The organism is Roseibium sp. AWQ4_290 (genome assembly GCF_056160985.1).
This window is the reverse complement of sequence record NZ_JBSWYG010000009.1, coordinates 57,248-172,590: the sequence shown is the minus strand read 5'-3', so window position 1 is coordinate 172,590 and position 115,343 is coordinate 57,248. Positions and strand designations below refer to the sequence as shown.

The following is a 115,343-nucleotide window of genomic DNA, read 5'->3' as shown; positions in this document are numbered from 1 at the left end:
AGATTTCCGGATCCATCGAGATGATCACCGAAGTCACAGGGGCGATCACCACCGCGGTGGGCGAGCAAAGCATTGCCACGCAGGAGATCTCCCAGAGCATCACCATGGCCTCAACGGAAACCGGCAACGCGGTGGCCAGTGCAGAAACGGTGGACCGTGCCATTCAGGCAACTGCCGGAGAAGCGGAAACGGTCGACACCGTGTCCAGCGAAGTCAAGAAGGTCGCCGAGGAGATGGCCAAGGGCATTGCCGGGTTCCTGGAAGAAATGGCCCACGATGTTCGGGAACGCCGCCAGGCGAGCCGGAAACAGGAAATGGGCCAGAGTGTTTCATTCACCCTTGCCAATGGCCAGGAGGTTTCCGCGCAGCTGCTCAACAGTTCAGAGGGCGGCATCGCGGTTGCTGCCTTCAGCGGAGCAACTGTCGGAGCAAGGGTGACCTTTGAGGACCATGACGGCAACCGGTCCCCCATGGAAATAAAATGGGTGCAAGACGGAACAGTTGGTCTGCAATTTTCCGCTGACACCAGACAGCAGCGTGCAGCAGCCTGACGGAAACGCGCCTTGAGGCCGTTCGGTTGACGCACACCTTGCCGGGAAAGACTTGCCCCACATGTCTTTCCCGGCTTTTCTTCTTGAATGCATGCTTTTGCCACCCTTCTTGACCGGTTGTCTCTGGAACCCCGCCGCCTCGGCAAGGAGGCGCTGCTGGTCCGGTATTTTCAGACGGTCCCGGATCCGGACAGAGGCTACGCCCTGGCAGCGCTGACCGGCAGTCTCAGCTTCCGCAATGCCAAACCTGCCGTGCTCCGGGCCCTGGCCGCCGAGCGCATGGATGAGCATCTTTTTGCGCTGTCCTATGACTTTGTAGGTGATCTCTCCGAAACGATCGCGCTGCTATGGCCCGCTCCCAACGCAGGTCCCGGCGCAGACAACGCAGCAGTCTCTCCGGCTTTGGCAGATGTTGTGACAACCCTGTCCGGCGCTGGAAAAGCCGATGTTCCGATGCAGCTGAGCGTGTGGCTGGACCAGCTCGATGAGACCGGGCGCTGGGCTTTGCTGAAGCTTGTTACCGGGGGCTTGCGGGTCGGGGTGTCCGCTCGTCTTGCCAAGGCGGCTGTTGCCCGGCTGGGCGCGCTGGAGCTTGCGGAGATCGAAGAAGTCTGGCACGGGCTCACGCCGCCTTATGACGCGCTTTTCGCATGGGCTGACGGCCGGAGCGGGCGGCCCGTCAATCTGGATCCGGCTCCGTTCCGCCCTGTCATGCTGGCGCATCCCCTGGACGAGGAAAGGGATATTGAGCTGCTGGCCGCTGAAGACTTTGCTGTGGAATGGAAATGGGACGGCATCAGGATTCAGGCCGCAGCGGGAAAATCTCCGGAAGGGGATGAGGTCCGGCGGCTCTACAGCCGCACGGGCGAGGATATTTCAAAGGCGTTTCCGGATATTCTGGAGGTCCTGGATTTCGACGCATGCCTTGATGGTGAGTTGCTTGTTGTCAAAGGGGGGCAGGTGCGGCCCTTTGCCGATTTGCAAAAGAGGCTGAACCGGAAAACCGCCGGTGCGAAGTTGCTCAAGGACTATCCGGCAGCAATCAGGGCCTATGATCTGTTGTCTCTGAAGGGAGAAGACCTCAGGAACCTGACCTTTGAGGCGCGGCGCGCCAGGCTGGAAGACTTTGTTGCGGAGATCGGGCAGGAGCGGCTCAGCCTGTCTCCCAGGGTTGCGGTGTCAAGCTGGGCGGAGATGGCACATGCGCGCGCAAACCCGCAGGCCTTTCTGGACGAAAAGGAGGCCGGGGCGGTGGAAGGGCTTATGCTGAAGCACAGGACATCTGCCTATGTCAGCGGCCGTCCAAAGGGGTTTTGGTTCAAGTGGAAACGGGATCCCTATTTGATTGATGCCGTCCTGATGTATGCCCAAAGGGGGCATGGCAAACGGTCTTCCTTTTATTCCGATTACACATTCGGGGTCTGGCGCAGTCGGCCAGAGGAGGCGGGTCCGCACGGGGACGTGCAAAAGTTGGATGAGCTTGTGCCGGTTGGAAAAGCCTATTTTGGCTTTACCGATGAGGAACTGCGGGAGATCGACCGGTTTGTGCGCACCAACACCATCAACCGGTTTGGACCCGTGAGGGAGGTTGAGCACGGCAGGGAGACCGGGCTTGTGCTGGAAGTCGCCTTCGAAGGGCTGAACCGCTCTCGTCGTCACAAGTCGGGCCTGGCGATGCGCTTTCCCCGGATCTCCCGTCTGCGCTGGGACAAGCCCCCGGCAGAAGCCGACCGGATCGAGACACTGGAAAGCCTGTTGCCAAAAGACGGGAAGGGGCAGTGAGCTTTCCCCGGAAGGTCTGATCAAAAAACGGATTGGCCGTGCTTTGGCCATGGAAATGTGCCACAGATTTTGTCATCAGGGATTGGGACGGGCCGAAGGGCCCGTCAGCAGAGGCCGGAGAAAGGCCCGGAGACAGGTAATGACCGCGCGCAGCACGATTTTAAGGGCCCCCTTCGGCATCCTGGCAGCCTTTTGGGTGATGTCCGCAGGCCAGGTTTGGGCCGAGAGCTCCATTTCAGCCGGTGAGGCTGAGGCGGTGACGGAGGGGCAGCCTGGCCGCTATTCTCTTGTGAAGTCCGATGGCGATGTGCTCCGCATTGACCGGCAAAATGGCACTGTGTCCGTCTGCCGGGAAAAGTCGGGGGCTTGGCGCTGCGCTCCGGTGCCTCTGGCCGAAGACGCCTATCAGGCCGAAATCAGCGAGCTTGCGGCCGAAGTGGACCGTTTGACGGCGCGCCTTGAGGCGCTGGACCCGGACGCCGGTGCTGCTGAGCCCGGTGACGCTGGCAAGGCTCTGGGGGATGCCGAAACAACGGAAGGGCAGGGCAGCGGTGAACGGGGGGAGCGCAGCAAGGGCGAGAGCGTGGAGGATGAGGAGTTGGAACAGGTCCTCTCTTTCACGGAAAGCGCAATGCGCCGGTTTTTCGGAATGGTGCGCGATCTTCAGAAAGACTTTGAAGACAACAACTGACGCAAGCTGGTCGAGTTCCCAGCCGCTTACGCTAGCGGGATCTTTCTGATCCGCCTTTCAGGCGCTGACCGCAGGAGACGGATCCAAGAGCGTGCCGCGCCCATGCGGACGCAGACTGCTTTGTCTTTTGCGTTGAAATCTCTGAGTTCAGGCTCCGGAAGACAATCCGGTCAAATGCAATCCGCCCTAGTCAATAAGCATCTTTGAGATGCTGCTATGGGCCTCTTCCGGCAGAGGAACGGCCTTGCGGGAGGCAAGATCCATGGTCATGGCGACCACATCCAGGGTGGCGGCCAGGCGCGCTGTCCTGCTTTCAAACAGATGATGGCGCATCGTGAAGATGTTCGCGCCAACACTTGTAAATCCGGTGGCCACCACGACTGTATCGCCGGATTTGAGCGGCGTTGCCCAGGTCAGCTTCATCTCTGCCGCAACCCGGCCGTAGCCATTTTCCTGAAGATAGGAATGGTTCATGGGGGTGCGCTGCCACACATGGGCGACCCCGTCTGTGCAGCTGGACAGCGCATAAAGATCATCGGCCTTGCCATCCGGCCCGAGATCCCGGGGCAGCACAGTGCCCTTGAAGCAGACTTCAGCGCCCTGGGAAAGCAAGCCTTGTAAGGCGGCTTTCTGCCCGGCCGGCCCGGACTTGATACCACGCGGAGCCGCTTCGGCAATCATGGGGGTCTGGAATTGCTTGAACCGCTGACGCAGCGATTTGGCTGAGTTCGGGTTCGGCTCATAGCCGTCAAGAGCGGTGGCAGCCAGGACGCCTGTGCTGCCGTCCCGCATTTCATGGACGACGGTCAGCATATGCGGACCGTCAAAAGCGATGCTGGAATGTACTGTTATGAGATCTCCGGTCCGCAATTCCTTGTGATAGCGCACATGCCGGACCCGGCGCGCGCCCACCAGCGTTTCACTCAGGCCGCACATCAGCCGGAACTGACGGTCGGCTTCCTCGAAGCGGCTGAAATAGAACTGGACGTTCAGGTGATCGTTCTCATCACATTCCCAGCGATTTACAAATGAATAAAGAGTATCATGAATGGACATTGTTAAATTCATCTTCTCAGTGATTTATTTATAGATTGAGAGGTCACCTAAGTTCATTAGTTGCGCCCTTTTGAGGCATTATCAATGAGAAATGTAGTCTGTGGAAAAATATTTCTAAAATTGCAAATGATACCTACTAAAATGAATAAGCTACTGCGGAAGTCTTGAATTAAACTTTTGGTTGCGATCTTAGGTGTCGAGAAGCCGGGTTTTTATATTAAAACTCAGAAAATCGATTGGTGTAAAAAGTTTCGCTAGGGAAAGAGGGGCTGGTTTGCGCTTTGGCGTCCGGCGCTTAGCCATCTGTCCGCAAAGCATAGTTTGACTTGCGCGCGCACCATGATGCAAACATACTTAGAGCTAGGCCGCTTTCGAAAGGGAGGCAGAAACGGACCTGGAAGCGCAGAAAAAATCAGCGCTCGGTCCCGGCTGACCGTTCAAGCGGGAGAAAGACCGTTGAGGGAGGAAAAACAACGTGTCGTCGACCTCGTATCGATTTATCATCGCAGATGACCATCCCCTGTTCCGGGGCGCACTGCGCCAGACGTTGGAGAGCCAATACCCGGAAGCATCCATCGAGGAGGCGGGAGCCCTTGAGGATGTGACTTCCCGGCTGGAGAAGGATGGGGAAGCGGATCTGATCCTGCTGGACCTGACTATGCCGGGAATGCGCGGGTTTTCCGGGCTCATGTATCTGCGCGCGCAATTTGCCGGTGTGCCGGTTGTGGTGGTCTCGGCAAATGAAGACCCGCAGGCGATCCGCCGGGCTGTTGAGTTCGGCGCCTCCGGTTTCATCCCCAAGTCTCATGGCATTGATGTCATCCGCGAGGCCATTTCCGAAGTCATGGCGGGCAACATGTGGACGCCGCCGGATATCGACTTGTCCTCTGAAGAGGGCGGGGATGATCTGGTCCACCGGCTGGCAACCCTGACACCGCAGCAGGTCCGGGTTCTGATGATGCTTTCGGAAGGGCTCTTGAACAAACAGATCGCTTATGAGCTGTCGGTCTCTGAAGCGACCGTAAAAGCGCATGTGTCGGCGATCCTGCAAAAGCTCGGTGTGGAAAGCCGGACCCAGGCTGTGATCGCCGCTTCCAAGATTGAAGCCGGGCAGTGGCAAGCCGGTACGGAAGCACGCCAGGCCGCGGGTGCCTGAGACCAACGTCAATAGATAGAAACCCATCTGATGGCGCTGGTCCGGGGCCGGCAAGGCGCGTTGCGCAGGACGGCCTGGTTGGCCGTTCAAGCGGCGCAACGCAGTCCGGCGGGCCGGAGCAGGCCACCGAGGCCGTGTTTGAGGACTGTTCAGCTGCGTCCCAGGTTTTGAACGATAAACCATATCGCCCTGCAACCGGCTCCTTGCCGAACAGTCCCCAAACACGGTCAGATCGTAAGCGGCGGCTGGACCCCACCTGTTCGCTTCCGTCGTGATGCTGGAATCCATACCCATTGTCGATTTGGGAATGGAGGAAGGTTTGGGAGTCCATAGAGCGCTCCATATGGAGTCTATTTGCGGATATGAGATTTTAGTCGGGCCTGCGGGAAAGCGGCGCTGGCCGGATGAAGTGAAGGGTCAGCTTGTCGCGGAAACCTATGTTCCCGGCGTGACTGTGAACGAGGTCGCCCGGCGCGTCGGCATGAAGCCCAATCACCTGTTGTCGTGGCGGCGTTTGGCACGGGAGGGCAAACTTGTGGTGCCGGATCTTCCGGGAGCCGAGTTTGTGCCGGCCGTTCTGGAGCCGACCCCGGCGTGCGTTGAAGAGGATGCGAAGCCGCTGGCCGCAGTGGAGATCATTCACAGCGGAACCACAATCCGGCTGGAAGCTTCCGTGAGCCCAGACAGGATTGCCGGGATCGTGCGTGCCCTTGGGCGTGGATCATGATTTTCCCCTCGAACCGGGTGCGTATCTTGGTGGCGACAAAGCCGGTCGACTTCAGAAAAGGACATGATGGGCTGAGCGCCCTGGTCCAGTCCGTTTTGCGCAGGGACCCGTTCACAGGCACGGTTTTTGTGTTCCGGTCCAGGCGAGCCAATCGTTTGAAACTCCTGTATTTTGACGGCACCGGCCTGGTCATGGCTTACAAGCGCCTGGAAGATACGACCTTCACCTGGCCCGCCGTTCGGGATGGTATGATGTCGCTGAACCATGCCCAGTTCGAGGCGCTGTTCTCGGGCCTGGACTGGCGCAAGTTGAAGGCATTGGAGGCTCGGCCTCCGGCTGCGGCAGAATGAATCAGGTGCCGGAAATGGCGGGCATCTGGAGAGGTCCCGGGCTATTCTCGGCCCATGCCTTCCACTGTCGCCATCGACCTTTCCGCAATCCCTGCCGACCAGCGTGATGCTGTCGCCGCGCTCCTGCGCGAAAGGGATGCGCTCAAGGAGATCAACAGGCGCCTGGAGCACCTGGTCGCCGAGTTGAACCACGCGGTTCACGGCAAAAGGTCGGAGAAGCTCAGCGAAGACGAACGGCAACTGGCTTTCGAAGACCTCGAGACAGCCATCGCCGAAGTTGAGGAAAGCCAGGACGCGCAGCGCCCTTCCGAGGGCAAAACCCGCCGTCCGGCTCGTCGCAACCGGGGCAACCTGCCGAAGGACCTTCCGCGCATCGAGCGTGTGATCGAACCCGACAACCTGCAATGTCCCTGCGGTTGCGGAGTGATGCACAAGATCGGCGAGGATCGCACGGAGCGGCTGGACATCGTGCCCGCACAGCTGCGCGTGATCGTCACCGTACGCCCCAAATACGCCTGCCGCGCCTGTACAGACGGCGTCAGGCAGGTGCCGGCACCGGCTCATCTCATCGAAGGCGGTCTGCCGACGGAAGGCGCCATTGCGCATGTTCTGGTTGCCAAGTACGCGGACCATTTGCCCTTGCACCGGCAGAGCCAGATCCTTGCCCGGTCGGGCATCGACATTCATCGGAGCACGCTGGCGGATTGGGTCGGCACTGCCGCGTTCCACCTCGCCCCCGTGGTCGACCGGCTGGCCGAGCACCTGAAGGTGTCGACCAAGCTGTTCATGGACGAGACCACGGCGCCGGTGTTGGATCCGGGCCGCGGTAAGACGAAGACCGGATATCTATGGGCCTTGGCCCGTGACGACCGGGCCTGGGGCGGCGACGATCCACCTGGCGTGGTCTTCTTCTATGCGCCCGACCGCCGCGGAGAGAACGCGGAGAAAATCCTTCGTGGCTTTGACGGGGTCCTGCAACTCGACGGCTACCAGGGCTACAACCGCCTGACGCGCCCGTCCCGCAAGGGCGGCGGTCCGATCCGCGTGGCACATTGCTGGGCCCACGCACGGCGGAAACTGAAGGAAGTCTTCGACCGCGACGGCTCCGAAATCGCCGCCGAGGGCCTGCGCCGGATCGCTGAGTTCTACAGGATCGAGGCCGATATCCGCGGCACGGCGCCCGGGCAACGGCTCTCGGCCCGGCAGGCCCGCACCGCGCCTCTGGTCGCCGCCTTCGGGAAATGGCTGCAAGAGCAACGCCGCCGGGTCTCTGCCAAGTCCCGTCTCGGCGAGAAGCTTGCCTACATCCATCGTCACTGGGATGGTTTGCGGACCTTCCTCCACGAGCGCCGTGTCGAGATTGATAGCAACAGTGTTGAGAATTTGATCCGGCCAATTGCATTGAACAGGAAAAATACATTGTTCGCCGGCCATGACGAGGGCGGCCGCACCTGGGGTCGCATCGCATCCCTCATCGAGACCGCGAAAATCAACAACGTCGAGCCCTTCGCCTATCTCAAGGCCACTCTCGAAGCCATCGCAAGCGGCCATCCGAAAAGCCGGATCGACGAGCTCATGCCATGGAACTTTGCGGCGATGGCATTGTCAGAGTAGAAATTTAATTCGACGCGATGGTTTTCTTGGTGCTGACATAGAGCAGATTATTCTCGTATGTCTCAGAAGCGCTGAGAACCGCACCGATCCTTCTTGCAACTGCAATTGAAGCTTCGTTCTCAGGGTGAATGACGTGCACTACCTCAGTCCATCCAAGGTCATCAAAAGCCCAATTCAGGCACCGGGTCGCCGCCTCGGTGGCATATCCCTTCCCCCACACGTCGCGTTTGAATGCCCACCCAATCTCTTTGCCGGGCCAACCTGGAGGGAACCACGCTCCTGCTCTGCCTACCCACCGGCCAGTTGCTTTCTCTATTACAGAAAAATTGCTGTATCCTTGGACACTCCATGCGCCGGCAAAAAGGCACAAGTTCCGCCACGCCCCAGCGGCGTCCCGTGGTCCACCGATAAACCGGGTCACTTCGGCATCAGAAAGAAAAGCAGTCCAAGCTGAGCAATCCGATGCATTGGGATGCCTAAGGAGAAGACGCTCAGTTTCTAGCATGTTCTGCCTCACAATGGTTGTTGATGGGCAGCGCATACTCTCGGGAAAAGACAGTTCGATGACAGTGTCGGTGGGCCGTCGTCATCGCATAACGCATCTTGGTCAAGGTGTGACTGATGCACCGCTTACGTCAGATCGGTTCCTATCTATTGAGCTTGGTATGAGACCCGCCCCGCAGAGAGAAAGAAATATACGAGAGGCAGCTCAGCCCAACGGAAAAGACTGCGGGCAGTCTTTTCCGTCAAACCCCTTTGTGCATCCTGGCCAAGATTCATTTTCAAGCTGGAAGAGCAGGATAATCTTTAGGGTCTCAGCCAAATCTTCCGTAAAGGGAAAAATTAACCCTGACGGCCATTTGATCAAATTTTCCTAACACTTTCGAACAATGTGGCAGCAGATCCTGGACCTCTTTACCTCAAGTTCAGGGAATACCCGTAGATGTGCGGGCAAAGAGCTGTGGCACGTGCTGCAGCGGCACAGACCCGATGCGGAGACACAATGCGGCCCGGCGCCAACTGGAACCTGATCCTGAGAACGATTGTCTTGGCGTTGCTGTCTCCGGGAACCACCTTCAAACCGGCGGCGGAGGACGCCATGGGCGGGTCCCGTAACCGACCCGAGCGCTCGCTTCTGCTGGCCTTTGGGCATCCGGTGGTGGATCAATATCTGGCCTGCAAGGTGCGGGCGGCGCAAATTTCCTCCATTGCCCGGCTCACGCCGCTGACGGTTATGGCAAATACGGTCAACGTCATCGTTGTGGCCCCGGTACTGGGTCTCGCTCTGCCCTCCTCCTATGTTGGAATTTGGGGATGTGCGGTGCTGGGGCTCATGGCCATCACGGCGATCAAGTGGTTCCTGACCAAACAGGCCAAGGTCGAATTGGCCTCCCAGCGGGCGATCTCGGCAGCTGTGCGGCATGCCACCTTGTTGAGTGCCCTGTGGGCGGTGGTGCCCATTGCCGCCTTCGCCCATGGTGATCTCAACGGTATCTGGATCGCATCCTGTGTGACAACGGCGATGATCTGCGGGGGCGGGTTTGCGCTGGCAACCGTGCCCCAGGCGGCGTTCCGATGGGTCGGCATCTTGTTTTCCGCATCGATTGTGGCGCTGATTGTCGGCGAGGGGCCGATGATGTGGCCGCTTCTGTTCCTGCTGACCAGCTATACCTTTATCGTGATCGGCAGCACCACGGCGGCAGGCTGGTTGTTCGCGTCTCACTTTCTGGCCGAAGCGGAACTGGAGCAGCGCGGCGAGCTGATTGCCCTTCTTCTGAACGAGTTTGAGGAAAAGTCGAGCGACTGGATCTGGGAAACGGATGAGGCTGGCAACTTCCGAAATGTGTCGGAGCGGTTCCTGAGCGCCAGCGGCCGGAGCAAACCGGAGCTGGAGTCCATGCGCATGGTGGATCTGGCCCATTCGCTTGACACAAAAGAAGCGCGCGCGGCCGTTCAGCAGCTGGAAAAAGCGGTGGGGCTGCAAAAGTCGTTCCGCGACATTGCCATCGGGCTGCAGGCGAAGGGGAAAGAGCATTGGTGGTCCCTGGCTGCCAGGCCGGTTTATGATGATAATGGCTCTTTTGCCGGCTACCGGGGTGTTGCGTCGGATGTAACCGAAGCCCAACAGGCCAGTGCCCTGGTCTCGCATCTTGCCGAACATGACAGCCTGACCGGGATCGGCAACCGGAGCTGGTTCCTGAAACAGGCTGAAAAGCTGCTGAAAGACCAGAAGCGGACGGGTCAGAAAGCGCTGACGCTGTTTCTGATCGATCTGGACAATTTCAAAGTGGTGAACGACACCAGCGGTCATCCGGCAGGCGACGAACTGCTGAAACAAGTAGCAGCGCGCTTTACGGAAATCAGTGAGGGCCGGACGGTTCTTGCCCGCTTTGGCGGGGACGAATTTGCCGCGCTCGGCCATTTTGTCAGCGATCAAGCCGCCGGTGTCTTTGCCGAAGAGCTGGTCAATGTCACCCGGAAACCGTTCCGGATCGGCCGGCGGGACTTCGCCATCGGCGCCACAATCGGCTTCATCCGTCTGCGGGACGATGGCGACACGGTTGATGACCTGATGCGTAAGGCTGACATTGCTCTCTACAAGGCCAAGGAAAGCGGCCGGGGCCGGGCGCTGGCCTTTGAAACCGACATGGAGCGGGAAGTGCGCGAGCGCCGGGAACTGGAAGCGGATCTCCGGGAGGCCTTCGAATATGGCAAGCTCAGCGTCGAGTTTCAGCCCATCGTCAACGCCAAAACCGGACGGGTCGTCTCAAGCGAGGTTCTGATCCGCTGGTACCATCCGACCCGGGGGGAGGTTGGTCCCGATACATTCATTCCGATTGCCGAACATGCCGGATTGATCCTGCCGCTCGGCAACTGGGTGCTGAAAAAGGCCTGTACAGCTGCAGCCCAATGCCCGGAACTGGACAGCGTGGCGGTGAACCTGTCAACCGTTCAGTTCATGGACCCGAACCTTGTGTCCCATGTCTCGGCCGTGCTGGAGGAGACTGGCTTTCCGCCGGAGCGCCTGGTTCTGGAAGTGACGGAATCCGTCTTTTTGCGTGATCTGGGCGCCGCGGAGGACAAGCTTAAAAAGCTGCGCGATCTCGGGATCAAGATTTCCCTGGACGATTTCGGCACCGGCTATTCCTCGCTGTCCTATCTGCGCCGCTACAAGTTCGACAAGATCAAGATCGACAAGTCCTTTGTGGACGAGATCGGCGAGCGCAGTGATGGTCTTGCGATCATCTCGGCCGTGATTGCCCTGGCCCATAATCTGGGCATTGAGGTGACGGCGGAAGGGGTGGAACGCCATTTCCAGGTAGAAGCGCTGCGGTCTTTGGGCTGCGACACGCTGCAGGGTTATTTTGTCGGCAAGCCGGACGCAAATCCCCTGAAGATCATGCAGATCGAAACCGAACATTGGGATGAGCCGAGCCCGGCAGCTGCTCCTTAGCGCACGATACTCTAGCCGCTGGTCTGGACGTTCTATCAATTGAGATTGGGATTACTCCGCCGCTTGGCCCGCCTGACAGCGGGTGAGCTGGGCGCGCAGGGCGGCTGGTTTCAAAGGCTTGTTGAAAAAGGTGATATCCTTGTCTTCGGCTTCGGACCGCACGGGCCGGCTCCGGTCTGCGGTGATCAGAATGGCCGGTATGTGGCTGCCGAACTTCCAGCGCAACCGGACAATGGCCTCAATGCCCGTGCCATTGTCCAGATGATAATCCGCCAGGATGACATCCGGGGCGAGCCCGGCCGCGTGCAATTTCTCAGCGGCCTCCTGGTCGTCGGCCGCAGTGAAAACCGTGCAGGACCAGTTTGTCAGGAGATGCTGCATACCGCTCAGGATATCCGGCTCATTGTCGATGGCGACCACGCAGAGCCCGTCCAGAGCGCCGACGGACGCTGGAGCCAGCTTGGCAGGCGCAGCTCTTGGCACGGCCGCTGCGCGCGGTAGATCGACTGAAAAACACGATCCTTTGCCAGTTTCCGACCGCAGATGGACCGGATGATCGAGCACATGGCTGATCCGTTCGACGATGGACAGGCCAAGGCCCAGCCCTTTGGCGACCCGCATCCCGTCATCCAACCGGTGAAACTCCTGGAAGATCGCCCGTTGTTTGCCTGTTGGAATGCCCATGCCCGTGTCATGAATTTCAACGCAAACCCTGTTTCCCTGCAGCCGGCAGCCGACAAGAACCCGCCCGTACTGGGTGTATTTCAGGGCGTTGGAAATGAGGTTCTGCAACAGCCGGCGCAGCAGCCTGCGGTCCGAGCGGACAGACACGGAAGTGGGCACGAAGCGCAGCTCCAGGCCCTTCTCGCGGGCGATGGGATGGAAATCGAGGGCCAGGCCCCGCAGCACCTCTTCCAGACGGAAAACACTGGGCTCAGGCTTCAGGGCCCCCGTATCAAGGCGGGAAATGTCGAGCACGGCGCCGATAATGTCTTCCACCGATTCCAGCGCCGATTCCACGTTGCGCACAAGCTCGCCATCGTCACCTTCCTTCAACTTGTCGACCAGAACCGACGCATAGAGCCGGGCCGCATTGAGCGGCTGCAGGATGTCGTGGCCCGCAGCAGCCAGAAACCGTGTCTTGCCGATATTGGCCTCTTCTGCCTCCCGGGTCGCTTCCACCAGGCGCTCATTCACATGGGTCAGCTCTTCCGTGCGTTCGCGCACGCGCCGTTCCAGGGTCTCATTGGCACGTGCCAGGGCTTCTTCGGCCATCACCCGCTCGGTAATGTCCGTATAGGTGGTGACGATACCGCCATCGGGCATGGGGCTGATACGGACCTCGAAAACGGTCCCGCTTGAGTTCAGCCGTTCCTGGAAGGTTTCCTGGATCAGTACCAGTTTTTCGATCCGGTCGGCGACAATCGCCTCAACGGCGCCATAGCCGAATTCACCCCGTTCGGCATTGAAGCGCAGGATCGCATCCAGCGTGGTGCCGACCTGGCCATATTCGGCTGGCAGGCCCAGAAGGTCGCGGAACTGCCGGTTCCAGCAAATCAGGCGCAGATCCCGGTCAAAAACGCCGATCCCCTGGCGCACCTGGTTCAAGGCTGTTTGAAGCAGGTCCCGGTTGTACTGGATCGCGATGGAGGCATCATCCAGCAGCTTCACGGCGCCCTTGGTGGACGGGTCATGGCGCTTGAGCATCAAGGTCAGGACAAGCCGGGACGAGGCGGCTCCGATGGCGCTGGCCAGAAGCTGCTCGGAAAAACGCAACAGGTTGGCGTCGGCCAGCATGGTGGGATCAAGCGAAATGCCCCGTTCCCTGGCAAATCGCTTGAACGAGCGTTCCGTGCGCTCTTCCCCCAGATAGCGCGCGACTGTCGATTGCAGGTCTCCGGCCGTCACTGACGTACGCCAGTATCTGAGGCTGGGGGAAGGGCTGAGTTCAGCCGGCACGAACACATTGGCCTGAAGCGTCTCGGCGGGCAGAGGCTTGCGCACGAAGGAAAAGCCGATAAAGAGCACGATATTGACGATCAGGCTCCACAAGGTCCCGTGAATGAACGGGTCGATGTTCAGGCCGAACAGTGCCTGGGGCTTCAGGGCGCTGATCCCGAAGGGGCCGGTTTCCAGAACGCCGGAGGAAATGATCCCGGACTGGGCGAAGGTGGGCAGCAGCAGGGTGTAGGCCCAGAGCAGAAACCCGCCGCTCAGCCCGGCCAGCGCGCCGACGGCGGTTGCCCGCCGCCACACAAGCGCACCGATAAACGCGGGGGCGAACTGGGCAATGGCGGCAAAGGACAAAAGGCCAATGGACACAAGGGCAGCCGTATCTCCGGCGGCCTTGTAGTAGGCATAGGCGAGCAGAAGGATGGCGAAGATCGCCAGACGGCGGATCGTCAGCAGCTGGCGGCTCATGTCCCGCCCGTGTGTGTTGACCAGTTCGTCCTCGCTATGGCGGCGCAGCAGCAGCGGCACCACAATGTCGTTGGAGATCATGATGGCCAGGGCAACTGTGGCCACGATCACCATGGCGGTTGCAGCGGACAGGCCGCCAATGAAGACAAACAGCGCCAGCCAGTCCTGGCCTGCATCAATGGGCAGGGCCAGAACGAAGGTGTCCGGATTGATGTCCTGTCCGAAGCGCAGCATCCCGGCGGCGGCAATCGGGATCACGAACAGGTTGATCAGCACCAGATAGAGCGGAAACAGCCATGTGGCGCAGCGCAGCTCCGCATCCGAATTGTTTTCCGTTACCGTGACGTGAAACTGGCGCGGCAGCATCAACACGGCAAAGCTGGACAGGATGGAGAGGATCAGCCAGTTGCTCACATTAACCGGCTGCTCGAAGACATCGGCCACTTCCGGCGCTTCGGAAATGGCGCGGATCAGGTCAAACGGCCCGTCGAAAAGCCAGTAGGTGACCCAGACGCCGACCGCGAGAAAGGCGATCAGCTTGACGATGGCCTCGGCCGCAATCGCCAGCATGAGCCCTTCCTGGTGCTCGGTCGCATCGATATGGCGGGTGCCAAAGGCCCAGCTGAAAATCGCCATGCCAAGGGCGATCATCAAGGTGATGTCGTAAAAGACGGGCGGCAGAATGTTGCCCGGCACGATAAGCGACCCGACCATAGTGCCGACAGAAAGCGATACGGCCTTCAATTGCAGGGCAATGTAAGGGATCACGCCGATCACCGCGATCAGGGTGGCCAGGGCTGCCACCGACTGGCTCTTGCCGTAGCGGGCGCCGATAAAATCGGCGATGGAGGTGATGCTTTCCGTTTTTGAAATCTGGATGATGCGCCTGAGGAGCGGATAGCCGAGCAAAAAGACCAGCAAGGGGCCGATATAGATGGTCAGAAATTCGGCCCCGCTGCGGCTGGCATTGCCGACCGACCCGAAAAAGGTCCAGGACGTGCAGTAGACGGAGAGGGACAGGGCATAGATGAACGGGCGGCCACCGGCGCGTGACGACCTGCGCCGGGTCATGCGGTCGCCATAGCTGGCAATCGCAAACAGCAGCAGGATATAGGCCGTGGCGGCCAGAATCACGATCCATCCGTGCAGCATGGCGTCGTCCACCGTCCTCCCAACCGGTATGCGCGGACCCGTTTTGCCTGATCGGATCACAAGGCGGAAGGTCTGTCTATCCGCCTTGCGGCCAAGTCCGTAGAGCTGGACAATGGTCAGGCTTTGCACGCCGTTGTCACATTCTTTGATGGAATTTACCAGTGCATTCAGGCTACTACACCGTCTTGGCAGGGGCGGGACGATATGCAAGGGCCCCGGAAAGGATGAGGACGTGCCCAGGCTGATCGAGCAACTGAGTGCAGGAGCAAGACATGCTCCGGAAAGCGGAATTGTCGAAATTGTCAATGCGGGACGCACCCACCGGCAGCTGATCCCGCTGTGGGCGGGGGAAGGGGACCTGCCGACGCCGGACTTCATCTGCCGGGCAGCCACCGCCTCCATGGAGCGGGGCGAAACCTTCTACACCTATCAGCGCGGTATCCCCGAATTGCGGGCAGCCCTGGCCTCTTATCATCACGGTCTTTATGACAGGCCGTTCGCGCCGGAGACTTTCTTTGTCACCGGATCGGGCATGCAGGCGATCCAGCTTGCGGTTCAGGCGGTGGCCGGACCGGGGGCAGACGTGCTGGTGCCGTCGCCTGCGTGGCCGAATATCAGCGCGTGCCTGGAGATCCAGGGCGCGCGGCCGGTGCCAGTGCCCATGCGGGAAGAGGGCGGCGGCTGGCGGCTGGACGTGGGGGATCTTGCGTCTGCGGTGACGCCTGCAACCCGGGCGCTCTTCCTCAATTCACCCAGCAACCCAACCGGATGGGTGGCGGACAAGGATCTGCTGCGGGATATCCTGGCAATGGCGCGCAAATACGGGCTCTGGATCATCGCCGACGAAATCTATGCACTATATTTTTACGGTGACGGTAGGCGGGCCCCGTCGTTCTATGATGTCGCCGATCCGGACGACCAGATCGTTTTCGTAAACACCCTTTCGAAAAACTGGGCCATGACCGGCTGGCGAATCGGCTGGATCTCCGCGCCGCCCAGCCTGGGGCAGGTATTTGAAAACCTGATCCAGTATTCCACATCGGGTGTGCCGGCCTTTGCGCAATGGGGAGCGGTTGCCGCCTTGAACGAGGGGAGTGCTTTTCTGGACTGCCAGATCGAGCGCGCCCGCAAAGGCCGTGAGGTGGTGCTCAAGGGGATGGCCGCCAATGCGCGGATCCGGGCGGCAGCGCCTGAGGGAGCGTTCTATCTTTTCTTTACGGTTGAAGGTGTCTGCGACACCCGCCAGTTTGCCCTTGATCTTGTAAAGGAAACCGGTGTCGGCCTGGCGCCGGGCACAGCGTTCGGGCCAGGGGGCGAAGGCTATATGCGGCTCTGTTATGCCCGCCGCGCGGACCACCTAGAGGAAGCCATGCGGCGAATTAGCGCTTGGCTTCCAGAGATTTAAGTCCCGTATGGGTTGCTGGGCTAAGTAAAACCCCTTAAACCAGAGATGGATGTGACTTCCATGTGGATACCGGATGCCGGACGACAGTTTAATCGAACTTGGGAAAGAGGCCGCTGCTGTGTCGGAAGCCCGGCTCGCTAGCGTTTTCAATACGGCGGTCGACGGGATCATCGTCATCAATGAGTGCGGACAGGTGCTGGCTTTCAACAAGGCCTGCGAGGAGCTGTTCGGCTATGAGGCAGCTGATCTTCTGGGGCGCAATGTCAAGCGGATCATGCCGGCCGATTATGCCCATGCTCATGACAGCTATATCGAGAACTACAAATCAACCGGCAAGAAGAAGATCATCGGCATTGGCCGGGAGGTGCAGGCCCAGCACAAGGACGGCACGGTCTTCCCGATTGAATTGTCTGTCGGGGAAGCCGAAACACCGGACGGGCGCCAGTTCATTGGCATCTTGAGGGATCTGCGCTCCCGCCGGCGCATCGAGGACCGGCTGGCCAAGACCCAGGCCCAGCTGCTTCATGTGACCCGGCTGAGCGCGCTCGACGAGATGGGAGCTGCCATTGCCCATGAGCTGAACCAGCCGCTGACGGCGGTTCTGCTTTATCTGCAATCCGTGTCGCGCAAGGCCAAGGCAGAAGACTCTCTCGATCCGATGATCCTTTCGGTCCTTGATAAGGCGGTCCGGGAAGCGGAGCGGGCCGGGGAGATCATTCAGCGCATGCGGCAGCTGGTGGAGAAAAAGGCGCCCGAACGGGAAACGGTGGATGTGGCCGAACTTGTCAGCGCCTGTCTGGAAATGGCGGAACTGGGCAGCGGGGAAACCCGCTCCTTTCTGTCTTCCACGGTTGAGCCTGGCCTGCCGCCGCTTCAGGCCGACCCGGTCCAGATCCGCCAGATTCTCATCAATCTTTTGCGCAACGCCCGCGAAGCGGTGGCAGACCTGCCGGATAAATCGGTGAAACTGTCAGTGACACAGAATAACGGCTTGCTAGAATTCCGGGTGGCGGATAATGGACCGGGTGTGCCGGCAGAGCTGGTTGACGGGTTGTTCCGGGCGTTCACCGGCGCCAAGCACAAGGGGGTTGGCCTTGGGCTGGCAATTTCCCGCTCAATCGCCCAGAACCATGGCGGCGACTTGCGACTTGAACCCACCGGTCCCGGCGGCGGAGCATCGTTCCTGCTGACCCTGCCGGTTCATCCGGACGAAAAGATGCCGGATGGACTTTTCTGACGTAAAAAAGAAAAAAGACCCAACATCAAGGATCTGATTGAAATGGAAGCTGATGCACAGGCCGTTTACATCGTTGATGATGATCCTGCGGTGCGCGATGCGCTGTCTGTCTTGTTCAACATGGAAGGTTATGTCGTCGAAACCTTTTCCGACGGCGATACCTTCACCCAATCGGCCAGCAAAGCCACGCCTGCCTGCGTGATGCTGGACGTGCACATGCCCGGCCGCTCAGGGATCGAGATCCTTAAGGCCCTCAACGCAGAGAACTATCCGGCGCCGATCTTCATCATTTCCGGCCAGGGCGATATTCCGATGGCCATTGAGGCGATCCGAAACGGCGCGTTTGATTTCATCGAAAAGCCGTTTTCCGCCGAAGCGGTGCTGGAGCGGGTCCGAGACGCGATTGCCGCCATGAAACAGCGGGCCGCAGTCGACACGTCCCAGACGTTCAAGGGAGCAGATCTTCTAACCCGCCGGGAAATGGAAGTGCTGAAGGAGATCACTGACGGGGCCTCCAACAAGGAAGCGGGACGATCACTGGGCATCAGCCCGCGCACGGTAGAAGTACACCGGGCCCGCATCATGGAAAAACTCGGCGCGCGCAATGCGGCGGATCTGGTGCGAATCGTGCTGGGGCATCCGGCGTCCGGGTGAACACGTGGTGGCAGAAATGCTGCGCTGAATACTTATGCGCGAAGGCAATCTTGAGAAAAGACACGAAAAGACGTAATACTGCGTACTCACGCGGGCTTAAAACTAGCGTATTTTCTGGGAGAACCTTGGCAATGCCGCCGGTTCCAGGAGACCGCGTGTTTGGTTGTTCACATTATCGAAGATGACAAGGCTGTTGCCGATGCCCTGGCGTATGCGCTGGAGGATCTTGATCATCTCACCCGGATCTATCATGACGGCGAAAGCTTTCAGGCCCAGGCGACCCTGTCTGAGGGCGACTGGGTGATCGTCGATCTTGGCCTTCCAGGGGTGAGCGGCGCCGAGATCGTCCGCGAGCTGAACACCTTGAACGCCCCCCCGAAAATGATCGCGATTTCCGGCAAGTCCCGGATGAATATCCAGCGGTATATTCAAGAATTGGATGGACTGACCGTGCTGCGCAAACCATTGTCCATCGACATGCTGTCCACCGCCATGGCCTGATCTGGAGCTGTGGCGGGGCTGTGTCCCTGTAACTTTACCGGTCCTGTGCCATTTGGAGCATCGTGCGACAAGTCTGCACCATTTGACGGGATCTGCTTTGTCTGCTGAGGAGGCGGATCGCGCGCCTTGGTGTTTCCCACCACAAGTGTGATCCAACGATGTCAGCGGGCAAAGCAGACTGGCCCCTCAGGTGATGGAAAGCAGCCCATCGGCCGCGTTGCGTCGCTTGCCCGATATACCGCATCGCGCTGCGCGAAGCGCCTTGCCGAAGGATCTGCTTTCCAGCATCAAATGGCGCAAACTTGTCGCACGATGCTCTCGCCGTTTCCCGCATGCCCTCCAGATCTTGTGTCTTTCCCCATAGCCAGGCTCTGCGAAGGAGATCCAACAGATTGGGCGCGCGCAAAAAAATGTTTGCCGCACACGCAGGGACAAATGGACGGCAACAGATCTGCGTCCTTTGAGCGCATATGTAGTTTCTCTTACGCAGTCGACCGAATTCCTTCAATGCTTTCTGAGCTTTAGAGTACTGACTGTAAGTTACAAGACGTCGGACGGGGCGTCTTGAAACTAAAGGGTGCTTCGTCTTGTCCGTTGCCACCGGAAGTCCGGTGTTTCGAAGCGGGGAAGAAGGCCCCTTGGAGCAGAAAGCCGTGCAGATCTGCACGAAGGAGGGATTATGGCTTATTTGGAAGCAGGTGTTTCAGGGCAAGGCGCTGTTGCTGGCTCGTCCGGCTCGGCCATGTGCGCGCCCGGAAAGTCGAACTTTTCCGAATTTGGTGGCAAGACCCACGAATATGAAACCCATTCGGTGATCTATTACGAAGGTGACCCCGCACGGCGGCTCTATGAGCTGGTGCGCGGCTCGGTCATGCTCTACAAGCTTCTTCCCGATGGCCGCCGTCAGGTGGTGGAAGTGCTGCGGCCTGGTGATATCTTCGGTCTGGCCAGCAGCAACGAAAGTGATTGCACGGCGGAAACGCTGACGGAGTGCGTGGTTCAGGAAATCGAGCTGCGGCAGGTGGAGCGCTCAGACCAGCTCCAGCGGACCCTCACAAAATGCCTGACCAACCAGATGCGTGTTCTGCATGAACATGCAGTGCTGCTGGGGCGCAAGTCGGCGGTTGAGCGGGTCGCCAGCTTTCTGATGCATCTTGTCCCGGACCGGGGCGGTCTCGGCTGTGTCGGCCCGCGTGATGAAGCGGCCGATTGTTACGACATTCAGCTGCATATGACCCGCCAGGAAATTGCCGATTATCTGGGCTTGACCATCGAGACCGTCAGCCGGGTTGTCTCCGACCTGAAGCGGCGCGGGGTGATCCGGGTCGACAAGGCGGACAAGATCCACCTGAACAAGGTCTGCACCCTTTGTCAGATGACAGGGATGCACTGACCCGCGCTCCATCAGCTATCGGCAAGTGTTTTCAAAGGCTGCGGAACTCCGCAGCCTTTGACTTTGGTCAGAGCTGAAAGCGTGCTGCCTTCTTGCGGATGGCCATTCCCGTTGACATTCACGATGTCATACCAACCTCACTAGATAGGAACCGATCTGACCGTGTTTGGGGACTGTTCGGCAAGGAGCCGGTTGCAGGGCGATATGGTTTATCGTTCAAAACCTGGGACGCAGCTGAACAGTCCTCAAACACGGCCTTGGTGGCCTGCTCCGGCCCGCCGGACTGCGTTGCGCCGCTTGAACGGCCAAAAAGGCCGTCTTGCGCAACGCGCCTTGCCGGCCAATCCAGACCAGCGCCATCAGATGGGTTTCTATCTATTGAGGTTGGTATCAAGCAGCGGAAGGCGTCACAACTTGAGAGCAGCACACACTAAACAGCTGCGGAATGCCGGGCTCTTCCGGAGGCCTGGCTGTCAGCCAGATAGGCATCGAAAGCGGCTGCGGCGAGGCGGACATAGGGGCGCCCGGTCTTGGTCACCCGAAGCGTGAGGCCGTTCTCCGGCCCGGCCCCGGCAGTGTCCAGCACCACCAGGTTGTCCCGGACAAGATCCTCAAGTGCAGTGAACGCATCGCCAAGCGCCTGAAGCGACAGGCCGTGGAGCGAGCAGGCCGCCGCCAGATCGCATTCATAGTTGGTCATCAGATCTTCAATGATATGCGCCCGCAAGCGGTCGTCAGGGGTCAGCGCCAAGCCCTTGGCGATCGGCAATTCGCCCGCCAGGATGCTGCGCCGCCAGCTGCCCACGTCGGAGAAGGTCTGGATGTATCCGTTGGTCAGCCGACCGATGGAGGAAACGCCAAATCCGATCAGCTGTTCACCTTGATCCGTCGTGTAGCCTTGGAAATTCCGCTTCAGGCTGCCCTTGGCAAGCGCACTGGCCATGCTGTCATCATGTCTGGCGAAATGGTCGAGCCCGATGGCGATGTATCCGGCCTTCAGGAGAGCGGCCCGCGCCAGGTCCGCCAGTTCGAGCCGTTCGGCCGCAGAGGGAAGGGCGGTTTCGTCAATCAGCCGCTGGTGCTTGCGCATCCACGGCACATGGGCATAGCCGAACAGTGCGATCCGTCCGGGCGCTAGCGCAACCGTCTTGTCAACCGTATCGAGGATCGTGTCGGGTGTCTGGCCCGGCAGCCCGTACATCAGATCAAAATTGAGCGCCTCAAGCCCGGCAGCGCGCAGGAAGCCCGCCGCCTGTACCACAACCTGATAGGGCTGAACCCGGCCGATGGCCTTTTGGACGTTCAGATCAAAATCCTGTACCCCGAGGCTCGCTCGATTGACCCCGATCAGCGCCAGCATCTCAGCCAGGTCTTCCGTCACCAGCCTTGGGTCGAGCTCGATGGCATGTTCCAGATCTGGAGCAAACTCGAACAGGACCCGCATCAGGCCGGTCAGGTTCAAGAAGCTGTCTTTCGGCAAGAGGCTGGGCGTGCCGCCGCCCCAGTGGATATGTCGTACGGGCCCGGCGTGCTCCAGGAATCTGGCCACCATGCTGATTTCCTGGCCAAGCGTGGCCGCATAGGCCTTCAAGGGGGCGTCCTGCCGGGTTGCCTTGGTATGGCAGCCGCAATAATGGCACAGCTCCCGGCAATAGGGCACATGCAGATAGAGTGACAGGCTGTCCTCCGGCCCGATGGCCCGGAGCCAGTCCGCATAAACCTCAGAGGTGACGCCGCGATGAAAATGCGGAGCTGTCGGATAGCTGGTGTAGCGCGGGACATTGCGCAGTGCATAGGAAAGCGGATCTTGGGTCATGGGGCCATGATCCGGGCAAATGGGCGGCGATGCCTTGATATCGCTCAAGACCGGACGGATTTGGGGCGCGCGCGCCTGCACCCTCTGGCGCAAGTTTATATGTTGATCGATGCAATCCATCATGACGGCAGGAATCAATGCCGCTAGAAAGGGCTGCAAACGACTGGCCGTCCGCTTGCGCCGGACAAAACTCTATGTGTGCATGACCCCTGACATCAAAACCAGCCCTGTTCTTGCTTTGTGTCTAACCGTGGTGGTGGCCGCGTTTGGGGCCTGGGGGTTTTATCTGCTGGATTTGCCCGCCGCCTGGCTCTCCGGCGCCATGGTGTTTGTGGCGATTGCCACCTTTTCCGGCATGCCCACAGCCATTCCGGACCGGCTCCGGGACGGGCTGTTTGTCGTGATAGGAATATCCATGGGCCAGGGGGTGCGCCCCGAAGTGGTGGAGCGCATCGGTGATTGGCCGGTCTCCATGGCTCTGTTGCTGGTGGTGGTCGTCAGCGTCACCCTGGCGGGCTATGCTGTCCTGCATTTTGGCGCCAAATGGTCCAGGGAGACAGCCTTTTTTGGAGCGATCCCCGGGGCCTTGTCCTATGTGATTGCGCTGGCGACGGACCGGGGGGCTGATCTGCCGCGCATTGCCTCAAGCCAGTCACTGCGGCTTTTTGTTCTGGTGGCTGTTCTTCCCTATGTCATCGCGCACAGCAGCGGGACGCTGGACCCCTCAGGTGCGGCCGCTGCCGTGTCGAACTGGTACGAGATCGCCCTTGGCGGTGGGCTGTGTGTGCTGGCAAGCCTGCTGACGGTGTGGTTCAAGGTACCGGGCGGCTGGATGACCGGCGCGTTTTTCATGAGCGCGGGATTGAATGCATCCGGCGCCATGACCCTGGTGCTGCCGCCGGTCCTGATTGTGCCCTGTTTCACCCTGATGGGAGCCATGATCGGCTGCCGCTTTGCCAGCATGACCTTCCGCCAGTTTGTCAGCGTGCTCGGGGCCTCCTGTGCCGCCTTTGCGGCGGCCTTTGGCACCTCGGTTGCCGGCGCATTGCTGGCCTCGTTTCTGGTGGGTATTCCCTTCGGACAGGCGCTGCTGGCCTATGCGCCCGGTGGCCTGGAAGTCATGACGCTTCTGGCCTTCATGCTGCATCTGGACCCGGCCTTTGTCGCGGCTCATCAGATCGCCCGGTATACGGGCATGGTCCTGCTGCTGCCGGCGATCACCAGCCTGGTGCTGGGCAAGACCAGGGTGGAAGCCGGCCGGGGAACGCCCCGAACGACGGATTGAAAACGTCCGGATTCCAGAGCATCGTGCAGACTTATTGCAAGATGCCATAGGCAGCAGCGGTCAGGAAAAAAGCCGAGGATATGCGCAAGCTGCGGACCTGTGCCGTCCACGGTACCCCCAACCTGTCACTCCGCAGCGTGATGCGGTGGGGTCCACCATCTGAGCGGGTGGCAGTGGCCTTTGGGAGGATTCCACTTCGGAGCCCGGAAGAATTGCCCCGTCATAGACAATCGTGCTGCCGCTTTTCAACTGGGGAGAATGATGGGCAGCTTTCCGCTGTCGAGATTTCCTGGCGGCGATCTTTCCAGCAAGGCTTTCAGGAGATCAGAAGAGGGCCCCGCAATACTCTCAAGCGCGGCATATGCCGCTTCCGTCCAGTTCTGCATGCCGTCTGCCAAGGCTTCGGTGTAAGGCCGCACCTGAAGTCTCTGTAAAAACAGAAGGCTGCTTGCTTTGCTAAGGATCGGGGCTAAGCGCTCATTTGATTCAAAAACGCCAGCATGACATCGGCAGAGGGCATTGGCAGAATCGCGCTGACGGTTTCCGGCAGCAGCCCGGCTACCTCTTGGTTCGCAAGCCCGGTTACCGCACCAAGCGGGCCGCGGAAACCATGGTTTTTCCAGGCAAGTTCCTGGAGGCTCGGGCTCAGCAGGGCCTCCAGCAATCTGTCACTTTCTGGTGCGATTGTAATGAGCGGATGGGCGGAAAACGCGGTTGGACGGGGATAAAGCACGGCTGGTTTGGGACCGTTGCTCCCAAGGACACGCTGCCAGCGGGCCGGATCTGCCAGAATCCATTCAACAAGCTGGTTTTCGTAACCAACGACCATCGGTTCCGCACCGAAACCGCCGGACAGATACTGATCAAACAGTTTCCCGGAGGACGAGGACTTTAGTCCCATGCCACGGAAAACCTCCGCTGCCCGTTCGCCATGTTCTGCCAAAGCAGCCTTGTCCGCGACATCTCCGGTGAGAAGGCTGAGGACCAGACCGGCAAACATAAACCCAGAATTGGAGCGGTTGGGATCGGTTGAGACGATCCGGGCCTTCCCATAGAGCCCGTCGACCCCGAGGCCCGACCAGTCTTCTCCTGAAAGAACTGCGTCCAGATAGGCGGCCAGGTCGAAGGCGTTGTGCCCCTGCGCAGTCACGCTGACCAGCCCGTTCTTTTTCAACCCTTCGACGACAGGTTCCCAAGAGTAGACCACGATCGGCGAGTTCAAAATGACTTGGTCCCGGCGGATCTTAACCCCGTTTTGCCGCGCGATATCGACCATGGTGGCAGACGAGGGCCAAAGGAATTGCGGGTTTTGCGCGAGGATCGCTGGCTCGCGCACCATTTCGACTGACCCCGCGACCCTCGCATCCAGGGTGAGCCCCCAGCCGCGCAGGGCGCTTTCAACGGACGGGTCCTCAATGAAGGAGCGTTTTTCCCCCCCAAGGAAGCCGAAAAGATGTGTCTTTTCCCCCAGAAGGCCCTGGAGTTCCGGCTGGTCTTTCAGGGCCACATAAGCACCGGTTCCAGCAGCGCTCAAGCCGAGCAATCCCAATCCGAAAGTGCGCCGTGAAAGTGCCATTAACGCTCCAGATCTTCTTTCAGGGAGGCTTCCAGCAGCCTCAGGTCAACATCCAGGGTGCCTAGCTCTGTCTCTGCGAGCGAATCCGCATAATGCACAAAGGCATCTTCCAGCTTTTGGATCACCTTCGTTACCTCGCCAACACGGTCCGGGTTGGGGGAGCGCTTGCGTTCCAGCACCACGTAGCCTTCGGAAATATCGGCTGCCTTGGGTAAATAATAGCTCAAGAAGCGGCGCACTGATGAGGCCGTCGCGGGATTGGCCTCTACACGGGCAAAGATGTCAGAAGCGATCTCGGACAGATGGGCGACCTGATGTTTTACTTGCGCGTTTGCAATCGTCCGGGCGGCCTGATCGAGGCGCTCTGCGGAAGGGGCGGCTTCGGAAAGCAGATCTCTGGCAAAGGCGAGCCGTTGTTTGCCGATCCCTGCGACGTTGAAACCTTCAAACAGACGCTTTGGGGCCAGCAGGATCACAAGCCCGGCAAAGGCTGTCAGAACAACGGGCAGGGCGATGACAAACGGCATACCCAGCCAGATGAACACGGGCAATCCAAGAGCCGCAACAAGGCCGGCCACGATCCAGTTGGCATCCTTTCCCAACATCATGAGCCTAGTTGTATCCGCGTGCGGAGCGGAAGGCTCCTGCCAAATTCTTCTGGCCGTCAAAAACCCGGGCAGATGTGGCGGCCGCAAGCGCTTCCAGCTGGCTCTTGTCAGCATTGCCAAAGGTGATCCCGAAGACAGGAACTTTCGGGGAGGTTGCCTTCCACAGGGACAGGAACCGGTTGAGGTCGCCATCACTCTTGCCATCTGTCAACATGACGATGGCGGGCAGATAACTGGTCACATCAGCAGTAGCGGCAATATCCTTCAGTGCGGTTTCCGCACAGGCATACATGTTGGTCCCACCGTCAGCCTGTTCAAATCTGAGTTGGCTCAAAAGGGTCTTCTGGTCTTGCGGGTTGCCGCTCGCGTCCTTCCGGTTCCGGACCCTGGAGGCGAATGGATAGACAAGGATCTTGTCCTTTGGGGACCATTGCACCAGTACTTTGCTGGCTTCTTCCGGGGTGAACAAAAATCCCATGGCTTGATTTAGCTGCTTGACGCCCTGGCCTTGCATGGATCCGGAAAAGTCCAGGCAGAGGGCGGTCAGGGACGGTTTGCGCAGGGCGCTTTGATAGAGATCCAAGGCCTGCCTGATCACGGCCGGTTCGGGTTTGCGGATGGCGGTTACCATACGTTCAGGATCAAAATTCCAGTCTGGCTCCTTTGGAGCTGAAATCTCCGGGCCTGCAAGAGGTATGCGCCGGCCGGTCTGGGCTATGCGCTTTGCGGTCGCCTCGGACTGCAGATAAGTCACAAGCTCTGTAAAGAAGGTTTCGACTTCCTTCCCGCGTCCGCGATCGACAAACCCGAGTGGAGAATCGGCAATTGCAACACCATCGGCCGGATAGACTGCGTAAAGAAGTTCATCGCCCGATTGCCGGAGCTGGTCATTGGTCTCCTTCAGCACGGCCTCATAGTTCCACATCGCATCGAAATGCGTGCCTTCGGCTGCAGATTTGACATAGAGATCGGCCAGCCAGCCGGAGGACCCGGAAGACCGGGCCACACCGGACAGCAGCTCGCTCACCGTGCGTTGCACATCGGGTTTGTCGAGATCGCCCGGTTCGATCACAGCGGAAGCCCCGCCAAGGGCACTCGACAGCATGGCGAGATAGGCGCTGGCGCCGGAATTTGACTGAGTTGCCGATGTCATCAGGAATTTGAGCTGGCCGGAGCGCACGGCTTTCAGAATATCGTCCATGCGGACATCGGTTCCGACCCAGCCAAGTTCCTGCGCCTTGGACGTGCGGACCCCGAGAATGACGGGCATTTGAGCAATGGAGGTGGCGTGTTTGACGCTGCGGCCGGTGTCGAACAGGTCGATCCACACGCTGGACGCCGGCCAGACCGCATCACTGTCGATGCCCTCCTGGCTGCCGAGCGCAAGGCCGATGTCCAAAGACCCTTGATAGGCAAAGGTACAGTCCATGCCGTTTTCGCTGCAGAATTCTTCCACGATGGGCTGCAGCACCCGGTTTTCCGAACCGGCAGTAATCTTGAACGGTGTGGCGGGGCCAACATTGCAGCTGGCAAGGGCGAGGCAAGCGACGGCCGTCAGAAAGCCGTTCAGATTCAGACGAAGGGGCATAAGCCTGCTCCCCTAGTTGGCGCTGGTCAGGGCGGATTTCAGTTCTGCAGTCATGGTCTCCATCTGCCGTTCTGCATCCGCGCGTTTCCGGCGGCCGTCCTCCTGAACGCGCAACACTCCCTGGATCGTGTCGATCAGGTCCGTGTTCGCCTGCTGAAGTGTTTCGATATCGACAATCCCGCGCTGGGATTGCTCTTCAATGGAAATCGCCTGATCCTTCATCATCTGGCTGGCTTCGCGGATCATCTGGTTCGTGGTGTCTGTCACCTGCTTTTGCATATCGAGTGCCGCTTTCTGCCGGTTGAGCCCGAGCAGAATAACCATCTTTTGTTTCCAGGCCGGAACGGTGAGGGTCGAGGTGGCTTGCAGGTTCTCAATCAGGGTTTCATCACCAGCTTGCACGATGCGGATTTGCGGCAATTGCTGGATACCGAGCTGGCGGGCTTGCTGGAGATAGAAGATCCTTTTTTCAAGCCGGTCGATCGCCTGAACCGCGTCCTGATAGGATTGGGCTTCCAGAAGGCCGTCATGGGAGCCAGTCTGTTCAGCGGCCGCTTTCAGCTTCGGCAGCTCTTCGCTCCGGTAGCGCTCGGCAAAGGCTTTGCCTGCCTCCACATGGGCATCCAGCTTCAAGATGGACTGCGTGGTTTCCTCATGCAGGTCATCCAGCATGGCAATGTCCCGCCGCAACGTGTCCTTGTGCTTGTCCAATTCCAGCCCGATCCGGTCGATCTGACCGGACACATCCTCAAATTCCTGCTTGAACCGCTCAAGTCTTGCTTTGGCGGAGCCGAAGATACGGGACAAAAACCCTTTTTGCTGCAGCGATGCAGGATCCAGGCTCTTGGCCTTCAGAAGAATGTCGCTGAGAAGCTGTCCGGTATCACCTATGTCCTTGTTGCGGATCTGGCCCAGAATACGGTCGGCATAGTCGGTCACGGACTTTTGGGCCCCATCGCCGAAAACCGAAATACCGGCTCGGTCGGACAAATCAATCCGCTCTCCGATCCGGGCAATCTCGGCAGGGTCAGCCTTGACCATCGGCAGGGTTTGCGATGGTGCCGCAAGAGGGGTCGGATCGGATGATGCCATTCAACGGGCCTTTCAAAACATAGATTTCAGCAATCTCAGATCGGATTTCTCACATATCTTTTCAAGCAGCGCTTGAAATGGGGGTGAGACTTTCTGCACCGTTCCAATTCGGCGCCAAAGTGTCAAGGTGATGTGATCGTTCGATGACACTCCTGTATCCGTGCAAAACTTTGCGAGGAAAACGGTTGTCCGGGCCGCAGGTGTTACGCCGAGTTCCGGAGCGCCTGGGGGCGCTAAGTTGCCCCTCAACTCCTCTCATTCATGGATAAAATGCAGCTGGTCAAAGCTCCGGCGCCAGTCCGCAACGCGCCCGGCCATGCCGGCCGGGTTGTTGGAGCGCAGGGCTTCGGCCACAAGCCTGGCCAGACGGGGCATGTCCTCAACCGTCATGCCCCAGCGCACAATCTCCGGTGTGCCGAGGCGCAATCCGTTCATGTCGCCGTCCACCGGGGCAAGGGGCAGGCCGATGCCGCAGGCCAGAAAGCCTGCCTGCCGCAGCTTCTTCGCAACATTTTGCCCGCCACCAAAGGCGGCAGCTTCCAGGGCGAACTGGTGGGAGGCCGTCGCGCCTTGGGAGGTTGTGAAGACCGGCAGGCCTTCCCCAGCCAGCGCGGCTGCAAGCGCCTTGGCTGTGGCGGCCATTTCCTGCGCATAGGCGGCCCCATGGTCTTGCCAGTCCAGAAGGGAGACGGCCAGGGCTGCGGATTTGGCCGCATCGAAATTTGCCGTCAGGCCGGGAAAGGCGATGGCATCGAGCCGCTCGGAGAGGCTTTGCTCATTGGTCACGATCAGCCCACTGGGCGGGCCGCCAAGGCTTTTATAGGTGCTCATGGTCATCAGATGAGCGCCTTCTTCCAGCGGATTGGCAAAGACGCCGCCAGCGATCATGCCGCATTGATGGGCCGCGTCGAACAGGACAAGAGCCCCTACTTCATCGGCGATCGCCCGGATCTCTGAGACCGGGTGGGGAAAGAGGTTCAGGCTCATGCCGATGGTGATGAGCTTGGGGCGCAGGTCCAGGGCCTGGGCCCGCAAGCCTTCCAGATCAACCGAATAACCATCCGCATCAACCGGCGCTTCATATATGTCCAGCCCATAAAGACCGGCGCAGCCAGGGGCATGATGGGTCACATGCCCGCCAATGCGCGCAGGGGGCGCGATAATCCTGTCTCCGGGTTTGGTGACCGCCATAAAGGCATAGAGATTGGCAAGGGCGCCAGAGGCTACGCGGATTTCCGCATAGTTGGCCTTGAACACCGCCCGGGCAAGTTCGGCGGCGATCACCTCGATTTCCTCAATGGCTTCCAGTCCGGTTTCGTATTTGTCCCCCGGATAGCCAAGCGAAGGCCGGGAGCCGAGACCGCTGGCCAGAAGCGCTTCTGCGCGCGGGTTCATCACATTGGTGGCCGGATTGAGATTGAAGCAGTCCTGCTCGTGGATTTTGCAGTTCTCCGCCACAAGCTGATCGATCCGTGCGGCGATCTGGCCGGAGGACAGCAGACGCAGGCTGCCGGTGATGTCATCAATGCGAGTGGCCACATCTTTAGGCAGCCAGGGTCTGAGGTCTGTTACGGGCATAGCACGGTCTCCAACAAGGTCGATGCAAGGGTGGCGCGGCTCTTGCCAGGCTGCAAATCAGATTTTAGAAAAATAAGGGCTAGAAAAAATAGGTCTTAGAGATGCCCGTTTCCCCTCCGGTCCCCAGGCTGCCGTCCTTGAATGCATTGCGGGCCTTTGAAGCTGCCGCCAGATTGGGGGGATTTGCCCTGGCCGCCGAGGAGCTTGGTGTGACACCCGGGGCTGTGTCTGCGCAGATCAAGTCGCTGGAAGAGGAGATCGGAGCGGCGCTTTTTGCCCGCAGCGCAAAAGGCGTGCAGCTCACTGCGGTGGGGCAAAGGGCCTTGCCGTCCTTCGTGGACGTGTTTGATGCCCTCAGTCAGGCGGTGCGCGATTTGCGTCAGGATGGTGCGCCTCACAAGGTGCATATTGCCGCGCTGCCCGCGCTGGCACAGCTCTGGCTTGCGCCCCGCCTGCCAGTGTTGCGGCGAAAGCTTCCCGGCATCGACATATCCATCACCGCCATGGAAAAGCCGCCCAACCTCAAGCGAACTCCCTTTGATCTATGCCTGTTTTATCTGGATGATGCCGGTGGCCCGGAGAGAACCACCATCAGGGACGACGTGCTTCCGGTCTGCACTCCGGAAATTGCCGAAGGTTTGACACGCCCGGAAGACTTGGCGTCCGCCATCTGTCTGACGGATGCCACCTGGAAAAACGATTGGGCGCTGTGGCTCGACCATGTGCTGCCCGGCAAGGCGCTTGTACCCAAGGGGCCGGTTTTCTCGCTTTATGCTGTGGCGGTTCAGGAAGCCCTGAACGGGGCTGGAGTTTTGATGGCGCACCGGTCACTTGTGGCAGCCCATCTGGAAACGGGCGAATTGGTGGCGCCGTTCCAGCTCGCGGTGCCTTTGCATGAGCAAATAACGCTCTGGAAGCAGCCTGGAAGCCATCAGAACCAAATGCTTGAAAAGATTATTGAGTATCTGGAACTATCCGAAGTGGACTAACTACATGAGGGAGATTGAGTATCATTTGAAGCAGCTTTTGGTTGACCTGGAAAAAGGCGGGGAGAACGTTTCACGCGCCTGTGGTTTAGCTGCGGCATCTTGGCAAAACCGGCCGTGTTCCGGACTGTCCACACCCGCTTCTTGACATGGATCAACGCGCCCCGGGCGGACTCATGCGCAAGGTCGTCCCATCATTGGCACCTTTCATAGGTTCTAAAATTTGGGGCGCGAAATGGCACAAAATAAGGCCGGACTGGTCTCGCTCGAGGAGGGGGGCTTCGCCATCTTCCTTGTGTTGCTTGCATTCGCCTGCATCATCATCGCAGGCAAGACGTTCGATCAGGTAATGGCATTTCACGCAGGTCTCGGCGCCTTGTTCGCCGCGGTCAGCGTGTTCCTGATCTTCAAGAATTACTTTGAGGACGGTGGGGAGCCGGTCCCTCAGGAGATCGGCGGAAAGCCGAATTACAATCTCGGTCCGGTCAAGTTTGCCTCGGCAGCGGCCATGTTCTGGGGCATTGCCGGATTTCTGGTGGGGCTCATCATTGCCCTGCAGCTGGCCTGGCCGGTTCTGAACTTTGATCTGCCGTGGACGAATTTCGGCCGTTTGCGGCCGCTGCACACCTCAGCGGTGATCTTTGCCTTTGGCGGCAATGTGTTGCTGGCCACCTCCATGTATGTGGTTCAGCGCACCTGCCGTGCGCGCATGCCGGGCAAGGTGCTGCCCTGGTTCATTGTGCTCGGCTACAACGTTTTCATTGTGATTGCGGGCACGGGCTATCTGCTGGGAACCACCCAGGGCAAGGAATATGCCGAGCCGGAATGGTATGCCGACCTGTGGCTGACCATTGTCTGGGTCTGCTACCTGCTGCTGTTCCTGGGCACCCTCTGGAAGCGCAAGGAGCCGCATATCTATGTGGCCAACTGGTTCTATCTCGCGTTCATCGTGACGATTGCGGTTTTGCACCTGACCAACAATATGACCATTCCGGTCTCGATCTACTCGACCAAGTCCTACATTGTCTGGTCCGGGGTTCAGGACGCTATGGTACAGTGGTGGTATGGCCACAACGCGGTTGGCTTCTTCCTGACCGCCGGTTTTCTGGCCATCATGTATTATTTCATTCCCAAGCGGGCCGAACGGCCGGTCTATTCCTACCGGTTGTCCATCGTGCACTTCTGGGCACTGATCTTCATCTACATCTGGGCCGGACCGCACCATCTGCATTACACGGCTCTGCCGCAATGGGCCTCCACCCTCGGCGCGACCTTCTCGATCATTTTGTGGATGCCCTCCTGGGGCGGCATGATCAACGGGTTGATGACCCTGTCGGGTGCCTGGGACAAGCTCAGAACCGACCCGGTGCTGCGCATGATGGTGGTCTCTGTCGCCTTTTACGGCATGTCGACTTTCGAAGGCCCTCTGATGAGCCTGCGATCAGTCAACTCCCTGTCGCATTATACGGACTGGACCATCGGCCACGTGCATTCCGGGGCCCTGGGCTGGGTCGGCTACATTTCCTTCGGGGCGCTGTACTGCCTGATTCCCTGGCTGTGGAACAAGAAGGGCCTTTACTCGCTGAAGCTGGTGAACTGGCACTTCTGGCTGTCCACGCTCGGCATCGTTCTCTACATCACAGCCATGTGGGTGTCCGGGATCATGCAGGGCCTGATGTGGCGCGCCTATGACAGCCTCGGCTTCCTGGAATACTCCTTCGTGGAGACCGTGGAAGCGATGCACCCCTTCTACATCATCCGTGCTCTGGGGGGCGGGCTCTTCCTCGCCGGTGCCCTGATCATGGCCTACAATCTCTGGATGACCGTCTATCGTGGCGAGGCTGAAGAAGCTGACACCACGCCTGCCGGCTCCCTGGCTCCGGCCGAATAAGGGAGGGACAGACAATGTCTGCATGGAAAAAACACGAAATCTTCGAGAAGAACTCCTTCATTCTTCTGATCGGGATCGTCGTCATGATCGCCATTGGCGGTCTGGTCGAGATTGCACCTCTCTTCTACCTGAAGAGCACGATCGAGAAGACTGAAGGCATGCGGCCCTACACGCCGCTGGAACTGGCCGGGCGGGACATTTATGTCCGCGAAGGCTGCTATCTCTGCCATTCGCAGATGATCCGGCCGATGCGCGACGAATTGGAACGCTATGGTCATTATTCCCTGGCGGCGGAAAGCATGTATGACCATCCGTTCCAATGGGGCTCGAAACGCACAGGGCCGGACCTTGCCCGCGTCGGCAACAAATATTCCGACGACTGGCATGTGGAGCATTTGATCAATCCCCGCTCGCTGGTTCCGGCCTCCATCATGCCCGGTTATCCGTTCCTGGCGGAAACCAAGCTGACCACCCGGGACATTCAGGCCCATCTGTCGGTCAACTCGATTGTTGGCGTGCCCTATACCCAGGAGCAGATCGACAATGCGAAATCCGACATTCTCGGTCAGGCCATGCCGGACTCCGACGCAGCTTACGAGTTTGAGGAACGCTGGCCGGACGCAAAGATCCGCGACTTTGATGGCAATCCGAAGGAAGTCACCGAAATGGATGCTCTGGTCGCCTATCTTCAGGTACTGGGCACGATGGTCGACTTCTCGATCTACGACAACGCAGCCAACGCGAGGTAAGAGCCATGGACGAAACCTATAGCGCGTTCGCGGCCTTCGCTCAGACCTGGGGCCTCCTCTATTTCATGTTCCTGTTTGGCATCGTTCTGGCCTATGCCCTTTGGCCGCGAAACGCGAAAAAGTTCGACGATGCTGCCCAGATCCCGTTCCGGGAGGACTGAACGATGACCGATATACACGACAAGGAAGTGGACCAGATCTCGGGGGTCGAAACGACCGGCCATGAGTGGGATGGTCTGAAAGAGCTCAATAACCCGCTGCCCAAATGGTGGCTCTATATCTTCTATGCCTGCATTGTCTGGGCAGTCATCTACTGGGTGCTGTACCCGTCCTGGCCGCTGATTTCCAGCTATACGACCGGGATACTCGGGGCAAACCAGCGCCAGGAAGCGGTGGCGGCCTATGATGAAGGCGTGGCCGGGCGGGCGCAGTTTGCCGACAAGATCGTGGCAACCCCTCTTGAGGACATCACCAAGGATCAGGATCTTCTGCAATTTGCCCTGGCCAATGGCCAGGCCGCCTTTGGCGACAATTGCGCGCCATGCCACGGCTCCGGTGCCACCGGTGCGGAGGGCTATCCGAACCTTCAGGACGATACCTGGATCTGGGGCGGCACGCTGGAAGACATCTATACGACACTGCTTTACGGCATCCGCTCGGGCAATGACGACGCCCGGATCGGCGACATGCCGGCCTTTGGGGCCGATGAGCTGCTGACCCGCGAGGAGATCATGCAGGTCTCCAACTTCGTTGCTTCGCGGGCCGGACTGGAGACCCAGGAGGGTGTCGATCTGGCTGCCGGGCAGGTGCTCTACGAGGACAACTGCGCGGCCTGCCATGGTGACAATCTGGAAGGCCTTCAGGAGGTCGGGGCACCCAGCCTGCTGTCGGCACACTACCTTTATGGAAAGTCGCTGGACCACATCAAGGCGCAGGTCACCCGTCCGCGCAACGGGGTGATGCCCGCCTGGGTCGACCGGCTCGACCCGGCCACCATCAAGTCGCTGACGGTTTATGTCCACTCCTTCGGGGGTGGTCAGTAGACCTGCGCTTGAATGAGACCTGAAACGGGGCGGGGAGGCCGGTGGAGAGGCCTGATTTCCCGTCCCATTTGATCCGGCGCAAGGTGTGACGCTTTGCACCGGTCTATTTTGAAACAACGCTGATAATTTGACCAGCGTGACGAGGCGGCTGCACTGAGCCGCTTCCGGCTTGAACTGGCTGGCGGCCATCCGGACGCACCTTCTCGGATGCAGGACTGCCGGCCGGAATCCCGGCGAACGATCCTATTGGGGCTGGATCGGTGAAGAGAGGACGGACGGTATGTCTGCGGACACCGATACGCATGAGGGCGAACACTCCGAAGAGTGGTTTGCGTCGGCCAAGAAAATCTACCCCATGGCAACACACGGTCTGTTCCGGCGGATCAAGTGGGCTTTGCTGTTCATCACTCTGGGCATCTATTATTTTCTGCCCTTCATCCGCTATGACCGCGGTCCGAACGCGCCCAGCCAGGCTGTCCTGATCGATATGGACCACCGGCGGGCCTATTTCTTCTTCATCGAGATCTGGCCGCAGGAAGTCTATTACCTGACCGGGCTTTTGATCATTGCCGCCGTCGCTCTCTTTCTGATGAACGCGGTTGCCGGGCGGATCTGGTGTGGTTATCTGTGTCCGCAAACCGTCTGGACGGATCTGTTTTTGTGGGTGGAACGCAAGGTGGAGGGGGACCGGCGCGAACGGATCGCCCTCGACAAGGATCCGCTTACATTCGACAAGCTGCGCAAACGCGCCACCAAGCACTTTCTGTGGCTGATGATAGCCTGGTGGACCGGCGGTGCCTGGGTGCTTTATTTCAACGATGCCCCGACCCTGGTCTGGCAGCTGCTGACCCTTCAGGCACCCATGGCCGCCTATGTGTGGATCGCGATCCTGACCGCGACCACCTATCTGCTCGCCGGGTTCATGCGCGAGCAGGTCTGCGTTTATATGTGCCCCTGGCCGCGCATCCAGGCGGCCTTGACCGACGAAAAGGCGCTCAATGTCACCTACCGCTGGGACCGGGGCGAACCGCGCGGATCTCTCAAGCAAAACAAGAAACTGGCTGCCCAGGGCCTGCCGGCCGGGGATTGCATCGACTGCTACCAGTGTTTTCAGGTCTGCCCGACCGGGGTTGATATCCGCAAAGGCATGCAGCTCGATTGCATTCAATGCGGTCTGTGCATTGATGCCTGCGACAACATCATGACCAGGATCGGAAAGCCGACCGGGCTGATTGGCTATGATACGGACGAGAATATCGAGCGCCGCCTGGAAGGCAAGGAGCCGGTTTACGAGATTGTCCGCACCCGAACAGTCATCTATGCGGCCGTCATCGCGGTGGTCGGGGCGATCATGCTGTTTGCGCTCATCAACCGGGATTTTGCCGATATCAGTGTCTTGCATGACCGCAATCCGGTTTTTGTCGAACAGTCCGACGGATCGGTCCGCAACGGCTATACGGTGCGCCTGTCCAACAAACGGCGCCATGACCGGGCGTTCATGCTCCATGTGGAAGGCATGCCGGCCAATACCAAGGTGGAAGCGGTCGGCGCCGAGGCCACCTTTGCCGGGCGGCCGATTATCGAGGTCGGGCCGGACACGACCCGCGAAGTGCGGGTGATTGTCGTGTCTCCGCCCTGGGAAGAGATGCCCCATTCGACCCCTGTCACCTTCCGCATCACCGAAAGCGTGATGGGGGAAGTGGTGACGGCAAAAGATACCTTCAAAGCACCAGGCAAACCCTGAGGAGGCCCGGATGACACTGGTTCAGACCCCCATGAAAGACCCCAAGCCCATAACGGGAAAAACCGTGCTGGCCTGGCTGTTAGGCTTCTTTGCCGTTGTCTTTGCTGCAAATGCGGTCTTCATCTATCTCGCGCTCGGGTCCTTCCCGGGCGTGGTGGTGGAAAGTTCCTATGAGGCGGGTCAGGCTTATAACCGGGAACTGGCGGCCGCAAAGGTCCAGGCAGGTCTGCACTGGCAGGTATCCAGCAGCGTCGAACGGACGGGAACAGGCGGTGCCCGCATTCTGGTTGAAGCGGCTGATGCTGCCGGAGTGCCGCTCTATGGGGTGGAGATCAGGGCCTATCTCAGGCATCCGGCCCACGCGCTTGCAGATGTGGACACGGTGCTAAAGGCCGATGGCGGCGGCCGCTATGTGGCGGACCTGAACGCCATTCCGGCCGGGAACTGGACGCTGATCCTGGAAATTGACCGGGATGGAGACCGAAAGTTCAAATCCGAAAACCGTATTTTCCTGAAGGACTGAAGCGACACGCGCCGTGACGATACACCAAAGAGACTGGCAAGCCTTTGTCACCCCCGGACAGGAAGACGGCTCGGTTCATATGGATCTGGCCGTTGACGGGATCACCTGCGCTGCCTGTATGGGAGATATCGAGCGCGGCTTGAAACGCCTGCCCGGGATTCGCAAAGCCCGTGTCAATCTCACCAGCCAGCGGCTTGCGGTCGAGTGGGCGGAAGATCAGACGGGGGCTGATGCGATTGTCGGGGAACTGGCACGGCTCGGCTATACGGCCCATCCCTTTGACCCGGCCAGCCAGAAGGAACGCCAGGACAAGATGGGCAAACATCTGCTGCGCTGTCTGGCCGTGGCAGGGTTTGCGGGCATGAACATCATGCTCCTGTCCGTCTCGGTCTGGTCGGGCAATGCCACGGATATCACACCGGAAACCAGAGATTTCTTCCACTGGCTGTCGGCCCTGATCGCGCTGCCCACGGTCGCTTATGCGGGACGGCCTTTTGTAAAAAGCGCTTTTGGCGCACTGGCGGCCGGGCGGCTTAACATGGATGTGCCCATCGTGATCGGGGTGTTTCTGGCCGTTGCCCTCTCGGTGGTCCAGACGCTGCAGCATCAGCATCACGCCTATTTTGAATCGGCCGTCATGCTGCTGTTCTTCCTGCTGGTGGGCCGGTATCTCGACCACAATATGCGCGGGCGCACCCGATCCTTTGCAGAGAATATCGCGGCCCTCAAGGCGGAAGTCGCCGCCCGGATCGCGCCGGACGGGACCGTGCGTGAAGTGCCACTGTCGAAGATCGTGTCCGGGGATCTGGTTCTGGTCTCAGGCGGAGACCGGGTCCCGGTTGACGGTACGGTGGAGACGGGCCAGTCGGAAATCGACCAGAGCCTTGTCACCGGAGAAAGTGTTCTGGTGCCTGTCACAGAAGGTCAAAGGGTTTATGCCGGCACCTTGAACGGGGCCGGGAGCCTGCAGGTGCGGGTCGAGGCGGCCTCGGGGGCGACCCTTCTGGATGAGGTCAACCGGCTTCTGGAAACCGCTTCCCAGGCGAAATCCGCCTATGTGCGCCTGGCAGACCGGGCGGCCCGTCTTTATGCCCCGCTGGTGCACGGGGCCGCCGCGCTCACCTTTCTGGGCTGGCTTGTGGCCGGTCTTTCCTGGCAGCCTGCCCTGGTGATTTCGATTTCCGTTTTGATCATCACCTGTCCATGTGCGTTGGGGCTTGCGGTTCCGGCGGTTCAGGTGGTTGTTTCCGGGCAGTTGTTCCGCAGGGGCGTGCTGCTCAATTCCGGCGATGCGATTGAACGGCTGGCTGAGGTTGACACGATCCTGTTTGACAAGACCGGCACTTTAACCCTTGCCGAGCCGGAGCTTTGCGGGCGGATCGATCCTGCGGATGACACGCTGGCGCTTGCCGGACGCCTGGCCCTTGCCAGCCGCCATCCGCTTTCTGCTGCGCTCGTCAAGGCGACCGGTGCGCTTGTGCCGCTGCCGGAGGTGGAGGAGATCGCGGGGGCCGGACTGGAGACAGTCTTCGCAGGAGTGTCCTTGCGGCTTGGCAGCCCGTCATTCTGCGGTGCCAGCCCTGGCAGCGTGGACAAGACCTTGAAAACCTTTCCCGATGCGTCCCTTCTGGCTGTGCGGCATGGGGAGCAGCCGGTTCGCTTGCTTGCCTTCCGTCAGCGCTTGCGGCCCGATGCGGGCACTGTTGCCAGCCTGCTGCGGGCACGCGGCTACCGGCTTGAGATTGTGTCGGGGGATACGGAACCCTCTGTGGCCGCGTGTGCAGCAGCGCTTCAGATCAGCACCTGGACGGCGGGCATGAAACCAGCGCAGAAAATTGCCCGGCTGGAGGCCTTGCAGGCGGAGGGAAGCAAGGTTCTGATGGTGGGCGACGGGCTGAATGACGCTCCGGCGCTTGCGGGCGCCCACGTGTCCCTGTCTCCGGTGTCTGCGGTGCATTTGAGCCAGGCGGCCGCAGATGCTGTCTTCCTCGGCGACCGGTTGCAGCCGGTGGCCGACGCTCTGCGGCTCTCCAAAAAAGCGCGGGCGGCCATTGAACAGAACCTCTGGATCTCGGCCCTGTACAATGTGGTGGCCGTTCCGGTGGCGGTTGCCGGGTTCGTGACACCGCTGATGGCAGCCGTTGCCATGTCCGCGTCTTCTCTGGCGGTGACTGCAAATGCCCTGAAACTGAGATGGGGCGATGGAAACAGGGCAGTATCCGTCGCCAGGGCCCCTGGCGCCGGACCGGACCTCAAGAAAGGCTTGGCAGACTGATGGATGTTCTGATTTTCCTCATCCCGATCGCGCTCCTTCTCGGCGCACTTGGCCTGCTGGCGTTCCTGTGGTCCCTCAAGACCGGTCAATATGACGATCTGGAAGGGGCCAAGTGGCGCATCCTGGAAGATGACGATTTGCCCGGCAATTCCCGCTAAAAAGGGGAAACTGAGGGCCGTTATTCAAAAAGGTCAATCGGGGAAAAGGCCAGAAAACTGGAAGAAGAGGATATTCCGGCTGGCCGGTCTCAGGCCAGGATGTTGGACAGGGCCATGGCGACGGCAAGAAGCACGAGCCCGACACCGGACAGAAGCAGCATGTTCTCCTGCAAGCCGCTGGTCCCGGGCACAGACGGTTCTTGCTCGCTTGGCTGCGGCGCCTTCTGTCTGCTGTGGTCCGTATCTGTGGTCATTGCGCTCGTGATCATTGCGTTGATGCATCTTTTCGTTCGTGTGAGAGCTGAAGATGCCAGAACAGCTCTGAAAACCGCGTTAACCGATGGCACTCAAAAAGATTAATTCTTCGCAAGATTACCGGGATGTGAAGCCCGCTTGAGAAACACACATCTTCCTTCCGCCTGGCCGCTTGCCAACGCCTGTACCGCAGAGCGCGTTGGAGCGCTGCGTATAACCCATTCTTCAGATTTTTATGGGAAGACTTGCTGAACCAAGGAGGAATTGGTGAGCCTGGATCTTGCTTCTTTGACGTTTTTGCTGGTCGAAGACAGTGCCTATATGCGCACAATTCTGCGGACGATGCTGCAGGGGTTTGGTGCGCGCCGGATTGTGGAAGCCGAGGACGGAGCCTCAGGTCTGGAAGCGATGGACCGTGCCAATCCGGACATTCTGATCCTGGACTGGGTGATGCCCATTCTGGACGGAGCTGATATGGTGCGCATGATCCGCAGTCCGAACAATCCTTTCGCCTATATCCCGATCATCATGGTGACCGCGCATACGGAGCGCAGCCGCATTGTCGAGGCCCGGCGGCTCGGTGTGCATGAATTGCTGTCCAAGCCGATTTCCGCCAAATCGCTCTATCAAAGGGTGTCCAGCGTGATCCTGCAGCCGCGGGACTTCATCAAGACCGCGACCTATTTCGGTCCGGCACCGCGGGAAATCCGCAACCGTCAGAAAATTTGGCAAGGGGCTCCGGGGCAGCCTCAGGGCCAAGAGGACGGCCAGGGCGAAAACGTCACCGCTGTTGGTTGATCTCTTCGAAAAAGGGGCGTAAGCCGAATGCCTGCCCAGTCTCAGGCTGCTGAGGAAGCCCCCATCTGTGCTGCCTGTCTGGAGGCCGCATCAAGCGCGTCGGCGAACTGGGCCAGGACGTCGAGGTCAACAGTGTAATTGTCGAGAAGAAATTGAGACAGGACATCAATCGGGAGATGCTGATAGCCTTCAATTGCCGCCATCAGGGCTTCAGGTGTATCCAGCCGTTCGCGAAGCTTCATTTTTATCTTCCGCCGAATTGATCTCTTACCGACAATGAGACGACATGGTTAATACTGCGTAAAACCCCTCCGTGCAAGCGCCCGGCGCGCACTGTGGGAATGTGTGATCAATCGTCCACAGCCTTTTGTGGGAATGCCGCAAGAACTACTGGTAAAAGCCATGAATAAGTCGCAATTTCACAATGTTTTTCACGAGGAACTTCATGGCAAATTCCGTTTATATACTGAATGGTCCGAATCTTAACCTGCTAGGCCAGCGGCAGCCGGAGATCTACGGCCATCAAACTTTGGACGACGTTCGTCAGCTTTGTGAAGAGCAGGCCGGGGCAGCGGGAATGCAGCTTGTGTTCCGTCAGAGCAATGCGGAACATGACCTTGTGGACTGGATACAGGAAGCTCGGCAACAGGCGGGGGCGATCATCATCAACCCGGCGGCCTATTCCCATACGTCCGTGGCCATTCTGGATGCGCTTAATGCCTGCGACTGCCCGGTTGTGGAGGTGCATATCTCCAACATCCACAAACGTGAGGAGTTCCGGCACCATTCCTACGTGTCCCGGCGCGCCGACGCCGTGATCGCGGGCTGCGGCACCGAGGGCTATCTCCTGGCTTTGCAGTGGGTTGCAAAGCAGCTGGACAGCAAGGATTAGAGTATGGTGCAGACTTAGCGCACGATACTCTAAACAAGGCTGATGTTCAGTAGCCGTTTCCGCGGAAGAATTCGCGCACGACCGTCTTCCAGAGGATCTGCAGATCCAGGAGGAAGGACTGCCTTTGCAGATATAGAAGATCATAGTCCAGCCGCATGCGGGCGGAGAGCGCATTGACTGTCTCACCCCGGAAACCGTTGACCTGAGCCAGACCGGTGATGCCGGGCCGGACTTTGTGCCGCTTCATGTAACGTGTGTCGAACTGCTCATAGGGCAGACCGGCTGCCAGCATTCCAGGTACATGCGGACGAGGCCCGACCAGGGACATGTCGCCTGTCAGCACATTCACCAGTTGCGGCAATTCGTCGAGATTGCTCCTGCGCAGAAATGACCCGGCCAGCGTGACACGGGGGTCGTTTGTGACGGTCTGGGTGACGCCGGAGCGGTCGCACATATCGACCCGCATGGAGCGGAATTTCAAAATTGTAAAAGGCACACCGTCTTTGCCGTAGCGCTGCTGGCGGAAAAGCACGGGCCCCTTGCTTGTTGCCTTTATGGCAAGGGCAATAAGGGCAAAGAGGGGGGCCAGAAGGACCAGTCCAGCGCCTGCGCCGCAGACATCGAAACAACGCTTTAAGAACGCTTTGGCACGGCCCGGAGCCGAATAGGTGCTGGGGGGCACATTGTCCTGTCCAAACAGGGGCGGATGCAGGGGAACCGGGGCAGACGCATCACGTGGCAGATGGCGCCTTGTGTCGTCGTATCTTACGGATTCATTTGCCAAATTCAGCAAGCCTCAAGCCTGTGCGCACGGTCCAAACGGGTCTGGAAGCAACTTAGAGGAATGTGCTTTTGCGCGCTATGAAATCATTAATAAGTGGTTAATTGAAAGCGTAAAATCCTTTTTGAATTGGCGTCTTGTTAGCACTGCAGTTCAGATGCCGCAACGGTGCTGGAGCGGTTTGTCTGGTAAAATTTTGTAAGAATAGAAAAAAAACTGCCGGCGCCAGTGGCGCCGGCAGTTTTGAATGGCATCGCTCTTGGATGTCTTGGTTGTTTTCTTAGTAGCTGCGACCAACACTTGTGTAATCGAAGCCGCGGGTCTCCATGTAGTCCGGCTTATAGATATTTCTGAGATCCACCACTTTCGGGGTCTTGACCAGCTTTTTGACCCGCTCCAGATCAAGGGCGCGGAACTGGTCCCATTCTGTCACGATGACAACCACATCGGCATTTTCAATCGCGTGGTAGGGGCCGTCGCAGAATAGGACGTCAGTCATCATTTTCCCGGCCTCTTCCATGCTGGCTGGGTCATAGGCACGCACCGTTGCCCCGGCTGCCTGCAATTTTGCGACAATGTCAATGCTCGGCGCTTCGCGCATGTCATCCGTGTTCGGCTTGAAGGCGAGTCCAAGCAGCGCGATCGTCTTGCCGGCCACGTCTCCACCCATGAAGTCGATGACCTTGTCCGCCATCTTCTTCTTGCGCTCTGCATTCACCTCGATCACGGAATCCACGATCTTGAGGCTGGAATTGGCGTCGGCCGCGATCTTGGAAAGGGCCAGCGTGTCCTTCGGAAAGCAGGAGCCGCCATAGCCAGGACCCGCATGCAGGAATTTCGAGCCGATCCGGTTGTCCAAACCGATACCGCGGGAAACCTCCTGAACATTGGCTCCGACGCTTTCGCACAGATCCGCAATCTCGTTGATGAAGGTGATCTTGACCGCAAGAAACGCATTGGCGGCGTATTTGATGAGTTCCGATGTGCGACGGCGTGTCACGATGATCGGCGTCTCATTCAGATAGAGCGGGCGGTAAAGTTCGCGCATGACCTCGGCCGCCGCTTCATCATCCGTGCCAACCACAACCCGGTCCGGGCGTTTGAAATCGTTGATCGCAGCGCCTTCGCGCAGGAATTCCGGGTTGGACACAACCGCAAACTTGGCGTCTGGATTGGTCTTGCGGATGATCGCCTCCACCTCGTCACCGGTTCCGACCGGCACGGTCGATTTGGTCACAATCACCGTGAAGCCTTCGATCAGGCCTGCGATTTCTTCTGCGGCCGCGTAGACATAGGACAGGTCCGCATGGCCATCGCCCCGGCGGGTCGGGGTGCCGACCGCGATGAACACCGCATCGGCCTGGCGGATGGCCTCGCTCGGATCGGTCGTGAAATAGAGCCGCTCTTCGGATACGTTCTTGGCCACGAGATCCTGAAGACCGGGCTCATAGATCGGAATGCGCCCGTCGTTCAAAGCATCAATCTTGGAGGCGTCTTTATCAATACAGGTCACCACGTGACCGAAATCGGCAAAACATGTTCCGGAAACGAGACCGACATAGCCGGTCCCAATCATTGCAACGCGCATGGTAAAATTCCAGTTTCTGACGTTGACCCAAGGCCTGAAGCTCAAGCGCCCTGCGTGACAGCGGGCTGAGAGCTTAACAGCCCGTAGCACGACTTGAGAACCGATGGCTAGTCCCAAAGCCGTCGCAGTCAGGTGTGCTGCAGACCGGGCGGACCTGCGGCGCTAGACAGTCAGAAACCGCCGGACCTCGGTTTCCGACAGATCTGCGCCGGAGCCGGACAGAACGATTTCGCCCCGGTCCATGACGGCATAGTCATCGGCAAGGTCACGGGCAAACTCGAAATACTGCTCCACCAGCACAATCGCCATGGTGCCCTGGTCGCGCAGCCAGGTGATGGCCCGGCCGATATCCTTGATGATCGAAGGCTGAATGCCCTCTGTCGGCTCGTCCAGGACCAGCAGCCGGGGCCGGGTCACGAGCGCCCGGGCGATGGCAAGCTGCTGCTGCTGGCCCCCCGACAGGTCGCCGCCGCGTCGGCCAAGCATGTCTTTGAGCACCGGGAACAAGTCGAAAATCGTCTCGGGAATGAACCTGTCCTTGCGGCTGATCGGGGCATAGCCGGTTTCCAGATTTTCCTTCACCGAAAGTAGAGGGAAGATCTCCCGGCCCTGGGGAACCAGCGCAATGCCTTTGCGGGCCCGGGCATGGGCGGGCAGGTTGGAGATATCCTCACCCTCCCAAAGGATCCGGCCGCTGCTGATGCCATGCTGCCCGGCAACAGCGCGCAAGGTGGAGGTCTTGCCGACCCCGTTGCGGCCCATGAGACAGGTGACTTTGCCGGTTTCAGCGGTCAGCGAGATCCCTTTGAGCGCCTGGGCGGCGCCGTAGTGAAGATTGATGTTTTCGACTTCAAGCATTGTCTTGGACCTTCGGTCAAACGGGAAGCGGCCTGAAAGCCTCTCCTTGGTAAACAGGGACAGGACCTGCTCTAGCGGCCCAGATAGACTTCAACGACCCGCTCGTCGGCAGACACATGATCCAGCGAGCCTTCCGCCAGAACGGAACCTTCGTGCAACACGGTGACCTTCACGCCGAGCGAGCGCACAAAATCCATGTCGTGCTCCACGACAACAACCGAATGATCCTTGGCGATGTCCTTCAAAAGATCCGCCGTTTCCGCCGTTTCCGCATCAGTCATTCCGGCTGCCGGTTCGTCGACGAGAAGAAGCTTCGGATCTTGCGCCAGAAGCATTCCGATCTCCAGCCACTGTTTCTGCCCGTGGCTGAGATTGGCTGCCAGGTCATCCCGCTTTCCGGTCAGCCGGATCAGCTCCAGCAGGGCGTCGATCCTTTTTTTCTCAGCGCCGGTGATAACGTGAAACAAGGTGGCGAAAGGGCCGCGCGGGGCTTTCAGGGCCAGATCCAGATTGTCCCAGACCGTGTGGCTTTCAAACACGGTCGGCTTTTGAAACTTCCGGCCGATGCCGAGTTCGGCAATGGAGGCTTCATCTTCGCCGGTCAGATCGATGGTGCCGTTGAAAAAGACATCGCCTGTGTCCGGCCGGGTCTTGCCGGTGATCACATCCATCATCGTGGTCTTGCCGGCCCCGTTGGGGCCGATAATGGCGCGCATTTCACCCGGCGCCACGGTCAGGGACAATTCGTTGAGCGCCTTGAAACCGTCAAAGGACACCGAGACCCCGTCCAGGTAAAGCAGGCTGCTGGTGCGTGTCATGATCTACTCCGCTGGCTGAGGCTGCGGGCCACCGGCAGGCTTTGCCGGTGCGTCGGGGAGGGCGCCGGACACAGCCGGGTCCTTTGGCGTCAAAGGGGCAGTGTCCGCCTTGACCGGTGGCGCCGGAGGCGTGCTGCTGTCTTCTCCCGAGCCGGTCCTGGAAGAGCGGTTGCGCCTGGACGACCAGAGAGAGCCCAGGGTGCCGACAATGCCCTTGGGCAGGAACAGGGTGACGACCACAAAGAGACCGCCCAGAGCGAACAGCCAGATATCGGGCAGGGCGGCGGTGAACCATGTCTTGGCAAAATTCACCAGAACGGCCCCAAGCACGGCACCCACAAGGGTCCCCCGGCCGCCAACCGCAACCCAGATCACCACTTCGATCGAATTGGCGGGGGCAAATTCCCCCGGATTGATGATGCCGACCTGCGGCACATAAAGCGCGCCGGCGATCCCTGCCATCATGGCAGAGAGGGTCCAGACAAACAGCTTGTAGTGCTCCACCCGGTAGCCCAGGAACCGGGTTCTGCTTTCCGCATCGCGCACGGCAACCAGGACCTTGCCCAGCTTGGAGCGGGTGATGGCCCGGCAGATCACGAAACATGCCATCAAGGCCACCCCGGAGGCGGCGAACAGACCGGCCCGCGTCGTGTCGGCCTGAATACCGAAGCCTAAAATGTCCTTGAAATCGGTTAGGCCATTGTTACCGCCAAAGCCCATGTCATTGCGGAAAAAGGCCAGCAGCAACGCATAGGTCAGTGCCTGGGTGATGATGGACAGGTAGACACCGGTCACGCGGGAGCGGAAGGCAAACCAGCCGAATATGAACGCCAGCAGGCCAGGCACCAGCAGCACCATCAGCGCCGCAAACCAGAACATGTCGAATCCGTACCAGTACCAGGGCAGCTCCTGCCAGTTCAGGAACACCATGAAATCGGGCAGGACCGGATCCCCATAGACCCCACGGGTGCCGATCTGGCGCATCAGATACATGCCCATGGCATAGCCGCCGAGGGCGAAAAACGCCGCGTGGCCCAGCGAAAGAATACCGCAATAACCCCAGACCAGATCAACCGCGAGGGCGAGCAGGGCATAGGTCAGATATTTGCCCATCAAGGTGACTGCATAGGTGGGCACATGGAAGGGGGAGCCTTCCGGCACCAGCAGATTGCCGGCCGGCACCAGAATGATCACGGCGGCCATGATGGCCAGAAACAGACTGGCCCGGGCATCCATGGCACGGAAGAGAAAGGAGGACATCATGCTTCGACTGCCCGGCCCTTGAGGGCGAACAGGCCCCTTGGACGCTTCTGGATAAACAGGATGATGAAGACGAGCACAAAGATCTTGCCGAGAACCGCCCCGGCATAAGGCTCAAGGAACTTATTGACGACGCCGAGGGTGAGTGCGCCGACCAGAGTGCCCCACAGATTGCCGACACCGCCAAAAACGACCACCATGAAGCTGTCGATGATGTAGCCTTGGCCCAGATTGGGAGACACATTGTCGATCTGGGAAAGGGCAACCCCTGCAATTCCGGCAATACCGGAGCCGAGGCCGAAGGTGAGGGCGTCAATCCAGGGCGTGCGGATGCCCATGGAGGCAGCCATGCGCCGGTTCTGGGTCACGGCCCGTGTGTAAAGGCCGAAGGGGGTTCTCTTCAGAACCAGCATCAAACCGGCAAAAACCAGCAGGGCAAAGACAACAATCCACATCCGGTTATAGGTGATGGTCATCTGGCCAAGTTCGAAGGCTCCGGACATCCACTCCGGATTGCCAACTTCCCGGTTGGTGGGGCCAAACAGCGAGCGCACGGCCTGCTGCAGGATCAGCGAGATGCCCCACGTGGCCAGAAGTGTTTCCAGCGGGCGGCCGTAAAGCCAGCGGATCACGCCCCGTTCAATGGCAATGCCGATGCTGCCGGAGACCAGAAAGGCGAGCGGCAGGGCGATGAACAGGGAATAGTCGAACAGGTCATGGGCGGAGGTGCGGATCAGCTCCTGAACCACAAAGGTCACATATGCCCCGATCATCACCATTTCCCCGTGGGCCATGTTGATCACGCCCATGACGCCGAAGGTAATCGCAAGGCCAATGGCGGCCAACAGCAGCACGGAGCCGAGGGAAATGCCGTACCAGACATTTTGCGCCGCATCCCAGGCGGCGATGGATTTTTCAATGTCTGCCGCCGCCTTCTGGGCTGCGTCTTTGACCGGCCCCTCCGCAGACTGATGCACGGAAAGCAGCAGGGACAGGGCGTCGCGGTTGCCCATTTCGGCCAAAGTGCTGATCGCGTCAAGTTTCTGCGAGGCCTCCAGTTTGGAGGAGAGCACGGCTGCGGCCCGGGCCTGTTCCATGGCCTGGCGCACCTTCGGGTCGGTTTCGGCGGCGAGCGCCGTATCAAGGGCGTCGATGCTCTCGGGATTGCGGGACTTGAAGATGGCTTTTGCCGCCGACAGGCGCACGGCCGGGTCCGCGGCCATGAGCGTCAGCGAGCCAAGCGCGCTGCGGATCACCCGGCGCAGCTTGTTGTTGACCTTGATCTTCTTGACCTCGCGCCGGCCCGCATCGCCCGCCGCTTCCAGGGTCAGGGGATCTGTCAGCGTGAACCGCTTGCCGGCTTTCTTCGCAATGAAGACATCGCCGTCCGACTTGCGGACATAAAGGTCTCCGGCGCCGAGAGCTTCCAGGGCCGGGGCAACGGCCGGGTCTCCAGTGGCGGCCAGCGCGCCGATCTGCTGTTCGGTTTCGGCATATTTGCCCTTGGCCAGCTCGTTGATCAGGGGCCTAAGGGCCTCAGGAGCGCTCTGGGCATGGACGGCCCCGGTGCACAGGACAGCCAGCAGCAGTGAGGCTAAAAAGGATTTCAAGAAGGACATCGGTCCACCAGCGTTGGAATTCAGGTGCCCTCAGTCTTGGGAACGGGCCTTTGACGGCCCCCGGGCTGAGGCGGCTGGTTGTCTGATGGGGGCTTCCCGGACCGGGTTGAAAGGGGCCGGGAAGACCAAACCGGATCAGGACGGGCTCAGACAAGCCCGCCCCGTCAGTGGCGGTTCGGGCCTTAGGAGCCGGATCCGCCGCACTTGCCGGTGGCCGTGTTGAAGTTGCCGCAGGACAGTGGCGCCCGCCAATCGGAGATCAGGTCCTTGGAACCGTCCAGATAGTCGGACCAGGCATCGCCAACTACGAGGCCGGAGGTCTCCCATACGGTTTCGAACTGGCCATCATCCTGAATCTCGCCGATCAGGACCGGCTTGGTGATGTGATGGTTCGGCATCATGGCGGAGTAACCGCCGGTCAGATTGGGAACCGAGACGCCGACAATAGCGTCGATCACCGCATCCGCATCGGTGGTGCCTGCCTTTTCGACCGCTTTCACCCACATGTTGAAGCCAATGAAATGAGCTTCCATCGGGTCGTTGGTCACGCGCTCGTCACTGCCGATATAGGCGTGCCAGGCGTCGATGAACTCGGCATTGATGTCGGTGTCGGCGGACTGGAAGTAGTTCCAGGCAGCCAGATGGCCGACGAGAGGTCCGGTGTCGAGACCGGCCAGTTCCTCTTCCCCGACGGAGAAGGCGACAACCGGAATGTCTTCCGCCTTGATGCCCGCATTGGCCAGTTCCTTGTAGAAGGGAACGTTGGCGTCGCCGTTGATGGTGGAGACCACGGCGGTTTTCTTGCCTGCGGAACCGAATGTCTTGATGTCGGACACGATCGTCTGCCAGTCGGAATGACCGAACGGCGTGTAGTTGATCATGATGTCTTCTTCAGCCACACCCTTGGACTTCAGATAGGCCTCCAGGATCTTGTTGGTCGTACGCGGATAGACATAGTCGGTACCGGCCAGAACCCAGCGCTCAACACCTTCTTCATTCATCAGGTAGTCGACGGCCGGAATGGCCTGCTGGTTCGGAGCAGCGCCTGTGTAGAAGACGTTGCGCTGGGATTCTTCGCCCTCATACTGGACCGGGTAGAACAGCAGCGAGTTCAGCTCTTCAAAGACCGGCAGAACGGACTTGCGCGACACGGACGTCCAGCAGCCGAACACAGCATCCACATCGTTCACTTCGATCAGCTCACGGGCCTTTTCGGCAAACAGCGGCCAGTCGGAGGCCGGGTCGACCACAACGGCTTCCAGCTTTTTGCCCAGAAGGCCGCCTTTTTTGTTCTGCTCTTCAATGAGCATCAGCATGGCGTCTTTCAGCGTGGTTTCCGAAATGGCCATGGTGCCGGACAGCGAATGCAGAATGCCGACCTTGATGGTCTCTTCAGCGGAGGCGCCACCAATCATGGTGGAGGTCATCAGGCCTGCCAAAGCAAATTTCGTGAGAGTTTTTTTCATGCCTTTTCCCCTTTTCAATAGGCACCGGTTCCCGGCCGGTGCTGGGCGGCTGGAAGGTCTGCCGCCGTCGGGGAAGGATCGTGCGCCGGATCGGCCGCACTGCAACATACGTCAATTGACGTAATTGAGGTGCGTAAAACAGCGATTTCCTTAAAATGGCAATGTGATGGAATTAAATTTAAAGTTGAAAACAGTCATTGTGCCATGTAATTTCTTGTCTGGATCCCACTGAAAATATCGGCCGTCATATCCAGAGAGGCTCCTGCTCCGGCGGGACGTCGCGGTCCTGCGTGTCCGGACAGGGGCAGAGGAGAGAGAGATGACTATTGGAACATCGACCGGGCGCGTCAGTTTGTTGTGCCTGGGGTGGCTTATTCTGACTTTGGGTTCGATGTTAGAAGCGAAATCGCAATCGCTCTACGGGGACCCGCTGCCGTCAACCTTGATCAATGGCGATGCCTATCCCACCCCTGAAACAACGATTAACGGCTGGATCAATTTTGGCGGGCCGCCGGATATGAGCGCGATTGCCTCCCATGGCTGGGGGCTTTGGGCCGCCCTGACCACACCAACATCAACCCCCGTGCCGGGCTTTGAAGGCGGCCGGATCTACAACACCTGGCTGAGCCCGGAACAGGTCCGCGATCTTCCATCTGCAGCGCTGACAGCGTCGGTGGATGGGGCCAAGTCTTCACTGACCCTGACAGCACCTGCCCAATTCGCCCGCATTCCGCAACAGGCCATGGCGCTCATGGCTGAGGCCGGCAGTTCTCCGGTCCTGAACATTACTGAGAGCGTGGCCTATAGCCCGGCTGCTGCCCAGCATGCCCATTCCGCGCAGCTCTTGAAGACAAGCACGCTCTCCGGACTTCAAAAGCCCGGCCAGATCGCAAAAATCCCGGATTTTCCGTTTGATGCCATGGCGGTGAAACCGGTTTTTGCACCGATCACACAAGCCTCGCTGGAAAACGGCCTGTTCAAGATGGCTGCCTGGCCCGGAACGCCATCGCCGCCGGAAGCGTTTCCGTCCAACAAATGGGGGCAGTGTGTCTATGTGGACCCTTCCAACAATGGCAGCGGCAATGGTTCTGTGGATCCGACCTGCTCCAACCCGACGCCCGAAACCACATATAATCTCAGTGATTTCATTACCTTGACCGTCACCGATGCCAAGCAGATCGGCCTGGCGACCGGGTCCGGGGATCTGCAGCCGGGGGATTTCATGATCCTTGTTGGCATGCATGTCTCCACGCGGGAGATCACCCAGTGGACCTGGCAGTCCTTCTGGTGGACGCCAAATCCGGAGGCGCCCCACAGCCCAAGTGACGCGGTGATTGCGGCAGCGCGCCCTAGCGGCCTTGAAGCGCCTGCCAATCACTATGCCATGACAACGGCCTATATGATGGTTCTGCCAGCGCAGCCAGTGGAAGGGGGCGAAAATGTCGGCGAGCCACTGGCCGCCTATAATCCGCATCTCGAAGCGCCCTTTCCTCCAAGCGTCTTTTCCATCAAAAGGCCGATCAACGGAACGCAGATCACCGAATATGGTGTGCAGAGCAACTGCATGACCTGTCACGCCATGGCCAATTACGGCGGCAGCAGCACAAAGCTCGGCTATGGCGCCGATTTTTACATCGGGCGCGATGACCCGGCCTTTATCGATTCCGTGCAGACGGATTTTCTCTGGTCGATCCCGGACACAGCCAACTAGAAACGGCGCTGCCCGGCAGGTTTCAGGGTTTGACCCAGCGGTTTGCTTTTGCCCTGGCTGGCGGTTTTTGAAGACGCGCCAGCCAGGGGAGTTTACTGTTTCCCCCGCGCGGAGATCTGTCCGGCACGAATTGTGCTTTGGATAAAGTCTTGGCTGAAATCGGGCCTGTGATGACAAGACGCGCCAGAGTGCGTGATTAAGAATTGGGCATATGATGATTTGTTGGGCGGGGGCGCCCGTATGACCGCCCGTCAGCGCATTCTGCCGGTCCGGCGGCAATACAACAAATGGGTCAACAACCAGACCCTGGAAGACTATGCCCTGCGCTTTACCGCCAAGGGGGCGCGCCGGTTCTCCTCACGGGCCATTTCCCAGACCGCCATCGGCGCGATTTCCTTTCTGGCGCTGGAGGCCATAGGCGGGGCGATTACCCTGTCGCACGGCACGGCCAATGCTTTTGTGGCAATCCTGGTGGGCAGTCTGGTGCTGCTGGTCGTCGGTTTGCCCATCAGCCGCTATGCCATGCGTTATGGGGTGGATATCGACCTTCTGACGCGCGGGGCCGGGTTCGGCTATATCGGCTCCACGGTCACCTCGCTGATCTATGCCAGTTTCACCTTCATCCTCTTTGCCATTGAAGCCTCGATCATGTCGAGCGCGCTGGAATTCGCCTTCGGCCTGCCGCTCTGGCTCGGCTACATCATCAGCGCGGTGGCCGTTATTCCCCTTGTGACCCATGGGATCACCTGGATCAGCCGGTTTCAGCTGGCCACTCAGCCGTTCTGGATCATTCTCAACATTCTGCCCTTCGTGTTCATCGCCTTCACCGACTGGCAATCGGTCGGCACCTGGCTGGCCTTCTCCGGCATTGATCCGCAGACCCTTGCGCCCCGCGAAGATGCGGGCGGCTGGGAGAGTGTCAACCTGATCAGTTTCGGGGCGGCGACGGCGGTTATTCTCGCGCTGATGGCCCAGATCGGCGAGCAGGTCGACTTCCTGCGCTTTTTGCCCGCCGACGACTTCAAGCGCCGGCGGCACCGCCTTGCCCTGTTTCTGGCGGGGCCCGGCTGGGTGGTGCTGGGGGCGCCCAAGATGATCGCAGGCTCGTTTCTGGCGGTTCTGGTGTTGTCCCACGGGGTGCCTGTCGGCCATGCGGACGAGCCTTCGCGCATGTATGCGGTCGCCTTCGGCTACATGATCCCCAACGAGACCTTGGTGCTGCTGCTGATGGCTGCTTTTGTGGTGGTAGCCCAGCTCAAGATCAACGTGATGAACGCTTATGCGGGCTCGCTTGCCTGGTCGAATTTCTTCTCCCGCCTGACCCATTCCCATCCCGGCCGGGTGGTCTGGCTGGTCTTCAATGTGGGCATTGCGCTTCTCCTCATGGAACTGGGGATCTATCGGCTCCTTGAAGAGACGCTGGGAATTTTCTCCATCATAGCCATGGCCTGGCTGTCGGCGATTTCCGCCGATCTGTTCATCAACAAGCCGCTCGGCCTGTCGCCACCGGGGATCGAATTCAAACGGGCCCATCTTTACGACATCAACCCGGTTGGCACGGGCGCCATGCTGCTGGCCGCCGGGCTGGCACTTGCGGCCCATTTCGGCCAGTTCGGTGATCTTGCCGCCGCTTTGGCAACCTTTCTGGCCATGGCGGTGGCCTTTGTGGCGGCGCCGCTGATCGCACTGGCGACCAAGGGCCAGTTCTATCTGGCCCGCAAGCCCCGCGCCGGTTGGCAGACGCGGGAGCACATTGCCTGCTCGATTTGTGAAAACCCGTTTGAGCCGGAAGACATGGCCTATTGCCCGGCTTATCAGGCGCCGATCTGCTCGCTCTGCTGCTCGCTGGATGCGCGGTGTCATGATTCCTGCAAGCCCAAGGCCCGGGCGGCCCACCAGGTGGGCACTGTCGCTGCGCTGGTGCTGCCGGGCCGCGTTCTGGCCCAGCTTAGCACCCGTCTGGGACGCTATGCGCTGGCCTCGATCTTTTCCGTAACCGGCCTCGGGCTGGTGCTCTTCACGATCTATTCCCAGGCCGAAAGCCGGTTGGGGGACCCGACGGGTCTCATGGCCCAGACCGTGACCCTGATCTTCTTTGTCTTTGCGATTGTGGCCGGGATCGCCTGCTGGTTTTTGGTGCTGGCCCATGACACGCGGCGGGTCGCGGAAGAAGAATCCGCGCGTCAGAATGCGCTGTTGCAAAAGGAAATCGATGCGCACCGGGCCACAGATGCGGCTCTGCAAAAGGCCAAGGAGGACGCCGAAGCAGCCAATCTGGCCAAAAGCCGCTATGTGGTTGGCCTCAGTCACGAACTCAGGACACCGCTCAATGCTGTGCTCGGCTATGCCCAGGTGCTGGAGCGGGATGAAACGGTGCCGGAACAGCGGCGGCCTGCGGTCAGCACCATCCGCCGCAGCGCCGAGCACCTGTCAGGCCTGATTGATGGCCTTCTGGACATTTCCCGGATCGAGGCCGGGCGCCTGCAGATCTATTCCAACGAAATCAATATTCACGAGTTCCTGGATCAGATCGTCGATATGTTCAAGATGCAGGCGAGCGCCAAGGGGCTTGGGTTTGCCTTTGAAAGAGCGCCAAATCTGCCTGTCTTTGTCCGCACGGACGAAAAGCGCCTGCGCCAGATCCTGGTTAATCTCCTGTCAAATGCCATCAAGTTCACCGAAACGGGCGAGGTGCGTTTCAAGATCACCTACCGCTCCCAGGTCGCCAGCTTCACCGTTGCTGATACTGGACCGGGGATCACACTGGACGAACAGGCCAAGGTGTTCGAGCCGTTCGGGCGCAGCAAGGCGGCGGACAGTTCGAGAGTGCCGGGGCTCGGATTGGGTCTGACCATCACCAAATTGCTGACCGAAACCATGGGCGGGGCGATTGCGCTGGCCAGTGAGCCGGGCAAGGGGGCCTCCTTCGAGGTACGGCTGATGCTGGCCGCGGTCGACCGGCCGGTTGACCCCGTGCGGCTGGAGCGTCAGGTCCGGGGCTATCTGGGCGCGCGCAGATCGGTTGCCGTGGTCGATGACAATCCCGATCACAGGGCGCTGGTCCGCGATGTGCTCAAACCCCTCGGCTTCACCGTCTGGGAAGCGGAAAACGGGGCTGCCTGCCTTGCCAGCCTGTCGGACATTGCGCCCGATCTCTACCTGATTGACATCCTGATGCCCGGTATGAATGGCTGGGCGCTGGCGGCAACGTTGAGGTCAAAAGACGTCAGCGCACCGATTGTCATGCTGTCGGCCAATATTGGCGATGCGGCCCTGCGTCCGGAAGGTCCGGCCCATCACGATGCAACCCTGGCGAAGCCCTTTGATGTGGGGCGCCTGCTGGACCTTCTGCAAAAGCACATGGGGCTGACCTGGACCGAAACCCCGCTGGACGAGGGGGGCGGCCAACAGGCAACGGGCCGGTTGCATTCGCCTGGCGCAAAACATGTTGCCGATCTGATGTCCCTGGCAGACATTGGCTATGTGGAGGGGATTGAAGCCAAATTGCAGGAACTGGCGGGAACGCCGAAAAACAAGCCGCTTGTGGAGGCGCTGAACCGCCATCTCCACCGGTTTGACTTCGATGCCTACAGGGATGTCTTGAGCAAATTGGAAACCCATGACGGATGAACGCCGCGATACGGTTCTGGTGGTGGATGACAGCCCGCAAACGCTGGGCTTTGTCACCGAAGCCCTGAAAAAGACCGGGATTGCCGTTCTGGTGGCCACCAGCGGCGAGGCGGCGCTGAAAGTGTGTGACCGGGTCACGCCGGACACGATTTTAATGGATGCGGTCATGCCGGGGCTCGACGGGTTCGAGACCTGCCGGACACTCAAGCAAAACCCGATGTTGCAGCATGTGCCGGTGATTTTCATGACAGGGCTGTCGGAAACCGAACACATCATCAAGGCTCTGGAATCGGGTGGGGTCGATTTCCTGACCAAACCGATTGACGTTGACGAGCTGCAGGCCCGCATCAAGGTGCATTTGAAAAATGCCCGGTCTGTGCAAAGCGCCCATGTGGCCCTGGATGCGTCCGGCCGCCATCTTGTCGCTGTCAGCTCGAAGGGCACGGTGCTCTGGTCAACGCCGCAGATTCAGTCGCTGCTTGCGCGGGCTGGGGATGTGGACACGGTTTTAAGCCAGCTTGGCCGCGCCTTGGGGGACTGGCTTCAGGGCGCCGATGCGCAGGCGGGCAGCCGCCGCCCGTTCATGCTGCCCTTGCCGAATGACCTGTCCGTGCAGCTGCATCCTCTGGGTGGGGTCGGGCCGGATGAAAACCTTTTCCGCGTGACCGCCGAAGACGAGGCTGGCCAGATCGGGGCGTTGCAGGCGCGGTTTGACCTGACACAGCGTGAGGCCGAAGTGCTGATCTGGATCGCCAAGGGCAAGTCCAACAAGGATATCGGTGAGATCCTTGGCCTGTCGCCGCGCACGGTCAACAAGCATCTGGAACAAATCTTCGTCAAACTGGGCGTTGAAAACCGGGCCTCTGCTGCGGTGCGGGCGGCGGAAGTCATCTACGCTTTTTAAGACTGTGTCGTGGTCACGCCGCAGGCAAAGCGCTTTGCCTGCAGCACTGAAATCTCTGATGTCAGGCAGCGGGCGGCACATCCGGCGAAACGCCTTGGTCTCACGGGCGCTGCCGTATGCGGAAAGCGCAGGATCAGAAAAACGCAGTGTCTTCGTTTTCGGGTTGCTTATAGCGGAGCGCCGGGCTTTGAAAAACGCGGGCCCGCCGCCCTCTGGCCGTCTGATACCAACCTCACTAGATAGAAACCCATCTGATGGCGCTGGTCCGGATTGGCCGGCAAGGCGCGTTGCGCAGGACGGCCTGGTTGGCCGTTCAAGCGGCGCAACGCAGTCCGGCGGGCCGGAGCAGGCCACCGAGGCCGTGTTTGGGGACTGTTCAGCTGCGTCCCAGGTTTTGAACGATAAACCATATCGCCTTGCAACCTGCTCCTTACCGAACAGTCCCCAAACACGGTCAGATCGGTTCCTAGCTATCGAGGTTGGTATGAGCCTCAAACGTGGAGCGGCTGAAGCTGCGAACCGTTCGCAACAAGCTTGACAGTTGCAAATGATTTGCAATATCAATTGCAGAAATCGCGTAACCCCCCTCTCAGGAGTTTGGAATGGTCAAGAAATTGGTTCTGGCGGCTGCGCTGGCGGCCATGCTGTCCTCTATTACGGGCGCTGCACAGGCCGCGGACAAGATGAAGGTGGTGACAACCTTCACTGTGATTGCGGATATGGCGAAGAATGTTGCCGGGAATGCAGCCGACGTGGTGTCCATTACCAAGCCGGGCGCGGAAATTCATGGCTACCAGCCCACACCGCAGGATATCGTCCGGGCATCTGATGCGGATCTGATCCTGTGGAACGGGCTGAATCTGGAGCGCTGGTTCAAGCAGTTCGTCGCCCAGATCGGTGACATGCCGTCTGTCACCGTGAGTGATGGTATCAAACCGATTGCCATCAACTCCGGCGCCTATAAGGGCAAACCCAATCCCCATGCCTGGATGGGGCTCGAAAATGCCCAGATCTATGTCGACAACATCGTGACGGCGTTTTCCAGGCAGGACCCGGCCAATGCGGCAGTCTACAAGAAAAACGGCGAGGCCTATAAGGCAAAGCTGCGCGCGGCCATCGGCCCCTTGCGAAAGAGCGTGGCCGCAATCCCCGAAGGGCAGCGCTGGCTGGTCACCTGCGAAGGCGCGTTCAGCTATCTGGCCCGGGACTTCGATATGAAGGAGCTCTATCTGTGGCCGATCAATGCGGATCACATGGGCACTCCCCAGCAGGTGCGCAAGGTGATTGACGGGGTGAAAGAGCATCATATCCCGGTGGTATTTTGCGAAAGCACGGTAAACACGGCGCCAGCCAAGCAGGTCGCCCGGGAGACCGGTGCGAAGTATGGCGGGGAGCTTTATGTGGATTCTCTGAGCAAGCCCGGCGGCAAGGTGCCGACCTATCTGGACCTTCTGAAGGTGACCGCCGGAACTGTCGCCAACGGACTGAAATCGGCCGCGCATTGAGGCCGGTGCACGGCCTCGCGGCTCTGCGCTGCGAGGCCGCAATTGTGATGTCATGAATTGTGCTCTTTAATGGGAACCCCCGTGCTGCAAATTCTCAAGGACCCGGAAATGGATGTGACCGCGCCAGCGGAGACCGGCGGCCTCTCCGCCGAAGATGTGACCGTGACCTACCGGAACGGCCACACGGCCCTGTGGAATGCCAGTTTCGCCATACCGCGCGGCACGGTCACGGCGCTGGTCGGGGTCAACGGGGCAGGCAAATCCACCTTGTTCAAGGCCATCATGGGTTTCGTTCCGGCGGCCAGCGGGCGGATACGCATTCTGGATCTGCCGGTAGAAGACGCTTTAAGGCGCAATCTGGTGGCCTATGTGCCCCAGTCCGAAGAAGTCGATTGGTCTTTTCCGGTGCTGGTGGAAGACGTGGTCATGATGGGCCGCTATGGCCATATGGGCTTTTTCCGCCGGCCCCGGCAGGAAGACCGGGAGGCGGTCGATCAGGCGCTTCTAAGGGTCAACATGCAGGACTTCCGGCACCGCCAGATCGGCGAATTGTCCGGTGGCCAGCGCAAGCGGGTGTTTTTGGCGCGGGCTCTGGCCCAGGACGGCCAGGTGATCCTGCTGGATGAGCCCTTTACCGGCGTGGATGTGAAAACGGAAGACCAGATCGTCGCGCTTTTGAAAGAGCTGCGCGACGAGGGCCGGGTGATGCTGGTCTCAACCCACAATCTCGGATCGGTTCCCGAATTCTGCGACCGTACGGTTCTGGTCAAAGGCACGGTGCTGGCCTATGGCGCAACGGCGGCGACCTTTACCCGGGCCAATCTGGAACAGGCCTTTGGCGGTGTGCTGCGCCACTTCACCATCTCCGACGAGACCCTGCATACGGATGGCGATCCGCGCAAGGTCACCATCCTGACCGATGACGAGCGGCCTTTCGTGCAATATGGCGATGAGGTTCAAACAACGGAGGGCGGCCGGTGATCGATCTCCTCACGGAACCTTTCGGCTATGCCTACATGCTCAATGCCATGTGGGTGTCGGCACTGGTGGGCGGGGTCTGCGCGTTTCTGTCAGCCTATCTGATGCTGAAGGGCTGGTCGCTGATCGGCGATGCCCTGTCCCATTCCGTGGTGCCGGGGGTCGCGGGAGCCTATATTCTCGGCCTGCCGTTTTCGCTCGGCGCTTTTCTGGCGGGCGGGATGGCGGCGGCCGCCATGCTGTTCCTGTCCGAACGCTCCGGCCTCAAGGTGGACGTGATCATCGGGCTGATCTTCACCGCCTTTTTCGGGCTTGGGCTGTTCATCGTGTCGGTCAATCCGGTCTCCGTGTCCATTCAGACCATCACCATGGGCAATATTCTGGCGATCACGCCGGAAGACACGCTTCAGCTTGCCATTATCGGGTTTGTGTCCCTGGCGGTGCTGCTGGCCAAGTGGAAGGATCTGATGGTGACTTTCTTCGATGAAAGCCACGCGCGCACCATCGGCCTGAAGCCGGGGCTGCTGAAGGCGGTTTTTTTCGTGCTTCTGTCCGCCTGCGTGGTGGCGGCCATGCAGACGGTCGGCGCCTTTCTGGTGATTGCCATGGTGGTCACGCCGGGGGCGACCGCCTATCTGTTGTGCGACCGGTTTCCCCGGCTGATTGCCCTGTCGGTGGCTATCGGGACCCTTACCAGTTTTTCCGGAGCCTATATCAGTTATTTTCTGGACGGGGCGACTGGCGGCATCATTGTCGTGATGCAAACCCTGATCTTCCTGGCCACCTTTTTGCTGGCACCCAAACATGGGCTGCTGACGGCCCGCCGCAAGGCGGCGGACGCGCTCAGGAAGGGACCTCAGCCGGCCGCTGCCGTGACTGAAGCGGCCGCGCGCGGGGAGGGGGCGTGATGGATCTCGACACGCTCTTGCTGCCCTTTCGGTTTCCCTTCATGCAGAACGCTTTCCTGATCTGCATCATCGTCTCCATTCCCACAGCGCTGCTGTCCTGTTTTCTGGTGGTCAAGGGTTGGGCCCTGATGGGAGATGCGGTCAGTCATGCCATCCTGCCCGGCATCGTGATTGCCTATATTCTCGGAATACCGCTCCTGATCGGGGCCTTTGCCGCCGGGATGGTCTGTGCGCTGGCCACCGGCTATCTGTCCGGCAACAGCCGGGTGAAGCAGGACACGGTCATGGGCGTCGTCTTTTCCGGCATGTTCGGGCTGGGCATCGTACTCTACGTGTCCATCGAATCCAGCGTGCATCTGGATCACATCCTGTTTGGCAACATGCTGGGGGTCGGGACACAGGATCTTTTGACCGCTGGTGTCATTGCCATACTGGTTGGCGGTGCGCTGGTCCTGAAATGGAAGGATCTGGTCCTGCACAGCTTTGATGCGGCCCAGGCGCGGGCCTCGGGCCTGCCGGTCAATATTCTGCATTATGGTCTTCTGGCGGCCCTGTCGCTGACCATCGTGGCGACCCTGTCCGCCGCCGGGCTGATCCTGGCCGTCGGCCTTCTGATCTCGCCCGGCGCGATTGCCTTCCTGCTGGTACGGACGTTCCGTACGATGCTCTGGGTGTCCGTTCTGGTATGCATGTCCGCCATGCTGGCAGGCACCTATGCCTCGTTCTTTCTGGACAGCGCCACTGCCCCGACGATTATCCTGATCTTGACGGCCATCTTTGTGGCGGCCTTCGCGCGTCGCCAGATCCTGACGCGCCGCGACTCCCAGCAGCAGATCCAGCTGGAGAGGACCTAGAAGACGGGCCCTGAAGCCAACCCGTTTGACCGGCGGTTTCTCTTGCTGTTTGCCCTCGAACAGGCCAGCGCAACGGGAGAGCCAGACCGGCCTTGACGAAACCTGCTCCGTCTTTTGGGGCGGGCCTGCAGACAGAGCCGGTCGGGGGCAGGCAAGACGGGCGGGCCCCTGGCCATTCAGGCGGGCAAGGCGTGCCGTAAACAGGTGTTTCAGCTGCAGGGAAATCCTCGCGTTGTGACCGGTGGCGCAAATTCTTGCTGCGCTGCAGTATGTTTGTTGCATAAAAAATAGCTCTGCGCATAATGCGGGCATGAGCAGTGGCATTTCGATCCTCGTCATCGATGACAATAAGATCCGCGCGTCCATTATCGAAGAAGGACTGCGCGATGCCGGCCACGAGTCCGTTATTCTCGTGCATCAGATGGATGGCCTTGTCCGGCAGATCGCGGACATCAACCCGGATGTGATCGTCATTGATCTGGAAAACCCGAACCGGGACCAGCTGGAACACATGTTTCAGGTCTCGCGCGCGGTCCAGCGCCCGATTGCCATGTTTGTCGATAAGGCGGACAGCCAGTCCATCGAAGCGGCTGTTGATGCGGGCGTGTCCGCCTATGTGGTCGACGGCCTCAAGCGGGAGCGGGTCAAACCGATTCTGGACATGGCCGTCAGCCGCTTCAGGGCCTTTTCCAAACTGGCCCAGGATCTGGAAGATGCGCGCACGGAGCTGGCGGACCGCAAAACCATCGACCGGGCGAAGGGCATTCTTATGAAATCGAAAGGGCTGACGGAACAGCAAGCCTATGACCTGTTGCGCCGGACGGCGATGAATCAGAGCCGCAAGATCATCGATGTGGCCCAAAGCCTTGTCATCGCCAGTGGCCTGCTGGGAGAGTGACGGATGCGGACAGGACAAACTGGCCGGGGAGGAGCGGCCATCAGGGAGACCGGAGGATCATGGACAAGCCGTTGACACCCGTAATCGCGGGCTTCATTCCGCTTCTGGACAGTGCGGTTCTGGTCGCGGCCCATGAGATGGGCTTTGCCGAGCAGGAGGGGATCAGCCTGAAGCTGGTGCGGGAAACCTCCTGGGCCAATATCCGCGACCGGGTCGGGGTCGGGCATTTCGATGTGGCCCATATGCTGGCGCCGATGCCGATTGCGGCCAGTCTCAATCTGACAAGCCTTGCCGTGCCCATGCTGGCGCCCATGGTGCTGGGCCTTGGGGGCAATGCCATCACCGTGGCGACGGCGCTGTGGCAGGACATGGTGGAGAACGGGGCCGACCGCACGGGTGGCCCAGCCTCCACAGGCGCAGCGCTTTCAAAGGTCTTGGCGCTGGGGGCAGGCAAGGACGAGGCCTCCTTGCGTTTCGGGGTCGTGCATCCCTTTTCCGGCCACGCCTATGAATTGCGCTACTGGCTGGCAGCGGCCGGGATCGACCCGGACCGGGATGTCGAAATCACCGTTCTGGCCCCTCAGCTCATGCCGGACGCCCTGGCGGCGGGGCAGCTCGACGGCTATTGCGTTGGTGAGCCCTGGAACACGGCCGCCGTGGTGGCCGGAACCGGCCGGATCGCCACCTATAAACAGGCGATCTGGCCCGACAGCCCAGAAAAGGTGCTGGGGGTCACGCGCCGCTGGGCCGAAGCGCATCCCGAAACCCTGGCGGCTCTTTTAAGGGCCGTCTCGCGGGCGGCGGACTGGTGCGCAGACCCGCAGAATGTGGGGCGGCTGACGTCTATTCTGTCCGGTCCGGACTATCTGGCCTGCGCGCCGGAGATCTGCCGGCCGGCCCTTGGCGGTGAGATGCGGTTTGGCCGCACCACCTCCCGTACGATCCCGGATTTCCTGACCTTTTCCGGTGGTGCCAAGGCGGCTCCATCTCCGGCCCAGGGCCAATGGTTTTACGAGCAGATGGTGCGCTGGGGGCAGGCCGAGGCCATTGAGCCTGAGGCCGTGGCGACCGTTGCCGGGGTTTTTTGTCCCAACACTTACCGGCAGGCCTTGAACATCGGCAGTCAGCCGGACGCGCCCCCCATGTCCCTTTTCGATCAGGCCGCTGGCTAGAGCATCGTGCAGACTTATCGCGCGATACTCTAAACCAAATCCCGCTTCAGCGGGTGTGCTCGTCGCTGCCAGACACCAGAGATGTGAATGCAAAAGACAAAGCAGTTTGAAGCTGGATGAACGCGGCGCTTTCTGGATCGGTCCAGGCAGCCTGATCCAGGGCGGTCGAAGAAACGCTGCATTGCACAAAGATAAGGCGTCTGCCTGAAAAAAGAGCTGCACGTTTGGAGCGGGTGCGCGCCCAAGAGAGCCAGAGGATTGCGCTAAAATATTGAAAAAAAAGAAAGAAAAAATATCTGTCAAGTTGGCACGCTTCCTGCTTTTAAATCCGTGAGGCCGACGCTGGCCGAAATCATATAGCGCCCAGAGACGGGCGCCCAGGCAAAGCCGCCGTTCTGATCTGCATCTCCTCCTCCCATGCGCAGGTCAAGACGGCGGCTTTCTTTTTGTGAGTCAGCGTCTGGTTAAAGGACGCGGAACGTATGAGGGAACAGGACGTGACACAGACACCGAAAAACGGGATGACCCGCCGTCTGGCACTCGGCGCCTTGATGGCGGCCACGGCATTTGGCCCGGCCTCGACGGCCTTTGCCGAGATGCTGGATGTGGAAAAGGACGAGCTGACCTTCGGCTTCATCAAACTCACCGACATGGCGCCGCTGGCCATTGCCTATGAGCTTGGCTATTTCGAGGATGAGGGGCTGTTTGTCACCCTTGAGCCCCAGGCCAACTGGAAGGTGCTTCTGGACCGGGTCATCACCGGCGAGCTGGACGGTGCCCACATGCTGGCTGGCCAGCCGCTGGCGGCGACCATCGGCTTTGGCACCAAGGCGCATATCGTGACGCCGTTCTCCATGGATCTCAACGGCAACGGCATCACCGTGTCCAACGAGATTTGGGAGATGATGAAACCCCACATTGAAATGCAGCCCGACGGCAAGCCGGTCCATCCGATCAAGGCCTCTGCCCTGAAGCCGGTGGTGGATCAGTTCATTGATGAAGGCAAACCCTTCAACATGGGCATGGTGTTCCCGGTCTCCACCCACAATTACGAGCTGCGCTACTGGCTGGCCTCCGGCGATATTCATCCCGGCTTTTATTCCAAGACCGATATTTCCGGTCAGATCCAGGCCGATGCGCTGCTTTCCGTGACCCCGCCACCGCAAATGCCTGCGACCCTGGAAGCGGGCACGATCTATGGCTACTGCGTCGGTGAACCCTGGAACCAGCAGGCGGTCTTCAAGGGCATCGGCGTGCCTGTGATCACCGACTATGAGATCTGGAAGAACAACCCGGAAAAAGTGTTCGGCCTGACCAAGCAGTTCACCGAGGAAAACCCGAACACGACGCTGGCTATCACCAAGGCTCTGATCCGGGCCGCCAAGTGGCTGGACGAGAACAACAACGCCAACCGGATGGAAGCGGTCGAAATCCTCGCCCGGTCCGAATATGTGGGGGCGGATGCGGAAGTGATCGCCAATTCCATGACTGGCACGTTCGAATATGAAAAGGGCGACAAGCGCGAAGTGCCCGACTTCAACGTCTTCTACCGCTACTATGCCACCTATCCGTTCTATTCCGATGCGGTCTGGTACCTGACCCAGATGCGCCGCTGGGGGCAGATCCCGGAATACAAGCCCGACAGCTGGTATGACGAGGTCGCCAAATCCGTCTATCAGCCGGACATTTACCTGAAAGCTGCGCGCATGCTGGTGGAAGAAGGCCACGTGGCCGAAGAGGATTTCCCTTGGGATACCGATGGCTACCGCGAACCGACCCCGGCAGCCGACATTATTGACGGCATTCCCTATGACGGCAAACAGCCCAACGCCTATATCGACAGCTTGCCGATTGGCCTGAAGGACAAGCAGGTCGTGGACGGTAATTCCGTCGTGGGAGGCTAAGGCCTGCCCGGGACCGGCAGCAGGGTCTGCCGGTCCCGTGTTTGCGGACACAGGCTGATATGCTGGAGCAGGGACCTTCAAATCAGCGTCAAAAACCTGTCCCAACTCTTTGTTTTCACGCAATTCCGGACGCAGAACCAGAGTCCGCCGTTCCAGGAATTGCTCCACATCGGGGACTTTTCCCATGGCCAATGCCGAGACTGCCGGATCTGAAGATCTGACCCGGGCTGCCCGGAAAGAAAAAGTGTTCACCTGGATCAACAAGACCGGTGGCTGGCTGGATGCCCTAGGCTTCTCCTGGCTGGTTCCCCTGATGAAAATGGCAGCTGGTGACAGCCCTAAGGAGCAGCTGGGGGAGCTGAAGCGTGTGCTTTTGATCCCCCTGCTGGGCATCATTGCTTTTCTCGTCCTGTGGGGCGTGCTGGCGCCCCAGGTCCAGACCTCGCTAGGGGCCGTGCCCGGTCCGGCCCAGGTCTGGAGCCAGGCGGTTAACCTGTGGGACGACCATGTGCGCGAGCGTGAGAAGGCGGCCGCATTTTATGACCGTCAGGACAAGCGCAACGCGAAATATGAAGCTGAAGGCAAGACCGACAAGATCAAGTGGCGCACCTATACCGGCAAACCCACCTACATTGACCAGATCGGGACCTCGCTGAAGACGGTCGGTCTCGGTTTTTTGATTGCGACCGTGATTGCCGTGCCGCTGGGTATCGCATCTGGCCTGTCGCGGGCCTTTAACGGGGCCATCAATCCCCTGATCCAGATTTTCAAACCGGTCTCGCCGCTTGCCTGGCTGCCCATCGTGACCATGATCGTCTCGGCCACCTATGCCAATCCCTATGACTGGCTGTCGAAATCCCTGCTGATCTCGGCGGTGACCGTGACCTTGTGCTCCATGTGGCCGACCCTCATCAACACGGCGCTGGGCGTCGCCTCGGTTGACAAGGATCTGATGAATGTGGGCCGGGTGCTGCAGCTGCCCACCTGGAAAACGATCACAAAGCTGGTTCTGCCCTCGTCCCTGCCGCTGATCTTCACCGGCCTGCGCCTGTCGCTGGGCGTGGGGTGGATGGTCCTGATTGCTGCGGAAATGCTGGCGCAGAACCCGGGGCTGGGCAAATTCGTCTGGGATGAATTCCAGAACGGATCCTCCCAGTCGCTGGCCAAGATCATGGTAGCAGTTGTGACCATCGGCCTGATTGGCTTCATGCTCGACCGGTTGATGTTCGCCCTGCAGCGCGCCTTCACCTTCAGCGCCAACCGCTAGGGAGCAGCCGGTATGTCCTTTCTGGAAATCTCCGCTGTCTCCAAGGCCTATGGCGAAGGCGCGAACCGCACGCCCGTGCTGGAGGATATAAATCTGAAGGTGGAGGAGGGCGAGTTCATTGCCATTGTTGGCTTTTCCGGCACCGGCAAGACCACGCTTATCTCCCTTCTGGCCGGGCTGATTGACGCTGACGCGGGCGGCATCGTCTTCAAGGGCAAGGAGATTGACGGGCCCGGGTCGGACCGGGGCGTTGTTTTTCAGTCCTATTCGCTGATGCCCTGGCTGTCGGTGGCCGGAAATGTGGCCCTGGCGGTCGACACGGTGTTCAGGAAAAAGTCTTCCCGGGAAAGACAGGCCATCTGTGACCGCTATATCGAGATGGTCGGTCTCTCCCATGCCCGTGACCGCAAACCGGCGGAGCTTTCCGGCGGCATGCGTCAGCGGGTGGCCGTGGCGCGGGCGCTGGCCATGCAGCCGGACCTTCTGCTATTGGACGAGCCGCTGTCGGCGCTTGACGCGCTCACCCGCGCCAAGTTGCAGGACGAGTTTGCCGCCATTTGCGACAAGGAAAAGAAGACCATCGTACTCATCACCAATGATGTCGACGAGGCCATTCTTCTGGCGGACCGGATCTTGCCCTTGAAACCGGGCGCAGCGGCGACGCTCGGGCCGGAATTCAAGGTGCCTTTCAAACGCCCGCGCGAACGCGGTGACCTCAACCATGATGATGATTTCATCCGCCTGCGCGCTGAAATCACGGAATATCTCATGGAAGCTGGCGCGGAACGCGGGGCGGATCTGGAGCGCGACATCGTGCTGCCGGATATCGTGCCGATCACCCAGCGTGCCGGGGACAAGGACCCGTTGCCGGCGGCCTATGAGCGGGCGGCGGAGACCGTCAGGGACGACCGGTATTTGGAATTCTCTCAGCTGAAGAAGGTCTATCCGACGCCCAAGGGGCCGCTGACGGTAGTCGACGGGTTCGAGCTGAAGATGACCAAGGGCGAGTTCATCACCCTGATCGGCCATTCCGGCTGCGGCAAGTCGACGGTCCTGTCCATGGTGGCGGGCCTCAACCCGATCACGGAAGGCGCGATTGTTCTGGACGGCACCCATGTGACCCAGGCCGGACCGGACCGGGCCGTGGTGTTTCAAGCGCCCAGCCTGATGCCCTGGCTGACCGCCTATGAGAATGTCGCCCTTGGGGTCGACAAGGTCTATCCCCATGCCTCGAAGGCCGAAAAGCGCGACGTCATCGAATATTACCTCTCGAAGGTCGGACTGGCGGATGCCATGACAAAGGCGGCGGTGGACCTGTCCAACGGTATGAAACAGCGGGTTGGCATTGCCCGGGCCTTTGCACTGTCGCCCAAGCTGCTGTTGCTGGACGAACCCTTCGGCATGCTGGACAGCCTGACCCGCTGGGAACTGCAGGACGTCTTGATGGATGTGTGGAAACGCACCCAGGTGACGGCGGTTTGCGTCACCCATGACGTGGACGAGGCCATTTTGCTGGCCGACCGGGTGGTGATGATGTCCAACGGGCCCAATGCCCGCATCGGCAATATCATGGAGGTGGATCTGCCGCGTCCGCGCTCCCGTAAAGACCTGCTCGCCCATCCGGATTACTACGCCTACCGGGAAGAGCTTCTGGATTTCCTGGAAGCCTATGAAGGGGGCGCGGACCCGAGCGAAGACCAGCTTACTTCCATTCAGGAAAAACGGGCCGCCCGCATGGCCCGTCAGAAGGCTGCGGTGGAAGCTGCGGAGTGAAACACATGACAAAACAGAAGCTTGTTGTCATCGGCAACGGCATGGCGCCGGGGCGTATGCTCGAACACCTGTTCGAGAGGGACGCCGATGCCTTTGACGTGACCATTTTCAACGCCGAACCGAGGGTGAACTACAACCGCCTCATGCTGTCGCCGGTGCTCTCGGGGGAAAAGACCTATGAGGACATCATCACACACGGGGACGCCTGGTACACAGGCCACAATGTCACCCTGCACAAGGGGGCCAGGGTGACCCGGATCGACCGGGACGCCCGGACAGTGACCGCGGAAACCGGCCAGACGGCCAGCTATGACAAGCTGGTGATCGCTACCGGCTCCAGCCCGGTCATTCTTCCGCTGCCGGGCCGGGACCTTGAGGGCGTGCTGACTTACCGGGATCTGGATGATGTCGGCCGGATGCTGAAGGCCGCTGCCCGGGGCGGCCGGGCGGTTGTGATCGGCGGCGGCCTGCTGGGCCTTGAGGCGGCTGCCGGGCTGAGGCAGCAGGGCATGGAAGTGACGGTGCTGCATCTCATGCCGGGCCTGATGGAGCGCCAGCTTGATCCAGCGGCCGGGGCGCTTCTGGAAGACGCATTCAGGCGGCGCGGCATTGAGGTGCGCACCCAGGCCAACAGCCGGGAGATCGTCGATGACGGCGCGGGCCGTGTGAAGGCAATCCGTCTGGAGGACGGCACCGAGATCAGCGCCAGCCTCATCGTCATGGCCGTGGGCATCCGCCCGGCGGTGCAACTGGCGCAATCCGCAGGGCTCACCGTCGGGCGCGGCATCAAGGTCGGCGATGACATGCGCACATCCGATCCGGATATTTTCGCGCTTGGCGAATGTGTGGAGCACCGGGGCCAGTGCTACGGGCTGGTGGCCCCGCTCTATGATATGGCCAAGGTGGTTGCGGACAATCTTCTGGGCGGATCGCACACCTATGGCGGGTCGGTCACCGCCACCAAGCTTAAGGTGACCGGCGTGGATCTTTATTCCGCCGGGGATTTTTCGCAAGCCGGCGACCGGGAAGAGATCGTGCTGCAGGATGCGGCCGCCGGTGTCTACAAGCGCCTGGTTCTGAAAGGCGACCGCCTTGTCGGGGCGGTGCTCTACGGGGAGACCGCAGATGGTCCCTGGTTCTTTGATCTTTTGAAAAACCAGACGGATGTTTCGCAGATGCGCGAGACCCTGATTTTCGGCCAGGCCTATCAGGGGAGGGCTCCCCTGGACCCTATGGCGGCCGTTGCAGCCTTGCCGGATGAGGCAAAAATGCGCAGCTGCAACGGCGGAAATCAAAATCAGACCGGCGGCAGCCCAGAACACGGGGCGGCAGACCCTGACGCGGCCCCTGCCGGTCCTGGAGCTGTGGCGTGCGGTACGGCCATGCACTGGAAGAACAGATCTTCGCTGATGGCAGCCAGGGCTCCGGCCCGGCATGCTTGCTGACCGGACACATGAGTACCAACCCCATCAATCCCCCGGCAACTGGCGGCGGCTGGCTCGCGGCACGCCCGGGACTGGGGAGGAGAGGAGGCAAGGGTGACCGTTAAAACCGAACACAAGACGGTCAGGACAACATGCCCCTATTGCGGCGTGGGCTGCGGTGTTCTGGCGACACTTCAGCCGGATGGCCGTGTTGCCATTCAGGGGGATCCGGAGCATCCGGCCAATTTCGGCCGGCTCTGTTCCAAGGGCTCCGCGCTCGGGGAAACCCTGTCGCTGGACGGCCGGCTCCTGACCCCGAACATCAACGGCACTGAAAGCAGCTGGGACACGGCGCTTGATCTTGTGGCCCGCCGGTTTTCCGAAGCCGTGCGCAGGCATGGGCCGGACAGCGTAGCGTTTTATGTGTCCGGCCAGATCCTCACCGAGGATTATTACGCCGCCAACAAGCTGATGAAAGGGTTTATCGGCTCCGCCAATATCGACACCAATTCGCGCCTGTGCATGGCCTCGTCCGTTGCGGGCCACAAGCGGGCCTTTGGCAGCGACACGGTGCCGGGCACCTATGAGGATCTGGAAAGCTGCGATCTGCTGGTGCTGGTGGGCTCCAATCTGGCCTGGTGCCATCCGGTACTGTTTCAAAGGGTGGAGGCGGCAAAAGCTGAAAATCCGCATATGCGGGTTGTGGTGGTTGACCCCCGCACTACAGCCACTACCGGCCTGGCGGACCTGCATCTGGCCTTGAACCCCGACACGGATGTGGCGCTTTTCAATGGTCTTCTGGCATTCCTGTCGGAAACCGGGGCCCTGAATGAGGCCTATATCGGCGCCCATACCAGCGGCCTTGAGGCGGCACTCACTGCCGCCGGGCCGTGCGAAATCAACCGGATTGCAGAGGCAACGGGTCTTGCGCCCAGGGATCTGGCGACCTTCTACACCATGGTGGCGCGCACGGAAAAAACCGTCACGCTCTACAGCCAGGGGGTCAACCAGTCTGTCACCGGCACCGACAAGGTCAACGCAATCGTCAACACGCATCTTGCAACCGGGCGGATCGGCAAGCCGGGCATGGGGCCGTTTTCGGTCACCGGCCAGCCCAATGCCATGGGCGGGCGGGAGGTTGGCGGCCTTGCCAACATGCTGGCGGCCCACATGGCGCTGGAAGACCCGGCCCACCGGGCGCTGGTGCAGCGTTTTTGGCAGAGCCCGGCCATGGCGGACCGGCCGGGCCTGAAGGCGGTGGACCTGTTCCGCGCCGTGCGCGACGGCCAGATCAAGGCGCTCTGGATCATGGCCACCAACCCGGCCGACAGCCTGCCCGATGCGGATGCGGTCGCCGGGGCGCTAAAAATCTGCCCCTTCGTGGTGGTCTCCGATGTGACGGCGGATACGGACACGGCCGCCCATGCGGATGTGCTGCTCCCCTCTGCCGCCTGGGGCGAAAAGGACGGCACGGTGACCAATTCCGAGCGGCGGATCTCCCGCCAGCGGGCTTTTCTGAGCCCGCCGGGCAAGGCACGGCCGGACTGGTGGCAGCTCAGCCAAGTGGCCCGGCGCATGGGCTTTGCCGCAGCCTTTGACTATGGCGGCCCGGACGCGATCTTCCGTGAGCACGCGGCCCTGTCCGGCCTTGAAAATGACGGCAGCCGGGATTTCGATATCAGCGCCTTGAAGGATTTGAGCCGGGCCGGGTTTGATCACCTGGAGCCGGTGCAATGGCCCTGCCCGGACGGGCAGACCAGCGCGGCGGACTCGCGGTTTTTTGGCAGCGGCGGCTTCTATACTCCGGACGGGACCGCCAATTTCATTGCGGTCCGCCAGGCCCTGCCGCGCAAACGGCCGCGCCGTTTTCCCTTTGTGCTCAACACCGGGCGCATCCGCGACCAGTGGCACACCATGACCCGCACGGCAAAGACGGCCCGGCTGTCGGCCCATATTGCCGAACCCTTTGTGGAGGTGCATCCGGAGGATGCGGCCGCGCTTGGCATCGGCCCGGCGGATCTTGTGAAGATCAAAAGCCCCCATGGGGCGGTGACCGTGCGCGCCCTGGTGACGGAGCGCACGGGCAAGGGCCGTGTGTTTGTGCCCATGCACTGGACGGATCAGTTTGCGTCCAACGGCCGTGTGGATGCGGTGGTTGCCCCTGACACCGATCCGGTGTCCGGCCAGCCGGGGCTGAAATTCACCCCCGTTGCGCTCTCCAAACTGCCCGCCACCTGGTACGGCTTTGCGGTGCTGAGGCACAAGCCCGGGGCGCTCGCAACGGACTATTGGGCTCTGGCCCCGGCCCCAGGCGGCTGGCGCGTAGAGCTGGCAGGCCAGCAAGATGCCGATCTTGCCGCGCTGGCCTGCACCGCGCTTGGGCCCGGCGCTGAGCTGTTGCAGATGGAGGACCAGGGCGTGGGGCTGCTGCGGGTGGCCGGCTGGGACGGGGAGACCTTTCTGGGCGCGTTTTTCTTTGCGCGCCAGCCGGTAACGGTGGCGCGTCAATGGGCCTGCGGGCTGTTGGAAGCCGCGCCCATGGCCCGCAAGGACCGGTTTCAGGTGCTGGGTGCCAAACCGCCAGCGGACCGGCCGGACACGGGCGCTCTGGTCTGTGCCTGTTTCCAGGTGGGCAGCGCGCAGATCGCGGCGGCTGCCGCCAAGGGGGCGGGCAGCCAGGCGGCCATCGGGGCCTGTTTGAAGGCGGGCACCAATTGCGGCTCCTGCCGCTCCGAAATCCAGTCCATTCTTGACACGGTTGCGAAGGAGACCGCTGATGACGCCGAGATTGCGCAAGCCGGTTGAGCGCCCGGCAAAGCGCCGTGCCCGGGTCGGGTTGCTGGCCAGTCTGCCCCTGTTTTTTCCGCTCAAAGCGCGCAAGGTTGTGCTGGCGGGCGGCTCGGACGCCGCTGCCTGGAAGGCGGAGCTGCTGGCCGCCGCCGGGGCCGAGGTCCATATCTATGCCCCGGTCTTGAGCTCCGCGTTTGAGGCGCTTCTGGCTGGAGAGGGCCAGGCCGGTGAGCAGGCTCAGAACGGGTATCAGGATCGGGACAATGCGCCGGATCAAGACCAGGACGGCGGCCAAAGCAGCGGCCAAAGCGGGGCTGAAACCGGCCGCTTTCACCATCACGCCCGGCCTTGGGGGACGGACAGTTTTGCCGGAGCCGCACTGGCCATTGGCGATGCCCAAAGCGAGGGTGAGGCCCAGGCGTTCTTTTGCGCGTCCCGCAGCGCCGGGGTGCCGGTCAATCTCATCGACCGCCCGCAATTCTGTGATTTTCAGTTCGGCTCCCTCGTCAACCGCTCGCCTGTGGTGATCGGCATTTCCACCAGCGGGGTGGCGCCGATCCTCGCTCAGGCCATCCGCAGGCGCATTGAAACCCTGCTGCCACCTGCCTTGACCGGCTGGGCGCAGCTGGCCGGAAACCTGCGGGCCAAAGTGCTTGAGACGCTGTCGGCAGGCGCAGAGCGCCGCCGGTTCTGGGAGCGGTTTACGGATCTTGCCTTTTCCACCCGCCCGGCTCCGGATCTGGCCGGAGCGGGCGGCCTGGAAGATCTGCTGCGCGAGGCGCAGGACGCGCCTGCTGGCCGGGTGACGCTTGTGGGCGCGGGGCCGGGAGACGCGGAGCATCTGACGCTGAAAGCGATGCGCGCCCTGCAATCGGCCGATGTGATCCTGTTTGACGATCTGGTGGATGACAGTGTTCTGGAACTGGCCCGCCGGGAAGCCCGGCGCCTGCTGGTGGGCAAGCGCGGCGGGCGGGACAGCTGCCGCCAGGAGGAGATCAACGCCCTGATGGTGCGCCTTGCCAGACGCGGCAAACATGTGGTGCGGCTGAAATCCGGCGACCCGGCCATTTTCGGCCGGGCGGGCGAAGAGCTGCGTGAGCTGGCAGAGGCCGGCATTCCGGCCACCATCGTGCCCGGCATCACCGCCGCCTCCGCCATGGCGGCCGAGCTGGGCGTGTCCTTGACCCATCGGGACCACGCTCAGTCCGTGCGGTTTGTCACCGGCCACGCCAAAAACGGTCAATTGCCCGAAACCGTCGACTGGCAGGGCCTGGCGGATCCGGCCACAACCACAGTTTTTTATATGGGTGGGCGCATGGCCGGGCAGATCAGCGCCCGGCTGATTGAAAGGGGCTGCGCCCCGGACACCCCGGCGCGCCTCATGAACAGCATCTCCCGCCCCGCCGCCGCCGCCTGGCACGGCCCCCTCTCGGCCCTGGCCGGCGGCGTGGCATCCTTGACCGATGGCGGCCCGATTCTGATCGGTATCGGCGCGGTGTTTGCGGCCACGGAGACGGAGGCGGAGGCGGAGAAAGACAAGCAGGCAGAGCAGGGCAGCTCAGACCTTCCACGCGGGGGGCGTGAACACCGTTTGGGCGCCGTGGGCGGGCGTGCAGTCTGACACGAGATCCCCCTTGAGGCCTGATACCAAGCGCACTTGATGATGACCTGTTTGATGCCCCAATTCCGTTCAACGGCTAGGCGCATCGCGCGACCCGGTCTGGTTGACCGGATAAGCGGTGCAACGATGTCCGTTGGGCGGAATTGGGTCACCGGAGGCCGCGCTTGGAGGGACTCCGGACGTTGTCGCACGTCTGGCCCGATACCCCGTATCGGCCTGCGACGCGCTCCTAGCCGAAGACCATCCAAGCACGGTCAAATAGGTCATCATCAAGTGCGCTTGGTATGAGATACCGTTTTCCGTTTCCATGAGACGGGCAGACAGGCAGGCCTGAAAGGCGGAAGCCTTTGGGACAGGGAATTGGCCGGGCTCAGTGCATGGTCCGGAAGTTGCTCGCAGGTCCCGGGGGCACGTTGGGCGCATGACACAGGCAATCAACATCTTTCCAATTTGATTTGCGGTTAAGTCTTCAACGCAAACGGGCTCCCGTCGCTCGACCGTCTCTTCCCAATTCTGCCCGCCAGAAAAGCGCCTTGGCATTCGAAGCCAGGGCCGCGTAAATGAGAACCTGGAGCGGCATAAAACGTCACAGGTCCAGACAAGTGGTGCGCCAAATCTGCACCACTTTCGAACGCCATTAAACAGCGTTTGTCGACCACAGATTGATAGTGGCTTGCCGACACGGTTTGTTATGCTACTGTTTTTGTTGGGAAACGATGGTGCTGCCGGAGAGATTTGAACTCTCGACCTCTCCCTTACCAAGGGAGTGCTCTACCCCTGAGCTACGGCAGCATTGGGCTTTTTGAAAAAGCCTGGCGTCGGCACTGGATTTTCAAGAAAATCATAGTGGTTCGGGACGCGCCTGCTGGCCCCGATCAGCGCGGCCGACCGGAATGAGGGGGCTTTTGCCATAAGCGGCTTTGGGACGCAAGCTGTGTTTTGGTTTTTTTTCAAGGCGCTTGCCAGTCAGGCCGGTGAGGCTGGGCAAACGCCGTGCCCGGCCTGATTTTCAACGGCCTTTTGGCCGCGCAGACCGCCTGTGGATATGTGAGCCGGACCGGGCAGGGCGCCCACAGACTTGCTGTTGCAGCAGTGGTCGGGCACAAGAAGCCGGATACAGATCGGAGCAGATCTCTGCTGAAGGTCTTCGGGGATCTGTTGATGAAGATCTGGGAAAGATTTTCTGAGGATCTATCGGGGACCAGGGGAAGACAAAGGCGCACGCAATGAGCGGAGATGGCAAGAGCCCGGAGGCGACCGGCCCTCAACACATAGACCCTCAGCGGGGCGCTGGTGATGCGTCTGGCGAGGCCGGAGCGCAAGCCGGGCCTGAAGGGGCGAAACCGGCCAAGCCGTCGCGGGAAGACCGGCTGGCAGAGGCGTTGCGGGCCAATTTGCGCCGGCGCAAAAGCGCGGCCAAAGCGCGCAAAGACAGCTGATCCGGCAGGCGGCGGCCATCCCCGCAGACCTTTCGGGGGCACAAGCGGGCAGAATCACGCAAACCTGCCGTGGTTTGTCGTCTCAAGTTGGCCCTGGCTTGGAGGCACGTCAGCGCGCTTGTTGGAGGAGCGCAAGCAAGGGCTTTGCGGAGCGCGCGGCCTGCCAAGATCCTGATGGATTTGACGCTTTTCGACGGACCGGCGCTGCCGGGCGCTGATGGCCATGAAAACGCCGTCTTCACAGCCGAAGCCTGTCTTGCATGGACCACAACTTGTGTGTAGACTGCAGGTTTGGTGTGACCGATCAATTTCAACAAACGTTGCCGGGGCTCAAGCCCGGCCGGGGTGGTATATGGACAGTATCAAGGTTGTCGGCGGGGCGGAGCTGAATGGTGTCATTCCGATTTCCGGGGCCAAGAACGCAACGCTGCCATTGATGATAGCGTCGCTTCTGACTGACGAGACCCTGACGCTGTCCAACGTGCCGCGCCTGCGCGATGTGGCGCTTCTGACCCAGATCCTGTCCAATCACGGGGTGGATTATTCCGTCAATGGCAAGCGCAACGGCCAGGATGAGCTGGCCGGACAAACGCTGAACCTGACTGCCCGCGAGATTGTCGACACCACCGCGCCCTATGAGCTTGTCTCCAAGATGCGCGCCAGTTTCTGGGTGATTGGCCCGCTGGTGGCCCGCATGGGCGAAGCGCGGGTGTCGCTGCCCGGCGGCTGTGCCATCGGCACCCGCCCTGTCGATTTTTTCATTGACGGCCTGAGCGCCCTTGGGGCCGAGATCGAGATTGAAGGGGGCTATGTGGTCGTGCGCGCGCCGAGCGGTCTGACAGGCGCGCGTGTGGCGTTCCCGAAAGTTTCCGTTGGTGCGACCCACACGATCATGATGGCGGCAACCCTGGCCAAGGGGGAGACCGAACTTGTCAATGCGGCCCGCGAGCCCGAAGTGGTTGATCTGGCCCGCTGTCTGAAGGCCATGGGCGCGCAGATCGAGGGCGAGGGCACCTCGACCATTCGCATCAAGGGCGTGCCGCGCCTTCACGGGGCCCATCACGCGGTGGTGCCTGACCGGATCGAGACCGGGACCTATGCCATGGCGGTGGCCATGGCGGGCGGCGATGTGCTGCTGCAGGGCGCCCAGGGCACGCTTCTGGACACGGCGCTGGACACCCTGCGTCAGACCGGCGCGGACATCACCCAGACCTCCGAGGGTCTCAAGGTCTACCGGAACGGCAATGGCATTCAGCCGGTGGATGTGACCACGGAACCCTTCCCGGGCTTCCCGACCGATCTTCAGGCCCAGTTCATGGCATTGATGACCAAGGCCGGCGGCTCCAGCCGGATCACCGAGACCATTTTTGAAAACCGGTTCATGCATGTTCAGGAACTGGCGCGTCTTGGGGCCCAGATTCAGGTGGATGGCCGCACGGCGACGGTGGAAGGTGTCTCAACCTTGCGCGGCGCGCCCGTCATGGCAACGGACCTGCGTGCCTCCGTCTCCCTCGTGATCGCCGGTCTTGCGGCCGAGGGCGAGACCACGGTCAGCCGGGTCTATCATCTGGACCGCGGTTTTGAGCGCCTGGAAGACAAGTTGACCCGCTGCGGTGCCCAGATCGAACGCATTTCCGGTTAGAGCATCGTACGATAAGTCTGCACGATTTGACCGGGTCTGCTTTCCAGCATCAAATGGTGCAAACTTATAGCAAGAGGCTCCTGACGGCGTCTGCATGTAAGGGATTCCCAAATCAGCTTTCATCATAACAGGATTGAGAATTCCAACCGCCCGACGCGCAAACGGGAGAAATTTATGGGCCGGTTCAAATGGCCTCGGCGAGTGCAGCGGTTTCTGTCCGCCCACGATCAGATCAACACGATCTTCAGGCCCCGTCGCCGTCGATACACCCTGTCGGCCGCCTCATGCCGGCACGCAAGGGCAGATGTATTCGGACTATGGCAGGACGACACCGGTGAGATGAACGCCTGAAATCCGCCCCAAAAGGGCTCCCACGCGGTCCGGCCAAATTAAGTTGGCAATGCCCGCCAGCGTCCTGCGCCGGGAAATCGACGGCTTCATGGGCCGCCTGCGCACGGGATAGGCTGTCCCGGGGAGCGGCTCCGCCGGATCTGAAAGCCAACCCTCTGGGGGGCGCTGTCCTGTTTTTGACCGGGTGTTGCGCCCCGATGGTCCGGCGCTGGTGTGCCCGGATGCCATTCGCGCGTTGCAAAATGCGGCAATCCCCATTACGTGAATACATTCTAAGTGGTGCAGCCCCTGAGACCTCCCGGGCGCTGCGAAAAACAAAACGGATCACGATCACGCCGCCATGGATCAACTGAAACTCGCCGCGCTCGACCAGGAAGATCTTCAGGTTCTCTCCGCCCATTTGCAGGACGCCGTTCTGACCGTTGCTGACATCCGCTATCTGCCCAGGGAAAAGAAGGCGGTGTTTGTGCTCAACCGCTTTGTCTGGGACAAGAAAGCCGACAAGCGCACGAAGGAACATGAGCGCCGCCGTTCGGCCCTGGCCATTGCCCAGGTCACCGCCATGAAGGGACAGAACATCCGCCAGGAGGCCAGGGGCGAGGTACTGGAGCTTCTGGCGGTGACGTTTGAGCCGGGCGAAGACCCGTCGGGCACGATTCAACTTGCCTTTGCTGGCGGTGCGAGCCTTGCCCTTCAGGTGGAATGTATCGAGGCGCAGCTCTCGGATCTGGGAGCTGCGTGGTCAACGCCCAATCTGCCAAAGCATGATCTTGGCAGCTGATCCAGTTGCCATTCCGGCGCCTCAGACTGCAGACTGCATCTAGAATTGCGACCTCTCGCAGGGTGTGAGACTGCCGGGAGGATCAGGTCACCGGAAAGCTCTGGATCCCGCATTTAAAGGCGGCAGGATCTGCCGTCCAGAACAAAGGCCCCGAAAAGGCCCCCAACAGCATGGAGCAAAACGTGGTTCTCCGCTTGAACAGCAGCGACGCCGGATTTGAGGCCGATTTCAAGGCGCTTCTGGCCGGAAAGCGCGAAGTCTCGGAAGATGTCGACCAGATTGTCCGCGGCATCCTTGAGGATGTGCGCGAACAGGGCGACCGGGCGGTGCTTGACTATACCGCCAAATTCGACCGGCTGGAGGCCGCCTCCATGGCCGATCTCACCGTCTCCGCCGGTGAGATCGAGGCCGCCGTCAAGGCAGTGCCGCAAGACACCCTTGAGGCGCTGCAACTGGCCCATGACCGTATCCTGGCCCACCATGCCCGCCAGATGCCCGCCGATGACCGCTACACGGACGCGATTGGGGTGGAACTTGGTTCCCTTTGGACGGCGGTTGACGCGGTCGGCGTTTATGTGCCCGGCGGCCTGGCCAATTATCCAAGCTCTGTGTTGATGAATGTGCTGCCGGCGAAAGTCGCCGGGGTGGAGCGCCTTGTCATGGTGGTTCCAAGTCCGGACGGGGTCCTGAACCCGCTCGTTCTCGCGGCTGCGAAGATCGCGGGCGTTTCGGAGATCTACCGCATTGGCGGCGCCCAGGCAGTGGCGGCTCTGGCCTATGGCACCCAGACCATTGCGCCGGTGGCCAAGATTGTCGGGCCGGGCAACGCTTTTGTGGCCGCCGCCAAACGCCGGGTGTTCGGCACGGTCGGCATCGACATGATCGCCGGGCCGTCCGAAGTGCTGATCGTGGCGGATGGGGACAACAATGCGGACTGGCTCGCGGCGGACCTTCTGGCCCAGGCCGAACATGATACAGCGGCCCAATCGATCCTGATCACCGATAGTGCCGCGCTGGCGGCCGAGGTGGAAAAGGCGGTTGAGGCCCAGCTAAAGGTTCTGCCACGCGAAGAGGTCGCCCGGGCCAGCTGGGACGCGTTTGGCGCCATCATTCTGGTGGACGACCTGGACAAGGCGATGCCGCTGGCCAACCGGATCGCCCCGGAGCATCTGGAACTGGCCGTCGCCGATCCCGAGCATTTGCTGAAAAAAGTGCGCAATGCGGGCGCTGTGTTCCTGGGCCATTATACGCCGGAGGCCATTGGCGACTATGTGGGGGGCACCAACCACGTGCTGCCGACGGCCCGCTCGGCCCGTTTTTCCTCAGGCCTCTCGGTGATGGAATTTGTGAAACGCATCTCGATCCTGAAATGCAATGCGGATAACCTGCGCCAGCTGGGACCCGCAGCCATTGCGCTTGGGGAAGCCGAGGGCTTGTCCGCGCATGCGCGCTCTGTGTCCATCCGGCTGAACATGTAGCTGAAACCACGCAGGAGGCTTCCCGCAGATGGGTGACACCCGCTCCAGTTCCAGTCCTTCCTCTGCCGGCGGCCGGCTGGTGGATGTGGTGTTGGACGAAGCCTCCATCGCCCGCTCCACCCCGGAAGTGGAGCATGACCGGGCCGTGGCGATCTATGACCTGATTGAGGAAAACCGGTTTCAGCCCGCCGGGCATCCGCCTCAGAACTTCATTCTCAATCTTGCGGTGGTGGAAAAGAAGCTTGTCTTCCGGATTTCAACGGAAGCCGGGCAGGAGGTGGTGACCCATGTCCTGTCCCTGTCGCCCCTGCGCAAGATCGTCAAGGACTACAATCTTATCTGCGAAAGCTATTATGAGGCGATCCGCCACGCGACCCCCAGCCAGATCGAGGCAATCGATATGGGGCGGCGCGGGGTGCATAATGAAGGCTCGGCCATCCTGATGGAGCGGCTGGAGGGGAAGATCGAGGTGGATATGCAGACAGCCCGGCGCCTGTTTACCCTCGTTTATGCCCTGCACTGGAAGGGCTGAGCCGAATGACCGGCCCGGGCCTGCGTCCGACGGCGGTTCTGTTTGCCTGCGGGATGAATTCCGTCCGCTCGCCCATGGCCGAAGCCCTGACGCAGCAGCTGTTTCCAGGCAAGATTTATGTACGTTCGGCCGGGGTGCGCGAGGGCAAGGTGGACCCGTTTGTGGATGCGGTGATGGCCGAAATTGGTGTCGACATGAGCCGCCACCGTCCCAAGACTTTCGAGGAGTTGGACGAATCCGGCTTCGACCTGATCGTGACCCTGGCACCTGAAGCCCACCACAAGGCGCTCGACATGACCCGCACGGATGCGGTGGAGGTGGAATACTGGCCGACCATGGATCCGACACTGGCCACCGGCAGCCGGGACCGTATCCTGGAGGAATACCGCGCGGTACGCGATCAGCTGGCGCTTCGCATCAAGAAACGGCTCGATTGGACACCGGCTGCAGCCGACTGAGGGTTCTTTTGGGACGGGTTGGAAAGAAAGGTTCACTTTCCACCGGTTATCCGTTAGTTTGCCGCGCACCCGCGGGCAGGACCCGCTTTATTCAGGATATCAAATGGCCAAAGAAGAAGCTCTGGAGTTTCCGGGCGTCGTAACAGAACTGTTGCCGAACGCGACGTTCCGCGTAAAACTGGAAAATGATCACGAAATTATTGCCCACACCGCCGGGCGCATGCGCAAGAACCGGATCCGTGTCCTTGCGGGCGACAAGGTTCTGGTGGAAATGACCCCTTATGACCTGACCAAGGGGCGGATCACCTACCGCTTCAAATAAGCGGTGACACGGTGGCACGGGCTGCAAGGCGCTTTCATGACCAATGTCCCTCAGCTGATCCTCGCATCCGCTTCACCGCGCCGCCTGGCGCTGCTGCAGCAGATCGGGCTGGACCCGGACCATCTCCTGCCGGGCGATATTGACGAGACCCCGAAAAAGTATGAGACCCCGCGCGCCCTGGCTGTGCGTCTTGCCCGCGCCAAGGCACAGGCCGTGCGCGCAAAGGCTGATGCGTTGCCGGACATGAGGGGCGGGATCGTGCTGGCGGCCGACACGGTCGTGGCCGTCGGCCGCAGGGCCCTGCCCAAGGCGGAACTCACCGAGCAGGCCGTCCTGTGCCTGTCGCTTCTGTCGGGCCGGGGGCACCGGGTCTTTACAGGGGTGGCGGTGTCGGACGCAAACGGCAAGCTTCGCTCCAAACTGGTAGAAACCCGGGTGCGCTTCAAGCGGCTGACCCGCAAGGATATGGACGACTATATTGCCTCGGGCGAATGGCGCGGCAAGGCGGGGGGCTATGCCATCCAGGGGCTAGCAGGCAGCTTTGTCGTCAAGCTGGTCGGCTCCTATCCGTCCGTGGTCGGTTTGCCCCTGGTGGAAACAGCCGGGCTGTTGAATGCGGCCGGATATCCGGTGCACCAGGGCTGGGCCAACGCCGCCGCCTGAAGACAGCAATGGATTTGGGGCAGGGACAAGGGGAGCCGGAACCATGACTAAAAGTGACAGCAATCCTTCTGATCGGCGCATGCGGCCCTGCCCGATTTGCTCAAAACTGTCGACCCGCGAAGACTATCCCTTCTGTTCGGACCGCTGTGCCAAGATCGACCTGAACCGCTGGTTTTCGGAAGGCTACACGATTCCGGTTGTCGAGACCGACGACATTGACGAGAGCAACTTTCCCGACGAGTGAGTTTGTCACCTGCGGGGGCACAGTGTCATCTGTGGACAGCTCAAACTGTGCGTCCCCGGATGTGCCGTGCCTCTTGTGAGGTTCCTGATCTCACCGCAGCAGGCAAAAGAGAATGCTCTTGAATAACCGCGATTTGCGTCAGGCTCTCGGATGACTAAACGTCAAGTTGATCGAGTGTTTCGCTACGTAATCTATTTTCGCAGCAGATAAAAATAGTTATCCGACTAAATTAAGTTCAGTCTATCGGGCGAAGCTCTCTTGCAGTTGTCACAAATCTGAACAAAGATCTGGCGACACCGGCCGCCCGGCATATGCGCTGCGGTCCGCGGGCGTGGGCGCTTTGGGATGCGCTTGCTGGCGCTGTGAAAGTCTGCGCGGGCAGGGCGGGTGAACGGGGCGGCGGAACTGCCGTGGCCTTTATAACAAACAGTATCAAGGGTGAGGGTCCGATGAAGAACCTTTTTCTGAGCGCCGCCGTGCTGTCCATGACGACAGCCCTGTCCAGCGCGGCATATGCCGACTATTCCCTGTCGATCTTGCATCTGAACGATCTGCATTCGCGCATTGAATCGATCAACAAATACGATTCCACCTGCGACGCGGACTCTGAGGCGGAAGGGAAATGTTTCGGCGGCATCGCCCGCATCAAGACCATGCTGGAAGAGCGTCGCGCCGCCCTTGAAGGCGAAGGCAAGAACGTGATCACGGTGGATGCTGGTGACCAGTTCCAAGGTTCGCTCTTCTACACCACCTACAAAGGCGACGCCGCGGCTGAGTTCATGAATGGCCTTGGCATTGACGTGATGGCCGTGGGCAATCACGAATTTGATGATGGTCCCGACGGCCTGGCGAATTTCCTCGGCAAGGTCACGTTCCCGGTGATTTCCGGCAATATCGACGTGAATGGCGAGCCGGCACTCAAGGGCAAGATCCCCGGTGTTCTGATTCTGGAACGGGGCGGGGAGAAGATCGGTATTGTGTCCGCGCTGGCGGAAGATACGGTCGATACGTCCTCGCCGGGTGAGGGAGTCCGGTTCATTCAGGCGGAAGACTATCTGAAAGGCGCGGTGGAAGGTCTGGAAGCGGCCGGGGTTAACAAGATCATCGCCGTGACCCATATGGGCCTGTCCCGCGACAAGGAGATCGCGGCAGCCGTCTCCGGCATTGATGTGATTGTCGGTGGCCATTCCCACACGCTTTTGTCCAACACCCAGGAACGGGCCGAAGGGCCGTATCCGGTGCAGGTCAAGAACCCGGAGGGCAAGGAGGTCCCGATTGTTCAGGCTTATGCCTATGGCAAGTTCCTGGGCGATCTGGAAGTCACCTGGGATGATGACGGCAATCTGATCAAAGCGGAAGGCGAGCCCATCCTGCTGGATGCGTCTGTCACACCCGATGAGGGCTTTGCCAAGCGGGTGGCTGAACTGGCCGCACCGATTGAAGAGCTGAAATCCAGGGTGATTGGGGGGAGTGAGGCCGTGATTGATGGCGACCGGGGCTCCTGCCGCGCTGGCGAATGCCAGATGGGCACGCTGGTGGCCGATGCCATGCTGGACCGGGTGAAGGACCAGGGCATTCAGGTTGCGATCCAGAATGGTGGCGGCCTGCGCGCCTCCATAGATGCCGGTGAGGTCACCATGGGCGAGGTCCTGACGGTTCTGCCGTTCCAGAACACCCTGTCCACCTTCCAGCTCAAGGGCGCCGACATCATTGCCGCGCTGGAAAACGGTGTGTCTCAGGTGGAGGAAGGGGCGGGACGCTTCCCGCAGGTGGCTGGTCTTAAATATTCCTGGACCCGCAAGAAAGACCCGGGCAGCCGCATTCTGGTAGTGGAAGTTCTGGAAGACGGGGCCTTTGTGCCGCTTGACCCGGAAAAGGTCTATGGCGTTGTCTCAAACAACTACATGCGCGGCGGCGGCGACGGCTACAAGGTATTCTCGGCCAACGGCATGAACGCCTATGACTACGGCCCCGGCCTGGAAGCGGTCGTGGCCGAGTATCTGGCCTCCCACAATGGCTACAAGCCCTATACGGACGGCCGGATTTCCGAGCAATAAGCTGACTTTGTCATTCCCCATTTGAAAGCGCGCCGCCTTCCGGCGCGCTTTTTACGTGTCTGAAAGACGACGGAAAGGCCTCCTTGAAAGAGCGCCATTGAAGCGCGCGGCCCCACCCAGTTTCAATGCGTGTCGCGTTCCAATGGTTTCAAAGCGTTTTGTCCCTTGCTTTGAAATCTCTGATGTCAGGCCGCAACAGGCAAATCCGATTGATCGTGACACGCCAAAGCGCCGTCCCGGACGCAGCGCAGCGGAACTCCGGGAGCCGCCCGGACATGGGTCCAGCTTTGTCCCCGGCGCAGGGCCGGGGCGGCCCAGAGGGCGGGGGAGGAGTGCTCGCTTTGCTTTGCCCCTTGGGAGCCCGTTGCCCCTTCTGCGGGCAGGGTGTCCCGGCCTCTCTTGGAAGACCTCCGGTCCCCATAGGAGGAACCGGCTGTGGGGCATGAAAAAAATTGTTTTTCAAAGGCTTGCGCGTATTTGAAGTTTTCCCCAGCCGGAAAGTCTTCTGAATGCAAAAAACTTTGCCGGGGTGCTGGACAAGCTCAGAACCAGCCTCTATAAGGACCGGGCTTTCGGCGAACGGCAGCGTTTCTTTGGTCCGGCAAGCACGCCCAGATAGCTCAGTTGGTAGAGCAGCGGATTGAAAATCCGCGTGTCGGTGGTTCGATTCCGCCTCTGGGCACCACTCTTTCCCTTGAAGAAATTAGACTGTTCAGACAGATCTGCTGGTGACAACACTCTGGCAAATGCCTGTGCCTGAACGTCTTTCCTGCGCTGCTGCACCCCGCCCGCTTACCCCGTCACTGCCCGCAAGATTTGAGACGCGACAATCTTTGCGGCCGGGGTCAGGACCTGGGCTTTGCGGGTCAGGAAGGAATAGGTCTCAACGGAGAGCGGCAGGTCAGTGTCCAGGGTGACAAGTGTGCCGGACAGGTCTGTGTCCGGGGCGGCTGTGAAGCTGGCGGCGACCGACTGGGCAACCGGGCCGATGGCATTTGTCTGCTGGATGGTGGCCAGGGTGAACAGGAAGGACGAGGTGGTCAGAACGCGTGAGGGCAAGGCCAAGCCCCTGTCCCGCAAGGCCTGTTCGGCTGTTGTGCGGATCGGGGAGCCGATCGAGGGCAATACCCAGTCGAAGGCCAGCAGCGCTTCCGCGGCAATGGGCGGACCGCTGCGGGTCAGCGGGTGGCCGGCGCGGGCGATCATGCAGGTCGGCTCGCGGGTGAGCGGCTTTTCCTCAAACAGCGCCGGGTCTTCGTTGGTCGGCACACGGCTCAAAGAGAAGTCCAACCGCCCCTCCAGAAGCATCGGCGCCAGCACCCGGCTGGTGCCCACCTCCACCGACAGCGTGATGTCCGGATAGCTGAGACGGATCTGCCGGAGCGCGGGGATCACATATTCAATGGCTGGACCAGTGACAGAGCCGATGCTGACATGGCCGCTCTGGCCCGCCTTGTGCTGCTCGATGTCCCGGCCCGCATCGGCAAATTCCTGAAGCACCCGCACACAGCGCTCTGCCAACGTGCGGCCCACATCCGTCAGCTCGATGCCACGGCCACTGCGCTGGTAGATCTCCGCATCCGTGATCCGCTCAATCTCGGCAATCAGCCGGGATGCTGCCGGTTGTGTGATGCCGAGCGCAAGCGCTGCCTCGGTGAGCCGGGCTTGCCGGGCGAGCTCCGTAAGCAGCCGTAAATGGGAGATTTTCAGGCCCCGCCGGACCAGATCCAATGGCATAGGTCTCGCTACCTTTAAGAGTATACCAAAAATAGTATGAAAAGATAACGAATAATAATTTGACGGTCATGTCAAATTTTCACATCACAAAGACCATGCATGGCGCTTGCATGCATAGGCATATTGATGGCCGGCAAGCACCGGCTGGGAGGAAAAGATGAAATTTGTAACGAAGGCGCTTGTCGCAGCCGCGGCAGCTGCAACCCTCATGTCTGGCGTCGCCCTGGCGGCGGACAAAGGTACCATTGGCATCGCAATGCCCACCAAATCGTCCGCCCGCTGGATTTCGGACGGCAATTCCATGGTCGAGCAGTTCAACGCCGCAGGATATGCCACCGACCTGCAATATGCGGAAGACGATATTCCGAACCAGCTCGCCCAGATCGAAAACATGATCACCAAGGGAGTGGACGTGCTGGTCATAGCCGCGATTGACGGCACCACACTGTCCAACGCCCTTGAAAACGCCGCGGCTTCCGGCATCAAGGTCATTGCCTATGACCGCCTCATCCGTGACAGCGGCGATGTCGACTATTACGCAACCTTCGACAACTTCAAGGTCGGGGTCCAGCAGGCGACCTCGCTGGTCAGCGGCCTCAAAGAACGGTTCGGGGACGGGCCGTATAATGTCGAACTCTTCGGCGGCTCGCCGGACGATAACAACGCCTATTTCTTCTACGATGGGGCCATGTCGGTTCTGCAGCCGCTGATTGACGACGGCACCATCGTGATCCAGTCAGGCCAGATGGGAATGGATACGGTCGGGACCTTGCGCTGGGACGGGGCTGTTGCCCAGGCCCGCATGGATAACCTCCTGTCCGCTCACTACACAGACAAAACACTTCATGGTGCACTCAGCCCCTATGACGGCCTGTCGATCGGTATCCTCTCGTCGCTGAAAGGGGTCGGCTACGGCTCTGGCGACCAGAAGATGCCGATCGTGACTGGGCAGGACGCCGAAGTTCCGTCCGTCAAGTCGATCCTGGCCGGCGAGCAATACTCGACCGTTTTCAAGGATACCCGGGAACTGGCGCGGGTGACTGTCGGCATGGTCGAAGCCCTGCTGAATGGCGGCGAGCCGGAAATCAACGATACCAAGACCTATAACAATGGCGTCAAGGTGGTGCCGTCCTACCTGCTGGAGCCGGTTGCAGTCGATGCCAGCAACTGGGAAGAGATCCTTGTCGGCAGCGGCTACTACACCGCCGACCAGGTCAAATAAGCCTCACTCCCAAACTTGTCCCGCCCGCGGTCTTGAAGGCTGCGGGCGGGTCCTTTAGCGCCAGCGGGAGTTTCGGGGTCATGGCACTCCTTTCCATGCAAAATATCAGCAAGTCCTTTCCGGGTGTGAAGGCCCTGGATCGCGTGAACCTGAATGTTCAGGAGGGCGAGATCCATGCGGTTGTCGGTGAAAACGGCGCCGGAAAATCCACCCTCATGAAAGTCCTGTCCGGGGTCTATCCCCACGGGGACTATGAAGGCGATATCGTTTTTGAAGGCGAAACCGCAAAGTTTTCAGGCATTTCCGACAGCGAGCGGAAGGGCATTATCATCATCCACCAGGAACTTGCCCTGGTGCCGGAACTGTCGATTGCCGAGAACATCTTTCTGGGCAACGAATGCGCTGCCAAGGGCATGATCAACTGGCGCGAAACCAACCGGCGCACCGGAGAGCTTCTGGCGAAGGTCGGCCTGCAGGAAGCTCCCACCACAAAGGTGGATTCCATCGGTGTCGGCAAGCAGCAGCTCGTGGAAATCGCCAAGGCGCTGTCCAAGGATGTGAAGCTGCTGATCCTGGACGAGCCGACTGCGGCCCTTCAGGAAAATGACAGCCGCAAGCTTCTGGACCTGATGCTGGAACTCAAGGCCCAGGGCGTCACCAGTATCATCATTTCGCACAAGCTCAACGAAGTGCGTTATGTGGCCGACACGGTCACTGTGATCCGGGACGGCACCACCGTTTCCAATCTGGATGCGGCGGACGGCTTGAGCGAAGACGATATCGTGCGCGACATGGTCGGCAGGGATATGACGCACCGCTATCCCAAACATGAGCGCAGTCCCGGTGAGACCTTGTTGGACGTGTCGGACTGGACTGTCTGGCATCCGGAACACACGGAACGCAAGGTCATCCGCAATGCCTCGTTCACGGTGCGGGCAGGGGAAGTGGTCGGCATTGCGGGCCTTATGGGGTCCGGGCGCACCGAGCTGGCCATGTCCCTGTTCGGCCGCTCCTACGGCCGTAACATTTCCGGGTCTGTGAAACTGCGCGGCCAGCCGATTGACGTGAGCAGCGTCGACCGGGCGATTGCCTCCGGCATTTCCTATGTCACCGAGGACCGCAAGGCGCTCGGTCTGGTGCTGGACGAGACCATCCGCTTCAACACCACGCTGGCCAATCTGGAAGGGGTGTCCTCCGGGTCCATCCTGAAGCGCAATGAGGAAACAAGGGTGGCCGAGGACTACAGGTCCGCGCTGGCGATCAGGACGCCGAGCGTCTTCCAGAAAACGGTCAACCTTTCCGGCGGCAACCAGCAGAAGGTGGTTCTGGCCAAATGGCTGTTCACCTCGCCGGAAGTCCTGATCCTGGACGAGCCGACCCGCGGGATCGATGTCGGCGCGAAATACGAGATCTACACCATCATCAACGACCTGGCAGATCAGGGAAAGGGGGTCGTCATGATCTCCTCCGAAATGCCGGAGCTGCTGGGCATGTGTGACCGGATCTACGTCATGAATGAAGGGGCTCTCGTGGGCGAACTGAACGCCCGGGACGCGAGTCAGGAGCGCATCATGTCGCTCATAGTCAACGAGTGAAAGAGCAAGACCCATGGAACTGGCACAAGGCGACACGCAGGCCGGCCCGGCCCCAAAAACCAAGAGCATCGGCGAGTATCTGTCATCTCATCTGAGACAATACGGTCTGCTGTTTGCATTGATCGCTGTGATGGCGTTTTTCCAGATCGTCACGGACGGCACCTTGCTGCGCGCGGTCAATGTCACCAACCTGCTGTTGCAGAACTCCTATATCATCATCATGGCGCTGGGCATGCTCGTCGTCATCGTTTCGGGCAATATCGACCTGTCGGTCGGTTCGGTGATGGGGTTTATCGGGGCCCTGGCCGCCGTCATGATCGTCAATTTCGATCAGCATGTGCTGGTGACCATCATTGCCTGTTTGGTGGTTGGCGGGCTGATCGGTGCGGCGCAGGGCTATTGGGTGGCCTATTGGAAGATCCCGTCCTTCATCGTGACTTTGGCGGGCATGCTTGTTTTCCGCGGTCTGTCTCTGTGGCTGCTGGAAGGCCAGTCGGTCGGTCCGTTCCCGAAGGAATTCCAGGTGATCGCTACCGGATTTGTTCCGGACATTTTCCCGGCAAGCCTCGGGCAGGGGCTGGCGGAACTGTTCAGCGTGCGCAAGGTCAATGTTCTGGCCCTTGTCACCGGAATTGCCGCCGCCGCTCTTATTGTCTGGATCGGCATGCGCCAGCGGGCCCAGAACAAGGCCTATGGCATTGAGGACGAGCCGTTCAGTTTCTTCGTGGCGCGCACGGTCATTGTTGCCTCCGCGCTGATCTTCGTCATGTTCAAGCTGTCGGTCTTCCGGGGCCTGCCGAATGTGCTGATTACCATGGGCATCCTGACAGTCATCTATGCCTTCATTACGGAAACCACCACCATCGGGCGCCGGATCTACGCGCTTGGCGGCAACCAGAAAGCGGCCAAGCTGTCGGGCATCAAGACCGAGCGGCTGACCTTCCTGGCTTTCACCAATATGGGTGTTCTGGCCGCCGCCGCAGGGCTTGTCTTTGCCGCGCGTCTCAACACCGCCACCCCGAAAGCGGGGTTTGCCCTGGAACTGGATGTGATCGCGGCAGTCTTCATCGGTGGCGCTTCCATGTCGGGCGGTGTCGGCACGATCATCGGCGCGGTGGTCGGGGCGTTCCTGATGGGGGTTCTCAACAACGGCATGTCGATCATGGGCATCGGTATTGATTATCAGCAGATGATCAAGGGGCTGGTGCTGCTCGCCGCCGTTATTTTCGATGTCTACAACAAGAACAAGCAGGGCTGATCCGATGCTTATTTCCCAGATGCTCCACGAGAACGGCTCTGTCGGCGTCGTCATCCGCAATGGCAGCGAAGCCTGTCTTCTGCAAGGTGCTGCCTCCAGCTATGACCTGGTCCTGCGGGCCATTGAAAACGGCCAGACCCTGACCGAGTGCATTCGCGGCCATGCGCTTGGAACCGCTGTCGATCTGGACCGGCTGGCAGACGAGAAGCGTCTGCTTCTGCCGATCCACCATCCGGACAAGGCCCATTTGCACCTGACCGGAACGGGTCTGACCCATCTGGGTTCGGCGGCCACACGGGATGCGATGCATGCGGGAGATCAGCCGGATGCTGACGACCATGTGACTGATTCCATGAAAATGTTCCGCATGGGCCTTGCCGGGGGACGGCCGGATGCGGGCAAAGCGGGCGTGCAGCCGGAATGGTTCTACAAGGGCAATGGCAGCTGCGCCGTTGTCCCCGGCGGTGATCTTGTCAGTCCGGGCTTTTGTGAAGATGGCGGCGAAGAGCCGGAAATTGCAGGCATCTATGTGGTGGCCGGGGACGGCACACCGTTCAGGGTCGGCTTTGCGCTCGCAAACGAATTTTCCGACCATGTGATGGAGCGGCAGAATTACCTCTATCTTGCCCATTCCAAGCTGCGGCCTGCCTCTTTCGGGCCGGAAATGCTTGTCGGGCCGCTGCCGGACAATGTTGAAGGGACAAGCCGGATCCTCCGGGGCGGGGCCGTGGTGTGGGAGAAGCCGTTCCTGTCCGGCGAAGCCAACATGTCCCACACCATTGCCAATCTGGAACACCACCATTTCAAATATGACGTTTTCCGCCAGCCCGGCGATCTGCATGTGCACATGTTCGGAACCGCAACACTCTCCTTTGCGGACGGGATGTCCTGCCGGGAGGGGGACGAGATTGAAATTTCGGCGCCAGGATTCGGTGTGTCTCTTAAAAACCGGCTGACGTTTCAGGCAAGCGATCCCTCAGCCGCGATTGTGAAAGTGCTTTAGGAATGGCGTTCAAACCGGCAGACTGGCCCCGCAAATTGCGTTCCGCCGAATGGTTCGGCGGCACAAGCCGCGATCACATCTACCATCGCAGCTGGATGAAGAACCAGGGTCTGCCGGATGACCTGTTTGACGGGCGGCCGGTGATCGGGATCTGCAACACATGGTCCCAGCTGACGCCGTGCAATGCCCATTTGCGGGATCTGGCGGAGCGGGTCAAACACGGCATCTATGAAGCTGGGGGCTTCCCGCTGGAATTTCCGGTGTTCTCCACTGGGGAAAGCACGTTGCGGCCTACTGCCATGATGTTCCGCAATCTGGCCAGCATGGATGTGGAAGAAGCGATCCGCGCCACCCCGCTGGACGGAGTGGTGCTTCTGGTGGGCTGTGACAAGACAACGCCAGCCCTGTTGATGGGCGCAGCCTCTGTGGACCTTCCGGCGATCGTCGTCACCGGTGGGCCCATGCTGAATGGGTGGTTTCAAGGGGAGCGGGTCGGCTCCGGCACCCATTTGTGGAAATTCTCGGAAGCCGTGAAAGCGGGCGAGATGAGCGGTGAGGAGTTTTTGGAGGCGGAAGTGGCCATGAGCCGGTCGCCGGGCTCCTGCAACACCATGGGCACGGCCTCCTCCATGGCCTCCATGGCGGAGGCGCTCGGCATGGCGCTGTCCGGGAATGCGGCCATTCCGGCCGTGGACAGCCGGCGCCGGGTCATGGCGCATCTGTCCGGGCGGCGCATCGTGCAGATGGTCAAGGACGATCTGAAGCCTTCCGACGTGTTGACACGTCAGGCCTTTGAAAACGCGATCCGAACCAATGGGGCGATTGGCGGTTCGACCAATGCCGTGGTCCATCTTCTGGCTATTGCCGGGCGTGTGGGCCTCGATCTCACCCTGGAGGACTGGGACCGGCTCGGGCGAGACATTCCGACCATCGTCAACCTCATGCCGTCGGGCAAATATCTGATGGAGGAGTTTTTCTATGCGGGCGGCCTGCCGGTGGTGCTGCGCCATCTCGGCGAGGCAGGGCTGCTGTACAAGGAGGCGCTGACCGTCTCCGGTCAAACCGCTTGGGAGCAGGTCAAGGATGCACGGAATTGGAACGAGGATGTCATCCTGCCTGCGGAGAAGGCCCTGACCCAGCAGGGTGGAATTGCTGTTCTGAAGGGGAACCTTGCCCCCAGCGGCGCGGTCCTGAAACCGTCTGCGGCATCGCCCCATCTGATGCAACACCGGGGCCGGGCCGTCGTGTTTGAAGACATTGACGACTACAAGGCCCGTATCAATGATGAGGCGCTGGAGATCGACGAGACCTGTGTGATGGTCCTGAAGAATTGCGGCCCCAAAGGCTACCCGGGCCTGTCGGAGGTCGGCAATATGGGCCTGCCGCCGAAGGTCTTGAGACAGGGCATCACCGACATGGTGCGCATTTCCGATGCGCGCATGTCCGGCACAGCCTATGGCACTGTGGTTCTGCACACGACACCGGAAGCGGCCGCAGGCGGACCGCTGGCCGTTGTGCGCACCGGTGACATGATCGAGCTCGATGTACCGGGCCGCAGGCTCCACCTGGATATCCCGGAAGAGGAGCTTAAAGCCCGCCTTGCCGCCTGGACCCCGACCCACGAGGTGCCGCAAAGCGGGTATGCAAGGCTCTATCATGACCATGTCGAAGGGGCAGATACGGGCGCTGACTTTGATTTCCTCAAAGGCTGCCGGGGCTCCGCCGTGCCAAAGGATTCCCACTAATGAGTGAAAAACTGGCCCTGGTTGGCATTGGCAAGATCGCCCGCGACCAGCATCTTCCAGCAATTGCGGACAATCCGGACTGGTCACTTGAAGCGGTGGTGAGCCGCAACGCGGAAGTTCAGGGCGTTGAAAATTACGGATCGCTGGATGCACTTTTGGAACGGCGGCCGGATATCAGCACGATCTCGCTTGCCATTCCGCCGCAGCCAAGGTTCGACTATGCGGCCAAAGCGATAAAGGCAGGCAAGCATGTGATGCTGGAAAAGCCGCCGGGCCAGAGCCTGGCAGAGTGTTTCACGCTGGAAGGGCTTGCCCGCAAACAGGGGGTGTCGATCTTCGCAACCTGGCATTCGCGCTACGCAGATTGTGTTCCGGATCTGAAAGCGTGGCTGGCAGTCCGCCGCCTGAAACGGCTGGAGATCACCTGGAAGGAAGATGTGCGCCGCTGGCATCCGGGGCAGGACTGGATCTGGGAGCCAGGCGGCATGGGCGTTTTTGACCCGGGCATCAATGCCCTGTCCATCCTCACGGAAATCTTGCCCCATCCCGTGCATCTGAAAGAGGCAACGCTGGAGGTCCCGGCAAACCGGGCCACGCCGATCGCGGCCTGGCTCAGCTTTGCCGATCCCGGCGGAGCGCAGGTGTCGGCCGCTTTCGACTGGCGCCAGGAAGGGCCGCAAACCTGGGATATTCTTGTGGACACGGATGAGGGCAGTGCAAGGCTATCCCTTGGAGGGGCACGGCTAGACGTTGAGGGAGAACTGGTCCAGCAGGGCGGTGATCATGAATATGCCAATCTCTATGCCCGCATGGCGGATCTGGTTGCATCCGGGCGCAGTGATCTGGATCTGGCTCCTATGATCCATGTGTGCGACGCGCTTGCCCTGGGGCGCCGGGTGACGGCCGACGACTTCCATTTTTGACGTTGGGGCGCGTGTCGCGTTCCAATCTGTTCAAACCGTTTCGTCATTTGCGTTGATATCCATGATTTCAGGCAGAGAAAGGTGAACCTGATGAAACGCGACTTGCTCCAAGGTAAGACAGCGAGCCTGGGCGCACAGCTCTTTGCCAGAGGAGAGATGTCCATTTTCTACAGATTCCCGAAGCGGAAAGCTGATGAGTTTTTGATGGGGCTGAATAAATTTTCCTATTAAATCAATATACTGTAAGAAATATCTATAATTATTTTTAATTTTTACCAATCGTTAGTTTGGTCCTTTCAACCTCACGATGTTTCATCAGTTGAGGTGTGAAATGAGAATCCTGCAAGACATCAGCAGTTCTGCGCGCCTGACGATTGGATTTGCATTCGTATTGATTTTGCTGTTCTGATCGCGGGCTACGGTATTCATGAAGTCAATGGCGTAAACGCCAACCTGAGCGAAGTGAATGACGTCAACAGCGTCCGCCAGCGCCAGGCCATCAACTTCAGAGGCAGCGTCCATGACCGCGCCATCGCTTTGCGCGATGTGGTTCTGGTCTCATCGGACAAGGAGCTTGAGGAGGCACTGGCCGATATCGCCCGGCTGGAAGCGTTCTATACCAAGGCCGCTGCCGTCATGAGCAAGATCCTCAAACCGGGCGACATGTCCGCAGCGGAAGACTTGAAGATCCTGGGCAGCATCAACGATATCGAGGCCCATACAATGCCCTTGATTGCGAAGGTGATTGCCTTTCGCAAGGCGGGGCAGATCTCTGAAGCCCAGTCGCTTTTGATGGCCGAGGCCCGGCCCGCCTTTGTCATCTGGCTTAAGCGGATCAACCAGTTTATCGACCTGCAGGAAGCCAAGAACCATGCCATTGGCGTGGAGGTAAACCGGGTGATTGAAGGGTTTCAGGTGCTGATGGCAACCATCTGCGGCATTGCAGTGGTGATCGGCAGTGCGGTTGCCTATTGGTGTCTGAGGCCGGTCCGGCTTCTGCCCAATCTGGCCGGGACGGTTAAAAAGCTGGCCGAAGGGGATCTGTCGGTTGAGGTGCCCCAAGCACGGGGCCAGGATGAAGTTGGCGAGATTTTGCGGGCCACAGCCATCTTCAAGCAGACCGCCCTGGAAACCGGGCGCCTGCGCGAAGAGCAGGCCTTGCAGGCAGACCGGGCCGAAGCGGAAAAACGGGAAGAGATGAATGCGCTGGCCTCGAGTTTTGAGGACACTGTGGGGGGCATTGTCGGGGATGTCCTGAGCGCGGCCGAACAGCTGTTCCAGGATGCAGAAGCCATGTCTGCGGTTGCCAATGAGGCGAGCGAGGAAGTGGTTGCAGCCACCTCGGCGGCTGAGCAGGCGTCTGGAAATGTGAAAACCGTGGCCGCTGCCGCAGAGGAACTGTCGGCCAAGATCCTGGATGTATCGAAGCAGATTTCCGATGCCTCGGATCTGTCCAATGCGGCCGCGGACGAAACCCAGAGCACGACCCAGGCTGTTCACAAATTGAGCGAAGTCGTGTCAAAAGTGGCGGCGGTGACCAATCTTATTCAGGCGATTGCCGAGCAGACCAATCTTCTGGCCCTCAACGCCACCATCGAGGCGGCACGGGCCGGGGAGGCCGGCAAGGGCTTTGCAGTCGTGGCCTCCGAGGTCAAGCAGCTTGCTGAACAGACCTCGAAGGCAACGGATGAAATCAAGACGCAGATAGAGGAAATTGAGCAGGCGTCCGGCCATTCCGTTGAGGCGGTTGAAAAGATTGCAGAATCTGTTCAGAAGATCAGCGCCCTGGCCCAGACCGTGGCGGCCTCTTCGGAAGAGCAAGGTGGTGCCACGCGGATGATCGCCAAAAGCGCCTGTGAAGCCTCTCAAGGCACCCAGCTGGTCACCGGCAGCGTCGGCAAGGTGGCTGAGGCGGCACAGGAAACCCAGCGGACCTGCAGCGGGGTGCGTCTTGCAGCCGACAAGCTGACAGAGCGCGCCCGCGTGCTTCAGGACGGGGTCGGGGCTTTTCTCACGCAGGTCCGCGCGGCTTGACCCGCCTGCAATATGCGCCTGCTGCGCGCCTGATATGCGCTTCGGCAGACCGGCGGAGTGCCGGTTTGCCAAGGGTTTTCAAGAGGATGGGATAAGGGCGTTGGTTATGTCTGAAGTTCCGCGCGGCGGCCTTCAAGAATGACATGTTCCATCGCCTTGGCAGCAGCGGCCGCGTCTCCGGCGGTGATGGCGGTGACAATGGCCCGGTGGCGGGCGACAAATTCTCTGGCTTCCTGATCATTGCGCTCATTGGCCTCGGCGACAAACAGCGAATAGAGCGCTGCCTGAACCAGATCACCAAGCGACTGGAGAAACCGGTTTCCGGATAGTTTCAGGATCAGCTTGTGAAATTCCAGATCCGCAATGGCGATAGCGGCCCGGTCTTCTCCGCGAGCCAGGTTGTCACACAGTCTGGACAAGGCAACGCAATCCGCATCGCTGGCCCGGCGGGCGGCCTGACTGGCTGCGGCCGGTTCGAAAATCAGCCGGATCTCGAACAGTTCTTCCAGATAGGGGTGGGCATTTTTCAAGGCCGCGTGCCAGCGCAGCACATCCGGGTCAAACATATGCCAGCCGGTGGCCGGCCGGACATGGGTGCCTACCTTCGCCTTGGACTGGATCAGCCCTTTGGCAATCAGCGTCTTCTTGGCCTCCCGCACGACGGTGCGGGAGACGTTGAACATCTCGCAGATATCCGGGTCGAGCGGAATCATCGTCTCGGGAGGATACTCTCCCGCAACGATGGCCTTGCCAAGCTGTTCGACAACCTGATCGGTCTGGTTGCCGATTTGGTTGCCCAGTCCGCCGGTTGTGACGAAGGTCATGAGTGCGCGGCGAACGCGATCGCTGGTTTTTGGCGGAGTGTCGTTGCCCAAGTGAGACCCTTCTGCAGCAATATGAAGCCGAAAAGCAGACATCCGATGACGATCTTGGTCCACCAACTCGACAAGGTACCGTCGAAAACAATAAATGTTTGTATCAAGCCCATGATCAAGATGCCAAAGAAGGTTCCGGCAACAAAGCCCCGGCCACCGGTCAAAAGCGTGCCTCCGATAACCACAGCGGCGATGGCATCCAGTTCCACCCCGACGGTGGCCAGCGAATACCCGGCTGAGGTGTAGAGCGAAAAGACGATCCCGGCGAGACCGGCCAGCCCCCCGGAAACCGCATAGATGCCGATGGTGGTGGTCGCCAGTGGCACGCCCATGAGCTTTGCCGTCGCAAGGCCTCCGCCGATTGCGTAGATATTCTGGCCGAACCGGGTCCGGCGGGAGATGACAATCCCGGCCACAAACACCAGCAGCATGATCAGGCCGGTCAGGCGGAAACGGCCACCGCCCGGAGCCTTCCAGTAGAGTGACTGAAGAGTGTCATAAAATTCGTGGGTGATCGGCACACTTTCCGTCGACAGGACATAGGCGGCCCCACGGGCAAGGAACATGCCCGCAAGGGTCACGATAAAGGGGGGCATGTCCAGATAGTGGATCATCGCCCCCATGGCCGCGCCGAAAGCAATCGTGATGACCAGCACCAGGGCAAAGGCGGCCAGCGGATGGATGGATGTGTCGCGCAGGATCACGGCCAGAAACACACCGGTAAAGGCGATGACGGAGCCCACGGACAGATCGATCCCGCCGGACAGGATGACGAAGGTCATGCCGACGGCAGCAATGCCGAGAAAGGCATTGTCGGTCAGAAGGTTGGCGAAGACCCGGGTCGACAGCATCGACGGGTACTGCCAGGCGCAGAGGCTGTAGGCGAGCACGAACGTGGCAATGGTCACCAGAAGCGGGAGGTGGGTCGAGCGGATCATTGCGTGCTTTCCTTAGCGTCTGAAACGGAGTCGGAGGGCAGCGGCGGGGCGGACGCGCGCAGGATATAGAGCGCGTGTTTGACCGTCGGCGACTGGAGAATGAGAATGGCGATGATGATCAGCGCCTTGATCACCAGATTGAACTCCGGCGGCAGGCCGGACAGAAGGATGACCGAATTCACCGACTGGATGATCAAGGCGCCGATGAGCGAGGCGAGAATGGAAAACCGTCCGCCGAGCAGGGAATTGCCGCCGATCACGACCGCCAGAATGGCGTCCAGCTCCAGCCACAGCCCGGCATTGTTCGCATCTGCCCCCTTGATGTCGGCAGCAACGATGACACCGGCCAGTGCGGCACAGAACCCGGAAATCAGATAGACGGACAAGATGAGGACACGGCTGTTGATCCCGGCCAGACGGGAGGAGCTTTCATTGATGCCGATGGCCTCAATCAGCATGCCGAGAGCGGTCCGGCGCACAAAGGCGGTCACAAGACAGCCAAGAACCAGCCAGATCAGGATGGGAGTGGGCAAGCCGAAGACCGTGCCGGCGCCCAGATGGATCAGGCCCGGATTGACGAATGTCAGGATTGTGCCTTCGGTCACCAGCTGGGCGATGCCCCGGCCCGCCACCATCAGCACAAGCGTTGCCACAATGGGCTGAATGCGCAGGAAAGCCACCAGAAAACCGTTCCAGATCCCGCACAAGGTGCCGGTTGCAAGGGCGCCCGCAAGCGCGGTCTGCCAGGACTGGCCATCCGTGACGAGGGAGGCGGCCACCGCTCCGGCAATGGCCATCACCGCGCCGACCGACAGGTCGATCCCGCGCGTGGCAATGACCAGTGTCATGCCGATGCACAGGAGTGCGGTGGGCGCGCCCCGGTTCAGCACATCAACCAGATTGCCGAAAAGCCGGCCGTTCTGGAATTCGATCTTGAAGAAATCCGGAAAGACCAGAACGTTCAGGACCAGCACGGCTGCAAGGATGATCAGTTGCGGTGCGAGGCGTTTGAGGCTTGAAGACAGCTGAGTGGGCATCAAACGACCTCTTCCCAGGTTTCGTCGGCAATCGCGCTGACAATATTGGCTGGCGTGATGTCGTCGCCCTGCAATTCGCCCACCTGGCGACGGTCGCGCAAGACAATGACACGGGTGGAATAGGCAACCAGTTCCTCAAGTTCTGAAGAGGCCACCAGCAGGGCCATGCCGTCTTCCCTGAGCTGCTCGATCAGGGCGATAATTTCCGCATGAGCGCCAACATCAATGCCCCGTGTCGGTTCGTCCAGGATGAGAAAGGACGGGTTGGTGGCCAGCCAGCGGGCGAGCAGCGCCTTTTGCTGATTGCCACCGGACAAAAGCCGGATCGGCATGTCCAGGCTGGCAAGGCGGATGTCGAGGGCCCGCACATAGGCTTCAGCCAGTTCATCGACTTTCGCCTTGGGCAGCGGCCGGAACCAGCCTTGGCGGGCCTGAAGGGCCAGCACGATATTTTCCCGAACCGAAAGGTCTCCGACAATGCCGTCATTCTTCCGGTCTTCCGGACACAGTGCGAAGCGGTGCCCGATGGCCTCCTGAGGGCTGCGCAGCGCGATCTTGCGGCCTTTCAAAAGGGCTTCGCCCTGGTCCGCCTGAATGGCGCCAAACACAAGACTGGCCGTTTCCGTGCGGCCGGCGCCCAGCAGGCCAGCCAGACCGACAACCTCGCCCTTGCGGATCGTCAGGTCGAAAGGCTCAATCACGCCGCGGCGGCCGAAATCCTTAAGCTGGATCAGAGTTTCTCCCGTGACGGCGGGGGGGCGGTCATGAATCCGGTCTTCCAGCTGGCGGCCGAGCATCAAGGTGACGATGTCGGTCTGGCTGGTTTCGGCCAATTTGCGCGTGCCGATGACCCGGCCATTGCGCAAGATCGTCGCCCGGTCGCAAATCTCAAAGACCTGGTCGAGAAAATGGGTGATGAAGACAATGGCAAGGCCACGGGCCTTGAGTTTTTCGATCACCGAAAACACCAGCGCGACCTCGTCCCGGTCGAGACTGGCGGTCGGTTCATCCAGGATCAGCACCTTGCCGGACAGTTCCACGGCCCTGGCAATGGCCACCACCTGTTGAACGGCGACCGAATAGGCCGACAACGGGTCGGCCGGGTTCAGGTCCAGTCCGAACTCGGCCAGAAGGTCGCGCGCCATGGTCAGCATCCGGCGCTGGGCAATCAGGCCCCGCATCACGGGCTGGCGGCCAAGAAAGAGGTTTTCGGCAACGCTCAAATTCGGCAGCAGATTGACTTCCTGATAGACTGTGCCGATGCCCAGCTTCTGGCTGTGTTCCGTGCTGCGCGGCGCAATCTCCTGGCCGTCCAGGAGAATGGTTCCGCCGTCGCGCCGGTAGGCGCCGGTCAGGCATTTGATCAGGGTTGATTTTCCGGCCCCGTTTTCCCCCAAAAGGGCATGGACTTCACCGGGATAAAGCGTCAGATCGACGGCATCCAGCGCAATGGCGCCGGGAAAGAATTTGGAAATGCCCTTGCAATTCAGCAAAGGGGTTGGCGCGCTGGCCATGGGTGGGCTCCCCCGGAAAGTCCGTTTTCTTTGCTTTTGGTCTGGCACGCCAGAGGTGCGTGCCGGGCGGGAGGCCTGCCCGGCACGCGCAATCCCGGATCAGTATCCGAGATCTTTTTTCATCTCGTAGATGGCCTTGTTGTCATCCTTGAGTGTGTAGAGCTTGGACTCGGTCTGAATCCACTTCGGTGGTACGGTGCCGTCCGCCAGATAGGCTTCGAGGGCATCCAGGGCAGGGCCCGCCATGTTCGGCGTCAGCTCGATGGTGGCATTGGCTTCGCCATTGGCCATGGCCAGGTGAATGTCCGGCACGGAATCGATCGAGACGATCTTGATGTCCTGACCCGGTTTCAGACCGGCTTCCTTGATGGCCTGAATGGCGCCAACAGCCATGTCATCATTGTGGGCATAAAGGGCACAGATGTTCTCGCCGCCAAGCGCTTTGAGGAAGCTTTCCATGACAACCTTGCCCTGGCTGCGGGTGAAGTCGCCGGTCTGGCTGCGGACAATCTTCAGATTGTCATTCCCGGCGATGCCCTCCTCAAAGCCTTTCTTCCGGTCAATCGCCGGAGATGACCCGGTGGTGCCCTGAAGTTCGACAATGTCGCATTGTTGTCCGGCCACTTCCTCGGCCAGCCACTTTCCGGCGACCCGGCCTTCATGCACCAGATCCGATGTCACTGCCGTCATGTAAAGATCGTCAGAGGCATCGACGGTCCGGTCCAGCAGAATGACCGGGATTTCCGCATCCTTGGCTTCTTCCAGAACCTCGTCCCACCCGGTTGCCACAACCGGCGCCATCAGGATCGCGTCCACGCCTTGCGCGATGAACGAGCGGATGGCCTTGATCTGGTTTTCCTGCTTTTGCTGGGCATCTGCGAATTTCAGTGTGATGCCGCGTTTTTCAGCTTCCTGTTTGGTCACCGTTGTTTCCGCAGCCCTCCAGCCGGACTCAGATCCGATCTGAGAAAAACCGATGGTCAGGTCGCCGGCCAGGGCGCTTGCCGGAACAAGCGCCATCGCTCCGGCAACAAGCATTGCCTTGAGTTTCATAGTCTCCTCCACAAGGTATTTTATCCTCACGGAAATTATTAAGTATTACTTTATTACTTTTGTAAAGCGGGTTTGTGTCCCTAGTCGGAGGAGGTAATGCAACCTTCTGATAAAAATGAGGAAAACGGTATCAAAGATGTTCTGCGAATAGGTCTTTTGCCGTCTTCGCGGGCTGCGGGCAGGATCCGAAACGCGGTCTACCGGGCCGGTTTCACGCCCGCCCCGGCGTCTTCTCAGGTGTAAAAACATGGGGTGCCGGAGCGCCCGGCAGACCCGGTTTCCTAGTTTTCCAGTTTCACCCAGGCAGCATTCTTTGCCGAGGACCGGACGCAGGCGTCGATGAAGCGCATACCGGCGAGCCCGTCTGAAATATCCGGCACGAGATGGGGGATCTCTTTGCCGGTCTGATGGGCCCGGATGGCATCGGCCGCGTCCTTGTATAGATTGGCGAAGCCCTCAAGATAACCTTCCGGATGGCCCGGCGGGATGCGGGTGGCCCCCGCGACACTCTCCAGCATGCCGGCGCCCCCCCTTGTCACGATGCGCTTCGGCTCGCCGAACGGCGTGACATATAGATGGTTCGGGTGCTCCTGGTGCCACTCCAGGCCGCCCTTGTCCCCATAGACCCGGATCTTGAGATTGTTCTCGTTGCCGGGCGCGACCTGGGAACACCAGAGCATCCCCCGGGCACCGCTGGCAAAGCGCAGCATGACATGGGCATTGTCATCCACCTGACGGCCCGGCACGAAGGATTGCAGATCGGCGGCAAGGCTCTCGGCGGATTGGCCGGTGATGAAACAGGCCAGATTATAGGCATGTGAGCCGATGTCCCCGGTCGAGCCGCCTGCGCCGGAGCGGGCCGGGTCGGTGCGCCATTCAGCCTGCTTGTTGCTTTGCGCGATGGTCAGCCAGTCTTGCGGATATTCCACCTGAACGACCCGGAGGGTGCCGAGATCACCGTTTTGCACCATTTCGCGCGCCTGCCGGACCATGGGATAGCCGGTGTAATTGTGGGTGAGGAAAAAAAGCGCGCTGGAGCTTTCCGCTGCCTTGGCCAGCTTTTTGGCATCGGGCAGGGTGGAGGTCAGGGGCTTGTCGCAGATGACATGAATGCCGCGTTTCAGAAATTCCCGCGCGGCCGGATAGTGCACATGGTTCGGCGTGACAATGGCCACCGCCTCAATCCCGTCCTTCAACCTTGCCTCGCGCTTGGCCATGTCTGCAAAAGAGGCGTAGATGCGATCTTCCCTCAGGCCAAGGGCACGGCCCGATTCCAGGGCCTTTTCCGGGGTGGAGGACAGGGCGCCTGCCACCAGCTCGTAGCGTCCATCCAGCCGGGCTGCGATCCTGTGGACCGCGCCGATAAAAGCATCCTTGCCGCCGCCGACCATGCCAAGACGGATCGGGCGGGTCTGCTGGCTCTCTTGTGCGGTGTTCCCCATAATACTCCTCCATATGCCCCCCGCATTGTCTAGGGGTTTACATGACTGTAATCGATTACATCGATACCGCGAAACCACGTCCCGAAAAAGATCCCGGAACCATTTTGTGTCCAGCGGAGCGGAATGGGCTGCTGGGCCGGATGAAAAACATGCGCAGATGGGTCATCCGCCCTGCCAGGTTCTGACCGCCTCAAGCGGATAGACCAGCATCAGCACATTCAGCGTCAGATTGTCCCGGATGACCCAGAGAGCCAGAAGTTCGAAAGCAATGGCGGTCAGAACCGTGAGCCAGACTGGCACGCGCCAGGCAAAGAAGAACCCGGCCAGCATCCATATAATGTCGAATACCGAATTGAGCACGCTGTCGCCGGTATAGGTGGCGGCAATGGTGGCCTCCCGGTAGCGGTCGATGATCCAGGGGCTGTTTTCAACGATTTCCCAGGCCGCTTCGATCAGGATCGCCCCAAGCGCCCGCTCGCCCACGAAGCGGTGGCGGAGCACCAGCCAGAACAGGCCGTAAAAAAGAAAGCCGTGAATGATATGGGAGAAGGTGTACCAGTCGGCAATGTGCTGGGAGGACCCGGCCAGATCGTCTGCGGGTGTCCAGAACAGCACATAGCCGCAGGAGCAGACCGGGATACGGCCCATGGCCAGAAGCAGGGCAGCGGTTGCGGCGATCATGAGGAGGCCGGTGAGGAGGCAGGCGGTGCGGCTCAAGACGCTCTCCTATGGTTATGGGCCCATCCGGATCCGGCCCGGGGCGAGGGCGGAGATTCTATGCTGGAAATTCAGCCGGTTTCTCTCTATGACCTTGCGCCAACGAAACATCAATCCATCCGGCCCTCAAGAGTGCTGCTGCGCACCGGTTTCAACCGCCGAGAGTGCGCAGGCCCGCCGGAACAACGGATCAGGAGACACCCATGGCAGGCCCAAACGGCGCGGCGCCCTATCAGGTCCGGCGCACCTTCGCGATCATTTCCCACCCGGATGCCGGTAAGACAACCTTGACGGAAAAGCTGCTCCTTTCGGGGGGCGCGATCCGCACGGCCGGGCAAGTGCGCGCGCGCGGCGAGCGCCGCCGGGCCCGCTCCGACTGGATGAAGATCGAGCAGGAACGCGGCATTTCCGTTTCGTCCTCTGTCATGACTTTCGAGCGCAAGGGCATCATCTACAATCTGCTCGACACGCCGGGCCATGAGGACTTTTCCGAAGACACCTACCGCACGCTCACCGCCGTGGATGCGGCAATCATGGTGATTGACGCGGCCAAGGGCATCGAGACCCAGACCCGCAAGCTTTTTGAAGTCTGCCGCCTGCGCGACATTCCGATCATCACCTTTGTCAACAAGATCGACCGGGAAGGGCGCCACGCCCTGGAAATCCTGGATGAAGTGCAGGAAGCACTGGCGCTGGATGTCTCGCCGCAGACTTGGCCTGTGGGCATGGGCTCCGATTTCTTTGGGGTGTATGACTGGCAGCAGAAGAAATTCCATACTTCCGAGGGCGAGCGGGGCGGAGCCTATGCCGAGACCAAGGACGTGTCGGGTCTTGAGGATGAAATGCTGACCGGTACGGTCTTCGACCGGATCATGGAAGAGCTGACTGAGAATGTGGAGCTTGGCGCGGAAGGCTATGCGGAATTCGACCGGGACAGCTTTCTGGAAGGTCATTTGACACCGGTCTTTTTCGGCTCGGCCCTCAGAGATTACGGCATTGAGGAAGTGCTTGATTTCATCGCCGCCTTTGCCCCGCCGCCCCATTCCCAGCCGGCCACCGGCGGGCGCACTATCATGCCCCAGGAAGACAAGGTCACCGGCTTTGTCTTCAAGGTTCAGGCCAATATGGACCCCAAGCACCGGGACAGGATTGCTTTTGTGCGCCTGTGTTCAGGCACGTTCAAGCGGGGCATGAAGCTGAAACATGTGCGTGCTGGCAAACAGATCGCGGTGTCCGCGCCGATCTTTTTCTTTGCCGAAGAGCGTGAGATTGCCGATCTCGCCTATCCGGGCGATGTGATCGGCGTGCCCAACCACGGCCAGTTGCGCGTGGGCGACACGTTGACCGAGGGCGAGAACATTCACGTCACTGGCCTGCCAGCCTTTGCCCCGGAAATCCTGCGCCGGGTGCGCCTGTCCGATACGATGCGGGTCAAGCAGATGCGCCAGGGCCTGCAGGATCTGGCTGAAGAAGGCTTGGTTCAGATCTTCAAGCCGGATCTGGGTTCCAACTGGATTGTCGGCGTGGTCGGCGCCCTGCAGCTGGATGTGGTTGTGGACCGTCTGAAAGCGGAATATGGCACGGAAATCGGTTTTGAGGCCGTGCCCTATACCACCGCCCGCTGGATTGAGACCGACAGCCAGACCCTGCAGACGATCATCGAAGGCCACCGCATGTCGGTTGCCAATGACCGGGACGACAAGCCGGTGTTCTTGTTCAAGAACGCCTGGGAAATCGGTCACGTCACCGAAAAATTCCCCGATGTGACCTTCCGCGAGACGCGGGAGATCGTCTACGAGGCGTGAGCCGCCTTGCTCGCTCTCCTGCGAACGCAAGGTGACGATGCGCCGGACAAGGCATCTGTCCGGCGTGCCTGCCGCCAAGCCACCTCTGTCCGGGGCTGAGGACGTGCGCGTTTCAGTTCAACTGCAGTCTGCCGTTTTTCTTTGGCGTTGAACGCCCTGGTGACGGGCAGTGACAGGAAAAACCGCTGAAAATCGATTTTCTCTTGGAAGAGCAGTTGCACGATGGAGGTATCGCAAGAACTGACGATGATAAATTTCTGAATTTTCCGGTGGGAACTGATTGCAACGAGCCGATACCGCAACTTAATTTATCAAATTTTCTTGTAACTCTCTCTTATTGCTGACCTTTGTACGTTGAATTCACTTTTTTCTCCTCTACGATAGGGCTGTCTCTGTCGCGTGTTTGGAGAAAAATGAAGGCAATCAGAAACAGGTTGGGCTCTGCGTCCGGGGCCGCCAGACGTAAGGACGATGACGTGAGTGTGCCTCACAGGGCCAGCGCTGAAGAGCGGGCCGCCGAAGTCCGGAAATTGTCGCGGCCCTTCTGGGCGACTGTCGCGATCGGCGGGTTCAGCCTGCTGGCGGTGGTCATGTTGCTTGCCTGGTTTCTGGATCAGAGCATCATCCGCACATCCGAGCAGATCTTCCGGTCCGTTCTGCGTGACCGGACCGAGCGTCTTGAACAGCTGGCGAAAAACCATGCCCAGCTGAGCGGCGCGGTTGCGGACCTCGCCGCCGCCGCGGATATGGACTGGGCAGATACCGCCTTGTCCGATGCCAACCAGTATGATTTTCAGGTCGACGCGATCCATGTGCTGACCGGCGCGAATCATCCAATGGTCAATCTCGTAGACGGCAAGGCGGCAGTGAGCGTTCTGGAGGACCGCTACGGACCGCAGATCAAGGATCTGATTGCCCGGGCGCGCGTTGCGCGCCCAAGAGAACCGCCCGCACCGGTAAGTGGCCTGATCGGCACTCTCCCGTCTTTGCATCTGGTGAGCGCTGTTGTCATGTCGGAGACACGGGACGGCGTTTCTGAAGCGACAGACCATGTTCTTGTCTTTGGGCAGACCGTTGGGGACAGGTTTTTGAACGAAATCGCCCGGAAGTATCAGCTGCCGGGGTTGCATCTGTCCACTGCCTCTCCGGGGCCGCAGCAGGCCGGGCTCAGGGTTGGCCCCTTGGGCGATGGCAAGACGAGATATTTTATCTGGTCGCCCGCGCTGCCGGGCCAGCGCCTGCTGCCGCTTCTCGGTGCAGGGGTTCTGATTGTCTATGGCTGTATGTATCTGACTGCGCGCATGTTTTTCCGCAGCGCCGCCGACCTGGTCAAGGCGCTTGCGGAAGCCAAGTTTCAGGCGGAACAGACTCGCGAGATGCTTGCAGAGCAGGTGCGCCAGGATCCGCTAACCGGGCTGGGCAACCGGCGGTATCTGGATGAAAAGCTGGAAGAGCTGGATCAGGCCCCGGTGCCTCCAGCAGGCCACGCGCTGCTTTTTCTGGATCTCGACCGTTTCAAGGGCATCAACGACACCCATGGACATGAGATCGGGGATGAGGTCCTGCGCTATGTCGGCAAATGCCTGTCAGCCCTGGCCCGGGAGGCGGACACGGTCCTGCGCCTCGGTGGAGACGAATTCATTGTGATTTTCGGGGACGCCGGTAAAGACCGGATTCTGGCCTCTGCGCGGGCCATCCTTGAGCAGCTCAATCGGGATGTGACCTTGAGAGGGGTTCCGCTCGAACTTGGAGCCAGTGTCGGAGTGGCCTTTTCTCCCAATCCGACGCAGCTGCTCCGGCAGGCGGATATGGCGCTTTATGCGGCAAAACGGCAGGGGCGGGGCCAGGTTTCTGTCTATTCTGGAGACTTTCTTGAACAGGACAGCATTTTTGCCGCAGACTCATCCTGAGCACGCCCAACAGGGCGCTGCACGAGCGGGCCTCCGAGCAGAACGAACCGGCCCATAGGCCGGTTCATGGACTGTTTTCAGCGGGGCTTGGAGCTCAGGACGCCTTGGCGGCCGGCAGCTCTATATCAATGCCCAGTGTGGTGACATCGCCCGTGCGGTCCATTTCCAGACGGACCGAATCCGGATCGATTTCCACCCGCTTAGCGACAACCGCCAGAATGTCTTCGCGCAGGCTCGAAATCAGGACAGCGTCGGTGCCGTCATCGGCCCGTTCATGCGCCAGAAGAATTTGCAGCCGGTTCTTGGCAACAGAGGCAGTTTCGCCTCTTTTGCCAAAGAGGCTCATGATGTTCATGCAGCCCTCCCTTTGAAGAGCTTGCCCAGAAGCCCCTTCTTCTCCTCAGGGATGGTTACGGGGATGTTTTCCCCCAGAAGCCGCCGTGTGGCTTCCGTATAGGCCTTGGCCGGGGCAGAGTTCTCGTCGGACAGGGTCACCGGCAGGCCCACGTTGGAGGCTTTCAAAACGTCCTTGCTTTCCGGAACGACACCGATCAGCGGAACGGAGAGAATGTCCACCACATCGTCAGTGGCCAGCATGTCGCCGGTCTTGGCCCGGTCCAGGTCATAGCGGGTGATCATCAGATGCTTGGGCATCCGGCCGCCGTCTTCGGCAACCTTGGTCTTGGCATCCAGAAGACCGATGATCCGGTCACAGTCACGCACGGAAGAGACTTCCGGATTGGACACGATGATCGCCTCATCCGCATGGCGCATGGCCAGCGTGGCGCCGCGCTCGATCCCGGCAGGACTGTCGCAGATGATCCAGTCGAAATACATGCGCAGTTCGCTGATCACGCTGGCGACGCCTTCTTCGGTCAGGGCGTCCTTGTCCCGGGTCTGGGACGCGGGCAGAAGGTAGAGGTTGTTCAGCTTCTTGTCGCGCACAAGCGCCTGTTTGATGGACGCTTCGCCGCGCACCACATTGACAAGGTCGAACACAACCCGGCGCTCGGCGCCCATGATCAGATCAAGATTGCGTAGCCCGACGTCGAAATCGATTGCGCAGACCTGATACCCTTCTTTGGCCAGCGCCGAGGCAATGGCGGCGGTGGTGGTTGTTTTGCCCACACCTCCCTTGCCAGACGTGACCACAACGACAGTGGCGTTGCTCATGGTGTTCGTCCCATTTTGTATTTGGCTCCGGCCCCAGTTCTTGGGGCGGACCCTTGGTTAATTCAGTTCTTCAAACACAAGCGTTTCGTTTTCGAACCGGATTTGTGCCGGCGCGTTGCGCAATGTGCCGTCGAAGTCGTCGGCGACCTTGTAGAGACCGTTGATGGAGACCAGTTCCGCATCCAGCTTGGTGCAGAAAATTCTGGCATCGTCCTGGCCGGCCACACCTGCCAGCGCCCGGCCGCGCAGGGCGCCGTAGACATGGATGGAGCCACCGGCGATGATCTCCGCCCCCGAACTGACCGATCCGATCACCGTCACATCCCCGTCCGGGTGCATGATGCTCTGGCCTGAGCGAACCGGCTCATTGATTACAATTGACGTTTGGTCATCTTTGACAGGTTTGGCAAAAGAATGGCCATTTTGGGATGCCCCGTTCATCTCCCCTGATTTCCGACCGTTTTTGGTCTCCGACATGGGCATGTCCTCCGCATTGGCGGCCTTGTCGGTGCGCGCAGGCGCCTCGGAGGCCGGAGCCTTAGCCGATTCGGCGGACGCAGCGGGCTCAGGCACTTCCACGTCGGAGGTCAGGCGGCCGCCCCCGAAGCTCGGGGGCATGCCTTTCTTCAGGCGTGTGCCGGAAACCCCGTCAATGCCCATGACGCGGATGGAGCGCTCGCCCAATCCGTCCAGAAGTTCTTCCAGATCCTCGATCGGAATGTTGCTGCCGCGCACATCAAGAATAATCGGACGGTCGATAAAGAAACCGGGAGACCGGGACAGAATCCGGTCGATCTCCTTGAACCACGCATCAAAAGGCGGTTCAGGTGACAGTACGATCGCAATAAAGGACTTTCCCTTAAACTTCATTGAAGAGGTCCGGCGGCAAAAAAGTGGTCAATTCATGTCGTGAAATAAACTTATCATTAACGGAACCGCACAATTGGGCGGACATCTGTTTTCCACCGATATCGGTTTTGTCGTGCGATTTCAGTTAATTGACGGATCAGCGGAGTCTGATCGCGGTTCTCTATCACGCAAGCATGCAAGAATTGCCGAGAGCCCCGCCGGGAATCACGCGGACAGCATCTGCGCCATTTCCTTTGCCGGTGCAGTATTTAACCAAATTCGAGTCAAGGACTGGAATTTGCCATATTGCAGCGCAATATGGCTCAAGAGGAGTGTGGAGCAATATGCGCTCGGGGAAATAATATGAGCAATTTCAGTGACGTGCTGCGATATGTCGACCTTTCTGACGAAGAGGCAGCTGTGGCTCTTGACGTTTCCAGGGATGAAATTGCTCGCTGGTGCAGCACCAGCGAGGCGCCGCCGCTGCATATCTGGCACAAGCTTGTGCGCATGCTGGATGACATTCGATGGTCGGCAGAGGAAGCCGCCAAGGCTGCGGATCTGGACCATTTGGACGCTTCCGATCTGAACCGGGTTCATCTGGAGGTTCCCGGTCAGGGGGCCGGCCAGTTTGACGGCCCCAAACGGGCGGCAACGGCCCTGGCTGTGGCAACCCTGGCCCGGGTTTTCGTCTGACCCGGCTTTCAACCCGGTTCGTTCTCAGACAACGGCCCAAGGGGAAACCCGTTTCTGCCATTCTAATGCCTGGCGCTGTCAGATCGGTATCCAGCAAGAGAGATTGCTTGGGGGAGGGTAGAGGCCGCCCGCCGCAGCCCCTTTGGCCCCGCCCGTCTTTCTGCTAACAACGGATCAGGCCTGTTTTTTTAAAGTATCCGGTTCGTCCGGATCTGCCGTGAAAGCCGGGCCGTATCAGGGACGGGACAAGCGGCGGTGAGCCTTGGCTTCGCCGGATCGGGGGCGCCGGGCATGACATCCACTTTCAAGGGCCTTCTGGCCGCTCTTGGCGCCTTTGCGGTCTTTTCCAGCCATGACGCCCTGATCAAGGCGCTCGGGGAGACCTATCAGGTCTTTCAGATCATCTTTTTTTCCATGCTGTTTGCCTTTGTGCCCATGTCGATGATCATGCTGGCGGACAAGGCGGTGGACAATTTCCGGCCGCGCCATCCGTTTCTGGTGCTGTTGCGCTCGGCGATGACGATCACGGCCATGTCCTGCGCCTTTTACGCCTTCACCATGCTGCCGCTTGCCGAGGTCTATTCACTGCTGTTTGCTACACCGCTGCTGGTGACGGCCCTGTCCGTGCCGCTGCTGGGCGAGACGGTCAGGATGCAGAGATGGGGTGCAGTGATTGCCGGGCTCGTCGGCGTTCTCATTGTCTTGCGTCCGGGGGTGACCGAGCTGACAGCGGGCCATATTGCCGGGCTGACGGCCGCCTCGGCCAGCGCCCTGGCGTCGATTCTGGCGCGCAAGCTGGGCGGCAAGGAACGCCCGGCGGTTCTGATCCTCTATCCCCTGCTGTTGTCCATGATGGTCATGTCCATGACCCTGCCGGTGGTCTATGTGCCGGTTTCGCTGCCGGATCTGGGGCTGATGGCGGTGGTTGGGTTTATGTCGGTTCTGGCGCAGCTGTGCATTCTGGGGGCGTACCGGTCCGCGCCCGCCGCCTTTGTCGCCCCGATGCAATACAGCCAGATTCTCTGGGCAAGCCTCTTCGGTGCGCTCTTTTTCGGCGAGATTCCGGACCTTTATGTTGCGCTCGGGTCCTGCGTCATCATCGGGTCTGGCATGTTCGTGGTCTGGCGGGAAAGCCGGGAGAATGTCTCCGAACAAACGCCGGTGCTCAGGACCGCAAACCCGCGTGTGGACACCGGGCCGCAGCCCAAACAGGTTGCCGACCCCAAGGCAAGGTAAAGCAGCCCAAGAACGCCCGCCCCAGTCTCTGTCAGTCCAGCCGCTTCTTGAACCGCAAGGCGGCGATGCTCAGGCCGACAACAAAAAAACCCAGCATCCAGAGCACGTCGCGATGGAGGTCAAGCAGCCCGGCATCACGCAGCACAAAGCCCCGGATCATGCGCATGAAATGGGTTGCTGGAAAAATTTCCGCGATATACTGGGCGGCCAGCGGCATGCCTTCATAGGGGAACATGAAGCCGGACAGCAGGATGGAGGGCAGCAGCACGAAGATGGTCATCTGCGTGGCCTGAAGCTGGCTTTGCGCGATCGTCGACAGAACCAGTCCGAGGGACAGGCTGGCGCCGATAAAGAGCAGCGTCCCGGCAAAAAGGGCTGGCAGCTGGGTGCCGAAAGGCACGCTGAACAGAATATGGCCGAGCCCCAGAATGATCAGCATCTGGAGGAGGCCGATGAAGATATAGGGAATGATCTTGCCGATCATCAGCTCTATCGGGCGGATGGGGGTGTTGATCAGCATCTCCATATTGCCGCGCTCGCGCTCGCGCACGATGGCAGCGGAGGTGAACATCACCATGGTCATGGTGAGGATGATACCCACCAGCCCGGGCACGATATTCACGGCCGTGCGCTGCTCCGGGTTAAAGAACAGGGCGACCTCGAAGGTTGGCGTCGACCTGTTGGGCGCCTGCTTCGTCAATTCGCTCAGCGGCATATTGCGCAGGCCCTTGATCGCGCCAGCAATCATCGTGTCTGAACCGTCGACGATCCATTGGGCGACCGGGCGGCTGGTTTCCATGTCGGTGGAGGCCGGGGTGCCGAGGCCGATCGCGGAAGAGCGGGCCACCCGCTGGGACAGATCCTTCGGCAGAATGAATGCCGCCCGCACCCGGGCCGCCTTGATGGCCGCTTCCGCATCTTCAGGGCTGGCCAGATGTTCGGTCACGTCCACGACCCGGGTGGCCTGCACCATCTGGATCAGGATGCGGCTGAGGCCCGTCTGACTCTGGTCGACCACCGCAACCGGAATGTCCCGGAGATTGGTGTTGATGGCATAGCCGAACAAAACCAGCTGGATCAGCGGGATCATGAGCACCATGCCGAAGGTCATCCGGTCCCGGCGCAACTGGGACAGTTCCTTCATGAAAACGGCGTGAATACGGGACAGGGCCATCATTGCCGTCCTTCCCCCGTGGCCGTGACAAACACATCTTCCAGATTGGGCCGCACCTGTTCAATCAGGCTGGCACCGCCGGTCTCTGGCCGGGCGCGCAAGAAGGCTTGCGGATCGGGAACCGTATCCTTGACCAGAACGCGCAGCCGCGCGCCCAGTTGTGCGGCGGCGACAATCTCCTCGGTGCCCAGCAAGCGGCGGCGGATGTCCCTGAGGTTTGGCCCCCCGATTTCCACCACATTGGCGCCCATTGCGGCCATCAGCTCCTTGGGCGCCCCGTCGGCGCGTTTCTGACCCGCTTCCAGGATCGCGATCTTGTGGCAGCGCTCAGCTTCGTCCATGAAATGGGTGGTGACGATGATGGAGGTACCGCCTTCCACCAGATCAAAGAGCTGTTCCCAGAAATGCCGGCGCGATTCCGGGTCCACAGCCGAGGTTGGCTCGTCCAGAAACAGCAGTTGCGGTTCGTGCAGGACGGCTGTGGCAAGCGCCAGGCGCTGCCGCTGGCCTCCACTCATCTTGCCGGCGAAGCGGTCCTTTAGCTCCGTCAGGGCGTAACGGTCCAGCACCTCGGCAATGCGGGCCTTCCGCTTGTGTGGGGACAGGCCATAGATTGTTGCCATGAAGCTGAGATTTTCCAGCACCGTCAAATCGCCATAGAGCGAGAAGGTCTGGGTCATGTAGCCGATCCGGTATTTCAGGGCTTCCGCATCCTTCGGTATGGCAAGCCCGAGCACTTCCACAGAGCCTTCTGTCGGGGTCAAAAGACCCGTGAGCATGCGCATGGCCGTGGTCTTGCCGCAGCCATTGGGCCCCAGAAATCCATAGATCATGCCCTTTTCAATGGTCAGGTCCAGGCCATCGACCGCCCGGAAGCCCTTGAAGGATTTGACCAGCCCCTGGGCCTTGACGACGATTTCTGAGGGCGGCGCGCTCACGGCAGGAGGACCTGGGCAGGAACTCCGTTAGGCAGGGAGGCCGCGCTTTCCGGCAGCTGGATTTCCGCCAAATACATCAGCCGGGCCCGTTCGGACTGGTTGAGTGCGTAATAGGGGGTGAAGGAGGGATCGGAGCTGATCCAGCGCACCTTGCCATCCACCAGGGCGTCCAGCCCGTCAATCCTTACCTGAAGACTGTCGCCTTCCTTGATCTGCACCCGGTAGGGTTCAGGCACATAGACCCGGGCATAGGGCGCATCTCCGGCCAGCATGACGGCGACCGGACTGCCGGCCGTTACCCGCTCCCCGAGGTTCCAGGGCAGGCTGTCCAGAACCCCGTCGCGCGAGGCGGTGATGGTCAGGTCCGACAGGATGGTTTCCTGGGTGGCCAGGCTGGCCTCGGCTGCTGCCAGTTCGGCCCGGGCGATAGCCAGATCCTCCGGCCGTGTACCAGTCTCCAGTTCCCGCAGCTCTTCTTGTGCGCTTTTCAGGCTGGCAGCTGCCGCATCCCTGCCCGCAAGGGCGCTGTCAAGCTGAGCCTGGCTGGTGGTGCCGCGTCTGGTCAGGTCATTGTAGCGCTTGAAGGAGGCTTCGGCATCCAGCAGCTCTGCCTTGGCCCCGGCGACAGAGGCCCGGGCCTTGGCAATGTCTTCCGCGCGGGCGCCATTTTCCAGTTTTTCCAGATTGGCTTTGGCTTTCTGCACCTCCGCCTGGGCCTGATTGACGATGGCCTGCTGTTCGGCCGGATTGAGCCGGGCCAGGACCGTGCCCTTTTGAACGAAACTGCCCTCGCTAACGGGTAGATCGATCAGCACCTCGTTGGCGGTCGCGGTCAGCGCAACCCGATCTCGTTCCAGCGTGCCCAGGGCGACGCCGCCGTCTTCGCCGAAACATCCGGCCAGCAGCAGGCAGGCAGCGGTGGCCGCGAGGGTCTGGATTTGAACAGAAATCATGGTCTCTTCCCCGGGAGACGGCCGACCGGAACGGCAGCAATGTCTTTTGCGCCACAATACTGCGGCGGGCGGGGAAGACCAGAGCAAAATAGGCAAAAGCCGGGCAGTGCCCGGCTTTCCTCATGAGAAGACGGAGCGCGTCAACTGGCGCGTTTGAAGACGTTGTACCAGCGTTTTTTCGGTACCTTGATGGCCCGCTCCAGGATCTCAGCGGCATAAAGCGCCGCGTTTTCACGGGCCTTTTCCATCCCGGACACCTGGCCTGCGTTCAGATTGGCGAGGCCTCCTCCAAATTCGAACAGGTCCCGGAAGGCGGCCCGCTCGACAATCGGGGTCATCAGGACGTCGATATTCTGCGCCGACAGGAAATCCTGCACCGCTTTCATCGCCCGTGTGGTGACCGCCGCATTGGTGCGTGTCAGCACCACACAGTGCTTGATGTCCTGGCGGACAATCTTTTCCAGCTTCTTGATCAGGGTCAGGATTTTGGCGCCGCCCCTGGCATCCATGGAAGAGCCCTGAATCGGGATGACCACAAGATCGGAGACGGACAGCGCGTTGGCCACCACGAGGTTCTCCGTTCCCTCAAGATCCACGATCACATAGTCGGAGAATTCCGCCGCATGCGTGATCTGTTCGGCAATGGAGGCAGGCGACATTTCACTGACAACCGAGATGCCTGGGCATTGCACCGGCAGCTCGAACCATTTGGAGATCCATTTTTGCGGATCCGCATCGAAAATGGTCACGCGTTTTCCCCGGGCGGCGACTTCTGTCGCCAGCAGCAGGGCGGCGGTGGTCTTACCGGCGCCACCTTTTGCATTGGCAAAGGAAATGACTGGCATCTGGGTTCTCCTGAACTTGCCGAGCATTGTCTTGCAAAGAGACCTCTGTCGGATCTGTCTCAACGGCAGTCTTGGAATTTTATGGTTACCAATTTCTTAAAGTCGCAATTTGCAAGAAAGTTATTCAGGGTGGCAAACCGAATGTGGATAAAACCCGCAGATTTCTAGGTAGTTCTGGCGATCTCTTCAAAAAGGGAGCGGATTTGTGCTTGCAAATGAAGGTCTTGTGCGGATTGCGCAGCGCGGGGAGAAGGGGCTGGACGCGTCTTTGGTCGAGGGGAGCAGCGCGGAAGGGGAGCCGCAGCCCTCAGGCAGCGTTCGATTGAACTAACCAAGCGCCAAGCATAGGTTAGGCTGGAAAGTGTTGAAAATGGTTCAACAGATTGGCGTTTCTGTGTCAAAAATGCCATGGGGATGACATTTTTCACCGGTCCTTTAAAGACAGGCTGAACCGATCACCTGCTATCGTAACGGAAAGGGTGCCATGCTGCACAGATCGATGTCATTCCGGCTGGCCCGGCGTCTCGGGGGAATCGTTCTGGCGGCGGGGCTCGCCGTCCCGAGCGCGATTCCGGTGGCTGGGTCCGGCGCCGCGCAGGCCGAGGCGCTGAAACCTTACAAGGACCGGCTGTTCCGCTACAAGACCGTGAGCGAAACCCTCTATGACGGTGATTTCATCGTCGTGGAATATTCCAAGCAACGGGACCTCAGGGACCGGGACGAGGTGGACGAACGCAAGGTCTTCGGCAACTACGTGTCCTACAAGCCCAAACGCGGCCGCGGCAGCGCGGAGCTTCAGGCCAATGGCCGGACCATCAAATATATGGGCACTGGCAAGTGGAAAGGCGGGGCAAGAACCATTGTGATCTATGTTCATGGCCAGGGAGGCAACCGCTTCCAGGGCATGAATGATGTCTCCTTCGGTGGCAATTTCAACCGAATCCAGAACCTGATGGTCCGCAATGGCGGGGCCTATCTGACCGTGGACATTACCAGCTTTGACCGGCGTGGCACGGCGGATGTCGCGGCCCTGATCCAGTCTCAGAAACAGGTGTCCCCGGGAGCCCGGGTGGTGGTGGCCTGCGGCTCAATGGGCGGTATTATCTGCTGGGGCCTGCTGCGCAGTGAAACCTATTCAAAGCTCCTGAGCGGCATCATGCTGCTGGGATCTCCAAAAGATCCGAACCTGTTTTCCTCCGGGGCGCTGTCCCGCAACGTGCCCATCTATATGGGCCAGGGCACGCTGGACCGGGTCTATAACTGGGAAAGCCAGGCCAATTTCTTCAAACAGATCAAATCGCGCGCGCCGAACTACCCAATCAAGTTCACTCTGTTCGACACGGGTACGCACGGCACGCCGATCCGCATGACCGACTGGCGCCTGGTTCTCAACTGGATGCTGGGATGAGACGCAGGCGTTCAGCACTCAGCGTTGTGCGGACGGTCTTGGTCTTGACGCAAGTCCGGTTGCCCCGTCTCTTTGCTGTGTCTTTGCACGAAATCTGCTGAATTCCCTCCCGCTGCAGCCATGATTGTCCTGTTGTCTTGGAGCGTCCAGTTCCAACTTCAAAAGTGTCCGGCATGCGCTTCTTGAAACTGTCCCTGATCGTGTTCTCCGTTTTTTCCACCGGTGCGGTGGCCTCCTATGCAACGGGGCTATGGGGTCTTTTGTCTGCGGGCTATCCACGCGCTGTCTGGCCCGCGCTTGGCGGCTTTGACACGGTTCAGGGCAGTCACGGGGATACGGCGCAGGCCCCGGTCTTGAAGCCGCTGAACCGAACGGCCCGGGACCTGTTTGACAGCGCGCAAAGCCGCGCGCTGCTCGTCAATGAGGGCGGGCGGACCGTGCTCGAAACCTATGCGGACGGCCTTGGACCCGGAACCAGGCTCAATTCCTTTTCCCTGGTCAAGAGCCTTGTTGGGGCGCTGGTTCTCAAAGCGGTGGCCGAGGGGCGGATCAAGAGCCTGGACGAC

At 60.2% G+C, this 115,343-nt stretch carries 96 protein-coding genes, 2 tRNA genes and 2 pseudogenes (2 of these 100 running past the window's edge); 65 read left to right on the top strand and 35 right to left on the bottom strand.

Translation table 11 applies throughout. The annotated features are described in order from the left end of the window. From ACXAH0_RS11270 to ACXAH0_RS11260, 3 genes are all read left to right on the top strand, one after another. A protein-coding gene (locus ACXAH0_RS11270; protein ID WP_475183612.1) for a methyl-accepting chemotaxis protein crosses the window boundary here: on the top strand, positions 1–551 show its 3' portion. 1,771 nt of this gene lie to the left of the window's left edge; 551 of the gene's 2,322 nt are visible here — the last part of the coding sequence; the start codon falls outside the window, past its left edge; the stop codon is at positions 549–551. A gap of 87 nt (positions 552–638) precedes the next feature. Beyond that, the gene (locus ACXAH0_RS11265; protein ID WP_475191256.1) at positions 639–2,333 is read left to right on the top strand and encodes a cisplatin damage response ATP-dependent DNA ligase; all 1,695 of its coding nucleotides are present in this window, start codon (positions 639–641) and stop codon (positions 2,331–2,333) included. 139 nt (positions 2,334–2,472) lie between these two features. Beyond that, positions 2,473–3,024 carry a hypothetical protein gene (locus ACXAH0_RS11260; protein WP_475191254.1) on the top strand — a complete coding sequence of 184 codons (552 nt, stop codon included), beginning with the start codon at positions 2,473–2,475 and terminating at the stop codon, positions 3,022–3,024. A 186-nt stretch (positions 3,025–3,210) separates the two neighbouring features. Here ACXAH0_RS11260 and ACXAH0_RS11255 read toward each other — a convergent pair whose 3' ends face one another. Then, positions 3,211–4,080: an acyl-CoA thioesterase gene (locus ACXAH0_RS11255; protein ID WP_475183602.1), complete on the bottom strand. Its 870-nt coding sequence runs from the start codon at positions 4,078–4,080 to the stop codon at positions 3,211–3,213. A 475-nt stretch (positions 4,081–4,555) separates the two neighbouring features. On the opposite strand from ACXAH0_RS11255, the gene ACXAH0_RS11250 reads away from it, so the two are divergent. The 4 genes from ACXAH0_RS11250 (at position 4,556) to tnpC (ending at position 7,927) form a co-directional block, all read left to right on the top strand. Beyond that, positions 4,556–5,236, top strand: a complete 681-nt coding sequence (locus tag ACXAH0_RS11250) for a response regulator (RefSeq protein WP_475191251.1) — start codon at positions 4,556–4,558, stop codon at positions 5,234–5,236. 343 nt (positions 5,237–5,579) lie between these two features. Next, positions 5,580–5,963 carry an IS66-like element accessory protein TnpA gene (gene tnpA / locus ACXAH0_RS11245; RefSeq protein WP_475191248.1) on the top strand — a complete coding sequence of 128 codons (384 nt, stop codon included), beginning with the start codon at positions 5,580–5,582 and terminating at the stop codon, positions 5,961–5,963. Further along, positions 5,960–6,313 carry an IS66 family insertion sequence element accessory protein TnpB gene (gene tnpB / locus ACXAH0_RS11240; protein ID WP_475191245.1) on the top strand — a complete coding sequence of 118 codons (354 nt, stop codon included), beginning with the start codon at positions 5,960–5,962 and terminating at the stop codon, positions 6,311–6,313. The genes tnpA and tnpB overlap by 4 nt, the downstream gene beginning before the upstream one ends. A 54-nt stretch (positions 6,314–6,367) precedes the next feature. After that, positions 6,368–7,927 (top strand): IS66 family transposase, encoded by a 1,560-nt coding sequence (gene tnpC, locus ACXAH0_RS11235; RefSeq protein ID WP_475191243.1) that lies wholly within the window; start codon positions 6,368–6,370, stop codon positions 7,925–7,927. A 4-nt stretch (positions 7,928–7,931) separates the two neighbouring features. On the opposite strand, the gene ACXAH0_RS11230 is transcribed toward tnpC, so the two are convergent. Next, the gene (locus ACXAH0_RS11230) at positions 7,932–8,432 is read right to left on the bottom strand and encodes a GNAT family N-acetyltransferase (RefSeq protein ID WP_475191239.1); all 501 of its coding nucleotides are present in this window, start codon (positions 8,430–8,432) and stop codon (positions 7,932–7,934) included. A 498-nt stretch (positions 8,433–8,930) separates the two neighbouring features. On the opposite strand from ACXAH0_RS11230, the gene ACXAH0_RS11225 reads away from it, so the two are divergent. Continuing rightward, on the top strand, positions 8,931–11,381 hold the full coding sequence (locus ACXAH0_RS11225) for a putative bifunctional diguanylate cyclase/phosphodiesterase (RefSeq protein WP_475191236.1): 2,451 nt from the start codon (positions 8,931–8,933) through the stop codon (positions 11,379–11,381). A gap of 51 nt (positions 11,382–11,432) precedes the next feature. Here ACXAH0_RS11225 and ACXAH0_RS11220 read toward each other — a convergent pair whose 3' ends face one another. Further along, positions 11,433–14,954: a NahK/ErcS family hybrid sensor histidine kinase/response regulator gene (locus ACXAH0_RS11220; RefSeq protein WP_475191330.1), complete on the bottom strand. Its 3,522-nt coding sequence runs from the start codon at positions 14,952–14,954 to the stop codon at positions 11,433–11,435. A 232-nt stretch (positions 14,955–15,186) separates the two neighbouring features. Between ACXAH0_RS11220 and ACXAH0_RS11215 the strand changes: the two genes are divergently transcribed. From ACXAH0_RS11215 to ACXAH0_RS11195, 5 genes are all read left to right on the top strand, one after another. Further along, positions 15,187–16,359: a pyridoxal phosphate-dependent aminotransferase gene (locus tag ACXAH0_RS11215; protein WP_475191235.1), complete on the top strand. Its 1,173-nt coding sequence runs from the start codon at positions 15,187–15,189 to the stop codon at positions 16,357–16,359. Between the two features lie 73 nt (positions 16,360–16,432). After that, positions 16,433–17,596, top strand: coding sequence for a two-component system sensor histidine kinase NtrB (locus ACXAH0_RS11210; protein ID WP_475183591.1), 1,164 nt, complete (start codon positions 16,433–16,435; stop codon positions 17,594–17,596). Between the two features lie 42 nt (positions 17,597–17,638). After that, positions 17,639–18,250, top strand: a complete 612-nt coding sequence (locus ACXAH0_RS11205; RefSeq protein ID WP_475191232.1) for a response regulator transcription factor — start codon at positions 17,639–17,641, stop codon at positions 18,248–18,250. A 159-nt stretch (positions 18,251–18,409) separates the two neighbouring features. Beyond that, entirely contained in the window at positions 18,410–18,751 is a 342-nt protein-coding gene (locus ACXAH0_RS11200) for a response regulator (protein ID WP_475191229.1), read from the top strand. A gap of 679 nt (positions 18,752–19,430) precedes the next feature. Continuing rightward, positions 19,431–20,144 carry a Crp/Fnr family transcriptional regulator gene (locus ACXAH0_RS11195; protein ID WP_475183584.1) on the top strand — a complete coding sequence of 238 codons (714 nt, stop codon included), beginning with the start codon at positions 19,431–19,433 and terminating at the stop codon, positions 20,142–20,144. Positions 20,145–20,574: 430 nt separating this feature from the next. Here the strand turns inward: ACXAH0_RS11195 and hemN are convergent, their stop codons facing one another. Then, positions 20,575–21,960 carry an oxygen-independent coproporphyrinogen III oxidase gene (gene hemN / locus ACXAH0_RS11190; RefSeq protein ID WP_475183581.1) on the bottom strand — a complete coding sequence of 462 codons (1,386 nt, stop codon included), beginning with the start codon at positions 21,958–21,960 and terminating at the stop codon, positions 20,575–20,577. 121 nt (positions 21,961–22,081) lie between these two features. Between hemN and ACXAH0_RS11185 the strand changes: the two genes are divergently transcribed. Next, positions 22,082–23,245 carry an AbrB family transcriptional regulator gene (locus tag ACXAH0_RS11185; protein ID WP_475191228.1) on the top strand — a complete coding sequence of 388 codons (1,164 nt, stop codon included), beginning with the start codon at positions 22,082–22,084 and terminating at the stop codon, positions 23,243–23,245. Positions 23,246–23,714: 469 nt separating this feature from the next. Here ACXAH0_RS11185 and ACXAH0_RS11180 read toward each other — a convergent pair whose 3' ends face one another. The 5 genes from ACXAH0_RS11180 to ACXAH0_RS11160 form a co-directional block, all read right to left on the bottom strand. Next, positions 23,715–24,821, bottom strand: coding sequence for a hypothetical protein (locus tag ACXAH0_RS11180; protein ID WP_475183576.1), 1,107 nt, complete (start codon positions 24,819–24,821; stop codon positions 23,715–23,717). Further along, positions 24,821–25,429, bottom strand: a complete 609-nt coding sequence (locus ACXAH0_RS11175; protein WP_475191225.1) for a 5-bromo-4-chloroindolyl phosphate hydrolysis family protein — start codon at positions 25,427–25,429, stop codon at positions 24,821–24,823. Before ACXAH0_RS11175 ends, ACXAH0_RS11180 begins: the two co-directional genes overlap by 1 nt. Positions 25,430–25,433: 4 nt before the next feature. After that, the gene (locus tag ACXAH0_RS11170; RefSeq protein WP_475191222.1) at positions 25,434–27,017 is read right to left on the bottom strand and encodes a substrate-binding domain-containing protein; all 1,584 of its coding nucleotides are present in this window, start codon (positions 27,015–27,017) and stop codon (positions 25,434–25,436) included. A 12-nt stretch (positions 27,018–27,029) separates the two neighbouring features. Then, the gene (locus tag ACXAH0_RS11165) at positions 27,030–28,109 is read right to left on the bottom strand and encodes a toxic anion resistance protein (RefSeq protein ID WP_475183568.1); all 1,080 of its coding nucleotides are present in this window, start codon (positions 28,107–28,109) and stop codon (positions 27,030–27,032) included. 255 nt (positions 28,110–28,364) lie between these two features. After that, positions 28,365–29,687 (bottom strand): aminotransferase class I/II-fold pyridoxal phosphate-dependent enzyme, encoded by a 1,323-nt coding sequence (locus ACXAH0_RS11160; RefSeq protein WP_475191220.1) that lies wholly within the window; start codon positions 29,685–29,687, stop codon positions 28,365–28,367. Between the two features lie 101 nt (positions 29,688–29,788). On the opposite strand from ACXAH0_RS11160, the gene ACXAH0_RS11155 reads away from it, so the two are divergent. The 9 genes from ACXAH0_RS11155 (at position 29,789) to ccoS (ending at position 39,056) form a co-directional block, all read left to right on the top strand. Further along, complete coding sequence (locus ACXAH0_RS11155) at positions 29,789–30,676, top strand: LysR family transcriptional regulator (protein ID WP_475191219.1); 888 nt, start codon at positions 29,789–29,791, stop codon at positions 30,674–30,676. Positions 30,677–30,908: 232 nt separating this feature from the next. After that, on the top strand, positions 30,909–32,564 hold the full coding sequence (gene ccoN / locus ACXAH0_RS11150) for a cytochrome-c oxidase, cbb3-type subunit I (protein WP_475183561.1): 1,656 nt from the start codon (positions 30,909–30,911) through the stop codon (positions 32,562–32,564). A 14-nt stretch (positions 32,565–32,578) separates the two neighbouring features. Then, on the top strand, positions 32,579–33,313 hold the full coding sequence (ccoO, locus tag ACXAH0_RS11145) for a cytochrome-c oxidase, cbb3-type subunit II (protein ID WP_475191216.1): 735 nt from the start codon (positions 32,579–32,581) through the stop codon (positions 33,311–33,313). Between the two features lie 5 nt (positions 33,314–33,318). Continuing rightward, positions 33,319–33,474 (top strand): cbb3-type cytochrome c oxidase subunit 3, encoded by a 156-nt coding sequence (locus ACXAH0_RS11140; RefSeq protein ID WP_475183557.1) that lies wholly within the window; start codon positions 33,319–33,321, stop codon positions 33,472–33,474. 3 nt (positions 33,475–33,477) lie between these two features. Next, on the top strand, positions 33,478–34,356 hold the full coding sequence (gene ccoP / locus ACXAH0_RS11135; RefSeq protein WP_475191213.1) for a cytochrome-c oxidase, cbb3-type subunit III: 879 nt from the start codon (positions 33,478–33,480) through the stop codon (positions 34,354–34,356). A 280-nt stretch (positions 34,357–34,636) separates the two neighbouring features. Then, a complete protein-coding gene (gene ccoG / locus ACXAH0_RS11130) occupies positions 34,637–36,100 on the top strand; it encodes a cytochrome c oxidase accessory protein CcoG (RefSeq protein WP_475191210.1) in 1,464 nt (487 codons plus the stop codon). Between the two features lie 10 nt (positions 36,101–36,110). Next, the gene (locus ACXAH0_RS11125; protein WP_475183550.1) at positions 36,111–36,623 is read left to right on the top strand and encodes a FixH family protein; all 513 of its coding nucleotides are present in this window, start codon (positions 36,111–36,113) and stop codon (positions 36,621–36,623) included. A gap of 13 nt (positions 36,624–36,636) precedes the next feature. Continuing rightward, entirely contained in the window at positions 36,637–38,898 is a 2,262-nt protein-coding gene (locus ACXAH0_RS11120) for a heavy metal translocating P-type ATPase (RefSeq protein WP_475191207.1), read from the top strand. Beyond that, on the top strand, positions 38,898–39,056 hold the full coding sequence (gene ccoS, locus ACXAH0_RS11115) for a cbb3-type cytochrome oxidase assembly protein CcoS (RefSeq protein WP_475191204.1): 159 nt from the start codon (positions 38,898–38,900) through the stop codon (positions 39,054–39,056). The genes ACXAH0_RS11120 and ccoS overlap by 1 nt, the downstream gene beginning before the upstream one ends. An 89-nt stretch (positions 39,057–39,145) precedes the next feature. Here the strand turns inward: ccoS and ACXAH0_RS11110 are convergent, their stop codons facing one another. Further along, a complete protein-coding gene (locus tag ACXAH0_RS11110; protein WP_475183545.1) occupies positions 39,146–39,310 on the bottom strand; it encodes a hypothetical protein in 165 nt (54 codons plus the stop codon). Between the two features lie 268 nt (positions 39,311–39,578). On the opposite strand from ACXAH0_RS11110, the gene ACXAH0_RS11105 reads away from it, so the two are divergent. Next, complete coding sequence (locus ACXAH0_RS11105; RefSeq protein ID WP_475183543.1) at positions 39,579–40,109, top strand: response regulator; 531 nt, start codon at positions 39,579–39,581, stop codon at positions 40,107–40,109. Positions 40,110–40,150: 41 nt separating this feature from the next. On the opposite strand, the gene ACXAH0_RS11100 is transcribed toward ACXAH0_RS11105, so the two are convergent. After that, positions 40,151–40,351 carry a hypothetical protein gene (locus tag ACXAH0_RS11100; protein WP_475183541.1) on the bottom strand — a complete coding sequence of 67 codons (201 nt, stop codon included), beginning with the start codon at positions 40,349–40,351 and terminating at the stop codon, positions 40,151–40,153. Between the two features lie 203 nt (positions 40,352–40,554). On the opposite strand from ACXAH0_RS11100, the gene aroQ reads away from it, so the two are divergent. After that, a complete protein-coding gene (aroQ, locus tag ACXAH0_RS11095) occupies positions 40,555–41,001 on the top strand; it encodes a type II 3-dehydroquinate dehydratase (protein WP_475191201.1) in 447 nt (148 codons plus the stop codon). A 46-nt stretch (positions 41,002–41,047) separates the two neighbouring features. On the opposite strand, the gene ACXAH0_RS11090 is transcribed toward aroQ, so the two are convergent. From ACXAH0_RS11090 to urtA, 7 genes are all read right to left on the bottom strand, one after another. Next, positions 41,048–41,794, bottom strand: coding sequence for a sugar transferase (locus ACXAH0_RS11090; protein ID WP_475191199.1), 747 nt, complete (start codon positions 41,792–41,794; stop codon positions 41,048–41,050). A 268-nt stretch (positions 41,795–42,062) separates the two neighbouring features. After that, positions 42,063–43,370, bottom strand: coding sequence for a UDP-glucose dehydrogenase family protein (locus ACXAH0_RS11085; protein ID WP_475183535.1), 1,308 nt, complete (start codon positions 43,368–43,370; stop codon positions 42,063–42,065). Between the two features lie 162 nt (positions 43,371–43,532). Next, positions 43,533–44,228: an urea ABC transporter ATP-binding subunit UrtE gene (urtE, locus tag ACXAH0_RS11080; protein ID WP_475183533.1), complete on the bottom strand. Its 696-nt coding sequence runs from the start codon at positions 44,226–44,228 to the stop codon at positions 43,533–43,535. A 71-nt stretch (positions 44,229–44,299) separates the two neighbouring features. Beyond that, positions 44,300–45,046, bottom strand: a complete 747-nt coding sequence (gene urtD / locus ACXAH0_RS11075) for an urea ABC transporter ATP-binding protein UrtD (RefSeq protein ID WP_475191197.1) — start codon at positions 45,044–45,046, stop codon at positions 44,300–44,302. Positions 45,047–45,049: 3 nt separating this feature from the next. After that, on the bottom strand, positions 45,050–46,309 hold the full coding sequence (urtC, locus tag ACXAH0_RS11070; RefSeq protein ID WP_475191194.1) for an urea ABC transporter permease subunit UrtC: 1,260 nt from the start codon (positions 46,307–46,309) through the stop codon (positions 45,050–45,052). Beyond that, positions 46,306–47,925, bottom strand: coding sequence for an urea ABC transporter permease subunit UrtB (gene urtB / locus ACXAH0_RS11065; RefSeq protein WP_475191192.1), 1,620 nt, complete (start codon positions 47,923–47,925; stop codon positions 46,306–46,308). The genes urtC and urtB overlap by 4 nt, the downstream gene beginning before the upstream one ends. A 182-nt stretch (positions 47,926–48,107) precedes the next feature. Next, complete coding sequence (urtA, locus tag ACXAH0_RS11060; RefSeq protein ID WP_475183525.1) at positions 48,108–49,391, bottom strand: urea ABC transporter substrate-binding protein; 1,284 nt, start codon at positions 49,389–49,391, stop codon at positions 48,108–48,110. A gap of 391 nt (positions 49,392–49,782) precedes the next feature. On the opposite strand from urtA, the gene ACXAH0_RS11055 reads away from it, so the two are divergent. The 15 genes and pseudogenes from ACXAH0_RS11055 to cysG all read left to right on the top strand — a co-directional run bounded on the left by ACXAH0_RS11055 (position 49,783) and on the right by cysG (position 72,730). Then, complete coding sequence (locus ACXAH0_RS11055) at positions 49,783–51,102, top strand: hypothetical protein (RefSeq protein WP_475191189.1); 1,320 nt, start codon at positions 49,783–49,785, stop codon at positions 51,100–51,102. Between the two features lie 240 nt (positions 51,103–51,342). Then, positions 51,343–54,732 carry a hybrid sensor histidine kinase/response regulator gene (locus ACXAH0_RS11050; protein ID WP_475191187.1) on the top strand — a complete coding sequence of 1,130 codons (3,390 nt, stop codon included), beginning with the start codon at positions 51,343–51,345 and terminating at the stop codon, positions 54,730–54,732. Further along, a complete protein-coding gene (locus ACXAH0_RS11045) occupies positions 54,722–55,636 on the top strand; it encodes a response regulator (RefSeq protein ID WP_475183518.1) in 915 nt (304 codons plus the stop codon). Before ACXAH0_RS11050 ends, ACXAH0_RS11045 begins: the two co-directional genes overlap by 11 nt. Before the next feature lie 602 nt (positions 55,637–56,238). Then, positions 56,239–57,141 carry a metal ABC transporter substrate-binding protein gene (locus ACXAH0_RS11040; protein WP_475191186.1) on the top strand — a complete coding sequence of 301 codons (903 nt, stop codon included), beginning with the start codon at positions 56,239–56,241 and terminating at the stop codon, positions 57,139–57,141. Positions 57,142–57,249: 108 nt separating this feature from the next. After that, a complete protein-coding gene (locus tag ACXAH0_RS11035; RefSeq protein ID WP_475191327.1) occupies positions 57,250–58,122 on the top strand; it encodes a manganese/iron ABC transporter ATP-binding protein in 873 nt (290 codons plus the stop codon). A 35-nt stretch (positions 58,123–58,157) separates the two neighbouring features. Next, complete coding sequence (locus tag ACXAH0_RS11030; protein ID WP_475191323.1) at positions 58,158–59,027, top strand: metal ABC transporter permease; 870 nt, start codon at positions 58,158–58,160, stop codon at positions 59,025–59,027. Continuing rightward, positions 59,027–59,881: a metal ABC transporter permease gene (locus tag ACXAH0_RS11025; RefSeq protein WP_475191184.1), complete on the top strand. Its 855-nt coding sequence runs from the start codon at positions 59,027–59,029 to the stop codon at positions 59,879–59,881. Before ACXAH0_RS11030 ends, ACXAH0_RS11025 begins: the two co-directional genes overlap by 1 nt. A 310-nt stretch (positions 59,882–60,191) precedes the next feature. Then, positions 60,192–60,779 (top strand): ANTAR domain-containing response regulator, encoded by a 588-nt coding sequence (locus tag ACXAH0_RS11020; RefSeq protein ID WP_475191181.1) that lies wholly within the window; start codon positions 60,192–60,194, stop codon positions 60,777–60,779. Between the two features lie 59 nt (positions 60,780–60,838). Further along, the gene (locus ACXAH0_RS11015) at positions 60,839–61,951 is read left to right on the top strand and encodes a CmpA/NrtA family ABC transporter substrate-binding protein (RefSeq protein ID WP_475191179.1); all 1,113 of its coding nucleotides are present in this window, start codon (positions 60,839–60,841) and stop codon (positions 61,949–61,951) included. Positions 61,952–62,472: 521 nt separating this feature from the next. Continuing rightward, positions 62,473–63,855 carry a CmpA/NrtA family ABC transporter substrate-binding protein gene (locus ACXAH0_RS11010; RefSeq protein WP_475191320.1) on the top strand — a complete coding sequence of 461 codons (1,383 nt, stop codon included), beginning with the start codon at positions 62,473–62,475 and terminating at the stop codon, positions 63,853–63,855. 184 nt (positions 63,856–64,039) lie between these two features. Then, positions 64,040–65,122 carry an ABC transporter permease gene (locus tag ACXAH0_RS11005; protein WP_475191177.1) on the top strand — a complete coding sequence of 361 codons (1,083 nt, stop codon included), beginning with the start codon at positions 64,040–64,042 and terminating at the stop codon, positions 65,120–65,122. A 12-nt stretch (positions 65,123–65,134) separates the two neighbouring features. Next, the gene (locus tag ACXAH0_RS11000) at positions 65,135–66,895 is read left to right on the top strand and encodes an ABC transporter ATP-binding protein (RefSeq protein ID WP_475183110.1); all 1,761 of its coding nucleotides are present in this window, start codon (positions 65,135–65,137) and stop codon (positions 66,893–66,895) included. A gap of 5 nt (positions 66,896–66,900) precedes the next feature. After that, positions 66,901–68,181, top strand: a pseudogene (locus ACXAH0_RS10995) (NAD(P)/FAD-dependent oxidoreductase); the annotation flags it as partial. Between the two features lie 252 nt (positions 68,182–68,433). Continuing rightward, positions 68,434–71,124 carry a molybdopterin-dependent oxidoreductase gene (locus ACXAH0_RS10990; protein WP_475191175.1) on the top strand — a complete coding sequence of 897 codons (2,691 nt, stop codon included), beginning with the start codon at positions 68,434–68,436 and terminating at the stop codon, positions 71,122–71,124. Then, positions 71,096–72,730, top strand: coding sequence for a siroheme synthase CysG (cysG, locus tag ACXAH0_RS10985; RefSeq protein ID WP_475191171.1), 1,635 nt, complete (start codon positions 71,096–71,098; stop codon positions 72,728–72,730). The genes ACXAH0_RS10990 and cysG overlap by 29 nt, the downstream gene beginning before the upstream one ends. A gap of 717 nt (positions 72,731–73,447) precedes the next feature. Here the strand turns inward: cysG and ACXAH0_RS10980 are convergent. Further along, positions 73,448–73,522: transfer RNA gene (locus tag ACXAH0_RS10980), tRNA-Thr, on the bottom strand. A gap of 434 nt (positions 73,523–73,956) precedes the next feature. Between ACXAH0_RS10980 and ACXAH0_RS10975 the strand changes: the two genes are divergently transcribed. The 12 genes and pseudogenes from ACXAH0_RS10975 to ACXAH0_RS10920 all read left to right on the top strand — a co-directional run bounded on the left by ACXAH0_RS10975 (position 73,957) and on the right by ACXAH0_RS10920 (position 83,382). Further along, on the top strand, positions 73,957–74,169 hold the full coding sequence (locus tag ACXAH0_RS10975; protein WP_475183097.1) for a hypothetical protein: 213 nt from the start codon (positions 73,957–73,959) through the stop codon (positions 74,167–74,169). 352 nt (positions 74,170–74,521) lie between these two features. Next, positions 74,522–75,811 (top strand): UDP-N-acetylglucosamine 1-carboxyvinyltransferase, encoded by a 1,290-nt coding sequence (gene murA / locus ACXAH0_RS10970; protein ID WP_475191170.1) that lies wholly within the window; start codon positions 74,522–74,524, stop codon positions 75,809–75,811. 123 nt (positions 75,812–75,934) lie between these two features. Continuing rightward, positions 75,935–76,162 (top strand): annotated as a pseudogene (locus ACXAH0_RS10965) (IS6 family transposase); the annotation flags it as partial. Between the two features lie 340 nt (positions 76,163–76,502). After that, on the top strand, positions 76,503–76,943 hold the full coding sequence (locus ACXAH0_RS10960) for a DUF2948 family protein (protein WP_475183088.1): 441 nt from the start codon (positions 76,503–76,505) through the stop codon (positions 76,941–76,943). A 182-nt stretch (positions 76,944–77,125) separates the two neighbouring features. After that, the gene (gene hisD, locus ACXAH0_RS10955; protein WP_475191165.1) at positions 77,126–78,421 is read left to right on the top strand and encodes a histidinol dehydrogenase; all 1,296 of its coding nucleotides are present in this window, start codon (positions 77,126–77,128) and stop codon (positions 78,419–78,421) included. 28 nt (positions 78,422–78,449) lie between these two features. Further along, positions 78,450–78,953: a UPF0262 family protein gene (locus ACXAH0_RS10950; RefSeq protein WP_475183081.1), complete on the top strand. Its 504-nt coding sequence runs from the start codon at positions 78,450–78,452 to the stop codon at positions 78,951–78,953. A gap of 5 nt (positions 78,954–78,958) precedes the next feature. After that, a complete protein-coding gene (locus tag ACXAH0_RS10945; RefSeq protein WP_475183078.1) occupies positions 78,959–79,411 on the top strand; it encodes an arsenate-mycothiol transferase ArsC in 453 nt (150 codons plus the stop codon). Between the two features lie 103 nt (positions 79,412–79,514). Next, a complete protein-coding gene (gene infA, locus ACXAH0_RS10940; RefSeq protein ID WP_006939340.1) occupies positions 79,515–79,733 on the top strand; it encodes a translation initiation factor IF-1 in 219 nt (72 codons plus the stop codon). Positions 79,734–79,769: 36 nt separating this feature from the next. Next, positions 79,770–80,396 (top strand): Maf family nucleotide pyrophosphatase, encoded by a 627-nt coding sequence (locus tag ACXAH0_RS10935; protein ID WP_475183075.1) that lies wholly within the window; start codon positions 79,770–79,772, stop codon positions 80,394–80,396. A gap of 43 nt (positions 80,397–80,439) precedes the next feature. Further along, positions 80,440–80,640 carry a DNA gyrase inhibitor YacG gene (gene yacG / locus ACXAH0_RS10930; protein ID WP_475183071.1) on the top strand — a complete coding sequence of 67 codons (201 nt, stop codon included), beginning with the start codon at positions 80,440–80,442 and terminating at the stop codon, positions 80,638–80,640. A 449-nt stretch (positions 80,641–81,089) separates the two neighbouring features. After that, a complete protein-coding gene (locus ACXAH0_RS10925; RefSeq protein ID WP_475191161.1) occupies positions 81,090–82,697 on the top strand; it encodes a bifunctional metallophosphatase/5'-nucleotidase in 1,608 nt (535 codons plus the stop codon). A gap of 609 nt (positions 82,698–83,306) precedes the next feature. Next, positions 83,307–83,382, top strand: a tRNA-Phe gene (locus tag ACXAH0_RS10920). A 107-nt stretch (positions 83,383–83,489) separates the two neighbouring features. Here ACXAH0_RS10920 and ACXAH0_RS10915 read toward each other — a convergent pair. Further along, entirely contained in the window at positions 83,490–84,434 is a 945-nt protein-coding gene (locus ACXAH0_RS10915) for a LysR substrate-binding domain-containing protein (RefSeq protein WP_475191158.1), read from the bottom strand. Positions 84,435–84,591: 157 nt separating this feature from the next. On the opposite strand from ACXAH0_RS10915, the gene chvE reads away from it, so the two are divergent. The 6 genes from chvE (at position 84,592) to ACXAH0_RS10885 (ending at position 92,180) form a co-directional block, all read left to right on the top strand. Beyond that, on the top strand, positions 84,592–85,656 hold the full coding sequence (gene chvE, locus ACXAH0_RS10910) for a multiple monosaccharide ABC transporter substrate-binding protein (protein WP_475183059.1): 1,065 nt from the start codon (positions 84,592–84,594) through the stop codon (positions 85,654–85,656). A gap of 80 nt (positions 85,657–85,736) precedes the next feature. Further along, the gene (gene mmsA, locus ACXAH0_RS10905) at positions 85,737–87,251 is read left to right on the top strand and encodes a multiple monosaccharide ABC transporter ATP-binding protein (RefSeq protein ID WP_475183057.1); all 1,515 of its coding nucleotides are present in this window, start codon (positions 85,737–85,739) and stop codon (positions 87,249–87,251) included. Positions 87,252–87,264: 13 nt separating this feature from the next. Continuing rightward, on the top strand, positions 87,265–88,509 hold the full coding sequence (gene mmsB, locus ACXAH0_RS10900) for a multiple monosaccharide ABC transporter permease (RefSeq protein WP_475183054.1): 1,245 nt from the start codon (positions 87,265–87,267) through the stop codon (positions 88,507–88,509). Positions 88,510–88,513: 4 nt separating this feature from the next. Then, positions 88,514–89,512: an AraD1 family protein gene (gene araD1, locus ACXAH0_RS10895; RefSeq protein ID WP_475183052.1), complete on the top strand. Its 999-nt coding sequence runs from the start codon at positions 88,514–88,516 to the stop codon at positions 89,510–89,512. 2 nt (positions 89,513–89,514) lie between these two features. Next, complete coding sequence (araD, locus tag ACXAH0_RS10890; protein ID WP_475191155.1) at positions 89,515–91,257, top strand: L-arabinonate dehydratase; 1,743 nt, start codon at positions 89,515–89,517, stop codon at positions 91,255–91,257. Beyond that, complete coding sequence (locus ACXAH0_RS10885; protein ID WP_475191152.1) at positions 91,257–92,180, top strand: Gfo/Idh/MocA family protein; 924 nt, start codon at positions 91,257–91,259, stop codon at positions 92,178–92,180. The genes araD and ACXAH0_RS10885 overlap by 1 nt, the downstream gene beginning before the upstream one ends. Before the next feature lie 30 nt (positions 92,181–92,210). Here the strand turns inward: ACXAH0_RS10885 and ACXAH0_RS10880 are convergent, their stop codons facing one another. Then, the gene (locus ACXAH0_RS10880) at positions 92,211–92,459 is read right to left on the bottom strand and encodes a hypothetical protein (protein WP_475191150.1); all 249 of its coding nucleotides are present in this window, start codon (positions 92,457–92,459) and stop codon (positions 92,211–92,213) included. A 99-nt stretch (positions 92,460–92,558) separates the two neighbouring features. Here ACXAH0_RS10880 and ACXAH0_RS10875 point away from each other — a divergent pair, with 99 nt between their 5' ends. After that, positions 92,559–94,214 (top strand): methyl-accepting chemotaxis protein, encoded by a 1,656-nt coding sequence (locus ACXAH0_RS10875; RefSeq protein ID WP_475191317.1) that lies wholly within the window; start codon positions 92,559–92,561, stop codon positions 94,212–94,214. A 104-nt stretch (positions 94,215–94,318) separates the two neighbouring features. Here the strand turns inward: ACXAH0_RS10875 and ACXAH0_RS10870 are convergent, their stop codons facing one another. From ACXAH0_RS10870 to ACXAH0_RS10840, 7 genes are all read right to left on the bottom strand, one after another. Further along, on the bottom strand, positions 94,319–95,038 hold the full coding sequence (locus ACXAH0_RS10870) for a FadR/GntR family transcriptional regulator (RefSeq protein WP_475183038.1): 720 nt from the start codon (positions 95,036–95,038) through the stop codon (positions 94,319–94,321). Further along, positions 95,035–96,024, bottom strand: a complete 990-nt coding sequence (gene yjfF / locus ACXAH0_RS10865; RefSeq protein ID WP_475191314.1) for a galactofuranose ABC transporter, permease protein YjfF — start codon at positions 96,022–96,024, stop codon at positions 95,035–95,037. Before yjfF ends, ACXAH0_RS10870 begins: the two co-directional genes overlap by 4 nt. After that, on the bottom strand, positions 96,024–97,064 hold the full coding sequence (locus ACXAH0_RS10860; RefSeq protein ID WP_475191147.1) for an ABC transporter permease: 1,041 nt from the start codon (positions 97,062–97,064) through the stop codon (positions 96,024–96,026). The genes yjfF and ACXAH0_RS10860 overlap by 1 nt, the downstream gene beginning before the upstream one ends. Then, on the bottom strand, positions 97,064–98,578 hold the full coding sequence (locus tag ACXAH0_RS10855) for a sugar ABC transporter ATP-binding protein (RefSeq protein ID WP_475191146.1): 1,515 nt from the start codon (positions 98,576–98,578) through the stop codon (positions 97,064–97,066). Before ACXAH0_RS10855 ends, ACXAH0_RS10860 begins: the two co-directional genes overlap by 1 nt. A 99-nt stretch (positions 98,579–98,677) precedes the next feature. Next, positions 98,678–99,631: a galactofuranose ABC transporter, galactofuranose-binding protein YtfQ gene (gene ytfQ, locus ACXAH0_RS10850; RefSeq protein WP_475183025.1), complete on the bottom strand. Its 954-nt coding sequence runs from the start codon at positions 99,629–99,631 to the stop codon at positions 98,678–98,680. 281 nt (positions 99,632–99,912) lie between these two features. Further along, the gene (locus tag ACXAH0_RS10845) at positions 99,913–101,073 is read right to left on the bottom strand and encodes a Gfo/Idh/MocA family protein (protein WP_475191144.1); all 1,161 of its coding nucleotides are present in this window, start codon (positions 101,071–101,073) and stop codon (positions 99,913–99,915) included. A gap of 162 nt (positions 101,074–101,235) precedes the next feature. Next, positions 101,236–101,790 carry a DUF2585 domain-containing protein gene (locus ACXAH0_RS10840; protein ID WP_475191140.1) on the bottom strand — a complete coding sequence of 185 codons (555 nt, stop codon included), beginning with the start codon at positions 101,788–101,790 and terminating at the stop codon, positions 101,236–101,238. 203 nt (positions 101,791–101,993) lie between these two features. Here ACXAH0_RS10840 and ACXAH0_RS10835 point away from each other — a divergent pair, with 203 nt between their 5' ends. Both ACXAH0_RS10835 and ACXAH0_RS10830 read left to right on the top strand, forming a co-directional pair. After that, positions 101,994–103,595, top strand: coding sequence for a peptide chain release factor 3 (locus ACXAH0_RS10835; protein WP_475191136.1), 1,602 nt, complete (start codon positions 101,994–101,996; stop codon positions 103,593–103,595). A 476-nt stretch (positions 103,596–104,071) separates the two neighbouring features. Continuing rightward, positions 104,072–105,505 (top strand): GGDEF domain-containing protein, encoded by a 1,434-nt coding sequence (locus ACXAH0_RS10830; protein WP_475191132.1) that lies wholly within the window; start codon positions 104,072–104,074, stop codon positions 105,503–105,505. A 94-nt stretch (positions 105,506–105,599) separates the two neighbouring features. Here ACXAH0_RS10830 and minE read toward each other — a convergent pair whose 3' ends face one another. Genes minE through minC form a run of 3 tightly spaced genes read right to left on the bottom strand, consistent with a single transcriptional unit; the run spans position 105,600 to position 107,548 of the window. Further along, positions 105,600–105,860, bottom strand: coding sequence for a cell division topological specificity factor MinE (gene minE / locus ACXAH0_RS10825; RefSeq protein ID WP_475183002.1), 261 nt, complete (start codon positions 105,858–105,860; stop codon positions 105,600–105,602). Further along, positions 105,857–106,678, bottom strand: coding sequence for a septum site-determining protein MinD (minD, locus tag ACXAH0_RS10820; RefSeq protein ID WP_475182997.1), 822 nt, complete (start codon positions 106,676–106,678; stop codon positions 105,857–105,859). Before minD ends, minE begins: the two co-directional genes overlap by 4 nt. 57 nt (positions 106,679–106,735) lie before the next feature. Then, positions 106,736–107,548, bottom strand: coding sequence for a septum site-determining protein MinC (minC, locus tag ACXAH0_RS10815; protein WP_475182993.1), 813 nt, complete (start codon positions 107,546–107,548; stop codon positions 106,736–106,738). Positions 107,549–107,890: 342 nt separating this feature from the next. Here minC and ACXAH0_RS10810 point away from each other — a divergent pair, with 342 nt between their 5' ends. Both ACXAH0_RS10810 and ACXAH0_RS10805 read left to right on the top strand, forming a co-directional pair. Then, positions 107,891–108,223: a hypothetical protein gene (locus ACXAH0_RS10810; protein ID WP_475182989.1), complete on the top strand. Its 333-nt coding sequence runs from the start codon at positions 107,891–107,893 to the stop codon at positions 108,221–108,223. 255 nt (positions 108,224–108,478) lie between these two features. Further along, positions 108,479–109,459 (top strand): DMT family transporter, encoded by a 981-nt coding sequence (locus ACXAH0_RS10805; protein ID WP_475182987.1) that lies wholly within the window; start codon positions 108,479–108,481, stop codon positions 109,457–109,459. Between the two features lie 31 nt (positions 109,460–109,490). Here ACXAH0_RS10805 and ACXAH0_RS10800 read toward each other — a convergent pair whose 3' ends face one another. From ACXAH0_RS10800 to ACXAH0_RS10785, 4 genes are all read right to left on the bottom strand, one after another. Further along, the gene (locus ACXAH0_RS10800; protein ID WP_475191129.1) at positions 109,491–110,633 is read right to left on the bottom strand and encodes an ABC transporter permease; all 1,143 of its coding nucleotides are present in this window, start codon (positions 110,631–110,633) and stop codon (positions 109,491–109,493) included. After that, positions 110,633–111,571 (bottom strand): ABC transporter ATP-binding protein, encoded by a 939-nt coding sequence (locus ACXAH0_RS10795; RefSeq protein WP_475191126.1) that lies wholly within the window; start codon positions 111,569–111,571, stop codon positions 110,633–110,635. Before ACXAH0_RS10795 ends, ACXAH0_RS10800 begins: the two co-directional genes overlap by 1 nt. After that, entirely contained in the window at positions 111,568–112,524 is a 957-nt protein-coding gene (locus ACXAH0_RS10790; protein WP_475191121.1) for an HlyD family secretion protein, read from the bottom strand. Before ACXAH0_RS10790 ends, ACXAH0_RS10795 begins: the two co-directional genes overlap by 4 nt. Positions 112,525–112,664: 140 nt before the next feature. Continuing rightward, positions 112,665–113,369 (bottom strand): AAA family ATPase, encoded by a 705-nt coding sequence (locus ACXAH0_RS10785; RefSeq protein WP_475182973.1) that lies wholly within the window; start codon positions 113,367–113,369, stop codon positions 112,665–112,667. Positions 113,370–113,853: 484 nt separating this feature from the next. Between ACXAH0_RS10785 and ACXAH0_RS10780 the strand changes: the two genes are divergently transcribed. Both ACXAH0_RS10780 and ACXAH0_RS10775 read left to right on the top strand, forming a co-directional pair. Continuing rightward, positions 113,854–114,777: an alpha/beta hydrolase gene (locus ACXAH0_RS10780; RefSeq protein WP_475191117.1), complete on the top strand. Its 924-nt coding sequence runs from the start codon at positions 113,854–113,856 to the stop codon at positions 114,775–114,777. Between the two features lie 173 nt (positions 114,778–114,950). Beyond that, on the top strand, positions 114,951–115,343 hold the 5' end (the start) of the coding sequence (locus ACXAH0_RS10775) for a serine hydrolase domain-containing protein (RefSeq protein ID WP_475191115.1). Its footprint extends 738 nt past the window's final position; 393 of the gene's 1,131 nt are visible here — the first part of the coding sequence; it begins with the start codon at positions 114,951–114,953; its stop codon lies off the right edge, out of view.

Coding starts and splice junctions, on each gene's coding strand:
- ACXAH0_RS11265 (WP_475191256.1), top strand. CDS start 639: ATGCATGCTTTTGCCACCCTTCTTGACCGGTTGTCTCTGGAACCCCGC.
- ACXAH0_RS11260 (WP_475191254.1), top strand. CDS start 2,473: ATGACCGCGCGCAGCACGATTTTAAGGGCCCCCTTCGGCATCCTGGCA.
- ACXAH0_RS11255 (WP_475183602.1), bottom strand. CDS start 4,080: ATGTCCATTCATGATACTCTTTATTCATTTGTAAATCGCTGGGAATGT.
- tnpA (WP_475191248.1), top strand. CDS start 5,580: ATGGAGTCTATTTGCGGATATGAGATTTTAGTCGGGCCTGCGGGAAAG.
- tnpB (WP_475191245.1), top strand. CDS start 5,960: ATGATTTTCCCCTCGAACCGGGTGCGTATCTTGGTGGCGACAAAGCCG.
- tnpC (WP_475191243.1), top strand. CDS start 6,368: ATGCCTTCCACTGTCGCCATCGACCTTTCCGCAATCCCTGCCGACCAG.
- ACXAH0_RS11230 (WP_475191239.1), bottom strand. CDS start 8,432: ATGCTAGAAACTGAGCGTCTTCTCCTTAGGCATCCCAATGCATCGGAT.
- ACXAH0_RS11225 (WP_475191236.1), top strand. CDS start 8,931: ATGCGGCCCGGCGCCAACTGGAACCTGATCCTGAGAACGATTGTCTTG.
- ACXAH0_RS11220 (WP_475191330.1), bottom strand. CDS start 14,954: ATGCTGCACGGATGGATCGTGATTCTGGCCGCCACGGCCTATATCCTG.
- ACXAH0_RS11210 (WP_475183591.1), top strand. CDS start 16,433: ATGCCGGACGACAGTTTAATCGAACTTGGGAAAGAGGCCGCTGCTGTG.
- ACXAH0_RS11205 (WP_475191232.1), top strand. CDS start 17,639: ATGGAAGCTGATGCACAGGCCGTTTACATCGTTGATGATGATCCTGCG.
- ACXAH0_RS11195 (WP_475183584.1), top strand. CDS start 19,431: ATGGCTTATTTGGAAGCAGGTGTTTCAGGGCAAGGCGCTGTTGCTGGC.
- hemN (WP_475183581.1), bottom strand. CDS start 21,960: ATGACCCAAGATCCGCTTTCCTATGCACTGCGCAATGTCCCGCGCTAC.
- ACXAH0_RS11185 (WP_475191228.1), top strand. CDS start 22,082: ATGACGGCAGGAATCAATGCCGCTAGAAAGGGCTGCAAACGACTGGCC.
- ACXAH0_RS11180 (WP_475183576.1), bottom strand. CDS start 24,821: ATGGCACTTTCACGGCGCACTTTCGGATTGGGATTGCTCGGCTTGAGC.
- ACXAH0_RS11175 (WP_475191225.1), bottom strand. CDS start 25,429: ATGATGTTGGGAAAGGATGCCAACTGGATCGTGGCCGGCCTTGTTGCG.
- ACXAH0_RS11170 (WP_475191222.1), bottom strand. CDS start 27,017: ATGCCCCTTCGTCTGAATCTGAACGGCTTTCTGACGGCCGTCGCTTGC.
- ACXAH0_RS11165 (WP_475183568.1), bottom strand. CDS start 28,109: ATGGCATCATCCGATCCGACCCCTCTTGCGGCACCATCGCAAACCCTG.
- ACXAH0_RS11160 (WP_475191220.1), bottom strand. CDS start 29,687: ATGCCCGTAACAGACCTCAGACCCTGGCTGCCTAAAGATGTGGCCACT.
- ACXAH0_RS11155 (WP_475191219.1), top strand. CDS start 29,789: ATGCCCGTTTCCCCTCCGGTCCCCAGGCTGCCGTCCTTGAATGCATTG.
- ccoN (WP_475183561.1), top strand. CDS start 30,909: ATGGCACAAAATAAGGCCGGACTGGTCTCGCTCGAGGAGGGGGGCTTC.
- ccoO (WP_475191216.1), top strand. CDS start 32,579: ATGTCTGCATGGAAAAAACACGAAATCTTCGAGAAGAACTCCTTCATT.
- ACXAH0_RS11140 (WP_475183557.1), top strand. CDS start 33,319: ATGGACGAAACCTATAGCGCGTTCGCGGCCTTCGCTCAGACCTGGGGC.
- ccoP (WP_475191213.1), top strand. CDS start 33,478: ATGACCGATATACACGACAAGGAAGTGGACCAGATCTCGGGGGTCGAA.
- ccoG (WP_475191210.1), top strand. CDS start 34,637: ATGTCTGCGGACACCGATACGCATGAGGGCGAACACTCCGAAGAGTGG.
- ACXAH0_RS11125 (WP_475183550.1), top strand. CDS start 36,111: ATGACACTGGTTCAGACCCCCATGAAAGACCCCAAGCCCATAACGGGA.
- ccoS (WP_475191204.1), top strand. CDS start 38,898: ATGGATGTTCTGATTTTCCTCATCCCGATCGCGCTCCTTCTCGGCGCA.
- ACXAH0_RS11110 (WP_475183545.1), bottom strand. CDS start 39,310: ATGACCACAGATACGGACCACAGCAGACAGAAGGCGCCGCAGCCAAGC.
- ACXAH0_RS11100 (WP_475183541.1), bottom strand. CDS start 40,351: ATGAAGCTTCGCGAACGGCTGGATACACCTGAAGCCCTGATGGCGGCA.
- aroQ (WP_475191201.1), top strand. CDS start 40,555: ATGGCAAATTCCGTTTATATACTGAATGGTCCGAATCTTAACCTGCTA.
- ACXAH0_RS11085 (WP_475183535.1), bottom strand. CDS start 43,370: ATGCGCGTTGCAATGATTGGGACCGGCTATGTCGGTCTCGTTTCCGGA.
- urtE (WP_475183533.1), bottom strand. CDS start 44,228: ATGCTTGAAGTCGAAAACATCAATCTTCACTACGGCGCCGCCCAGGCG.
- urtD (WP_475191197.1), bottom strand. CDS start 45,046: ATGACACGCACCAGCAGCCTGCTTTACCTGGACGGGGTCTCGGTGTCC.
- urtC (WP_475191194.1), bottom strand. CDS start 46,309: ATGATGTCCTCCTTTCTCTTCCGTGCCATGGATGCCCGGGCCAGTCTG.
- urtB (WP_475191192.1), bottom strand. CDS start 47,925: ATGTCCTTCTTGAAATCCTTTTTAGCCTCACTGCTGCTGGCTGTCCTG.
- urtA (WP_475183525.1), bottom strand. CDS start 49,391: ATGAAAAAAACTCTCACGAAATTTGCTTTGGCAGGCCTGATGACCTCC.
- ACXAH0_RS11055 (WP_475191189.1), top strand. CDS start 49,783: ATGTTAGAAGCGAAATCGCAATCGCTCTACGGGGACCCGCTGCCGTCA.
- ACXAH0_RS11050 (WP_475191187.1), top strand. CDS start 51,343: ATGACCGCCCGTCAGCGCATTCTGCCGGTCCGGCGGCAATACAACAAA.
- ACXAH0_RS11045 (WP_475183518.1), top strand. CDS start 54,722: ATGACGGATGAACGCCGCGATACGGTTCTGGTGGTGGATGACAGCCCG.
- ACXAH0_RS11040 (WP_475191186.1), top strand. CDS start 56,239: ATGGTCAAGAAATTGGTTCTGGCGGCTGCGCTGGCGGCCATGCTGTCC.
- ACXAH0_RS11035 (WP_475191327.1), top strand. CDS start 57,250: ATGGATGTGACCGCGCCAGCGGAGACCGGCGGCCTCTCCGCCGAAGAT.
- ACXAH0_RS11030 (WP_475191323.1), top strand. CDS start 58,158: ATGCTCAATGCCATGTGGGTGTCGGCACTGGTGGGCGGGGTCTGCGCG.
- ACXAH0_RS11025 (WP_475191184.1), top strand. CDS start 59,027: ATGGATCTCGACACGCTCTTGCTGCCCTTTCGGTTTCCCTTCATGCAG.
- ACXAH0_RS11020 (WP_475191181.1), top strand. CDS start 60,192: ATGAGCAGTGGCATTTCGATCCTCGTCATCGATGACAATAAGATCCGC.
- ACXAH0_RS11015 (WP_475191179.1), top strand. CDS start 60,839: ATGGACAAGCCGTTGACACCCGTAATCGCGGGCTTCATTCCGCTTCTG.
- ACXAH0_RS11010 (WP_475191320.1), top strand. CDS start 62,473: ATGACCCGCCGTCTGGCACTCGGCGCCTTGATGGCGGCCACGGCATTT.
- ACXAH0_RS11005 (WP_475191177.1), top strand. CDS start 64,040: ATGGCCAATGCCGAGACTGCCGGATCTGAAGATCTGACCCGGGCTGCC.
- ACXAH0_RS11000 (WP_475183110.1), top strand. CDS start 65,135: ATGTCCTTTCTGGAAATCTCCGCTGTCTCCAAGGCCTATGGCGAAGGC.
- cysG (WP_475191171.1), top strand. CDS start 71,096: ATGACGCCGAGATTGCGCAAGCCGGTTGAGCGCCCGGCAAAGCGCCGT.
- ACXAH0_RS10975 (WP_475183097.1), top strand. CDS start 73,957: ATGAGCGGAGATGGCAAGAGCCCGGAGGCGACCGGCCCTCAACACATA.
- murA (WP_475191170.1), top strand. CDS start 74,522: ATGGACAGTATCAAGGTTGTCGGCGGGGCGGAGCTGAATGGTGTCATT.
- ACXAH0_RS10960 (WP_475183088.1), top strand. CDS start 76,503: ATGGATCAACTGAAACTCGCCGCGCTCGACCAGGAAGATCTTCAGGTT.
- ACXAH0_RS10950 (WP_475183081.1), top strand. CDS start 78,450: ATGGGTGACACCCGCTCCAGTTCCAGTCCTTCCTCTGCCGGCGGCCGG.
- ACXAH0_RS10945 (WP_475183078.1), top strand. CDS start 78,959: ATGACCGGCCCGGGCCTGCGTCCGACGGCGGTTCTGTTTGCCTGCGGG.
- infA (WP_006939340.1), top strand. CDS start 79,515: ATGGCCAAAGAAGAAGCTCTGGAGTTTCCGGGCGTCGTAACAGAACTG.
- ACXAH0_RS10935 (WP_475183075.1), top strand. CDS start 79,770: ATGACCAATGTCCCTCAGCTGATCCTCGCATCCGCTTCACCGCGCCGC.
- yacG (WP_475183071.1), top strand. CDS start 80,440: ATGACTAAAAGTGACAGCAATCCTTCTGATCGGCGCATGCGGCCCTGC.
- ACXAH0_RS10925 (WP_475191161.1), top strand. CDS start 81,090: ATGAAGAACCTTTTTCTGAGCGCCGCCGTGCTGTCCATGACGACAGCC.
- ACXAH0_RS10915 (WP_475191158.1), bottom strand. CDS start 84,434: ATGCCATTGGATCTGGTCCGGCGGGGCCTGAAAATCTCCCATTTACGG.
- chvE (WP_475183059.1), top strand. CDS start 84,592: ATGAAATTTGTAACGAAGGCGCTTGTCGCAGCCGCGGCAGCTGCAACC.
- mmsA (WP_475183057.1), top strand. CDS start 85,737: ATGGCACTCCTTTCCATGCAAAATATCAGCAAGTCCTTTCCGGGTGTG.
- mmsB (WP_475183054.1), top strand. CDS start 87,265: ATGGAACTGGCACAAGGCGACACGCAGGCCGGCCCGGCCCCAAAAACC.
- araD1 (WP_475183052.1), top strand. CDS start 88,514: ATGCTTATTTCCCAGATGCTCCACGAGAACGGCTCTGTCGGCGTCGTC.
- araD (WP_475191155.1), top strand. CDS start 89,515: ATGGCGTTCAAACCGGCAGACTGGCCCCGCAAATTGCGTTCCGCCGAA.
- ACXAH0_RS10885 (WP_475191152.1), top strand. CDS start 91,257: ATGAGTGAAAAACTGGCCCTGGTTGGCATTGGCAAGATCGCCCGCGAC.
- ACXAH0_RS10870 (WP_475183038.1), bottom strand. CDS start 95,038: ATGACCTTCGTCACAACCGGCGGACTGGGCAACCAAATCGGCAACCAG.
- ACXAH0_RS10860 (WP_475191147.1), bottom strand. CDS start 97,064: ATGCCCACTCAGCTGTCTTCAAGCCTCAAACGCCTCGCACCGCAACTG.
- ACXAH0_RS10855 (WP_475191146.1), bottom strand. CDS start 98,578: ATGGCCAGCGCGCCAACCCCTTTGCTGAATTGCAAGGGCATTTCCAAA.
- ytfQ (WP_475183025.1), bottom strand. CDS start 99,631: ATGAAACTCAAGGCAATGCTTGTTGCCGGAGCGATGGCGCTTGTTCCG.
- ACXAH0_RS10845 (WP_475191144.1), bottom strand. CDS start 101,073: ATGGGGAACACCGCACAAGAGAGCCAGCAGACCCGCCCGATCCGTCTT.
- ACXAH0_RS10835 (WP_475191136.1), top strand. CDS start 101,994: ATGGCAGGCCCAAACGGCGCGGCGCCCTATCAGGTCCGGCGCACCTTC.
- minE (WP_475183002.1), bottom strand. CDS start 105,860: ATGAACATCATGAGCCTCTTTGGCAAAAGAGGCGAAACTGCCTCTGTT.
- minD (WP_475182997.1), bottom strand. CDS start 106,678: ATGAGCAACGCCACTGTCGTTGTGGTCACGTCTGGCAAGGGAGGTGTG.
- minC (WP_475182993.1), bottom strand. CDS start 107,548: ATGAAGTTTAAGGGAAAGTCCTTTATTGCGATCGTACTGTCACCTGAA.
- ACXAH0_RS10810 (WP_475182989.1), top strand. CDS start 107,891: ATGAGCAATTTCAGTGACGTGCTGCGATATGTCGACCTTTCTGACGAA.
- ACXAH0_RS10800 (WP_475191129.1), bottom strand. CDS start 110,633: ATGGCCCTGTCCCGTATTCACGCCGTTTTCATGAAGGAACTGTCCCAG.
- ACXAH0_RS10790 (WP_475191121.1), bottom strand. CDS start 112,524: ATGATTTCTGTTCAAATCCAGACCCTCGCGGCCACCGCTGCCTGCCTG.
- ACXAH0_RS10785 (WP_475182973.1), bottom strand. CDS start 113,369: ATGCCAGTCATTTCCTTTGCCAATGCAAAAGGTGGCGCCGGTAAGACC.
- ACXAH0_RS10780 (WP_475191117.1), top strand. CDS start 113,854: ATGCTGCACAGATCGATGTCATTCCGGCTGGCCCGGCGTCTCGGGGGA.